This window comes from Streptomyces sp. NPDC090798 (genome assembly GCF_044768965.1).
Lineage (GTDB): Bacteria > Actinomycetota > Actinomycetes > Streptomycetales > Streptomycetaceae > Streptomyces.
This window is the reverse complement of sequence record NZ_JBIVXA010000009.1, coordinates 153339-267373: the sequence shown is the minus strand read 5'-3', so window position 1 is coordinate 267373 and position 114035 is coordinate 153339. Positions and strand designations below refer to the sequence as shown.

The 114035-nt window shown below is 70.1% G+C and carries 101 protein-coding genes, 5 tRNA genes, 2 pseudogenes and 1 riboswitch (2 of these 109 cut by a window edge); of the genes and pseudogenes, 35 read left to right on the top strand and 73 right to left on the bottom strand.

All coding sequences use genetic code 11. The annotated features are described in order from the left end of the window. A protein-coding gene (locus ACIQTP_RS21665; protein WP_402049663.1) for a gamma-aminobutyraldehyde dehydrogenase crosses the window boundary here: on the bottom strand, window positions 1-628 show its 5' portion. 812 nt of this gene lie to the left of the window's left edge; only the first 628 of its 1440 coding nucleotides appear in the window; its start codon is at window positions 626-628; the stop codon falls past the left edge of the window. Between the two features lie 165 nt (window positions 629-793). Here ACIQTP_RS21665 and ACIQTP_RS21660 point away from each other — a divergent pair, with 165 nt between their 5' ends. From ACIQTP_RS21660 to ACIQTP_RS21630, 7 genes are all read left to right on the top strand, one after another. Then, window positions 794-1312, top strand: a complete 519-nt coding sequence (locus ACIQTP_RS21660; RefSeq protein ID WP_054235338.1) for an Lrp/AsnC family transcriptional regulator — start codon at window positions 794-796, stop codon at window positions 1310-1312. Beyond that, window positions 1297-2679, top strand: coding sequence for an aspartate aminotransferase family protein (locus tag ACIQTP_RS21655; protein WP_402049659.1), 1383 nt, complete (start codon window positions 1297-1299; stop codon window positions 2677-2679). The genes ACIQTP_RS21660 and ACIQTP_RS21655 overlap by 16 nt, the downstream gene beginning before the upstream one ends. Before the next feature lie 190 nt (window positions 2680-2869). After that, a complete protein-coding gene (locus tag ACIQTP_RS21650) occupies window positions 2870-3607 on the top strand; it encodes an ABC transporter ATP-binding protein (RefSeq protein WP_403401866.1) in 738 nt (245 codons plus the stop codon). Further along, window positions 3589-4854 carry a hypothetical protein gene (locus tag ACIQTP_RS21645; RefSeq protein WP_403401864.1) on the top strand — a complete coding sequence of 422 codons (1266 nt, stop codon included), beginning with the start codon at window positions 3589-3591 and terminating at the stop codon, window positions 4852-4854. The genes ACIQTP_RS21650 and ACIQTP_RS21645 overlap by 19 nt, the downstream gene beginning before the upstream one ends. Before the next feature lie 119 nt (window positions 4855-4973). Beyond that, window positions 4974-5381 carry a VOC family protein gene (locus ACIQTP_RS21640; protein WP_403401862.1) on the top strand — a complete coding sequence of 136 codons (408 nt, stop codon included), beginning with the start codon at window positions 4974-4976 and terminating at the stop codon, window positions 5379-5381. Window positions 5382-5447: 66 nt separating this feature from the next. After that, window positions 5448-6563, top strand: a complete 1116-nt coding sequence (locus ACIQTP_RS21635) for an LOG family protein (RefSeq protein WP_403401860.1) — start codon at window positions 5448-5450, stop codon at window positions 6561-6563. Window positions 6564-6712: 149 nt separating this feature from the next. Continuing rightward, on the top strand, window positions 6713-7402 hold the full coding sequence (locus ACIQTP_RS21630; protein ID WP_403401858.1) for an LAETG motif-containing sortase-dependent surface protein: 690 nt from the start codon (window positions 6713-6715) through the stop codon (window positions 7400-7402). Between the two features lie 160 nt (window positions 7403-7562). Here the strand turns inward: ACIQTP_RS21630 and ACIQTP_RS21625 are convergent. From ACIQTP_RS21625 to rlmN, 5 genes and pseudogenes are all read right to left on the bottom strand, one after another. Beyond that, window positions 7563-7744, bottom strand: a pseudogene (locus ACIQTP_RS21625) (hypothetical protein); the annotation flags it as partial. Beyond that, window positions 7728-8759, bottom strand: a complete 1032-nt coding sequence (locus ACIQTP_RS21620; RefSeq protein WP_403402027.1) for an ABC transporter ATP-binding protein — start codon at window positions 8757-8759, stop codon at window positions 7728-7730. The pseudogene ACIQTP_RS21625 and the gene ACIQTP_RS21620, both read right to left, overlap by 17 nt. Window positions 8760-8899: 140 nt before the next feature. Beyond that, window positions 8900-10576: an ABC transporter permease gene (locus ACIQTP_RS21615; RefSeq protein WP_403402025.1), complete on the bottom strand. Its 1677-nt coding sequence runs from the start codon at window positions 10574-10576 to the stop codon at window positions 8900-8902. Next, window positions 10552-11625 (bottom strand): thiamine ABC transporter substrate binding subunit, encoded by a 1074-nt coding sequence (locus tag ACIQTP_RS21610; protein ID WP_403402023.1) that lies wholly within the window; start codon window positions 11623-11625, stop codon window positions 10552-10554. The genes ACIQTP_RS21615 and ACIQTP_RS21610 overlap by 25 nt, the downstream gene beginning before the upstream one ends. Before the next feature lie 82 nt (window positions 11626-11707). Then, window positions 11708-11826, bottom strand: a riboswitch (TPP riboswitch). A gap of 139 nt (window positions 11827-11965) precedes the next feature. Then, on the bottom strand, window positions 11966-13072 hold the full coding sequence (gene rlmN / locus ACIQTP_RS21605) for a 23S rRNA (adenine(2503)-C(2))-methyltransferase RlmN (protein ID WP_054235438.1): 1107 nt from the start codon (window positions 13070-13072) through the stop codon (window positions 11966-11968). Window positions 13073-13208: 136 nt separating this feature from the next. On the opposite strand from rlmN, the gene ACIQTP_RS21600 reads away from it, so the two are divergent. Beyond that, window positions 13209-13574, top strand: coding sequence for a DUF6479 family protein (locus ACIQTP_RS21600; RefSeq protein WP_403401857.1), 366 nt, complete (start codon window positions 13209-13211; stop codon window positions 13572-13574). 78 nt (window positions 13575-13652) lie between these two features. Here ACIQTP_RS21600 and ACIQTP_RS21595 read toward each other — a convergent pair whose 3' ends face one another. The 5 genes from ACIQTP_RS21595 to rpsB form a co-directional block, all read right to left on the bottom strand. Continuing rightward, window positions 13653-14783 (bottom strand): phosphatidate cytidylyltransferase, encoded by a 1131-nt coding sequence (locus ACIQTP_RS21595; RefSeq protein ID WP_168511606.1) that lies wholly within the window; start codon window positions 14781-14783, stop codon window positions 13653-13655. After that, complete coding sequence (gene frr / locus ACIQTP_RS21590) at window positions 14783-15340, bottom strand: ribosome recycling factor (protein WP_054235439.1); 558 nt, start codon at window positions 15338-15340, stop codon at window positions 14783-14785. Before frr ends, ACIQTP_RS21595 begins: the two co-directional genes overlap by 1 nt. 169 nt (window positions 15341-15509) lie before the next feature. Next, on the bottom strand, window positions 15510-16280 hold the full coding sequence (gene pyrH, locus ACIQTP_RS21585; protein ID WP_403401854.1) for a UMP kinase: 771 nt from the start codon (window positions 16278-16280) through the stop codon (window positions 15510-15512). A gap of 179 nt (window positions 16281-16459) precedes the next feature. Continuing rightward, window positions 16460-17296: a translation elongation factor Ts gene (gene tsf / locus ACIQTP_RS21580; RefSeq protein WP_402046039.1), complete on the bottom strand. Its 837-nt coding sequence runs from the start codon at window positions 17294-17296 to the stop codon at window positions 16460-16462. 95 nt (window positions 17297-17391) lie between these two features. Then, on the bottom strand, window positions 17392-18324 hold the full coding sequence (gene rpsB, locus ACIQTP_RS21575) for a 30S ribosomal protein S2 (protein ID WP_403401852.1): 933 nt from the start codon (window positions 18322-18324) through the stop codon (window positions 17392-17394). 270 nt (window positions 18325-18594) lie between these two features. Here rpsB and ACIQTP_RS21570 point away from each other — a divergent pair, with 270 nt between their 5' ends. Further along, entirely contained in the window at window positions 18595-19230 is a 636-nt protein-coding gene (locus tag ACIQTP_RS21570) for a murein hydrolase activator EnvC family protein (RefSeq protein WP_403401850.1), read from the top strand. Between the two features lie 256 nt (window positions 19231-19486). Here the strand turns inward: ACIQTP_RS21570 and ACIQTP_RS21565 are convergent, their stop codons facing one another. The 18 genes from ACIQTP_RS21565 to proS form a co-directional block, all read right to left on the bottom strand. After that, entirely contained in the window at window positions 19487-20044 is a 558-nt protein-coding gene (locus ACIQTP_RS21565; RefSeq protein ID WP_403402021.1) for a TetR/AcrR family transcriptional regulator, read from the bottom strand. A 142-nt stretch (window positions 20045-20186) separates the two neighbouring features. Continuing rightward, a complete protein-coding gene (whiG, locus tag ACIQTP_RS21560; protein ID WP_067371119.1) occupies window positions 20187-21029 on the bottom strand; it encodes an RNA polymerase sigma factor WhiG in 843 nt (280 codons plus the stop codon). Window positions 21030-21301: 272 nt separating this feature from the next. After that, on the bottom strand, window positions 21302-22450 hold the full coding sequence (gene dprA, locus ACIQTP_RS21555; protein ID WP_403401848.1) for a DNA-processing protein DprA: 1149 nt from the start codon (window positions 22448-22450) through the stop codon (window positions 21302-21304). Beyond that, a complete protein-coding gene (locus ACIQTP_RS21550; protein ID WP_403401846.1) occupies window positions 22447-24072 on the bottom strand; it encodes a YifB family Mg chelatase-like AAA ATPase in 1626 nt (541 codons plus the stop codon). The genes dprA and ACIQTP_RS21550 overlap by 4 nt, the downstream gene beginning before the upstream one ends. Then, window positions 24072-24443, bottom strand: a complete 372-nt coding sequence (locus tag ACIQTP_RS21545) for a YraN family protein (protein WP_403401844.1) — start codon at window positions 24441-24443, stop codon at window positions 24072-24074. The genes ACIQTP_RS21550 and ACIQTP_RS21545 overlap by 1 nt, the downstream gene beginning before the upstream one ends. Window positions 24444-24602: 159 nt before the next feature. Next, the gene (locus tag ACIQTP_RS21540) at window positions 24603-24911 is read right to left on the bottom strand and encodes a DUF2469 domain-containing protein (protein ID WP_003965949.1); all 309 of its coding nucleotides are present in this window, start codon (window positions 24909-24911) and stop codon (window positions 24603-24605) included. A gap of 55 nt (window positions 24912-24966) precedes the next feature. Continuing rightward, the gene (locus ACIQTP_RS21535; RefSeq protein ID WP_403401843.1) at window positions 24967-25497 is read right to left on the bottom strand and encodes an NUDIX hydrolase; all 531 of its coding nucleotides are present in this window, start codon (window positions 25495-25497) and stop codon (window positions 24967-24969) included. Next, complete coding sequence (gene lepB, locus ACIQTP_RS21530; protein WP_402046018.1) at window positions 25487-26230, bottom strand: signal peptidase I; 744 nt, start codon at window positions 26228-26230, stop codon at window positions 25487-25489. Before lepB (ACIQTP_RS21530) ends, ACIQTP_RS21535 begins: the two co-directional genes overlap by 11 nt. A gap of 80 nt (window positions 26231-26310) precedes the next feature. Continuing rightward, a complete protein-coding gene (gene lepB, locus ACIQTP_RS21525; protein WP_403401841.1) occupies window positions 26311-27261 on the bottom strand; it encodes a signal peptidase I in 951 nt (316 codons plus the stop codon). Then, complete coding sequence (gene lepB, locus ACIQTP_RS21520) at window positions 27146-28228, bottom strand: signal peptidase I (protein WP_403401839.1); 1083 nt, start codon at window positions 28226-28228, stop codon at window positions 27146-27148. The genes lepB (ACIQTP_RS21525) and lepB (ACIQTP_RS21520) overlap by 116 nt, the downstream gene beginning before the upstream one ends. Then, a complete protein-coding gene (lepB, locus tag ACIQTP_RS21515) occupies window positions 28221-28937 on the bottom strand; it encodes a signal peptidase I (protein ID WP_403401837.1) in 717 nt (238 codons plus the stop codon). The genes lepB (ACIQTP_RS21520) and lepB (ACIQTP_RS21515) overlap by 8 nt, the downstream gene beginning before the upstream one ends. Before the next feature lie 45 nt (window positions 28938-28982). Next, entirely contained in the window at window positions 28983-29333 is a 351-nt protein-coding gene (gene rplS, locus ACIQTP_RS21510) for a 50S ribosomal protein L19 (RefSeq protein WP_054235359.1), read from the bottom strand. A 131-nt stretch (window positions 29334-29464) separates the two neighbouring features. Beyond that, window positions 29465-30286: a tRNA (guanosine(37)-N1)-methyltransferase TrmD gene (gene trmD, locus ACIQTP_RS21505; RefSeq protein WP_403401835.1), complete on the bottom strand. Its 822-nt coding sequence runs from the start codon at window positions 30284-30286 to the stop codon at window positions 29465-29467. After that, window positions 30286-30873, bottom strand: coding sequence for a ribosome maturation factor RimM (gene rimM / locus ACIQTP_RS21500; RefSeq protein ID WP_402046003.1), 588 nt, complete (start codon window positions 30871-30873; stop codon window positions 30286-30288). Before rimM ends, trmD begins: the two co-directional genes overlap by 1 nt. 107 nt (window positions 30874-30980) lie before the next feature. Beyond that, entirely contained in the window at window positions 30981-31220 is a 240-nt protein-coding gene (locus ACIQTP_RS21495; RefSeq protein ID WP_005479813.1) for an RNA-binding protein, read from the bottom strand. Between the two features lie 2 nt (window positions 31221-31222). Continuing rightward, window positions 31223-31648, bottom strand: a complete 426-nt coding sequence (gene rpsP / locus ACIQTP_RS21490; protein WP_403401833.1) for a 30S ribosomal protein S16 — start codon at window positions 31646-31648, stop codon at window positions 31223-31225. A gap of 308 nt (window positions 31649-31956) precedes the next feature. Further along, window positions 31957-32553: a hypothetical protein gene (locus ACIQTP_RS21485; RefSeq protein ID WP_054235363.1), complete on the bottom strand. Its 597-nt coding sequence runs from the start codon at window positions 32551-32553 to the stop codon at window positions 31957-31959. A 251-nt stretch (window positions 32554-32804) separates the two neighbouring features. Continuing rightward, a complete protein-coding gene (gene proS / locus ACIQTP_RS21480) occupies window positions 32805-34220 on the bottom strand; it encodes a proline--tRNA ligase (RefSeq protein ID WP_403401831.1) in 1416 nt (471 codons plus the stop codon). Window positions 34221-34419: 199 nt separating this feature from the next. On the opposite strand from proS, the gene ACIQTP_RS21475 reads away from it, so the two are divergent. Then, window positions 34420-35250, top strand: a complete 831-nt coding sequence (locus tag ACIQTP_RS21475) for a class I SAM-dependent methyltransferase (RefSeq protein WP_403401829.1) — start codon at window positions 34420-34422, stop codon at window positions 35248-35250. Between the two features lie 136 nt (window positions 35251-35386). On the opposite strand, the gene ftsH is transcribed toward ACIQTP_RS21475, so the two are convergent. From ftsH to ACIQTP_RS21445, 6 genes are all read right to left on the bottom strand, one after another. After that, complete coding sequence (gene ftsH / locus ACIQTP_RS21470; protein ID WP_403401827.1) at window positions 35387-37324, bottom strand: ATP-dependent zinc metalloprotease FtsH; 1938 nt, start codon at window positions 37322-37324, stop codon at window positions 35387-35389. Between the two features lie 147 nt (window positions 37325-37471). Continuing rightward, a complete protein-coding gene (gene ffh / locus ACIQTP_RS21465) occupies window positions 37472-39025 on the bottom strand; it encodes a signal recognition particle protein (protein WP_403401825.1) in 1554 nt (517 codons plus the stop codon). Between the two features lie 162 nt (window positions 39026-39187). Continuing rightward, window positions 39188-41638, bottom strand: a complete 2451-nt coding sequence (locus ACIQTP_RS21460) for a [protein-PII] uridylyltransferase (protein WP_403401823.1) — start codon at window positions 41636-41638, stop codon at window positions 39188-39190. Between the two features lie 26 nt (window positions 41639-41664). Continuing rightward, a complete protein-coding gene (locus ACIQTP_RS21455) occupies window positions 41665-42003 on the bottom strand; it encodes a P-II family nitrogen regulator (RefSeq protein WP_359490990.1) in 339 nt (112 codons plus the stop codon). Then, the gene (locus tag ACIQTP_RS21450) at window positions 42000-43337 is read right to left on the bottom strand and encodes an ammonium transporter (RefSeq protein WP_060901219.1); all 1338 of its coding nucleotides are present in this window, start codon (window positions 43335-43337) and stop codon (window positions 42000-42002) included. The genes ACIQTP_RS21455 and ACIQTP_RS21450 overlap by 4 nt, the downstream gene beginning before the upstream one ends. A gap of 337 nt (window positions 43338-43674) precedes the next feature. After that, window positions 43675-45150, bottom strand: coding sequence for a hypothetical protein (locus ACIQTP_RS21445; RefSeq protein WP_099943524.1), 1476 nt, complete (start codon window positions 45148-45150; stop codon window positions 43675-43677). A 458-nt stretch (window positions 45151-45608) separates the two neighbouring features. Between ACIQTP_RS21445 and ACIQTP_RS21440 the strand changes: the two genes are divergently transcribed. Further along, window positions 45609-46271, top strand: a complete 663-nt coding sequence (locus ACIQTP_RS21440; RefSeq protein ID WP_403401820.1) for a bifunctional DNA primase/polymerase — start codon at window positions 45609-45611, stop codon at window positions 46269-46271. Window positions 46272-46377: 106 nt separating this feature from the next. Here ACIQTP_RS21440 and ftsY read toward each other — a convergent pair whose 3' ends face one another. Continuing rightward, a complete protein-coding gene (ftsY, locus tag ACIQTP_RS21435; protein WP_352047798.1) occupies window positions 46378-47586 on the bottom strand; it encodes a signal recognition particle-docking protein FtsY in 1209 nt (402 codons plus the stop codon). 129 nt (window positions 47587-47715) lie between these two features. Here ftsY and ACIQTP_RS21430 point away from each other — a divergent pair, with 129 nt between their 5' ends. After that, window positions 47716-49182 carry a cytosine permease gene (locus ACIQTP_RS21430; protein ID WP_403401818.1) on the top strand — a complete coding sequence of 489 codons (1467 nt, stop codon included), beginning with the start codon at window positions 47716-47718 and terminating at the stop codon, window positions 49180-49182. A gap of 45 nt (window positions 49183-49227) precedes the next feature. Next, complete coding sequence (locus ACIQTP_RS21425; protein ID WP_403401816.1) at window positions 49228-50199, top strand: LLM class flavin-dependent oxidoreductase; 972 nt, start codon at window positions 49228-49230, stop codon at window positions 50197-50199. 87 nt (window positions 50200-50286) lie between these two features. Here the strand turns inward: ACIQTP_RS21425 and ACIQTP_RS21420 are convergent, their stop codons facing one another. From ACIQTP_RS21420 to ACIQTP_RS21405, 4 genes are all read right to left on the bottom strand, one after another. Then, window positions 50287-51705 (bottom strand): sugar porter family MFS transporter, encoded by a 1419-nt coding sequence (locus ACIQTP_RS21420; protein ID WP_403401814.1) that lies wholly within the window; start codon window positions 51703-51705, stop codon window positions 50287-50289. Between the two features lie 253 nt (window positions 51706-51958). Next, on the bottom strand, window positions 51959-55717 hold the full coding sequence (locus ACIQTP_RS21415; protein ID WP_403401812.1) for an AAA family ATPase: 3759 nt from the start codon (window positions 55715-55717) through the stop codon (window positions 51959-51961). Window positions 55718-55930: 213 nt separating this feature from the next. Further along, window positions 55931-56134, bottom strand: coding sequence for a hypothetical protein (locus tag ACIQTP_RS21410; RefSeq protein WP_028802434.1), 204 nt, complete (start codon window positions 56132-56134; stop codon window positions 55931-55933). Between the two features lie 382 nt (window positions 56135-56516). Continuing rightward, entirely contained in the window at window positions 56517-56798 is a 282-nt protein-coding gene (locus ACIQTP_RS21405) for an acylphosphatase (protein ID WP_403401810.1), read from the bottom strand. Between the two features lie 140 nt (window positions 56799-56938). On the opposite strand from ACIQTP_RS21405, the gene ACIQTP_RS21400 reads away from it, so the two are divergent. Continuing rightward, the gene (locus ACIQTP_RS21400) at window positions 56939-57934 is read left to right on the top strand and encodes a CAP domain-containing protein (protein ID WP_403401808.1); all 996 of its coding nucleotides are present in this window, start codon (window positions 56939-56941) and stop codon (window positions 57932-57934) included. Window positions 57935-58098: 164 nt separating this feature from the next. Here the strand turns inward: ACIQTP_RS21400 and ACIQTP_RS21395 are convergent, their stop codons facing one another. Then, on the bottom strand, window positions 58099-60069 hold the full coding sequence (locus tag ACIQTP_RS21395; RefSeq protein ID WP_403401806.1) for a SpoIIE family protein phosphatase: 1971 nt from the start codon (window positions 60067-60069) through the stop codon (window positions 58099-58101). 236 nt (window positions 60070-60305) lie between these two features. After that, window positions 60306-60914: a flavodoxin family protein gene (locus ACIQTP_RS21390; protein ID WP_403401804.1), complete on the bottom strand. Its 609-nt coding sequence runs from the start codon at window positions 60912-60914 to the stop codon at window positions 60306-60308. A 101-nt stretch (window positions 60915-61015) separates the two neighbouring features. Here ACIQTP_RS21390 and ACIQTP_RS21385 point away from each other — a divergent pair, with 101 nt between their 5' ends. Then, window positions 61016-61423 (top strand): winged helix-turn-helix transcriptional regulator, encoded by a 408-nt coding sequence (locus ACIQTP_RS21385; protein ID WP_402045952.1) that lies wholly within the window; start codon window positions 61016-61018, stop codon window positions 61421-61423. Window positions 61424-61454: 31 nt separating this feature from the next. On the opposite strand, the gene mutM is transcribed toward ACIQTP_RS21385, so the two are convergent. The 8 genes from mutM to ACIQTP_RS21345 all read right to left on the bottom strand — a co-directional run bounded on the left by mutM (window position 61455) and on the right by ACIQTP_RS21345 (window position 69916). Continuing rightward, window positions 61455-62339, bottom strand: coding sequence for a bifunctional DNA-formamidopyrimidine glycosylase/DNA-(apurinic or apyrimidinic site) lyase (gene mutM, locus ACIQTP_RS21380; RefSeq protein ID WP_382182870.1), 885 nt, complete (start codon window positions 62337-62339; stop codon window positions 61455-61457). Window positions 62340-62499: 160 nt separating this feature from the next. Then, window positions 62500-63360 (bottom strand): ribonuclease III, encoded by an 861-nt coding sequence (gene rnc, locus ACIQTP_RS21375; protein ID WP_402045947.1) that lies wholly within the window; start codon window positions 63358-63360, stop codon window positions 62500-62502. 19 nt (window positions 63361-63379) lie between these two features. After that, complete coding sequence (rpmF, locus tag ACIQTP_RS21370) at window positions 63380-63553, bottom strand: 50S ribosomal protein L32 (protein WP_028802425.1); 174 nt, start codon at window positions 63551-63553, stop codon at window positions 63380-63382. A gap of 2 nt (window positions 63554-63555) precedes the next feature. After that, a complete protein-coding gene (locus ACIQTP_RS21365; protein ID WP_403401801.1) occupies window positions 63556-64209 on the bottom strand; it encodes a YceD family protein in 654 nt (217 codons plus the stop codon). Between the two features lie 161 nt (window positions 64210-64370). Continuing rightward, window positions 64371-65444, bottom strand: coding sequence for an ATP synthase F0 subunit B (locus tag ACIQTP_RS21360; RefSeq protein WP_403401799.1), 1074 nt, complete (start codon window positions 65442-65444; stop codon window positions 64371-64373). Between the two features lie 99 nt (window positions 65445-65543). Further along, a complete protein-coding gene (gene coaD / locus ACIQTP_RS21355) occupies window positions 65544-66053 on the bottom strand; it encodes a pantetheine-phosphate adenylyltransferase (RefSeq protein WP_402045938.1) in 510 nt (169 codons plus the stop codon). Then, on the bottom strand, window positions 66050-66637 hold the full coding sequence (rsmD, locus tag ACIQTP_RS21350; protein ID WP_067371037.1) for a 16S rRNA (guanine(966)-N(2))-methyltransferase RsmD: 588 nt from the start codon (window positions 66635-66637) through the stop codon (window positions 66050-66052). Before rsmD ends, coaD begins: the two co-directional genes overlap by 4 nt. Window positions 66638-66676: 39 nt before the next feature. Next, the gene (locus tag ACIQTP_RS21345; RefSeq protein ID WP_403401796.1) at window positions 66677-69916 is read right to left on the bottom strand and encodes a helicase-related protein; all 3240 of its coding nucleotides are present in this window, start codon (window positions 69914-69916) and stop codon (window positions 66677-66679) included. A 166-nt stretch (window positions 69917-70082) separates the two neighbouring features. Here ACIQTP_RS21345 and ACIQTP_RS21340 point away from each other — a divergent pair, with 166 nt between their 5' ends. Both ACIQTP_RS21340 and ACIQTP_RS21335 read left to right on the top strand, forming a co-directional pair. After that, entirely contained in the window at window positions 70083-71921 is a 1839-nt protein-coding gene (locus ACIQTP_RS21340) for an HSP90 family protein (RefSeq protein ID WP_403401794.1), read from the top strand. Further along, a complete protein-coding gene (locus tag ACIQTP_RS21335; protein WP_403401793.1) occupies window positions 71918-74953 on the top strand; it encodes a tetratricopeptide repeat protein in 3036 nt (1011 codons plus the stop codon). Before ACIQTP_RS21340 ends, ACIQTP_RS21335 begins: the two co-directional genes overlap by 4 nt. A 196-nt stretch (window positions 74954-75149) precedes the next feature. Here the strand turns inward: ACIQTP_RS21335 and ACIQTP_RS21330 are convergent, their stop codons facing one another. Next, entirely contained in the window at window positions 75150-76955 is a 1806-nt protein-coding gene (locus ACIQTP_RS21330; RefSeq protein ID WP_403401791.1) for a DAK2 domain-containing protein, read from the bottom strand. Window positions 76956-77214: 259 nt separating this feature from the next. Between ACIQTP_RS21330 and rpmB the strand changes: the two genes are divergently transcribed. The 3 genes and pseudogenes from rpmB to ACIQTP_RS21315 all read left to right on the top strand — a co-directional run bounded on the left by rpmB (window position 77215) and on the right by ACIQTP_RS21315 (window position 81975). After that, window positions 77215-77400, top strand: a complete 186-nt coding sequence (rpmB, locus tag ACIQTP_RS21325) for a 50S ribosomal protein L28 (protein WP_003993230.1) — start codon at window positions 77215-77217, stop codon at window positions 77398-77400. 132 nt (window positions 77401-77532) lie between these two features. After that, entirely contained in the window at window positions 77533-80598 is a 3066-nt protein-coding gene (locus ACIQTP_RS21320; protein ID WP_403401789.1) for an ATP-binding protein, read from the top strand. Window positions 80599-80767: 169 nt separating this feature from the next. After that, window positions 80768-81975: pseudogene (locus ACIQTP_RS21315) on the top strand (FAD-dependent monooxygenase). 12 nt (window positions 81976-81987) lie between these two features. Here the strand turns inward: ACIQTP_RS21315 and ACIQTP_RS21310 are convergent. Then, on the bottom strand, window positions 81988-82953 hold the full coding sequence (locus tag ACIQTP_RS21310) for a thiamine-phosphate kinase (RefSeq protein WP_054235392.1): 966 nt from the start codon (window positions 82951-82953) through the stop codon (window positions 81988-81990). A 206-nt stretch (window positions 82954-83159) separates the two neighbouring features. Here ACIQTP_RS21310 and ACIQTP_RS21305 point away from each other — a divergent pair, with 206 nt between their 5' ends. Further along, window positions 83160-83393, top strand: coding sequence for an Lrp/AsnC family transcriptional regulator (locus ACIQTP_RS21305; RefSeq protein WP_028802415.1), 234 nt, complete (start codon window positions 83160-83162; stop codon window positions 83391-83393). Between the two features lie 20 nt (window positions 83394-83413). After that, window positions 83414-83908 (top strand): DUF3515 domain-containing protein, encoded by a 495-nt coding sequence (locus tag ACIQTP_RS21300; RefSeq protein ID WP_403401787.1) that lies wholly within the window; start codon window positions 83414-83416, stop codon window positions 83906-83908. A gap of 57 nt (window positions 83909-83965) precedes the next feature. Here ACIQTP_RS21300 and ACIQTP_RS21295 read toward each other — a convergent pair whose 3' ends face one another. The 3 genes from ACIQTP_RS21295 to ACIQTP_RS21285 form a co-directional block, all read right to left on the bottom strand. After that, window positions 83966-85123 (bottom strand): D-alanine--D-alanine ligase family protein, encoded by a 1158-nt coding sequence (locus ACIQTP_RS21295; RefSeq protein ID WP_403401785.1) that lies wholly within the window; start codon window positions 85121-85123, stop codon window positions 83966-83968. Window positions 85124-85260: 137 nt separating this feature from the next. Beyond that, window positions 85261-86271: an NAD(P)H-dependent glycerol-3-phosphate dehydrogenase gene (locus ACIQTP_RS21290; protein ID WP_403401783.1), complete on the bottom strand. Its 1011-nt coding sequence runs from the start codon at window positions 86269-86271 to the stop codon at window positions 85261-85263. Then, a complete protein-coding gene (locus ACIQTP_RS21285; RefSeq protein ID WP_403401782.1) occupies window positions 86268-87074 on the bottom strand; it encodes a lysophospholipid acyltransferase family protein in 807 nt (268 codons plus the stop codon). The genes ACIQTP_RS21290 and ACIQTP_RS21285 overlap by 4 nt, the downstream gene beginning before the upstream one ends. Before the next feature lie 145 nt (window positions 87075-87219). Between ACIQTP_RS21285 and cofC the strand changes: the two genes are divergently transcribed. Both cofC and ACIQTP_RS21275 read left to right on the top strand, forming a co-directional pair. Continuing rightward, window positions 87220-87867 (top strand): 2-phospho-L-lactate guanylyltransferase, encoded by a 648-nt coding sequence (gene cofC, locus ACIQTP_RS21280; RefSeq protein ID WP_403401780.1) that lies wholly within the window; start codon window positions 87220-87222, stop codon window positions 87865-87867. A gap of 90 nt (window positions 87868-87957) precedes the next feature. Further along, the gene (locus ACIQTP_RS21275; protein WP_054235398.1) at window positions 87958-88161 is read left to right on the top strand and encodes a hypothetical protein; all 204 of its coding nucleotides are present in this window, start codon (window positions 87958-87960) and stop codon (window positions 88159-88161) included. Window positions 88162-88337: 176 nt separating this feature from the next. Here ACIQTP_RS21275 and ACIQTP_RS21270 read toward each other — a convergent pair whose 3' ends face one another. From ACIQTP_RS21270 to leuC, 4 genes are all read right to left on the bottom strand, one after another. Next, complete coding sequence (locus ACIQTP_RS21270) at window positions 88338-88997, bottom strand: HU family DNA-binding protein (protein ID WP_403401779.1); 660 nt, start codon at window positions 88995-88997, stop codon at window positions 88338-88340. A 138-nt stretch (window positions 88998-89135) separates the two neighbouring features. After that, window positions 89136-89366, bottom strand: coding sequence for a hypothetical protein (locus ACIQTP_RS21265; RefSeq protein WP_101400876.1), 231 nt, complete (start codon window positions 89364-89366; stop codon window positions 89136-89138). 277 nt (window positions 89367-89643) lie between these two features. Next, entirely contained in the window at window positions 89644-90237 is a 594-nt protein-coding gene (gene leuD, locus ACIQTP_RS21260; protein WP_402045906.1) for a 3-isopropylmalate dehydratase small subunit, read from the bottom strand. A 6-nt stretch (window positions 90238-90243) separates the two neighbouring features. Continuing rightward, a complete protein-coding gene (gene leuC, locus ACIQTP_RS21255) occupies window positions 90244-91677 on the bottom strand; it encodes a 3-isopropylmalate dehydratase large subunit (RefSeq protein WP_403401776.1) in 1434 nt (477 codons plus the stop codon). Window positions 91678-91867: 190 nt separating this feature from the next. On the opposite strand from leuC, the gene ndgR reads away from it, so the two are divergent. Beyond that, on the top strand, window positions 91868-92584 hold the full coding sequence (ndgR, locus tag ACIQTP_RS21250) for an IclR family transcriptional regulator NdgR (protein ID WP_010984119.1): 717 nt from the start codon (window positions 91868-91870) through the stop codon (window positions 92582-92584). Window positions 92585-92785: 201 nt separating this feature from the next. Here the strand turns inward: ndgR and ACIQTP_RS21245 are convergent, their stop codons facing one another. Next, window positions 92786-93319: a DUF4188 domain-containing protein gene (locus tag ACIQTP_RS21245; RefSeq protein WP_403401774.1), complete on the bottom strand. Its 534-nt coding sequence runs from the start codon at window positions 93317-93319 to the stop codon at window positions 92786-92788. Window positions 93320-93398: 79 nt separating this feature from the next. On the opposite strand from ACIQTP_RS21245, the gene ACIQTP_RS21240 reads away from it, so the two are divergent. Further along, the gene (locus tag ACIQTP_RS21240; RefSeq protein ID WP_403401772.1) at window positions 93399-94043 is read left to right on the top strand and encodes a MerR family transcriptional regulator; all 645 of its coding nucleotides are present in this window, start codon (window positions 93399-93401) and stop codon (window positions 94041-94043) included. A gap of 129 nt (window positions 94044-94172) precedes the next feature. Here ACIQTP_RS21240 and ACIQTP_RS21235 read toward each other — a convergent pair. From ACIQTP_RS21235 to ACIQTP_RS21195, 9 genes are all read right to left on the bottom strand, one after another. Then, window positions 94173-94245 (bottom strand) — tRNA-Glu (locus ACIQTP_RS21235). Between the two features lie 20 nt (window positions 94246-94265). Continuing rightward, a tRNA-Gln gene (locus ACIQTP_RS21230) sits at window positions 94266-94337 on the bottom strand. Between the two features lie 21 nt (window positions 94338-94358). Then, window positions 94359-94431: transfer RNA gene (locus tag ACIQTP_RS21225), tRNA-Glu, on the bottom strand. Window positions 94432-94493: 62 nt separating this feature from the next. Next, window positions 94494-94566: transfer RNA gene (locus ACIQTP_RS21220), tRNA-Glu, on the bottom strand. A 42-nt stretch (window positions 94567-94608) separates the two neighbouring features. Next, a tRNA-Gln gene (locus ACIQTP_RS21215) sits at window positions 94609-94680 on the bottom strand. A gap of 91 nt (window positions 94681-94771) precedes the next feature. Then, complete coding sequence (locus tag ACIQTP_RS21210) at window positions 94772-95503, bottom strand: HAD family hydrolase (RefSeq protein WP_403401770.1); 732 nt, start codon at window positions 95501-95503, stop codon at window positions 94772-94774. A gap of 191 nt (window positions 95504-95694) precedes the next feature. After that, window positions 95695-97164, bottom strand: a complete 1470-nt coding sequence (gene gltX, locus ACIQTP_RS21205) for a glutamate--tRNA ligase (protein WP_403401768.1) — start codon at window positions 97162-97164, stop codon at window positions 95695-95697. Beyond that, complete coding sequence (locus ACIQTP_RS21200) at window positions 97157-97945, bottom strand: fumarylacetoacetate hydrolase family protein (protein WP_168495883.1); 789 nt, start codon at window positions 97943-97945, stop codon at window positions 97157-97159. Before ACIQTP_RS21200 ends, gltX begins: the two co-directional genes overlap by 8 nt. A gap of 366 nt (window positions 97946-98311) precedes the next feature. After that, on the bottom strand, window positions 98312-98500 hold the full coding sequence (locus tag ACIQTP_RS21195; RefSeq protein WP_402045894.1) for a hypothetical protein: 189 nt from the start codon (window positions 98498-98500) through the stop codon (window positions 98312-98314). 597 nt (window positions 98501-99097) lie between these two features. On the opposite strand from ACIQTP_RS21195, the gene ACIQTP_RS21190 reads away from it, so the two are divergent. From ACIQTP_RS21190 to ACIQTP_RS21155, 8 genes are all read left to right on the top strand, one after another. Further along, window positions 99098-102877: a nitrate- and nitrite sensing domain-containing protein gene (locus ACIQTP_RS21190; protein ID WP_403401766.1), complete on the top strand. Its 3780-nt coding sequence runs from the start codon at window positions 99098-99100 to the stop codon at window positions 102875-102877. Between the two features lie 9 nt (window positions 102878-102886). Then, window positions 102887-103300, top strand: coding sequence for a roadblock/LC7 domain-containing protein (locus tag ACIQTP_RS21185; RefSeq protein ID WP_010984127.1), 414 nt, complete (start codon window positions 102887-102889; stop codon window positions 103298-103300). A 111-nt stretch (window positions 103301-103411) separates the two neighbouring features. Beyond that, on the top strand, window positions 103412-103810 hold the full coding sequence (locus ACIQTP_RS21180; RefSeq protein WP_054235411.1) for a DUF742 domain-containing protein: 399 nt from the start codon (window positions 103412-103414) through the stop codon (window positions 103808-103810). Then, window positions 103791-104366 carry an ATP/GTP-binding protein gene (locus ACIQTP_RS21175; protein WP_054235412.1) on the top strand — a complete coding sequence of 192 codons (576 nt, stop codon included), beginning with the start codon at window positions 103791-103793 and terminating at the stop codon, window positions 104364-104366. Before ACIQTP_RS21180 ends, ACIQTP_RS21175 begins: the two co-directional genes overlap by 20 nt. A gap of 350 nt (window positions 104367-104716) precedes the next feature. Continuing rightward, window positions 104717-107941, top strand: a complete 3225-nt coding sequence (locus tag ACIQTP_RS21170; protein ID WP_403401763.1) for a nitrate- and nitrite sensing domain-containing protein — start codon at window positions 104717-104719, stop codon at window positions 107939-107941. Window positions 107942-107951: 10 nt separating this feature from the next. Next, window positions 107952-108365: a roadblock/LC7 domain-containing protein gene (locus ACIQTP_RS21165; RefSeq protein ID WP_030948713.1), complete on the top strand. Its 414-nt coding sequence runs from the start codon at window positions 107952-107954 to the stop codon at window positions 108363-108365. Window positions 108366-108459: 94 nt separating this feature from the next. Further along, window positions 108460-109050, top strand: a complete 591-nt coding sequence (locus ACIQTP_RS21160; protein ID WP_054235413.1) for a DUF742 domain-containing protein — start codon at window positions 108460-108462, stop codon at window positions 109048-109050. Continuing rightward, complete coding sequence (locus tag ACIQTP_RS21155; RefSeq protein ID WP_026248371.1) at window positions 109031-109612, top strand: ATP/GTP-binding protein; 582 nt, start codon at window positions 109031-109033, stop codon at window positions 109610-109612. The genes ACIQTP_RS21160 and ACIQTP_RS21155 overlap by 20 nt, the downstream gene beginning before the upstream one ends. 158 nt (window positions 109613-109770) lie before the next feature. Here ACIQTP_RS21155 and ACIQTP_RS21150 read toward each other — a convergent pair whose 3' ends face one another. Next, entirely contained in the window at window positions 109771-109965 is a 195-nt protein-coding gene (locus ACIQTP_RS21150; protein ID WP_402045888.1) for an acyl-CoA carboxylase subunit epsilon, read from the bottom strand. A 57-nt stretch (window positions 109966-110022) separates the two neighbouring features. Next, a complete protein-coding gene (locus ACIQTP_RS21145; protein ID WP_402045886.1) occupies window positions 110023-111612 on the bottom strand; it encodes an acyl-CoA carboxylase subunit beta in 1590 nt (529 codons plus the stop codon). 495 nt (window positions 111613-112107) lie between these two features. Here ACIQTP_RS21145 and ACIQTP_RS21140 point away from each other — a divergent pair, with 495 nt between their 5' ends. Further along, window positions 112108-112716, top strand: coding sequence for a YceI family protein (locus ACIQTP_RS21140; RefSeq protein ID WP_402045884.1), 609 nt, complete (start codon window positions 112108-112110; stop codon window positions 112714-112716). Here ACIQTP_RS21140 and ACIQTP_RS21135 read toward each other — a convergent pair. Next, a complete protein-coding gene (locus tag ACIQTP_RS21135; RefSeq protein ID WP_403401761.1) occupies window positions 112703-113419 on the bottom strand; it encodes a response regulator in 717 nt (238 codons plus the stop codon). The two genes, ACIQTP_RS21140 and ACIQTP_RS21135, sit on opposite strands and share 14 nt — an antisense overlap. Further along, on the bottom strand, window positions 113416-114035 hold the 3' portion of the coding sequence (locus ACIQTP_RS21130) for a histidine kinase (RefSeq protein ID WP_403401759.1). The gene runs 739 nt beyond the window's last position; only the last 620 of its 1359 coding nucleotides appear in the window; its start codon lies beyond the right edge, outside the window; its stop codon occupies window positions 113416-113418. Before ACIQTP_RS21130 ends, ACIQTP_RS21135 begins: the two co-directional genes overlap by 4 nt.

Sequence of the window (114035 nt, the reverse complement as noted above, 5' to 3'; positions counted from 1 at the left end):
GGTCGCCGCAGATGACGTTGAAGACGCCCTTGGGCAGGATGCCGCCGATGATGTCGGCGATCAGGACGGTGGAGGCGGGGGTGGTGTCCGAGGGCTTCAGGACGACCGTGTTGCCCGCCGCGAGCGCCGGGGCGAACTTCCACACCGCCATCATCATCGGGTAGTTCCACGGCGCGACCTGCGCGCAGACGCCGATCGGCTCGCGGCGGATGATGGACGTCATGCCCTCCATGTACTCGCCGGCCGAGCGGCCCTCGAGCATCCGCGCCGCGCCCGCGAAGAAGCGGATCTGGTCGACCATGGGCGGGATTTCCTCGGACCGGGTCAGTCCGATCGGCTTGCCGGTGTTCTCGACCTCGGCGGCGATCAGCTCCTCGGCCCGCTCCTCGAACGCGTCCGCGATCTTCAGGAGGGCCTTCTGGCGCTCGGCCGGGGTCTGGTCGCGCCAGGCAGGGAAGGCCGCGGCGGCGGCCGCCATGGCGGCGTCCACGTCGGCCTGACCGGACAGCGGCGCGGTCGCGTACGCCTCGCCGGTCGCGGGATTGACGACCTCGGTGGTCCGCCCGTCGGCGGCGTCCCGGAACTCACCGTCGATGTAATTGCGCAGACGACGCAGCTCGGTGCTCACTGCCGGCCCTCCAAGTTCAGGTGTCCAATCGCTGAGACACCCACCCTAATCCGTGGGCCCACGTTTTCAACACCCCCAGTCACCCCTTGACTGCGAAATCCGCAAGCTACGCCGTCGTAAACAACGAATTTCATCGCTACAGCCTTGCGGAACCGTCGAGACGTCGTGCACAGTGAGCTCGTGGCCAGTCGAAGCGCAGACCCCAGGGACTCCACCCGCGAGTCCAGGAACGGCAGTCCCCAGCTGGACTCCGTGTCCCTCGCCATCATCGAGCAGCTCCAGCAGGACGGACGCCGTCCGTACGCCGCGATCGGCAAGGCCGTCGGCCTGTCCGAGGCGGCCGTGCGCCAGCGCGTGCAGAAGCTGCTCGACCAGGGCGTGATGCAGATCGTCGCCGTCACGGACCCGCTCACCGTGGGCTTCCGCAGGCAGGCGATGGTCGGCGTCAATGTCGAGGGCGACCTCGATCCGGTGGCCGACGCGCTGACCGCCATGTCGGAAGTCGAGTACGTGGTGATGACCGCGGGCTCGTTCGACATCCTCGCGGAGATCGTCTGCGAGGACGACGACCACCTGCTGGACGTCATCAACAAACGCATCCGGGCCCTGCCCGGGGTGCGCTCCACCGAGAGCTTCGTCTATCTGAAGCTCAAGAAGCAGACCTACATGTGGGGAACCCGATAGCCGTGAGCACACAGGACCTGAGCAAGACCGCGTACGACCACTTGTGGATGCACTTCACCCGCATGTCCTCGTACGAGAACGCGCCCGTTCCCACCATCGTCCGTGGTGAGGGCACCTACATCTACGACGACAAGGGCAAGCGCTACCTCGACGGTCTCGCGGGCCTGTTCGTGGTCCAGGCGGGCCACGGCCGCACCGAACTCGCGGAGACGGCGTTCAAGCAGGCGCAGGAGCTGGCCTTCTTCCCGGTGTGGTCCTACGCCCACCCCAAGGCCGTCGAGCTCGCCGAGCGCCTCGCGCACTACGCTCCGGGCGACCTGAACAAGGTCTTCTTCACCACCGGTGGCGGCGAGGCCGTCGAGACCGCGTGGAAGCTGGCCAAGCAGTACCACAAGCTCACCGGCAACTACACGAAGTACAAGGTCATCTCGCGCGCGGTCGCCTACCACGGCACCCCGCAGGGCGCCCTGTCCATCACGGGCCTGCCGGCTCTGAAGGCCCCCTTCGAGCCGCTCGTCCCGGGCGCGCACAAGGTGCCGAACACGAACATCTACCGCGCCCCGATCCACGGTGACGACCCGGAGGCCTTCGGCCGCTGGGCCGCCGACCAGATCGAGCAGGAGATCCTCTTCGAGGGCCCGGAGACCGTCGCGGCGGTCTTCCTGGAGCCGGTACAGAACGCCGGCGGCTGCTTCCCGCCGCCGCCCGGCTACTTCCAGCGCGTGCGCGAGATCTGCGACAAGTACGACGTGCTGCTCGTCTCCGACGAGGTCATCTGCGCCTTCGGCCGGCTCGGCACGATGTTCGCGTGTGACAAGTTCGACTACGTCCCGGACATCATCACCTGCGCCAAGGGCATGACCTCGGGCTACTCCCCCATCGGTGCCGCCATCGTCTCGGACCGGATCGCCGAGCCGTTCTACAAGGGCGACAACACCTTCCTGCACGGCTACACCTTCGGCGGCCACCCGGTCTCCGCGGCCGTGGCGCTCACCAACCTCGACATCTTCGAGCGCGAGGGCCTCAACCAGCACGTGCTCGACAACGAGGCCAACTTCCTCCAGACCCTCCAGAAGCTGCACGACCTGCCGATCGTCGGCGACGTCCGCGGCAACGGCTTCTTCTACGGCATCGAGCTGGTGAAGGACAAGGCCACCAAGGAGACGTTCACGGACGAGGAGTCGGAGCGCGTGCTCTACGGCTTCGTCTCCAAGAAGCTCTTCGAGTACGGCCTCTACTGCCGCGCCGACGACCGCGGTGACCCGGTCATCCAGCTGTCGCCGCCGCTGATCTCCGACCAGTCGACCTTCGACGAGATCGAGGGGATCGTCCGTCAGGTGCTGACGGAGGCGTGGACGAAGCTCTGATCTTCCTCCCGGATGATCAACAACGGCCCCGGTGCCGCCCGTTCGAGTGAGAATGGGCGCCCCGGGGCCGCGTGCTGTCCGGCCTCCCGCCCCCGACTCCCTAGCGTGCCCAGTGACCGATCGGCCCTGCCTTCGTTCCCTCGTCCGGGGGATTGGCAGCGCAAATCAGATCTGAACCGAGGTGTACGCGATGGTGGCCCCGCCGGACAACGACGTGCTCTGGGCACGTGCCCTGCACGTCAAGCACAACGGCTCGCCCGCGCTCAGCGGTGTCTCGCTCGGCATCCGCGAGGGCGAGATCCTCGCCGTCGGCGGCCCACGCGGCAGCGGCAAGACGACCCTGCTCCGGTGCCTGTCGGGGCAGCTGCTGCCACAGCAGGGCGAGGTCTGGTTCAACAGCGCGCCGGTGCACACCATGGGCCTCGTCACCCGCGAACGACTGCGCCGCGACCGCTTCGGCTGGATCGACCCCACGCCGGTGCTCGTACCGGAACTGAACGCCTGGGAGAACGCGGCGCTGCCCCTGATGCTGCGCGGCCACGGCCGCCGGGCCGCCAAGACCGCCGCCCTCGAGTGGCTGGAACGCCTGGACATCGGCCACTGCGCCCGCAAGCGCCCGCACGCCCTGCTCCAGGCCGAACGCCAGCGCGTCGCCATCGCCCGTGCGCTCGTCCCCGCCCCCACGGTGCTCTTCGCCGACGAACCGACCGCCCCGCTGCACCGCGCCGACCGCGCGCACGTCCTGCGCACGCTCACCGCGGCGGCCCGCTCGCACGGCATCACGGTCGTCCTGGCCACCCACGACACGGACACCGCGGCCCTCGCCGACCGCACGGTGTCACTGCTCGACGGACGGCGCGTGAACACCGTCCACCTGCCCCCTGTCGCCGAGACGGAAGGCCGGGCCGCGTGCTCGCTCTCCGTCTAGCCCGCGGGGCACACCCCCTCGTCCAGGTGCGCAGACTGCTGGTCGCCACCGCCTCGGCGGGCACCGGCTTCCTGCTCCTGTGCACGCTGGGGTACGCGATGGCGCACCCGGACCCCTCGGCCGGCGCGGCGCTGCGGCTCCTGTGGTGTCTCGCGCCCGCCGCCGCCACCGTGCACTTCGCGGTCGCGGTCGCCCGTACGGACCCGGGGACCAGGCCACGCCCCGGGCTCTCGGCGATCGGACTCGGCCCCGGCCGGCTGATGGCGATCTCGGCGGTCACCACCGCCCTGTCGACCACGCTCGGCTCGATGCTCGCGCTGCTCGTCTTCCTGCACCTGCGCGGCGACCTGCCCGGCATGCCCTTCGACGGCGGCGCGGCGGCCTTCCTCGCCTCCGACCACCCGCTGCCGCTGCCCGCGGCCCTGACCCTGCTGCTCCTGGTCCCGCTGGCCGCGTCCGTGGCGAGCGCGGTGGTGCTACGGCCGCGGGGTTCCTGGCCGGCCCGCCCCCGACGAGCGAGGGCCAACGGCGCCTCCCCCCGCAAGCCGTCCCGTACGCCCTCCCGTACGCGCGCCGAGGCCGGCCCGTACGCCGACCAGCCGGGGCGCCCACTGGACCCGCAGCAGCCCGCCCCTCCGCTGCCCGCCCCCGGCGGGCTGCCCTGGGGCACGGCCGTCCTCGCGGCAGGCCTCGCCGTGGAGACGTACGCGAGCCGTTCGGGACCGGCACCCGGTCTGGCGCTGCCCGGCCGGTTCGCGGGCGGCCCCGCCGGGGTGCTCGGCGGCTGGACCCTGACCGCGCTCGGGCTGATCCTCGCCGGCCCCGCGATCACGCACCTGTGCGGGAGGCTGCTCCAGGCCGTACGCCCCGGCGTGCTGCGGCTGCTCGCCGGGCGCGTCCTCCAGGAGGAGGCCCGGCGCATCGGGCGCCCGCTCGGTGTGGTGTGCGCGGTCGCGTCCGGCGCGTACGCCATGGCGACGGTGTACTCGGGGGCGCGGCCCTCGTTCGGTCCGCTCAGCACGCTCGGGGCGCTGCTCGTGGCCGGGTGCACCCTCGCGACCCTGCTGACCGCGGCGGTCGAGGCCAAACACGCGCGCGCCGACACCACGGCGGCGCTGCTGCGTCTGGGGGCACCGACCACGGTGCTGCGGGGCGCCGCGCTGCTTCGCGCGGGCGCGCTGCTCGCCGCGTTCGGGCCGCTGACCTGGGCGGTCGCGGAACTGGCCGCGATGCCACTGGCGCGCTGAGCACGCGTAAGTACTTCCCTCCCGCTTCTTTCCGGCCGGGCGATGAGTTCCGCGCGGAGCGGCGGTCTACCTCTGCGCACGGCACCACATCACTTCACCCTCACCGGGAGACACCCCTCATGTACCAGCAGATGATCTTCGTGAACCTCGCTGTGAACGACGTCGACGCCTCGAAGAAGTTCTTCACCGAGCTCGGCTACACGATCAACCCGCAGTTCACGACGGACGACTGCGCCTGTGTCGTCATCAGCGACACGATCATCGCGATGCTGCTGAGCAAGCAGCGCTACGCGGACTTCACGAAGAAGGAGATCGCGGACCCGACGAAGACCAGCGAGGTGCTGCTGTGTCTGAGCGCCGAGAGCCGCGCGAAGGTCGACGAGCTCTGCGACAAGGCCCTCGCGGCGGGCGGCTCGGGGACCCGGGAGGCCCAGGACCAGGGCTTCATGTACGGCCGCACCTTCGACGACCTGGACGGCCACACGTGGGAGGTCATGTGGATGGACCCGGCCGCGGTCCAGGGCTGAGCACCCTCCTGGGGGGACGCCCACGCGCGTGTCCCCCCTCGTAGGTGGAACCCCTAGCATGGCCGTGTGCAGCCAACTCCCCTTCACGCCGCCCATGACCGCGAGATCGAGTCCCTCGCCGAGTTCGACAAGGTCGTCTCGGAGCACGGCTCGCTCGCCCAGTTCCGCGTGCAGGCGGTGGATCTGACGGACCGTACGGACGCCCTGCTCGCCGTGGACACCGCGGGCGCCGTCTTCCTCGGCTGCCCGATGGACCCCGAGGCGGCGGCACGGGTACGGGCCACCGGCGCGCTCGTCTTCCCGCCCATACCCGGACTGCCCTTCGACCCCTACCGCGGGCTGCTCTACTCCCCGGACGAGCTCTTCGCGTCGCTCGACGCCGGCTACGAGGCGACCCCGGACGCCCGCGCGTACGCCTGGTTCCAGCAGACCAAGACCGACGGCGACGTCTTCGCGTCGATGCTGCGCGCGATCCACGACGACTCGGTGTCGGACGCGCTCGACGAACTCCTCGTCGGCACCCGAGTCGTGGGCGTGATGGGCGGTCACGCGATGGCACGCGGCACTGAGGCGTACGAGGGCGCCGCACGCCTGGGGCGCGAACTGGCGCGCGCCGGACTCACGGTCGCCACCGGCGGCGGCCCCGGCGCGATGGAGGCCGCGAACCTCGGCGCGTACGCCGCCCCGTTCGACGACGAGATGCTCACCGAGGCGCTGCGGATCCTCGCCGAGGCGCCGTCGTTCACCCCCTCCATCGGCGACTGGGCGCGGGCCGCCTTCGCCGTGCGCGAGCGCTGGCCGGACGGCGGCCCCTCCGTCGGCATCCCGACCTGGTTCTACGGCCATGAGCCGCCGAACGCCTTCGCCGCCCACATCGCCAAGTACTTCGCCAACGCGACCCGGGAGGACGGGCTGTTGGCCCGCTCGAACGCGGGTGTCGTCTTCCTGCCGGGCGCCGCCGGGACCGTACAGGAGATCTTCGACAACGCGACCCCGAACTACTACGAGTCGCGCGGTGAGCCCACCCCCATGGTTCTCGTGAACCGTGCGCATTGGACCGAAAAACACCCCACTTGGCCCCTTCTCCAATCCCTTGCCCGTGAACGGTCCATGGAGTCCCGGATCGCACTGGTGGACCGGATCGAGGAGACACCGGAGGCGCTCAAACGCCTCGGCGGTTAATGACAAGGCAAAGCCGACGGCACGGCAGGGCATATGCATTGACAGCCCTTAGGCGGCACTTATAAACCTGTGAGGCCCGAGGGGGCCCTGTTGACACAGCAGAACCCCCCTTAAACCCCCCGCAGTTGCGCATTCTGTGAAGGGCAATCGTGTCCATATCTCGCCGTACCGCACGTTCCGTGCGAATCCTCGGTGTTGCCTCCGCCACCGCCGCGCTCGCGCTCGGTGCCGCCGGCAACGCCCTTGCTTGCAACATCAGTGAGTTCTCCGCCGAAGCCAAGTGCGATGGCACCAAGGGCATCATCTCCGTCACGGACGTGGATGCCTCCGGCGCCAAGGCGACCGTCTCCGTGTTCCTGGAGTCCAATGGCGCCGACGCGAAGAAGGTCGGCGAGCAGGAAGTCCAGGGCTCGCGCCAAGGCGTCACCATCACCTTCGCCGAGGACTGGAAGCCGAACGCCACGTACCGCGTCCACGTCAAGGCCGGAAACCAGGTCGACGCGGACATCAAGGAGAACGTGACCGCTCCGTCCACGGCCTGCGCGACCGAGTCGCCCTCGCCGTCGGCCTCGGAGACCCCGAAGCCGTCAAAGACCCCGTCCTCGCCCGCCTCCTCGGGGACGCCTTCCGCGAACCCCTCGGAGTCGGAGAGCAGCGCCGCGCCCGCGACGCCGGGCGACAACGCCCCGTCCCCCGCGGCCGGCAGCTCCAACCTCGCCGAGACCGGTGCGAACTCCAACACGCCGATGATCGCCGGTATCGCCGGTGCCCTCGTGGTGGTCGGCGGCGGAGCGGTGTTCTTCGGCATGCGTCGCCGCGGCGCCTCGAAGTCGAGCTGAAACGCACACCGTACGTCTGCGTGAAACGTGTGGCCCGTCCCTCTCGAAGGGGGCGGGCCACACGCCTGTCCGGCTGCGCCCGGCTCGGGCCTGTCCGTTGCTGGCGTGCATGTGGATGCTGCGGCCCCGGGCCGCGAGATTCGCCCGGGCCGCGAGGTTCGCCCGGGCCACGCAGTTCGGCCGCAGCATCGTGCGGCTGTGTCCGCTGCACGAACTCGATGATCCCCAGCCACTCGTCGATCGCGTCCGCGGCCACATCGGGCGCCACCTCGTACGGCGCGCCCCGGCCGCCGGCGTCGCGTCGGCGCGGTGGATCACCAGCTCCCTATGGCGCCGACGGCTCCCCGAGCACGACGATTTCGGCCGCCTCGAACACCACGCCGACCTCGTCGCCGGGCGCGGGCGCCTCCCGCAGCGCGCACGCCGCCTCGATCCGCGGCGCGTTTTCCGGCTTCAGCTGTACGGCGACGTGGGTGCCCCGGAAGGTGCGTGCGGCCACGGTGCAGCGCAGCCCGTCCGCGGGGGCGACCAGCCGTACGCCCGCGGGCCGTACGAGGAGCGTGCCGGGGCCCTGAGCGGTGCCCGCCGGCACCGGGACCTTCCCCCACGGAGTGTCGGCGAGCCGATCGCGCACCCTCGCCGCGACCACGTTGTCGAAGCCGAGGAAACGGGCCACGAACTCGTCCGCCGGGTGCTGCCAGACCTCAAGTGGCGTGCCGGACTGGGCGATCCGCCCCTCGCGCATCACCACGACCCGGTCGGCGAGCGCGAAGGCCTCGCCCTGGTCGTGGGTGACGGCGAGCACGGTCGTACCCAACTCGCCGAAAAGCTGCCGGAGTTCGACGACGAGCCGCTCCCGCAGCGAGCGGTCCAGCTGACCGAGCGGCTCGTCGAGCATCAGCAGCCGGGGGCGCGGGGCGAGCGCGCGGGCCAGCGCGACCCGCTGCTGCTCACCACCGGAGAGGGCGGCGACGGCGCGCGCCCGGGCCCCGGGCAGCCCCACCAGCTCCAGCAGTTCCTCGACCCGTGCGCTCTGTCGGCCCTTCGACGCGCCGTGCATCCGCAGCCCGAAGGCGACATTGCCGCCCACGTCCCGCTGCGGGAAGAGCTGATGATCCTGGAACATGAGGCCGACGCCCCGCTTGTGCGCGGGGACCCCGGCCTGGTCGCGTCCCGCCAGGAGCACGCGGCCCGCGTCGAGCGACTGCAGTCCGGCCACCGCCCGCAGCAGCGTGGACTTGCCGCTGCCGCTCGGTCCGAGCACACACACGATCTCGTGCTCGGCGACGTCGAGGCCGACGGCGTCGAGCACCGGCCGACCGCCGAAGCGTACGGTCGCGGCCTCGACCCTCAGCAGGGCGTTCCGCCCCCGGGGACGCTCCGTCGGCGTCCGCTCCCGCGCCTTCTGCCTCTCCTGCGCCTCCTGCGTCTCCTGCACCGCTCCTGTCGCTCCTGTCGCCTCTGTCGCCTCTGTCGTTTGCTTCGCGGGCCGCGCCATCAGAACTCCCCCGTCCGGTCGGTGCGGATGCGCTCCAACAGCAACAGGGCCACCGCGCACACCACCATCAAGATCGTCGAAAGGGCCATCGCCTGGCCGTAGTTGAGGTCACCCGCACGCCCGAGCAACCGGGCCACGGCGACCGGCAGGGTCGGGTTGTCGGGCCGCGCGATGAAGACCGTCGCCCCGAACTCGCCCAGCGACACGGCGAAGGCGAACCCCGCCGCGATCAGCAGCGCCCGCCGCACCATCGGCAGGTCGACCTCCCGCCACACCCGCCAGGGCGACGCTCCGAGAACGGCGGCGGCCTCCCGGAGCCGTCCGTCCACCGCCCGCAGCACCGGCAGCATGGTGCGTACGACGAAGGGGACGCCCACCAGTGCCTGCGCGAGCGGCACCAGGATCCAGGAGGAGCGCAGGTCCAGCGGCGGTTCGTCGAGCGCGATCAGGAAGCCGAACCCGACGGTCACGGCGGACACGCCGAGCGGCAGCATCAGCAGCGCGTCGAAACCCCTTACGAGACGCCCGGTCCGCCTAGTGAGCGCGGTGGCCGCCAGACCGCCGATCACGACGGCGATGGCCGTGGCGGCGAGCGCGTACTCCAGCGAGTTGCCGATCGCCGCGATCGGCGCCACCAGGAAGACGCCGCTGTCGGACGAGGTCAACGCCTTGTAGTACGCGAATCCGTAGCCGCCGGGTGCGTCCAGGGACCGCTGGACCAGCACCCCGAGCGGCAGGACGAGGAGAACGAGGATGCTCGCCAGGACCCCGCCCAGCAGCGCCCACTGACCGGCCCCGCGGGGTCGGCGCGCGGTCGTCTCCGGAGCCACCAGACGCAGGGCGGTCTCCCGGCGGCGTACGGTCCAGGCGTGCACGGCGAGGATCGCGCCGACCGCGACGAACTGGACGATCGTCAGCACCGCCGCGGTCGCGAGGTCGAAGATCTCCGAGGTCTGCCGGTAGATCTCGACCTCGAGGGTGGAGAAGGTCGGGCCGCCGAGGATCTGCACCACACCGAACGAGGTGAAGGTGAAGAGGAAGACCATCAGCGCGGCGGCGGCCACGGCCGGGCTCAGCGCCGGCAGCGTCACCTTGCGCCAGGCCGCGAAGCGGGAGGCACCCAGCATCCGCGCGGCCTCCTCCTGACGCGGGTCGAGCTGCGACCAGAGCCCGCCGACGGTCCGTACGACCACCGCGTAGTTGAAGAAGACGTGCGCGAGCAGAATCGCCCAGACGGTGGTGTCCAGCCGTACGCCCCACAGCTGGTCGAGGAGTCCGCCCCGGCCCACCAGGGCCAGGAACGCCGTACCGACCACGACCGTCGGCAGTACGAACGGGACGGTCACCAGCGCCCGCAGCACCTGCTTGCCCCTGAAATCGAAGCGTGCGAAGACATACGCGCCGGGGAGCGCGATCAGCAGCGTGAGCACCGTGGAGGCGAGCGCCTGCCAGGTGGTGAACCACAGGACGTGCCGGATGTCGGACTGCGCGAGCACCTCACCGATCCGTCCGAACCGCCAGGCCCCGTCGGTCTTGAGGCCGCGGGCGACGATCGCGGCGACGGGGTAGGCGAAGAAGACGGCGAAGAACGCGACGGGCAGGGCCATCAGCCCGATCCGCGTCGCGCTCTCCTTGCGGCTCCTTCGAGGCGCTACTTCAGTACGAGCGAGGTCCACGACTTGACCCACCGGTCACGATTGTCAGCGATCTTGGCGGGGGCCAGGGTCTCGGGGTGCTCGGCCTGCGGGCCGAACTTCACGAACACCTGGGGCACCTCGGCGGTCTCACGGACCGGGTACACGAACATGTTCAGCGGCATGTCCTCCTGGAACCTGAAGCTGATGAGGAAGTCGAGGAGCGCCTTGCCGCCCTTGGTGTTCTTCGCGTTGCTCAGCAGCCCCGCGTACTCGACCTGGCGGAAGCAGGTGCCGCTCGCGACCCCGGTCGGCGCGGTCTTCGGCTGGGGGTCGGCGTAGATCACCTCGGCGGGCGGGGAGGAGGCGTACGAGACGACCAGCGGCCGGTCGGCCTTGGCCTTCTTCCCGCCCGCGGACCCGGAGAATTCGTCGTTGTAGGCCTGCTCCCAGCCGTCGACCACCTTCACGCCGTTGGCCTTGAGCTTCTTCCAGTAGTCCTGCCAGCCCTCGTCGCCGTACTTCGCGGCGGTCCCGAGCAGGAAGCCGAGGCCGGGCGAGGACGTGGACGCGTTCTCGGTGACGAGGAGGCTCTTGTACGCGGGCTTGATCAGGTCGTCGAAGGAGCTCGGCGGGGCCAGCTTGTGCTCGCTGAAGTAGGCCTTGTCGTAGTTGACACAGATGTCACCGGAGTCGATGGGCGTGACCCGGTGCTTGTCCTGGTCGATCCGGTACTGCTGGACTATCTGGTCGGAGCCCTTGGCCTCGTACGGCTGGAACAGCCCGTTGTCGAGCGCACGGGACAGCAGGGTGTTGTCGACGCCGAAGAAGACGTCGCCCTGCGGATTGTCCTTGGTGAGGATGGCCTTGTTGACGGCCTGCCCGGCGTCGCCGTCCTTGAGGACCCTGACCTTGTAACCGGACTGCTTCTCGAAGTCCCGCAGCACGCTCTTCGACACGGCCCACGAGTTGTGGCTGACGAGCGTGACGGTCTTGGAGTCCCCGGCGCCGCCGCTGTCGGAGGACCCGCACGCGGACAGCGTGACGAGGCCCAGCCCGATGACGAAGGCCGTGGTCGTCCTCTTGGTTATCACTGAATTCCTCCTGGGATGACCAGGAAGAGACGCGGCCCTGCCCGGGATCCTCGGAAGGTTCCCGGGCAGGGCGCAACAGCTTGAGTGATGCCCGAACTTCCTACCCAGAATGACCTGGGCAAGGTTCAGAGGGTCTGCGGCCCACCGGTGCTCCGGCTACCGCACTCTCAGCGCTGTGGCGCTCCCCTGTCGGAATATGAAGATGTCGGAATATGAAACTGCAACTGCTAACCGCACTGACTGACAGTGTCCGGGCACTGGCCGACGCTGGCCGGAGTTGACCCGCGCTGACCGGCGCCGGCTGAAAAGGCACTGCCAGGCACTGCCGCCGATCAGACTATCGCTCGGTCGCGGCCAGCTGTCCGCATGCCCCGTCGATCTCCTGGCCCCGGGTGTCGCGGACGGTCACCGGCACCCCGTGAGCCGCGATCGCCTCGACGAACGCCTTCTCGTCCTCGGGCCGCGAGGCGGTCCACTTCGAACCCGGCGTCGGGTTCAGCGGGATGAGGTTGACGTGCACGGGCTTGCCCCTGAGCAGCCGCCCGAGCCGGTCACCACGCCATGCCTGGTCGTTGATGTCCCGGATGAGGGCGTACTCGATGGACAGGCGGCGCCCGGACTTGGCCGCGTACTCCCAGCCGGCGTCCAGCACCTCGCGCACCTTCCACCGCGTGTTGACGGGGACGAGGGTGTCGCGCAGTTCGTCGTCAGGGGCGTGCAGCGAGATGGCGAGGCGGCACTTGAAGCCCTCGTCGGAGAACCGGTGGATGGCGGGCACCAGCCCGACCGTCGACACGGTGATCCCGCGCTGCGAGAGCCCGAGCCCGTCCGGCTCGGGGTCGGTGAGCGCGCGGATGGCGCCCACGACCCGCTTGTAGTTGGCGAGCGGCTCGCCCATGCCCATGAAGACGATGTTGCTCAGCCGCGCCGGGCCGCCCGGGATCTCGCCGTCCCGCAGGGCCCGCATCCCGTCCACGATCTGGTGCACGATCTCGCCCGTGGACAGGTTCCGGTCCAGCCCGGCCTGTCCGGTGGCGCAGAACGGGCAGTTCATCCCGCAGCCCGCCTGCGAGCTGATGCACATGGTCACCCGGTCCGGGTAGCGCATCAGCACGGACTCGACGAGCGTGCCGTCGAACAGGCGCCATAGGGTCTTGCGGGTGGTGTCCTGGTCGGTCGACAGATGCCGCACGACCGTCATCAGCTCGGGAAGCAGCGCCTCCTGGAGCTTGCCGCGCGCGGCGGCCGGGATGTCCGTCCACTCCGCGGGGTCGTGCGCGTACCGCGCGAAGTAGTGCTGCGAGAGCTGCTTGGCGCGAAACGGCTTCTCACCGATCGCGGCAACCGCCTCCTTACGCTCGGCGGGCGTGAGGTCGGCGAGGTGCCGCGGCGGCTTCTTGGCTCCGCGGGGGGCGACGAATGTGAGTTCTCCGGGCTTAGGCATGGCTGTACCAGTGTCGCAGATCGATTGGTGTGACCCGCGGCCCTGGTTTCGGGGGTGATCGTCGACGGTCCGGCTGGCGTCCGGCGCTGGGTCGGGGCGGCCGGTTTATTGGGCCATTTGCGGGTATTTGAGTGATATGAGCACTGCATTGATGTACTTGGCGGAGCCCAGCGGTCTGTTCAGCGTCGCGCTGTTCGTGATCGCGGTGGCCCTCATCGCGCTCCTGGCCGGCAGCTTCTGGCTGAACTGCCGCATGCGGTCCCGCGCACCGCGGCTGCCGCGCGCCGAGGAACAGCCGCACATGCCGCAGGGCGGCCCGGTCCGCGAGACGCGGGAGATCCGGGAGCCCGCCGAGGTACCCAAGGTGGCCAAGGGCCAGCACGCTCTCACCCCGTATGAGCTGACCCACATGTCGACCCGCACGAGCCCGTCGCAGAAGCGAGGACGCTGGCACGACGGGGGCGGCGGCTCGTTCGGCAGCGGTGGCCTGGGCCACCACTGACGCCGGCCCGTCGGCCACCCGACGAAAAGGGGCCCGCCGCCCTGTGGACGACGAGCCCCTCTCCGACGTGTGCGCAGGTCAGCCGGATCCCACGAAGAGCACCAGCAGCAGCCAGACCACCGGCGCCGTCGGCAGCAGCGAGTCCAGCCGGTCCATGATGCCGCCGTGCCCCGGCAGCAGGGTGCCCATGTCCTTGATGCCCAGGTCCCGCTTGATCATGGACTCGCCGAGGTCGCCGAGCGTGGCGGTGGCCGCGACCGCGAAGCCCAGGATCAGCCCCTGCCACCACGTGCCGTCCTCGATCAGGTACTGCATGCACAGCGCGCCCCCGACCATCGCGAAGGTGACCGCTCCGAACAGGCCCTCACGGGTCTTGCCGGGGCTGATGCGCGGCGCCAGCTTGTGCTTGCCGAAGCGCCAGCCGATCGCGTACGCGCCCGTGTCGCTGACGACCGTCAGCAGCAGGAACGTCAGGACGCGGCGCGGACCGTCGTCGGCGGTCAGCATCATGGCCACGAACGTCGCCAGGAACGGCACGTAGAAGGCCGCGAAGACGCCCGCCGTGACGTCCTTGAGATAGCCCTCGGGCGGTTCCGTCATCCGCCAGACCAGGACCGCCAGCGCGGTGAGCGCCATCGCCACCCACGCGCCCTCGGCGCCCCGGACGTAACCGGAGACGACCATCGCCGCACCGCCCACCGCCAGCGGGACGAGCGGCGCCTTGATGCCCTTGCGCTCCTCGAGCCGTGACGTGAGCTCCCACAGGCCCACCACCACGGCGACCGCTATGACCCCGACGAACACGGCCTTGACGACGAACAACGACGCGACGATCACCGCGCCGAGCCCGACGCCGACCCCTATCGCGGCACCCAGATCGCGTCCCGCACTCTTCTTCTGCGGTGCGGGGGCGGGCTGTGGGGCGGGGCTGGGCATGGGCTCCTGCGGCTTCTGCGACGGGGTCCCGAGGGATCCCGCCGACGGGGTGTCGTCGCGGAACAGGGGGCCACTCAGCCGAGCGGCCCCCCGGTCGTCATCCTGGTCTCCGCCGTGTGCGGGTACGTCGGGCACGATGGGCATGGGGCGAGTCTGCTGCGCGTTATGCGCATCGTATGCGGGACCCGCCGGGGCTGCCCCCTGGACAGGCCCCTGCTCGGACGGCCCCCAGTACCCGGCTTGTGGCGGCGCCCCCCAGGAAGAGTCGTTCATCAGACCTCGAGCAGCTCCGCTTCCTTGTGCTTCAGGAGCTCGTCCACCTGTGCGACGTACTTCGCGGTGGTGTCGTCGAGCTCCTTCTCCGCGCGGCGGCCCTCGTCCTCGCCGACCTCGCCGTCCTTGATCAGCTTGTCGATCGCGTCCTTGGCCTTGCGGCGGACCGAGCGGATGGACACCTTGGCGTCCTCGCCCTTGGTCTTGGCGACCTTGATGTAGTCCTTGCGGCGCTCCTCGGTCAGCTCGGGGAACACCACCCGGATGATGTTGCCGTCGTTGCTCGGGTTGACGCCCAGGTCGGAGTCGCGGATCGCCTGCTCGATGTTGCGCATCGCGCTCTTGTCGAACGGGGTCACCACGGCCATGCGCGGCTCCGGCACCGAGAACGAGGCCAGCTGGTTGATCGGCGTCAGCGCGCCGTAGTAGTCGGCCACGATCTTGTTGAACATCGCCGGGTGCGCACGGCCGGTGCGGATCGCGGCGAAGTCCTCCTTGGCGACCACGACGGCCTTCTCCATCTTCTCCTCGGCCTCGAGGAGGGTCTCTTCGATCACCACTTGCTCCTGCGTGTCTGAGTAGGCCCGGCAGCTGCTCCTCGTCGGGGTGGCGGCCGGCTGCGTCGCGTCTTATTCCTGCACGGTTCCGGACCGGCAGGACATTGTCCATCCCCCGGTCAGGGTCCATCCCCGGCCCGGGCTTGTCCCCGGCCGAGGTCGGTCCCGGTCAGGGCCGGCCGCTTTGGTCACCCACGAGTGTGCCGATCTTCTCACCCTTGACGGCCCGCGCGATATTGCCCTCCGCCAGGAGCTCGAAGACCAGGATCGGCAGCTTGTTGTCGCGGCACAGCGTGATGGCGGTCATGTCGGCGACCTTGAGGTCGCGCGTGATGACCTCGCCGTAGCCGAGCGAGTCGAACTTGACGGCCTCGGGGTTGGTCTTGGGGTCGGAGTCGTAGACCCCGTCCACGCCGTTCTTGCCCATCAGCAGGGCCTCGGCGTCGATCTCCAGGGCGCGCTGGGCGGCGGTGGTGTCGGTGGAGAAGTACGGCATGCCCATACCGGCGCCGAAGATGACCACACGGCCCTTCTCCAGGTGCCGTACGGCGCGCAGCGGGATGTACGGCTCGGCGACCTGGCCCATGGTGATGGCGGTCTGCACACGGCTGTCGATGCCCTCCTTCTCCAGGAAGTCCTGGAGGGCGAGGCAGTTCATGACCGTGCCGAGCATGCCCATGTAGTCGGAGCGGGCCCGGTCCATGCCGCGCTGCTGGAGCTCGGCGCCGCGGAAGAAGTTGCCGCCGCCGATGACGACGGCGATCTGGGCGCCGTCGCGCACGACGGCCGCGATCTCGCGGGCGATCTTGTGCACCACGTCGGGGTCGACGCCCAGCCCGCCGCCGCCGGCGAACGCCTCACCGGAAAGCTTCAGCAGAAAGCGGCCCGCGCCTTTGCCGTCGTCGGTCTTCTCGCCCTTGTCGGCCTGGGTGGTGGTCATGGAGATCTCCTCATGGTGCACATACGAAGAAGGCCATTGCCGGTGGGGTGTTGTCTCCCATACGCGGCAATGGCCTCCTCGTCAGATCTGCTGTCGTCCGTCACGCACGCGCGCGTGTCGGCGTACGCGGACGACTGCTGCCGACCCTATAGGGGCCGCGCGTCGATCGCGGTACGGACTCAGATGCCGACCTTGATGCGCACGAAGCGCTTCAGGGTGACACCGGCCTCGTCCAGGACCTTCTGGACGGACTTCTTGTTGTCGAGCGCGTACGGCTGACCGAGGAGGGTGGCCTCCTTGAAGAAGCCGTTGACGCGACCCTCGACGATCTTCGGGAGGGCGGCCTCGGGCTTGCCCTCGGCGCGGGTGGTCTCCTCGGCGACGCGACGCTCGGACTCGACGACCTCGGCCGGGACGTCCTCCTTGGAGAGGTACTTCGGCGCGAAGGCGGCGATGTGCTGCGCGACACCCTTGGCGAGGTCGGCGTCGGCCTTGTCCAGCTCGACCAGGACACCGATCTGCGGGGGCAGGTCGGGCATGGTGCGGTGCATGTACGCGGTCACGTAGGCGCCGGAGAACTGGGCGAAGCGGTCCAGGACGATCTTCTCGCCCAGGTTGGCGTTGGCCTCGTCGACGAACGCCTGAACCGTCTTGCCGGGCTCGATCTCGGAGCCGAGGAGCGCCTCGAGGTCGGCCGGGGAGGTCTTGACGACGTGCTGGGCGATCTCGTTGGCGACGGCCTGGAACTTCTCACCCTTGGCGACGAAGTCCGTCTCGCACTTCAGCTCGACCAGGACACCGGAGGTGTTGTCGTCAGCGATGATGGAGACCACGGCGCCGTTCTCGGCGGAGCGGCCTTCGCGCTTGGCGACGCCCTTCTGGCCCTTGATGCGCAGCGCCTCGACGGCCTTGTCGACGTTGCCGTCGGCCTCGTCCAGCGCCTTCTTGCAGTCCATCATGCCGGCGCCGGTGAGCTCACGGAGCTTCTTGACGTCGGCGGCGGTGTAGTTCGCCATGATTCCTGGAATCTCTCTCGAAGTCTGAAGATCTACGGGCCGAACGGCGGGGGCTCGGTGTGCCCCCGCCGTTCGTGACCCGAAGGGGTGAGGGGTCAGGCCTGCTCGGCGTCCGCGTCCGCGGCCGGAGCCTCGGCCTCGGCCTCGGCGACGGGGGCCTCGGCGGCCGGCGCCTCGGCGGCGGCAACCTCGGCCTGCTCGGCGTCGGCGACCTTCTCCGTCTCGGCGGAGGTCTGGACCTCGGCGTCGTCGGCCTTCTTCTCGCCCTCGAGCAGGTCGCGCTCCCACGCGGCGAGCGGCTCGCCCGCGGCCTTGTCACCCTCGGCCTTGCCGGCACCGGAGCGGGAGATGAGGCCCTCGGCGACAGCGTCGGCGATCACGCGGGTGAGCAGGGTGACGGAGCGGATCGCGTCGTCGTTGCCCGGGATCTTGTAGTCGACCTCGTCGGGGTCGCAGTTGGTGTCGAGGATGGCGACGACCGGGATGTTGAGCTTCCGGGCCTCACCGACCGCGATGTGCTCCTTCTTGGTGTCCACGATCCAGACGGCGCTGGGCACCTTCTGCATCTCGCGGATACCACCGAGGGTCTTCTCCAGCTTGGCCTTCTCGCGCGAGAGCACGAGAAGCTCCTTCTTGGTGAGACCGGAAGCGGCGACGTCCTCGAAGTCGATCTGCTCGAGCTCCTTGAGGCGCTGCAGACGCTTGTAGACGGTGGAGAAGTTGGTGAGCATGCCGCCCAGCCAGCGCTGGTTGACGTAGGGCATGCCGACGCGGGTGGCCTGCTCGGCGATGGCCTCCTGCGCCTGCTTCTTCGTGCCGACGAACATGACCGTGCCGCCGTGGGCGACGGTCTCCTTGACGAACTCGTAGGCGCGGTCGATGTACGACAGCGACTGGAGCAGGTCGATGATGTAGATGCCGTTGCGCTCCGTGAAGATGAAGCGCTTCATCTTCGGGTTCCAGCGACGGGTCTGGTGACCGAAGTGGACGCCGCTTTCCAGCAGCTCCCGCATCGTGACGACGGCCATGGCCGTTCTCCTTGGTGTTCTCGGTTGTGCCGCGTGTGCCGGACGGCACTCGCGCCTGACGCCCGCGATGCGCCTTGCCACGAGGGACCGAGGGGCGCTGACACCGGCTTTTGATGGCCGGATGTCGGGGCGTGCGAAGTCGACCCGGTGACCCGGATCGCCACGAGAAGTGTACGGGACCCGGAAGGCGCAGGGTGACGCCGCTGTCCACAACCGGCCGGTGGTCCACAGATCCCGGCCATGATCCGTCGGATGCGGGACCGTTCTCGCATGCGAGCGAAACGATGTGTGCGCACGTGGCTGGGGTTGCTGTTGGGAATCACGGTGACCGTGCTGGGTGCGCTGAACCCCTCAGCCCTGGCCCGGGCGAACGGTCCGGCGCCGCCGTCTCCCGCCGGTCCCCCGGCCTCCGACGCGCCGGTTCCGCAGCTCGCCCACCTCTGGCCGGTGGGTCTGCGCCCCTCGGTCCTGCGGGGCTGGGACCCGCCGGCGACGCCGTACGCCCGCGGCCATCGCGGGGTGGACCTCGCGGCGCCCCCGGGCGCCCCGGTCCGCTCCGTCGCGGTCGGCCGCGTCTCCTTCGCCGGGCGGGTCGCGGGCCGTGGAGTGGTCGCCGTCGAACTGACGGGCACGGGCGCTCCGCCCCTGCGCACGACCTTCACCCCCGTACGGGCGACGGTGCACGAGGGCGACGAGGTGGCCGCGGGCGAGGTGCTGGGCACGCTCGAACCGGGCGACGCCCACTGCGGAACGTCATGTCTGCACTGGGGCCTGCGAAGAGACAGAACCTACTTGAATCCCCTGTCCCTGCTCCCACCCTGGCTCCTGCGCGGGGGCCCGTCCCGCCTGCTCCCGGTGCCGAGCGTCCGGCGACAGCCGTCCGGGTCCCCGACCCTCCTGCCGTGAGAGCCGCTGACCCTCCTGCCGTGAGAATCGAGGAAACCACCGCCCGCGGCCACGCTTCAGGCCTGGGCGCCCGGCCCGCGCGGACTCAGCCCCGCGAGGGCACGTACGACCGGCACCCTTGGCGCCGACCGCCGGTCGGCGTGGTGGGGCCAGGAGAGGCGTCCCCCTCCGCAAGGGGGCGCGGCGCTTCACACACAGCCGGGCCGTACCGTCCGCCCCGTCACGCCCCGGCGCCGGGCACCCGAAGCGCGGGGGCTCAGCCGCGTACGCCCCGTAGTGCCATACCCACCGCGGCGTCCGTGATCGCGCCGGGCTCCTCCGCGGCCCCCAGTTCGATCCGCCGGACCGCCGCGTCGACCACGCCCTGAAGGAGCATCGCGGCCAGCCGAGGCTCGGCGTGGCCCATCTGCCGCAGCGCGTCGCCGATCATCGTGACCAGCCCGCCGTGCGCAGCGCGGATCTTCTCCCGGGCTCCGGCATCGAGCTCACTCGCGGAGATGGCCACGACAGCCCGGTGCCGCCGGTCCCCGACCAGCGCCAACTGCTGCCGGACGTACGCCTCGACCTTGTCCTCGGGCCCGTCCGCCGCGGCCATCGCCGCCGAGACCTCCGCGGCCCAGACCGGAAAGTCCACCTCGCACAGCTCTTCGACCACGGCCGCCCGGGACCGGAAGTACTCGTACACGGAGGACCGCGCGAGCCCCGTCCGCTCGGCGAGAGCCGGGAAGGTCAGCGCCTCCGTCCCGCCCTCGGACAGCAGGGACCGGGCCGCGTCCAGCAGGGCGGCTCGCTGCATCGACCGGTGCTCGGCCACGGAGGCCGCTCGAATCCTTGGCACGCCCTCCACTTTACGGACGGACCGCCCGGGACGGCAGTCACTCGCACACTCGAAAGGAACGCGCCAGCGAGGGAGGGTGACCAGGCAGGGACGATTCAGCAGCTTGCCCCGCTCGAGGTCAGCGCCCGAAACTCGCCAGCTTGGCGCGCAGCTGCAGCACCGACTTGGTGTGGATCTGACTCACCCGGCTCTCCGTCACTCCCAGCACGTTCCCGATCTCCGCGAGTGTCAGGCCCTCGTAGTAGTAGAGCGTGACCACGGTCTTCTCCCGTTCCGGCAGCGTGTTGATCGCCCGTGCCAGAAACCTCCGCAGCTCCCGGTCCTCGGCGACCTCCACCGGATTGTCCGCCGCGGTGTCCTCCAGCGTGTCCATCAGACTCAGCCGGCCACCGCCCTCACCGCCGACGTGCAGCAGCTCCTCCAGCGCCACCACGTTGGCCAGCGACAACTGGCTGAAGACCGCGTGGAGTTCTTCCACCCCGATCCCCATCTCGGAGGCCACCTCACCCTCGGACGGCGTCCGCCGCAGCCGCGCCTCGAGCGTCGCGTACGCCCGCTCCACATTGCGCGCCTTCTGCCGCACCGACCGGGGGATCCAGTCCAGCGCCCGCAACTCGTCGATCATCGCGCCCCGGATCCGCGTGATCGCGTATGTCTCGAACTTGATCTCCCGCTCGATGTCGAACTTCTCGATCGCGTCGATCAGCCCGAACACCCCCGACGAGACGAAGTCGGCCTGCTCCACATTGGCCGGCAGACCCACGCTCACCCGCCCCGCGACGTACTTCACCAGCGGCGAGTAGTGCAGGATCAGCTGCTCGCGCAGCCGCTCGTCCCCCGTCGCCTTGTACGACCGCCACAGCTCGTCGAGCGTCGAGGGAGCGGGCGGGCGCACGCTACCGCCGTCGCGGGCGGCTGGGGGGATCGCCGCCCGATCGGACCCGGAGGTGTGCTGGGGCATTCGTCGCCTTGTGCCGTTCTGCCGTGAACTGGGGGTACCTGGGTGAGCTGTCGCGCTGATGTCGAGTTGCCTGTCCTGCGTCGGAATCCACGTGAGCGTAGCGTGACTGGAGCGTCGCAGTGCGCGAAGGGGAGCGGATCAGTCGTGCGCAGATACGTTCCGCTGTGCGCCCCTCGGGGGCCTGTCCGTCGCCCTCCGTGATCATCGATAGACATCAACTGCGGGAATTACCACGGCTGTCGGCGTTCGCCCGGACGGCCGAACACGCTCGGTCAACACCCGCGACGATCACCGCGGACCGAGATCATTGCCTGGCGTGTCAACTTCCAGCCGTCGCCGTGTCGTTCGACGAAACCAAGTGATCGGAGTTCGTACAGCCTCCCGACCGCGTCGTCCGTGGTGGTCCCCGCCCCACGGGCGATGTCCTCCGCCCCCGCCAGACCGCGCGCCGGCAGCGCGGCCAGCACCCGTCCGGCGCCCGGATCCAGCAGGTCGCGCGGGAGCACGGGCCCGCGCCGGTCCGGGGCCAGCTCACCGATGTCGCCCACCAGTTCGGCGACGTCCGCGGCGTCCGTGACCAGGACCGCTTCTCCGCGCAGCAGCTCGTGCACCCCGGCCGACAGGCCGCTGGTGACGGGGCCAGGCACCCCCATCGCGAACCGCCCGAGCCGCTGCGCCGCCCGCGCCGTGACCAGCGCGCCGCTGCGGTACGCGGCCTCGACGACCACGGTCCCCCGGGTGAGCGCGGCGATGACCCGGTTCCTGAGGATGAATCTGCTCGGCGTGGGATGGTCGCCGGGCGGCAACTCCCCCACGACCAGACCCTGTTCGGCGATCCTGGTGATCAACTCGGTGTGTCCGCGCGGATAGGGCCGGTCGACTCCGCAGGCCAGCACCGCGACGGTGGCGCCGCCCGCTCCGAGGGCGCCCCGATGCGCGGCGCCGTCCACCCCGTAGGCGCCGCCCGACACCACGACCCAGCCCCGCTCGGCGAGCCCGGCGCCGAGTGTGGCCGCCATGTGGGCGCCGTACTCGGTACAGGCCCGCGCTCCGACCACGGCGACCGAGCGCAGCGCCCATATCCGCAGGCTGGGCCGCCCTCGTACCCACAGGCCGGTGGGACGCGTGTCGCCGAGGTCGTCGAGCTGCGCCGGCCACTCGGGGTCCCCCGGGCACACGAACCGGGTCCCGACCTCCCGCGCCGCCGCGAGGTCCCGCTCCGGATCCACCCGCTCCGCCCGGGCCCGCAGTCCCGCCCAGCGCTTGTCCGTCACTCCCCGTGGTTGCTCGCCACCCTCGACGAGCCGCCTGACCGCCTCCGTGGCACCGACCGCGCGGAGCCAGCGCCCGCAGACCTCGTCGCCCGGTTCGATCACCCGCGCGAGGAAGGCCCGCTGAAGCCTCTCGTCCTCCTGGCTCACGACAGCGCGCCGATCGCCATCGGCACCCCACGGGGGACCCCGGTGCGCAGTTGCAGGGCGAGGGCGACATCCGTAGCGCCGGGCCGGTCATGTCCCACCAGGTCCGCGACGGTCCAGGCGACACGCAGCACCCGGTCGAGGCCGCGGGCGGTCAGGGCACCTCGCTCCAGGCTCCGCTCCGCCTCGTCCATCGCACCCAAGGACGCGTACCAGCGGCTGCGCAGCTCCCGTCCCGGCACTTCGCTGTTCGTCCGCCAGGGTGTGCCCGCCAGCCGCGCGGCGGCCCGCTCCCTGGCCGCCCGTACCCGGTCGGCGACCGTCGCGGTGGATTCGCCCCGCGCACCGCGCTCGGTCAGCTCGGAGCGGGTGACGCGGTCCACCTCGACCCGCAGGTCGACGCGGTCGAGCAGCGGCCCGGAGAGCCGGGCCTGGTAGCGGCGGATCATGGAGGGCGGGCACTCGCACAGGTCGTCCCGCTGCGAGAAGCGACCGCAGGGACAGGGGTTCGCCGCCAGCACCATCAGGAACCGCGCCGGAAACCGCACCACCCCCGCGCTGCGCGCGATCACCACATGCCCCGCCTCCAGGGGCTGGCGCAGCGCGTCGAGGGCCTGGCCGCTGAATTCGGGCGTTTCGTCCAGAAAGAGCACTCCGCGGTGAGCCAGGGACACCGCGCCCGGCCGTGCGATCCCCTGGCCGCCGCCGACGAGGGCCTGCATGGTCGCCGAGTGGTGCGGGGCGCAGTAGGGAGCGATGTCGACCAGGGGTTTGCCCGGCGGCAGCAGGCCGGCGACCGAGTGGACCGCGGTGACCTCCAGGGATTCGCCCTGGGTGAGACGCGGCAGGATGGCCGGCAGCCGCTCGGCGAGCATCGTCTTGCCCGCTCCTGGGGGGCCTTCCAGGAAAAGGTGGTGGCCGCCCGCCGCCGCGACCTCCACGGCGGTCCGTGCCGAGTGCTGGCCCACGACGTCGGCGAGGTCGTGACCGTGATCGTGCTGGGCCGCGCCCATGCCGTGCATGCCGGTGGCGGCGCCCGTCCCCGGCATCCGCAGGCCCGCCATCAGCGGATCCGGTCGCCCCTGCTCTTCGGGGTCCTCCTCGGGCACCGCTTCGTCCGTGAGCACCGCGATCAGCTGGCGCAGACTGCGCACCCCGAGCACCGAGATCCCCGGTACGAGCGAGGCCTCGGCCGCCGCGCACTCGGGCACCACCACCTGCTCGTACCCGGCGTCCGCTGCGGCCAGGACCGCGGGCAGCACGCCACGCACCGGCCGTACGCGTCCGTCGAGGCCCAGCTCGCCGATCATCACGATGTCGCAGAGCACCCGGGGATCGATGCGCTCGGCGGCTCCCAGCACCGCGCAGGCGACGGCCAGGTCGAAGCCGCTGCCGCCCTTGGGTACGGATGCCGGGCTCAGGCCGACCGTGAGCTTCTTCTGGGGCCACGCCGAGCCGGAGTTCACCACCGCCGCCCTGACCCGGTCCTTGCTCTCGGTCAGGCTCTTGTCGGGCAGGCCGACCAGGGTGAAGGCCGCGACGCCCGGCTCCAGGTCCGCCTGGACCTCGACGACCACGCCCTCGACGCCCACGAGGGCCACCGCACAGGTGCGTGCGAATCCCATCAGGCCACCCCCCGCGCGTGCTCGACCACGGGGGCGCCGCGGTCGGGGAGGACGACGCCGATCAGATCGATGCGGACGCCGCCGGGTGGTGCCCCGCCGTGTTCCTGGAGCCAGCGTTCGGCCAGGCCGCGCAGGCGCTGCGCCTTGGCCGGGGTGACGGCCGCCATCGGGTGCTCGAAGGCCCCCGACTTGCGCGTCTTGACCTCGCAGACGACGAGCGCGTCGCCGTCACTGGCCACGATGTCGATCTCGCCGGTCCTGCCGCCGCGCCAGTTGCGCGCCAGGACCGTCATCCCGGTCTCGGTCAGCCGCCGTGCGGCCAGATCCTCGCCGTACCTGCCCAGTGCGTTGCGTGCCTCGGGTGTGTTCATGTCGGCACCACCTCCGGCGCCAACACTGAGGCCACTTCGACCGGCTATTGGATCTTGGTGGACAAGCGGCCGACTGTGGACAGCTCCCTCACCCACACGAGGGTTCGTGACCCGTCATCGGCCGCCCGTCATCGGCCGCCCGTCCTCGACCACCCGTCATCAGCCGCCCGGCAGCTCCAGATCGCTCTTGTTCAGCTCCTCGATATTCACGTCCTTGAACGTGAGGACACGCACCTGCTTCACGAAACGAGCAGGTCGGTACATGTCCCACACCCAGGCATCCGCCATGGACACCTCGAAGAACACCTCGCCCTGGACCGAGTGCACCTGCATCTCGTAGTCGTTGGTGAGGTAGAAGCGCCGTTCGGTCTCGATCACATATTTGAACAGACCGACGACATCGCGGTACTCCCGATAGAGCTTCAGCTCCATCTCGGTCTCGTACTTCTCGAGGTCCTCGGCGCTCATGGCATGTTCCCCTTCAGCCGTGCGTCCCCCTATTGTGCGCCAGCCCCGCGAGCCTCTAGACGATTTCGGTGTCGAGGATCTCGGGCCTGGCCGGAGGACCCTCGTCGAGCAGCCTGCGCAGCAGCCCGGCGAGTCTGGTCGGATACACCGTCTCATGTGCCTCGGTCAGTTCCCGGCACGTCCACCAGCGCGCTCCGGCGACACTGCGCCGTTCCAGCTCCGTCAGCCCGGCGGCGACGGTTCCCTTCTGGGTCGTACGGGCAAGGAAGTACCACTCGTCCTGGTCCCAGCGCCGCCCCGCGAACGGGAACGAACAGCTCCGCTGCCACAGCACCGGGCCCAGTTCGACCTCGGTGATGCCGGTCTCCTCGTGGAGTTCCCGCAGTGCGGCCTCCTCGCGCGTCTCGTCGCCCTCGAGGCCCCCGCCGGGCGTGAACCACCAGTCGTCCGCCGGATCGTCCGGCTCGTGACCGTGCAGCAGCAGAATGCGGTCCTGCTCGTCGAGCAGCACGACCCGGGCCACCTTCCGGGGCCCGCCGCCGCTGGAGTCCTCGACCGAACCCCCGTCCGATGCGTCAGGCGGCACCGGCGAGCTCCGTGCGCGTCCGGCCGCGCCGGCTCAGCCGCGTGGCGATCGGCCCGTACGCCGCGCCGCCCAGCACCAGCACCGCCCCGACCACGATGGCGGTCAGGACCAGCCGCAGCGGCCCGGGCGACGAGATCCCGCCCAGCTTCTCGAAGCCCGTGGGGCGCGCCAGCATGCCGTTCATCGGCCAGGCGATGGCGTCCACCCGGGCCTTCACCGCACTGCGCGCGACGGTGCCGTTGAAGGCCTCGGTGAGGTGGGCCGTGGAGTCCAGTGAGCCGCTGCGCTCGTCGCCGAGCAGGAAGAGGCGGTCCTTGGGTACCTCGACGGTCGGGATCTTGGTCGACTCCGCGGCCTGGCCCTTGGCGAGATACGGTTCGTCGATCTGCTTGCCGTTGACGGTCAGCTTGCCGTTCGTGCAGCAGGCGACCGTGTCACCGCCGACCGCGACGACCCGCTTGACGAGGAGCATGTCGCCCCAGCTCTTCTGCTTGAAGACGATGACATCGCCGCGCTTGATGTCACTGCCGTCGATCCGCTGGGCCAAAATGCGATCGCCCGCCTTGATGGTCGGCACCATCGACTCGGTCGGCACGGTGTACGGCTGGTATTCGATCGCGCCCCAGGCGAAGCCGCCGAGAAAGAGCACACAGCCGAGGGCCACGGCCAGCCCCGACAGCACGCTGCCGAGCCGCCCGCGGCCCTCGTCCGTACGACCTGATGTCCTGCTCATCCCAGTGCTCCCCAACTCGGAGAATCGATCCCACGGCCCGACCTGCGGGCCGCGGAAGATCGGCGATCTGGGACGGCACCCTACCCGGCGGTACCCCGACCAGAAACCCTCGGGTTTCCGGCGGTAAGGCGACGCCTGCGCCACAGCACCAGCGGCACCGCGCCGGCCAGTCCGAGCGCGCCCGGAGCGGCGGCGCTGAGGTTCTGGTCGAAGGTGTCGGGAATGGGCAGCGTGTCCCAGCGGGTGGGCGGCCAGGCGATCACGATGGCGCGGCCGACGACATTGCCCACCGGCACGAAGCCCTGGTGCGCGTCCTGCTGGTGATAGCGCGAGTCCAGCGAGTTCTGCCGGTGGTCACCCATGACCCAGATTTTGCCCTTGGGTACCGTCACCTTGAACTGGCCGCCCTGGTCGTCGACGCTGCACGGGGTGTTCCCGGCGTAGACGTACGAATCCTCGTTCAGTGCCTTGCCGTTGACCTTCAGCGGGCCGGTGCCCTTGCACTCGATCGTGTCACCGGCGACACCGACGACCCGCTTGATGAGGTCCTTCTCGTTGGCGGACGGCATCAGGCCGATCTTGCTGAGGAACGTCTGCACGGCGTTCGGGTTGGGCGTCGGCTCGCCCGCCAGCCAGTTGTCGGGGTCATGGAAGACGACCACCTCGCCGCGCGAGGGCTCCGAACCGAACCACGGGGTGAGCTTGTCGACCAGGACCCGGTCGCCCTGCTGAAGGGTGTTCTGCATCGAGTCCGAGGGAATCGAGAACGCCTGGACCAGGAAGGTCTTGATCAGCAGCGCGAGAACGAGCGCGATACCGATGAGGAGCGGGAGCTCCTTCCAGAAGGAACGTGGCTTCTTCGGCTTCGGCTCCTGCTCGCCCTGCTCCTTCGTACCGCCGCCGCCGTCCCCGGAGTCACTCCCGGAGCCCATGACGTCGTTCGTGGCCGGGGTGGCCGATCCGTCGGGTCGCTCCGGCTGCTCCTCGGGGCCATCGTGTCCGGATCGTGCGCCGACCGCCAAATCCCCCACATCCACTCCTCACTCCGTGCCGCCGCCTGCGCCGGATCCGGCGCAGGCCCACCACTCCCATAACGAGCGGGAGTTCCGCAGGGCTCGGGAGCGGGATCAATCGATTGAGATCCGCGGACGCCACCCTATGCGACTGGCCGAGGGCGGTTGCCGACCCGCTCGGTACGGACGCGAACGTGTCCGGTTCCTTCAGGCGGGCCCAGTGCCCGAAGGGCCACGCGATGACCATGGCTCTGCCGACGACCGAGCTCTCGGAGACGGTACCGCCGTATTTCTCGGTGCGGTGGTAGCGGGAGTCGGCGGAGTTGGCCCGGTGGTCGCCCATCACCCAGAGACGGCCCTTGGGCACGGTCTCTTCGAAGGAGAAGTCCGACGGCTTGTTCCCGGGTTGGATGTACGGCTCGTTGAGCGGCATGCCGTTGACGGTCACGCGCCCTTGGGCGTCGCAGCACTTCACGGTGTCGCCGCCGACCGCGACGACCCGCTTGATGAGGTCCTTGTCGTTGTCGGAGGGCAGCAGACCGATGGCCGTCAGGCCCTCTTTGACCTGCTTGACGACGACGGGGTCGTTCTTCTTGGTGGTCTTCTCGCCGTCCAGCCAGTTGCCGGGGTCCTTGAAGACGACGACGTCGCCGCGCTGGGGCTTGGAGCCGAACCATGGCGTGAACTTGTCGACGAGCACACGGTCGCCGATCTGGATCGTGTTCTCCATGGAGCCCGACGGGATGACGAAGGCCTGGACGAGGAAGGTCTTGAGGACCAGGGCTATGAGCACCGCGACGCCCACGAGGAGAGGTATCTCCTTGATCGCGGAGCGCCGTCGGCGCCGCTTGACCTTGCGCTGGAGCTTGCGGCGCTCGGCACGGCCGGGCCGTACGGCACCGCCGGCGGCGCGCCGGGTACCGGTGGGCAGCAGGTTGTCGGCGGCGTGGTCGGAGACCCCGCGCGGCCTGCCACGGTTACCCATGGGCACCGTCCGCGGTAGGCACACGCGCGTAGGCGGCGGCACGCCGCAGCCGGGTCCAGCGGCCCGCGGGCCAGGTGATCCAGTCGGCCCTGCCGATCACATCACCGACGGGGATCATGCCGCCGCCGGGAGACCCCAGGTGGTCGCGGGAGTCGCTCGAGTCGCTGCGGTGGTCACCGAGGAGGAACAGGCTGCCGGTGGGCACCATGACGTCGAAGGAGACGTCGGACGGGCTGTCCCCCGGGTACAGAAACGTCGACTCGTCGACCGACCGGCCGTTCACCTCGAGCCTCCCGTCCTTGTCGCAGCAGACCACGTGGTCTCCCCCCACACCGACGACGCGTTTGACGTAGTCGGCGTTCCCGAAATACCCGGTGCCGTCGAACACGACGACATCGCCCCGTTGCGGCTCAGCCCCAAAACGGTACGCCAACTTATTTACGAGAACGCGGTCCCCGATCCTCAATCCGCGCTCCATCGAGCTGCTGGGAATCTCGAACGGCTGCATCACGAAGTTGCTGAACAGCACCAGGAACAGCAGACAGACCAGCACGGTCAGAGTGATCCGCCCGCCTGGGAGCCAGTCCGCGGCCCGGGCCACCAACGCGAAACGCGACCGTCCCTCCGGCCCGTCGGCGTCCGAGATGTCCTCGGACTCAGTGGGGCGGGAGGAGCGGTCGCGCTCCGTGTGCTGTGCTTCGGTGTCCATCGGAGCCAGATGTTATCCGGCGTCCATGTGAACCCCTTCGCGAGCTCAGTTGTCGCGCTTCTCCTTGATCTTCGCGGCCTTGCCGCGCAGGTCACGCAGGTAGTACAGCTTCGCGCGACGCACGTCACCACGGGTGACGAGCTCGATCTTCTCGACGATCGGGGTGTGCACCGGGAAGGTACGCTCGACGCCGACCGAGAAGGAGACCTTGCGGACCGTGAAGGTCTCGCGGACACCGGCGCCCTGACGGCGGATGACTACGCCCTTGAACTGCTGCACACGGGAGCGGTTGCCCTCGATGACGCGGACGTGGACGTTGACGGTGTCACCCGGGCGGAAGGCCGGGATGTCGCTGCGCAGCGACGCGCTGTCGACGGAGTCGAGCAGGTGAGACATTTCGTCTGCTTTCTTCGCTGATGCCACAGGTCATCAACGGGAGCTAGTTTTCCAAGAGGGTGCTGCCGCGTCGGGGCGGGCGTCGTGTCCCCCTGTGGCAGGGGCGCCCGGTCTACGCAGACAACAGCGGCCTATTCTTCCACGGCCTCTGGTCTGCGCCAAAATCGACCGTCTGGTTCCGGCTGCCAGCCCAGGATCGAGAGCATTTCGCGGTCCTTCTTGTCGAAGACGGAAGGGTCGCAGCGCTCGATGAGGTCGGGCCGGTTCGCCGTCGTGCGGCGCAGGGCCTCGTCGCGGCGCCAGCGGGCGATCTTCCCGTGGTGGCCGCTGACCAGCACTGCGGGGATCTCACGGCCACGCCACGCCGGGGGCTTGGTGTAGACGGGCCCTTCCAGGAGGTTGGCCATGGCTCCGGGGGCGAACGAGTCGTCCCGGTGGGACTCGGCGTTGCCGAGAACACCCGGCAGCAGCCGCGCCACGGCCTCCGTGACGACGAGTACGGCCGCCTCTCCGCCGGCGAGGACGTAGTCGCCGATGGACACCTCGTAGACGGGCATCCGGGTCGCATATTCGTCGATGACCCTACGGTCGATGCCCTCGTAGCGGGCGGGCGTGAAGACCAGCCAGGGGCGCTCGGAGAGCTCGACGGCGAGTTCCTGGGTGAAGGGGCGTCCGCTCGGCGTGGGCACGACCAGGACGGGCCCGTGGGAGCCGGTCTCGTAGCCGTCGGCCAGGACGGAGTCCAGGGCGTCGCCCCAGGGCTCGGTCTTCATCACCATGCCGGGGCCGCCGCCGTACGGGGTGTCGTCGACCGTGTTGTGGCGGTCGTACGTCCACTCCCGAAGATCATGCACGTGCACATTCAGCTGCCCACGCGCGCGTGCCTTGCCGACGAGCGAGACGTTGAGCGGTTCCAGGTACTCGGGGAAGATCGTGACGACGTCGAGCCGCATCAGGCGTCGGCCCCCGAGGAGTCCTCGTCGTCCTTGGCCGAGGCGTTTTCCGCGTCCCTGGAGGAGACGATTTCCGCCTGGTCGTCGATCAGGCCCGGCGGCGGGTCGATGACGGCCCGCTGCTCCTCCAGGTCGATCTCGGTGACGATCTCCTCGACGAACGGGATCATGACCTCACTCCCGTCGGGCCGCTCGACCACGAACAGGTCCTGCGAGGGCAGATGGGAGATCTCCGTGATCCGTCCGACCTCCGCCCCGTCCTTGGTGACCACGTCCAGGTCCATCAGCTGGTGGTCGTAGTACTCGTCCGGGTCCTCCGGCGTCTGGTCCGGGTCCACCTCGGCGATCAGGAGGGTGTTGCGCAGCGCCTCGGCGGCGTTCCGGTCGCGTACGCCTGCGAAGCGCAGCAGCAGACGGCCGCTGTGCACCCGGCCGGTCTCGATGGTCAGCGGTCCGGCGGAGGCCGGATCGGTGAGCAGGACGGCGCCGGGCCCGAGCCTGAGTTCCGGCTCGTCCGTGCGGACCTCCACGGTGACCTCGCCCTTGATGCCGTGGGCGCGGCCGACGCGAGCGACTACCAGCTGCACTGTGCTTGATCTCCTGTCGATGTGCCTACGGCATGGGTTCGTAGACGACTACGGGCCGGGGACGGCTCGAAAGCCCTCCCCGGCCCGAGCCGGTGCTGCCTGTTACGTCAGCGGACGTGGTCCACGTCGACGAGGTCGACGCGGACACCTCGGCCGCCGATGGCACCCACGACGGTCCGCAGAGCGCGGGCGGTACGGCCGTTGCGGCCGATCACCTTACCGAGGTCGTCGGGGTGCACCCGGACCTCGAGAACGCGCCCACGGCGCAGGTCGCGCGAGGCGACCTGCACATCGTCGGGGTTGTCGACAATGCCCTTCACGAGGTGCTCGAGAGCCTCCTCGAGCATGCTCAGGCCTCGGTCGACTCAGACGAAGAAGACGCGGCCGGGGCCTCGTCCTTCTTCTCAGCCTTCTTCTTCTGGGTGATGGCCTCACCCTTGCCCTCGTCGCCGCCCAGGGCGTCGAACGACGGGCGCGTCGCCTTCGGCTCGGCCACGAGCAGCGGAGCAGGGGCGGGCTCGCCCTTGAACTTCTGCCAGTCGCCGGTCAGCTTCAGGATGGCGAGAACGGGCTCGGTCGGCTGCGCGCCGACACCCAGCCAGTACTGCGCACGGTCCGAGTCGACCTCGATGCGCGAAGGGTTCTGCACCGGGTGGTACAGACCGATCTCCTCGATGGCCCGACCATCACGGCGGGTACGGGAGTCGGCGACGACGATGCGGTAGTGAGGCGAACGGATCTTGCCCAGACGCTTCAGCTTGATCTTGACTGCCACGGAAGTGGTGTCTCCTGGTCTTGACGTGGTTGGGCACGGCGAGATGGCCGCGTGGGGTTGCGGTACCCGAGTGCCCGATGGACGCGTCAGCCGGAGGAGAGAGGGGTCCTGTGCGGCTGTCGAGTACAGCTAGCCATTGTGCCACACCCTGGCGGGTCGCCTTCACGGGGCAGCGTACGGTGACCCCCGGCGCCGGATGCCCGGCGCCGGGGGTCGTGGCCGAGATCGGCAGCGCGCCCGGCGCGGACCGGGTGCCGCCGCGCGGGGCTGACTGCGACTGAGTACGGCTGCCACGAGCAGCCGTCCGCTCAGCTCGCCGCGGCGCCCACGACCTCGGGGATGCGGAACGGCTTCCCGCATCCTCCGCACACGATCGGCGCCTGCGCCAGCACGGACGGGACGACCCGGACGTTGCGGCCGCAGTCGCAGACCGCCTTGACGCGGACTCCTCCCCCGGAAGAGCCGTGCCGGGCGGCCGGGCCCCGGAACGAGCGGGCCGTGTCCGCGGCGGTCGCGGCGGTGTGTGCCTTGAGGGCGCGCTGCAGCCGCTCGATCGTCGGGCGGTAGCGCCGCTTCGCCTCGGGGTTGAGCGTGACCAGGGAGAAGCCACTGCTGGGATGCGGCTCCTCCGGGTGGTCGAGGCCCAGCTCTTCGGCGATGGCGAGGAATCTGCGGTTGTGGTATCGGCCGGCCCGCGAAGTGTCGCGGACTCCGCGGGCGGCGGCGATGCCATGGACTGCCTCATGCAGCAGTCGTTCGAAGGAGAGTTCGTGCCCGCAGGCAGACGACGACTCTCCGATCAGGGACTCTGGCGCGGCAAGATCGGGCAGTTCGGGGTGGTGCCGCTGAATGTCGGCCCACGCCCCTGCCAGCTCTGCGGCGAGAACAGGTGGTGTCGTGCTCACGTAATGACAACGAGCCGGGGGGCCTCTGTGTTCCTATTACGGGGCATCCCAAATAATTTGCACGTACCCGTCAGTTGCCGCTGATGCGTCCGGACGAGGGCGGGTGCGCTGATCTGCGGAGAAGCCTCACAGCTCACACCAAGCTGGTACGTAGTAACGCGTACGCCCCGGCGCGTAGACGGTGTCCGCGCGCCGGGGCCCCTGTGGTCATCAGATGCGCAAGAGGCGTTTCGGCCTCGCTGGCGGCCTACTCAGTAAGCGCGCGCGACGACCGCGACGTTACCGGGTGCGTCATCGGCGTCGGGCACCGACCCGTCCTCGGCGACCAGACACCGTACCGTCACGGAGTGCTCGGCGAGCTCGGCCTCGCCCTCTTCCCCGAGGTCGGCCCACGGAATGCGCGCCCAGCCGCCCGCGGCGGCCGTCTCGACGGCCTCCTGGATCGTCGACACCTCCGACGTGCGGGACTCCCGGCGCTCACGCGACTGCTTCAGAAGCAGCGCCTGGTCCTCTTCGAGGACGGTGGGGAGCAGTTCCACCAGAGCGTCGATGGCGACCGGCTCCTTGCCGCCGGGGATACGGCGGACCAGCATCGCTGTGCCGTTCTCCAGGTCACGGGGCCCGACCTCGACGCGGACGGGGACGCCCTTGAGTTCCCAGTCGACGGCGCGCCGCCCGAACGGGACGTCGGTGCGGTCGTCCACGTGGACGCGTACACCCGCCGCCGTCAACCGGTCGCCGATTTCGCGGACCTTGGCCAGAACCGCCTCGTCGCCCTTGATCGCGAGGACGACGGCCTGGATCTGGGCGAGTCGCGGCGGGACGCGCAGTCCGTTGTCGTCGCCGTGCATCATCACCAGGGCGCCGATCATGCGGGTCGTCGAGCCCCAGGACGTCTGCCAGACCAGCTCCTGCTTGCCTTCCTTCGACAGGTACTGGGTGTTGAAGGCCTTGGCGAAGTTCTGGCCCAGCTCGTGGCTGGTGGCCATCTGGAGGGCCTTGCCGTCGCCCATCATGCCTTCGAGCGTGAGGGTGTTGATGGCACCCGCGAAGCGCTCCTTGGTGGTCTTGCGGCCGGGGACGACGTCCATGCCGAGGACGTTCAGCATGAAGTCCTCGTACACCTGGCGGTGGATGTGCGCGGCGAAGTCGCGGGCCTCCTCGTACGTGGCGTGCGCGGTGTGGCCCTCCTGCCAGAGGAACTCGGACGTGCGCAGGAAGAGGCGGGGCCGCAGCTCCCAACGGACCACGTTCGCCCACTGGTTGATCAGCAGCGGCAGGTCGCGGTAGCTCTGCACCCACTTCGAGAAGTAGTCGTTGATGATCATCTCGGAGGTGGGGCGGACGACCGCGGGCTCCTCGAGCTCCTTGCCGCCGCCGTGCGTGACCACCGCGAGCTCCGGCGCGAAGCCCTCGACGTGGTCCGCCTCCCTGGTGAGATACGACTGCGGGATCAGCAACGGGAAGTACGCGTTCTGGGTACCCGTCGCCTTGATGCGGGCGTCCATCTCCGCCTGCATCCGCTCCCACAGCCCGTACCCGTACGGTCGGATGACCATGGAGCCGCGCACCGGTCCGTTGTCGGCCAGCTCGGCCTTGGCGATCAGATCCTGGTACCAGCGCGGGAAGTCGTCCGCCCGGGGCGTGAGAACGGGTGCCTTTGCCATGGCGCGATGGTACGGGCACACGTTGCCGGCATGTGAATTCTTGTGCCGCGCGCGGACAGCGCGCAAGCAGCGCGCCACAACCCCTGGACGGCGCGACGAGTGCGGAGTTACCTGACATACGGGGGAAGAGCGAGCGCACTGCACGGGGGCAAGGGAAACGGGGCGCAGCGGCAACTCTCGGCGGATTGGGGCGCTTTCGATGACACCTACGCTCGTGCGGCATCACCTACCTCACGCGGCTGCGCCGCCCCGGGTGGATCCGTGTGCACGCGCGCGTGACTGGGCCGAGATCCAGGAGCGGATGCTGGTGCCGCTCTACGAAGCCGTCTACGAGCGGCTCGAAGTGGGCGCCGGGACGCGGGTCCTCGGCCTGCGCTGCGGTACGGGGCTGGCCCTTCTGATGGCGGCCTCCCGGGGAGCGGCGGTGACCGGCGTCGACTCCTCTTCGCCCGAACGGGTGGCCCTCGCGCGGGAACGGTTGCTGCCGGACGGGTGGGGCACACGCGCGCGTGCCGACGCACGGATCGTGGAGGGGTCCCCCTCGGACCTCGCCGACCCGGCGGCGGCCGCGTACACGCTCGTGACCGCGTTCGAGCCGATCGGACGCGCGCCGGGGGACGCCGAGGAACTCGGGGAGCTGCTGTCGGCGGCGACTCCGCTCGCAGGGCGGGGGGCGGCCGTGGTGCTGGTCGGATGGGGGCCGCCGGAGCGGTGTGCCACGTCCGCGGTGCTGCCGGGCGGCGGGGGGTGCGGGCAGGCTCCTCGCCGGGACGACCTGGAGGAGGTCGCCCAGCGGGCCGGGCTCCGGCCGGACGGGTCCGGGCGGGTGGCGTGTCCCTTCGGGTACGCGGACGTGGAGAGCGCGGTGCGGGGGTTGTTGTCGACCGGGCTGTTCGACGCGGCGGTCGGTGCGACGGATGTGGTGCAGGTCGGCAAGGAGCTGACGGAGGCGCTGCATCCGTATCAGCGGGCGGACGGCACGGTGTGGATGCCGAACGTGTTCCGGTACCTGATCGCACGCACGGGCTGAGGTCGCCGGGTCCACGCCCCCGCCGCCCCTGCCCGTCCCATCCGTACCTGGGGGCTCCGCCCCCGGACCCCCAAAAGATCGCGCAGATTCCCCGCGCCCTTCAAGGAGCGCGGGCCCCGTGGTTGGACAGGAGTCCTCACACCTCCTCCTTCTTCACGCGCGTCACGCCCGCGATCCGGTATGCCTGTGCCTCCTCCAGCGTCTCGTTCGCGAGGAGGGCCTCCGCGAGGGCGTTCAGTTGGTCCCGGTGGTCGCGGAGCTTCTGGCACGCCTCCTCGTAGCACTCGTCGACGATGCGCCGCATCTCGTGGTCGATGGAGTCGAGGGTGGCCGGCGCGGCGGACAGGCCGTAGGCCTGTTGGGCGTCGTTCGGGAGGGCGGAGAGGCGGCCGACCCGTTCGCTCATGCCCCAGCGGGCGACCATGCCGCGAACGACGTTGGTGACCTGTTCGAGGTCGTTCTCGGAGCCGGTCGTGACGACTCCGTAGACGACGTGTTCGGCGGCCATGCCCCCCAGGGCACCGATGATGCGACCGCGCAGGTACTCCTCGGTGTACGCGTACCGGTCCGCGTCCGGCGTCGAGAGCGTGACGCCCAGCGCCCGCCCGCGCGGGACGATGGTGATCTTGCGAACCGGGTCGGCGCCCGGCTGCAGCATGCCGAGGAGGGCGTGGCCGCTCTCGTGGTACGCGGTCCTGCGGCGTTCCTCGTAGGGCATCACCAGGGAGCGCTCCGCACCCAGCTGCACCTTCTCCAGCGCCTCGGAGAGGTCCGCCGGCGTCACCTGGTCCTTCTTGCGCTTGACGGCGAGCAGAGCGGCCTCGTTGGCGAGGTTGGCCAGATCCGCACCGGTCATGCCCGGTGTCGTACGGGCCACCCGGGCCAGGTCCACCTCCGGGGACAGCGGGATCTCGCGGGTGTGGATCCGCAGGATGGCCTCACGGCCACGGCGGTCGGGGGGCGAGACGTTGACGACCCGGTCGAAGCGGCCGGGCCGGGTCAGCGCCGGGTCCAGGATGTCCGCACGGTTCGTCGCCGCGATGACGATGACGCCCTCGGAGCCCGAGAAGCCGTCCATCTCGGTGAGGATCTGGTTCAGGGTCTGCTCGCGCTCGTCGTGGCCGCCCATAGCGGAGCCGCCGGCCCGGGACCGCCCGATGGTGTCGATCTCGTCGATGAAGATGATCGAAGGGGCCACTTTTCGGGCCTCGGCGAAGAGTTCCCGGACCCGGGACGCGCCCACGCCCACGATCATCTCGATGAACTCCGATGCCGAGGCCGAGAAGAACGGAACGCCCGCCTCCCCCGCCACGGCGCGTGCGAGCAGGGTCTTTCCCGTGCCGGGCGCACCCGCGAGGAGCACACCCCGCGGCATTTTCGCGCCCATCCTGCGGTACGCGTCCGGATTCTTGAGGAAGTCGACGACGTCGTTCAGTTCGCCCTCCACCTCGTCGATTCCGGCCACGTCGGCGAAGGTCGTGCGCTGGGCGCCGGGCTGCAGTTCGACCGGTTTCGGGGGTGCCTTGCGGCCGAGCATGCCGCCCGGGCCACCGATGCCCGCCCGCAGCCGCCGGGCGAAGAACATCCACAGCAGCACCAGGAACACGATCGGGGCCAGGGAGATCAGCAGGTTGGAGAGGAAGCTGCGCTGCTGGACCACCGGTGACGCGGTCACCGTGACGTGGTGTTTCTCCAGGTTCTGCCAGAGCTTGTCGTCCGCGAAGGACGGGCGCTGGGTCTTGAACTTGGTGTACTTCGCGCCGCCGTCCGGATTGGCCTGGGCGGTCTTGAGCTGGCCCTGGATCGCGTCGCCCTTGGAGTAGATCTTGGTGATGTTGTCGTTGTCGACCTGCTTGCTGAACTCCGTGTACGAGATCGTCGGCTCGTTGCCCTCGTTGAAGAAGGACAGCGCCAGGATGGCGATCACGAACACGACCACGACGGCGGCGACGAGGCCGATCCAGCCGCCGGGCATCCTCCTTCTCCCGGAGGGCGGACCGGTCGAGTCCGGTGGCGTTCCCTCGGTACGCCACGGCTGGTCAGGGTCCTTGCGCGGCGGCACAGGGTTGCTCATATTAGGACGTTACGACACGAAATAGTCGCCAGCATGCGCAGAAAATGCCACTGGGGGCGCCCCTCCGGCGAGGGGCGCCCCCAGTGCCGTACGAGAGCGACCCCGTACGGAAGACCCGTACGGAAGACCCCGTACGGCAACGAACCGTCAGCCCATGAACTTCTTGAACTCGTCCGGCAGCTCGAAGTCCTCAGCCTGCTGCCCGGCCGGCAGACCGAAGGCGCCGCCCGGCTGGGCACCGGCCTCACGGCGCGCCGCGGCCTCTTCCTCCTGCTGCTTGCGCTTCATCGGGTTGCCGGAGCGCTGCTTGCCCTTGGCCACCTTCTGCTTCTTCTTGGCGCGGCCGGGGCCGCCACCCATGCCCGGAATCCCGGGCATCCCGGGCATGCCGCCGCCCTGGGCCATGCGGGACATCATCTTGCGGGCCTCGAAGAAGCGCTCGACCAGGTTCTTGACCGCGCTGACCTCGACACCCGAGCCCTTGGCGATACGGGCGCGGCGCGAGCCGTTGATGATCGTCGGCTCCTGGCGCTCGCCGGGCGTCATCGACTTGATGATGGCGGCCGTGCGGTCGACGTCGCGCTCGTCGAGGTTGTTGATCTGGTCCTTGATCTGGCCCATGCCCGGGAGCATGCCGAGCAGCTTGCTGATGCTGCCCATCTTCCTGACCTGCTCCATCTGGGCCAGGAAGTCGTCCAGGGTGAAGTCCTGGCCCTTCTTGGACGCCAGCTTGGAGGCCATCTTCTCGGCCTCTTCTTGGCTGAACGTCTTCTCCGCCTGCTCGATCAGGGTGAGCAGGTCACCCATGTCGAGGATGCGGGAGGCCATCCGGTCCGGGTGGAAGGCGTCGAAGTCGTCGAGCTTCTCGCCGTTCGACGCGAACATGATCGGCTTGCCGGTGACCGAGGCGATGGAGAGCGCGGCACCACCGCGGGCGTCACCGTCGAGCTTCGACAGGACGACACCGTCGAAGCCGACGCCGTCGCGGAAGGCCTCGGCGGTGTTGACCGCGTCCTGACCGATCATCGCGTCGACGACGAAGAGGATCTCGTCGGGGCTGACGGCGTCGCGGATGTCCGCGGCCTGCTGCATCAGCTCCTGGTCGATGCCGAGACGGCCGGCGGTGTCCACGATCACGATGTCGTGGACCTTGGTCTTCGCGAACTCCATGGAGTCCTTGGAGACCTTGACCGGGTCACCGACGCCGTTGCCCGGCTCGGGGGCGTAGACGGCCACACCGGCGCGCTCGGCGACGACGCTCAGCTGGTTCACGGCGTTCGGGCGCTGGAGGTCGGCGGCGACCAGCAGCGGGGAGTGGCCCTGGTCCTTGAGCCACTTGCCGAGCTTCCCGGCGAGCGTGGTCTTACCGGCACCCTGCAGACCCGCGAGCATGATCACGGTGGGCGGGTTCTTGGCGAACCGCAGGCGGCGGGTCTCGCCGCCGAGGATCGTGACGAGCTCGTCGTTCACGATCTTCAGGACCTGCTGGGCCGGGTTGAGCGCCTTGGAGACCTCGGAGCCGAGGGCGCGTTCCTTGACGTTCTTGATGAAGGTCCGCACGACCGGCAGGGCCACATCGGCTTCGAGGAGCGCGATACGGATCTCGCGGGCCGTGGCGTCGATGTCCGCCTCGGAGAGCCGGCCTTTCCCGCGGAGGTTTTTGAAAGTCGCGCTCAGGCGGTCTGAGAGGGTATCGAACACGGTGGCGTCGGTCCTCGGAGTCGGGGGCGGTTTGGGTTGCCCTCCAGGGTATCTGCCCGAAAAGGGTTGGTGGCCCCTGCCCGGTCTGAATACCCGACAGGGACCGCGATCGATGGACGGGGACAGGACCCGCGAGGTCACTCCCGCACCATCACCACGAGGTCATCCCCGCAGCATCTCCTCCAGGCCACGCGCCACCGAAACCGCCTCCTCCGCCGGCAGGGGCGCGCCCTTGGGGCCGGTCACGTAGAAGGCGTCCACGGCGTTGGCGCCGAGGGTGGAGACATGCATGCTGCGCACCCACACGCTCGCGTCCTCCAGGGCCCGGCCGATGCGGTGCAGCAGGCCGGGAGCGTCGTGGGCGCGGACCTCGATGACCGTCGCGTGGCGGGAGGCGGCGGAGGCGACCGTCACCCGGGGCGGCGGCGCGATCGTGCCCCGGCGGCGCGGATAGGCGGCGTCGCGCTCGGCGAGTCGGGCCGCGATGTCCAGGGAGCCGTCCAGGGCGCGCACGAGGTCGGCGCGCAGCCGGGCGGCCTGCGGCAGGGAGCCGTACTCGGCGGCGACCCGCCAGTTGAGCAGCAGCACCGAGCCCTCGACGCCGTCGGGCAGGTCCAGGGCGCGCAGCTCGGCCGTGCGGACGGTCAGGCGGTGCATCGCGAGGACACCGGCGACCGCGGGGAGCACTCCGGGCTGGTCGGGTACGGCGATGAGCAGTTCCACGCCCAGGGGCTCGGGATCGCCGGTGGGCTCCTCCTCGGTGGGCGGTTCGGTCTGCGCGCGCAGCGCCAGTACGGGGCCGCCGGTGCGGAACGCCTCGATGGCGAGCCGCTCCTGCTCGGCCGTGGGCGCGGCGTCCTCCGGCTCCTCGGGGGCGTCTCCGGCGAGCACGGCGGCGACCCGTTTGACCAGGTCGGCGACGAGGGATCCGCGCCAGGAGGACCAGGCGGCGGGCCCGGTGGCCAGCGCGTCCGCCTCGGTGAGGGCGTGCAGCAGTTCGAGGGTGCCCTGCGATCCGACGGCCTCGGCGACCGAGCGGACGGTCGCCGGGTCCTCCAGGTCGCGTCGGGTCGCGGTGTCGATGAGCAGCAGGTGGTGGCGTACGAGGGTGGCGAGCACCGCCACGTCGGCGCGGTCGAAGCCGATGCGGGCGGCCACGTCCCGGGCGATGATCTCGCCCGCCACGGAGTGGTCGCCGGGCCAGCCCTTGCCGATGTCGTGCAGCAGGGCGGAGACGAGCAAGAGGTCGGGGCGGCCCACTCGGCGGGCCAGTTCGGAGGCGCGGACGGCCGTCTCGATGAGATGGCGGTCGACGGTCCAGATGTGTACGGCGTTGCGCTGCGGGCGGCAGCGCACCCGCTCCCAGTCGGGCAGGAGCCGGGTGATCAGGCCCTCGGCCTCCAGTGCCTCCCAGACCTCGATGGTCGGGCGGCCCGAGCCGAGCAGCGTGACGAGCTGCTCGCGGGCCTCGGCGGGCCAGGGCGTCGGCAGGGGGCGCGCGACGGCGGCCATGCGCCGTACGGCGTGCAGGGAGAGCGGGAGCCCGGCCTGTGCGGCGGCGGCCGCGGCACGCAACGGGAGTACGGGGTCGCGCTCGGGGCGCGCGGCGCGGGCGAGTACCACCTCGCCGTCCATCTCCACCACCCCTTCGGCGAGCGGTGAGCGCTCCACGGCGGGCTTGGCACCGCCGCCGAGCATGGCGCGCAGCCGTGGCCGCACAGCGCGCGACTTGAGCACGCGCCCCACCTCGCGCCAGGTGACGTCACTGGCGTACGACACGACGCGCGCGGACTCGTACACCTGGCGCAGGAGGGTGTCGGCGTCCAGGAGTCCGAGTTCGGCGGCGACCTGGTCCTGCTCCTGGAGCGCGAGGCGGTCGGTGGCGCGGCCGGTGGTCAGGTGGAGGGCGTCGCGGACGTCCAGGAGCCTGCGGCGGGCGTCCGCGAGGCCCTCACGGGGCGCGTCCGCGAGCCAGGAGGCGGCGACGGCACGCAGGGCGGTGGCGTCGCGCAGGCCGCCGCGAGCCTCCTTCAGGTCCGGTTCCAGGAGGTACTGCAGCTCGCCCTGGCGCTCAGCGCGCTCGGCGCACAGCTCCTGGAGTTCGGGGAGACGTTTCGGCGCCTGGTTGCGCCAGTCGGCGAGGACGGCCGTACGCAATCCGGCGGTGAGGCCGAGGTCGCCCGCGATGTGGCGGGCGTCCAGCAGGCCGAGCTGCACCTTGAGGTCGTCGCCCGCGGTCTTGCGCGCCTCCCCGGGCGTACGCACCGAGTGGTCGAGAGCCAGGCCGAGGTCCCAGACGGGGTACCAGATGCGGTCGGCGAGGGCGGCGACCGCGCCGGAGTCGGCGCCGTCGTGCAGGAGCAGCAGGTCGAGATCGCTGCGTGGGGAGAGTTCACCGCGGCCGTAGCCGCCGACGGCGACGAGTGAGACGCCGCGCAAGCCCTCGGCGCCCGCGCCGAACAGGCCGGTCAGCCACTCGTCCGTGAGTTCGGCGAGGGCAGCACGGCGCGGCGGCCCGGACTGCGCCCCCTCCTGGAGGAGGCGCAGCCGGGCCGCCGCGTAGCCGCTGGGTCCCGAGTCCTCTGCTTCCGTGCGCATGCCCGTACTCGTCACCCAGTGGCTCCTGTTCTTTTCTTTGTTTAGAGCGCGTCCGGGCCGCGCTCGCCGGTCCGGACCCGGACGGCCGTCTCGACCGGGACGGACCACACCTTGCCGTCACCGATCTTGCCGGTGCGAGCCGCCTTCACGACGACGTCGATCAGCTGTTCGGCGTCGTCGTCCTCGGCCAGCACCTCGATGCGGATCTTGGGGACCAGGTCGACGGTGTACTCGGCACCACGGTAGACCTCGGTGTGTCCCCGCTGCCGACCGTAGCCGCTGGCCTCCGTGACCGTGAGACCGTGCACCCCGAAGGCCTGCAGGGCCTCCTTGATCTCGTCGAGCCGGTGAGGCTTCACGACGGCGGTGATGAGCTTCATGCGTCCACCTTCTTGCTCTCCGTACCCGCGAGGGCGGAAACCGAGCCGCCGACGATGCCGCCGCCCGCTCCACTGAAGTCGTATGCGGTCTCGGCGTGCTCGGCCTGGTCGATGCCGGCGATCTCCTCGTCCTCGGTGACCCGCATGCCCATCGTCTTGTCGATGATGAAGGCGAGGATCGCGGAGACGACCAGGGAGTAGCCGAGGACGGCGAAGACTCCGGCGCACTGCTTCCAGAACTGGGTGAGACCGCCGCCGTAGAAGAGACCCTCGACGGTGGACTGGCCCTTGCCGCTGGCGAAGAAGCCGATCAGCAGGGAGCCGATGACACCGCCGACGAGGTGCACGCCGACCACGTCGAGGGAGTCGTCGTAGCCGAACTTGTACTTGAGGCCGACGGCCATGGCGCACACGACACCGGCGATGGCACCGACGGCGATCGCGCCGAGCGGGGAGACCGCACCACCGGACGGGGTGATGGCGACCAGACCGGCGACCGCGCCGGAGGCGGCGCCCAGCGTGGTGAACGCGCCGTGGCGGATCTTCTCGTAGATGAGCCAGGCCAGCATGGCGGCCGCGGTGGCGATCTGCGTGTTGACGAACATCAGCGCGCCGACGCCGTCGTCGTTGCCGAGCCACGAACCGGCGTTGAATCCGAACCAGCCGAACCACAGCAGACCGGAGCCGAGCATCACCAGCGGGAGGCTGTGCGGACGCATCGGGTCCTTCTTGAAGCCGACGCGCTTGCCGATGACCAGGATCACGCCGAGCGCCGCGGCACCCGCGTTGATGTGGACCGCCGTACCACCGGCGAAGTCGATCACGCCGAGGTCGAACGCCCAGCCGCCGGTGCCCCAGACCCAGTGGGCGACCGGGAAGTAGACGACCGTGGCCCACAGCGCGATGAACAGCGACCACGCCGTGAACTTCACCCGGTCCGCCAGCGCACCGCTTATCAGCGCGGGCGTGATGATGGCGAACATCAGCTGGAAGACCATGAAGACGAAGATCGGGATGGTGTAGCCCGGCCACAGCTCCGTCAAGCCGATGTTGCTGAGGCCGACCCAGTCCGAGGTCCAGCCGATGAACGAACCCTTGTCCGCGCCGAAGGCGAGCGAGAAGCCGTACAGCACCCACAGGATCGTGATGATCCCCATGCTGATGAAGCTCATCATCAGCATGTTCAGGGTGCTCTTGACACGGACCATGCCTCCGTAGAAGAAGGCGAGGCCGGGGGTCATGATCAGCACCAGAGCGGAAGCGATGAGCATGAACCCGGTGTTGGCGGCCGAGAGCTTGGGAGCTTCTGCGGCTAGCGTGATGGCTGGTGCCATCGGCGTCTCCTCGTCGTTGGTACGGCCCCGTGCGGGCGAAGCCTGAGCGGTCATGAGGGGTGGGCCGGTTATGCGCCATGAGATTGACGCAGCGCGGTTTCCGTCGACGCCCCTCGATGTTTCGCCGCAGTGACGAAGGCACCTCGCGTGTTACGCCTCCATGAACTGCCTGATACCGGGCGGAGCGATCGTTATCGTGGCGCAACCTTCCCAGAAGGCAAAGAAACCGGCCACGGCTGGTCGTCCGATGACCTGGCATGGGGGAGCCGAGTCGGGCGGTTCGGGACGACCGGCCGTGGCCGGGGTACTGGGATCAGACCGCTTCCGCGGCCCGCGCTCAGACCGCTTCCGCGGTCTCGGGAAGGTCGACGGCGAGCTGCTCGGTGAGGTCCACGACCTCGGCGAGGTCACCGAAGTCGCGGACGGCCGTGTCGACCGTCTTTCGGATACGAGTGTTGACGCGCTCGGAGCGCACCTTCTTGGCGATCGCCATCGCGTCCTTGGCCAATACCGCACTCTGCTCGGGCTCGCGCCGCAGCAGGTGCACGGTGGCCATGCCGATGAGATTGAGTGCGTACGAACGCTGGTGCTCGCCGTCCTTGGCGAAGAGGTCGACGGCCTGCTGCATCAGGGGCTCGGCGAGCGAGGCGTACGTGGGGCTGCGGCCCGCGACGTAGGCCAGGTCGCGGTAGGAGTGCGAGTTCTCGCCGTGCAGCTCGGCCAGCGAGAAGAAGCGGATCCAGTCGGGGTCCGGGTCGTCCCACTCGTGAACGTCCTCGAAGCTGTCCTCGGCCATCCGGACGGCCCGCTTGCACTTTCCGGGCTGGCCCATGTTCGCGTAGGCGCGGGCCTCCATCGCATACAGCATGGACTGGGTGCGCGGGCTCGCGCAGTCACGGCTTCCGTACTGCGCCAGATGGATGAGTTCGAGCGCGTCGTCGGGCCGGCCGAGGTGGATCATCTGGCGGCTCATGCTGGAGAGGATGTACGAGCCCAGCGGCTTGTCGCCGGCCTCCTTGGCGGCATGCAGGGCGAGCACGAAGTACTTCTGCGCGGTGGGTTGCAGCCCCACGTCGTAGCTCATCCAGCCCGCCAGCTCGGCGAGCTCGGCGGCGACCTTGAACAGGCGTTTGCTGGTCGCCCCGGGCTGCGGCTCCTGGAGCAGGTCGGTCACCTCGTGCAGCTGTCCGACGACCGCCTTGCGGCGCAGACCGCCGCCGCACTGGGCGTCCCACTGGCGGAACATCACCGTGGTGGACTCCAGGAGGTCCAGTTCGGGCTGGGAGAGCCGGCCGGGGCGGCGCGCGGCGGCCGGGGACTCGGGCTCCTCCTGGGGCGCGGCGGGCGAGGGCACCAGCCAGCGCTGCATGGGCTCGATGAGGGCGGGGCCCGCGGCGAGGGCCAGCGAGCTGCCGAGGAAGCCGCGCCGCGCCAGCATCAGGTCACTGCGCGAGTACTCGCTGATCAGCGCCACGGTCTGCGGGCCGGTCCAGGGCAGGTCGACACCCGACACGGACGGTGACTGGTGGGCGGCGCGCAGACCGAGGTCCTCGACGGCGACCACACAGCCGAACCGCTCGGAGAACAGCTCGGACAGGATCCGCGGAATCGGCTCGCGCGGATTCTCGCCGTCCAGCCAGCGGCGCACCCGGGAGGTGTCCGTGGAGATGTGATTGGCCCCCAACTGGCGGGCCCTTCGGTTCACTTGCCGCGCCAGCTCGCCCTTCGACCAGCCGCTGCGCACGAACCACGAGCCCAACAGCTCATTCGGGCGCTTGTCAGCGTTCGTACCGCTTCCGCCGTTGCCGCCCACTGGAACGCCCCCATCCCTGAGACCACTTGTACGCTGCGTGCGCCAAGCCCTATCAGAATGCCGGTAAATACGGCCGCGCGTCCGGCAGTTCTCACCCTTCGAACGGGAAGCCGAGTTGCCTCCGGCATACCCACGAGTGCATACGTCCCCAGGACTCGTGCACACAAAGTAATCCTACGATCACGCGTCCAGCCATGGCGATCCCGGAAACGCCACCATTCGCCACCCCTTCGAATGAACTCCTGATCGCCTGTACGCGATTCACTTGACATAGGACAGCCAGAAGTGGCGGAACGATGCATTCGGGGGCGCACGCCGCCGGGCACACCACCCGGGACGCTTCCGGGCGCCGCCGGGATCGCGTCGCCCACCACGTGACATCCGGGGACGGGAACACTCTGAGTGATGTTCCGCGTTCATGGCGTAACCGTCGGCGCGTTGGACCCGTTGGAGGGGGCATGGGCTTCACGATCGGCAGCAGTCGGGGGATGCGCGAAAGCCGGCCCGGCACCCGTCGCCGCGGCCGCTCGTCGGAGTGCACCGCCGTGGCCGAGTTCACCGGGCTGTGGGGCTGGGACGTGGTCCCCGGCGCCCGGGCCGCCGCGGGCGCGTGCTCCTGCGGCAAGGCCGGCTGCCCCGCGCCGGGGGCGCATCCGCTGGATTTCGCGCCGGTGCTCGAAGCGGGCGCCACGCTCGGCGAGGTCTCCGAGACCTGGGGCGAGTTCCCGGGTGCCGCGGTGATGCTGCCGGTCGGCCGCGCGTTCGACGTCATCGAGGTCGCCGAGGCCGCCGGGCGCCGCGCGCTCGTCCGCCTGGAGCGGATGGGACTGCCCACCGGGCCGGTCGCCGCGACCCCGGACGGCCGCGCCCACTTCCTCGTCGCCCCCGGCGCCGCGGCCGAGCTCCCCGAGCTGCTCTACCGGATGGGCTGGGACGACGCCTCCCTCGACCTGCACGGCCTCGGCCCCGGTACGTACGTCACCGCCCCGCCCTCCGACCGCGCCGGCCTCGGTCCGGTCCGCTGGCTGCGCTCCCCCGCCCTGGACTCGGCGACGAAGCCGCCGCAGGCACGGTTGCTGCTGGGGACGCTGGCGTACGTGGCGCACCGGTCGCGCGCGTAACGACACAGACACCGACACCGACGTACACAGCAAAGCGCCCGCTCCCCGAACTGCACCTCGGGGGCGGACGCTTCCTGAACCACCTACCAACTTCGGGAGGTGGGGGTCACTCTCCGATAAGGGCGTCAACGAACGCCTCCGGCTCGAACGGCGCCAGATCGTCCGCGCCCTCGCCCAGACCCACCAGCTTGACCGGCACCCCCAGCTCGCGCTGGACCGCGATCACGATGCCGCCCTTCGCGGTGCCGTCGAGCTTGGTCAGCACGATGCCGGTGATATCGACGACCTCGGCGAAGACGCGGGCCTGCACCAGACCGTTCTGGCCGGTCGTGGCGTCGAGGACGAGCAGCACCTCGTCGAGCGGGGCGTGCTTCTCGACGACACGCTTGACCTTGCCGAGCTCGTCCATGAGCCCGGTCTTGGTGTGAAGTCGTCCGGCGGTGTCGATGAGGACGACGTCGGCACCCTCCTCGATGCCCTCCTTGACCGCGTCGAAGGCGATCGAGGCGGGGTCGCCGCCCTCGGGGCCCCGCACGGTACGGGCACCCACGCGCTCGCCCCAGGTCTGCAGCTGGTCGGCGGCGGCGGCGCGGAAGGTGTCGGCGGCGCCGAGCACCACGTTCTTGCCGTCGGCGACGAGTACGCGGGCGAGCTTGCCGGTGGTGGTGGTCTTACCGGTGCCGTTGACACCGACGACCATCACGATGCCCGGGGTGTCGAGAGGCGAGTCGGTCTTGACCTCCCGGTCGAACTCGGGGACGAGGAGCTGCAGCAGCTCCTCGCGCAGCAGGGTGCGCAGCTCGTCGGGCGTCCGCGTACCGAGCACCTTCACGCGCTCGCGCAGCCGCTCGACCAGCTCCTGGGTGGGCTGCACGCCGACGTCGGCGGTCAGCAGCGTGTCCTCGATCTCCTCCCAGGTGTCCTCGTCGAGGTGCTCGCGCGAGAGGAGCGTGAGCAGCCCCTTGCCAAGCGCGTTCTGCGAGCGGGAGAGGCGGGCACGCAGCCGCACCAGGCGCCCGGCGGTCGGCTCCGGGATCTCGATCGCGGGAGCTTCGACAACGGGTTCGGGTTCCTCGACGACGACCGGCGCGGCCGAGCCGTCCGGGAGATCCACCTCCTCTATCGTCCGGCGCTCTTCGTCGTGCGGAATCTCGGCCTCGTCGCCGATGTGCGGCTCGGCCGGAGGGGCGGTGATGTCGGGCGTGGTGGGGGGCGCCGGGGGCAGCGGCTTCTTGCGGCGACTGCCGATGACGAGCCCGCCGAGTGCGCCGATCACGACCACGGCGATGACTACAGCAAGGATGACGGTTTCCATAACGCTCCCCAGTATCAGCCATCCCCCTCCCGGGAGGGATTCTCCGTGCCGCCGGAGGGATTCCGTGGCTTCCTCCGAGAACACGCCTCGCAAAAGCATAAAAAACGACACAAAGTATGCTTAATTGCCATGAGGACCACCGACCGCTCCGATGGCGCCCTCGACACATCCGCGCACCACGTTCTGGAAACCCGGGGCATCGAGCCCGTCCCCGACTGCGAACGGCACGCGAAGACCCGCGAACTCCTTCCCACCTGGATCGCCGCCAACATCACCGTCCTGCTGCTGACCATGGGCGCGACCCTTGCCGTCTCCTTCGGGCTCAACTTCTGGCAGGCCCTGGCCGTCGGCCTCGCGGCACCGATCGTGTCGTACGGCCTGGTGGGTCTGGTCGGCATCGCGGGCAAGCGGGGTGGCGCTCCCGGCATGACCCTGTCCCGTGCGGTCTTCGGCCAGCGCGGAAATCTCCTGCCGGGTTCGCTGATCTGGATCGCCCGCTGGGGCTGGGAGACGATCAACGCGGTGACGGGCTCCTACGCCCTGCTCACCGTCCTGAACGTGCTCTTCGGCATCAGGAGCAACACGTTCCTGATCGTCGCGACGCTGCTGGCCTTCGTGGTCGCGACGTTCGCGATCTCGGGCCTCGGCATCAGCGCCGTCCGGACGTGCAGCACATGGGCGACGTGCCTCTTCGGCGGCTTCTCCGTGCTCGTCCTCGGCTACCTGGTCGCGGACACGGACTGGGGCAGGGTCTTCGGGCAGCCCGCCGGCCCGACATCCCTGATGATCACGGGGGTCGGACTGATCGCGGCGGGCGGCATCAGCTGGGCGCCGTCGGCGCCGGACTTCACGCGCTATCTGCCGCGGACGGCCTCGTCGGCGGCGATCGTGCGCAATTCGCTGGGCGGCGCCTGCATCGTCGTACTCCCCCTGATCCTGATGGGCGCGGTGATGGCGGTCTCGACGCCGGACCTGGCCTCGGCCGCCGACCCGGTCTCCTTCCTCGGCACGTTCCTGCCGCTGTGGATCGCGGTGCCCTACCTGCTCATCACCCTGGTCGGCATGCTGCTGATCAACGCGATGTCGATGTACTCGGCGGGCTTCACCGCGCAGACCGTCGGCATAAAACTGTCACGGCACCGGGCGGTCGCGGTCAACGCCGTGATCTCACTGGTCCTCGGCGGCGTCCTGATGCTGGCGGCGACCTCGTTCATGGGCTCGTTCATCGCGTTCCTGTCGCTGCTCGCGATCGCGTTCTCGGCCTGGGTCGGCGTCTTCGGCGCGGACATGCTGCGCCGCGAGGAGTACGACGCCGGGGCCCTGCTCGACACCACGCGCACCAGCGCCTACTGGTACCGGGGCGGCTTCAGCCCGGCCGCGGTCGCCGCGTGGGCGCTCGGGCTCGGCTCGGGCCTGCTGTTCAGCGCGTCCGACTGGTTCACGGGTCCGTTGGCGTCGAACAGCCCCGTCGGCGAGTACGGCCTCGGCTGGGTGGCGACCATCGCGGTCTCCTTCCTGCTGTACGTGGTGCTGCCGAAGCCCGCGGTGGCGCCCGTGGCGCAGGCCGCGAAAGGGTCCGCGACTATGGCTGTCTGACGTACCGTCAGCTACCGTCCCCCTCCACACCGAAGGGGGGCTTCCATGCCCGTAACCGTCGTGCGCTTCAACCTCGTCGACCCCGCCGCCACCCCCGCGTCGCTGAGTGCCCGCTACAAGGCGGCCATCGAGATGGCCGCCTACGCCGACGACCGCGGCGTCACCACCGTGCAGACCGAGGAACACCACGGCGTCGCCAACAACTGGCTGCCCTCGCCGTTCGCGTTCGCGGGCGCGGTCTTCGGAGCGACCCGGCACCTCGCGGTCACCGTCTCCGCCGTCATCGGCCCGCTGCACGATCCGCTGCGCCTGGCCGAGGACATCGCCGTGCTCGACCTGCTCAGCGGCGGCCGCCTCGTCACCGTCGCGGGCATCGGCTACCGGCCCGAGGAGTACGCCCTCTTCGACGTCGACTGGAAGCGGCGCGGGGCACTCCAGGACGAGCTCCTGGAGACGGTGCTGAAGGCGTGGACCGGCGAGAAGTTCACCTACCGGGACCGTACGGTACGGGTCACACCGCGCCCGTTCTCCGACCCGCACCCGCTGCTGCTGGTCGGCGGCTCGTCCAGGGCCGCGGCCCGGCGCGCCGCCCGGCTCGGGCTCCCCTTCTTCCCCAGCGCGCACCTCCCCGAGCTGGAGGCGTACTACGAGGAGCGGCTCGTCGAGTACGGCACCGAGGGCTGGACCATGATGCCCGCCGCCGAGACCCCTCTGCTGCACATCGCCGAGGACCCGGACCGGGCGTGGGCCGAGTACGGCGGGCACTTCCTGCACGAGGCACGGACGTACGCCTCCTGGCAGTCCGGTGACATCCGCTCGGCGGTGAAGTCGGGGGCCACGACGGTCGAGGAACTGCGCGCGGAGGGCGTGTACCGGATCCTGACGCCCGACCAGTGCGTGGCGCAGGGTCTCGACAACCACGTGCTGCACCCGCTGTCCGGCGGGATGCCGATCGACGAGGGCTGGCGCAGCCTGCACCTGTTCTGCGAAGACGTACTGCCCCGGCTCGGGGATTGAGCCGGGGCAGAACGTCTTACGGGTACGAGGAGAGGGGCAGCGGGGACTTGGCCCTTCTCCTCGAGTCTCGGGGCCTCTTCAGGAGGCTCAGCCCATCTCCTCCAGCGTCTTGCCCTTGGTCTCCTTGACGTACTTGAGCACGAAGGGGATGGAGAGCGCGGCGAAGATCGTGTAGATCACGTAGGTCGCGGAGAGGTTCCAGTCGGCCAGCGACGGGAAGCTCGCGGTGATGGCCCAGTTGGCGATCCACTGCGCGGAGGCGGCGACGCCGAGGGCGGCGGCGCGGATCCGGTTCGGGAACATCTCGCCGAGGAAGACCCAGACCACGACGCCCCAGGACAGGGCGAAGAAGAGGACGAAGACATGCGCGGCGATGAGGGCGACCCAGCCCTGTGTGGCCGGCAGCTTGCCGTCGACGAGGTCGTACGAGAAGGCCCAGGCCTCGAGTCCGAGACCGATGACCATACCGACGGAACCGATGAGGGCCAGCGGCTTGCGGCCGATCCGGTCCACGAAGATCATCGCGATCACGGTGCCGATGATGTTGATGATCGACGTCGTGAACGAGTAGAAGAACGACGCCGAGGGGTCGACTCCGACCGACTGCCACAGCGTCGAGGAGTAGTAGAACGCGACGTTGATGCCGACGAACTGCTGGAAGACCGAGAGGCCGATGCCGACCCAGACGATCGGCTTGAAGAAGAAGCTGCCGCCGAGCAGGTCCTTGAAGGTCGACTTGTGCTCGCTCTTCATGGCGTGCTCGATCTCGGCGACGCGGGCCTTCAGGTCGACCTTGTCGCCCTCGACCTCCTTGAGCACCTCACGGGCGCGGTCTTCCTTGCCCACGGAGATCAGGAAGCGCGGCGACTCGGGGATCGCGAAGGAGAGCAGACCGTAGAGGACGGCCGGGATGACCATGACGCCGAGCATGACCTGCCAGGCCTCGATGCCCATCAGCTTGCCGCGCTGGTCGCCGCCGGCGGCGTTCAGGATGCCCCAGTTGACCAGCTGCGAGATGGCGATGCCGATGACGATCGCGGCCTGCTGGAAGGAGCCCAGGCGTCCGCGGTACGCGGCCGGGGAGACCTCGGCGATGTAGGCGGGGCCGATGACGGAGGCCATACCGATGGCGAATCCGCCGATGATGCGCCAGAAGGCGAGGTCCCACAGCGCGAACGGCAGCGCGGAACCGACGGCGCTGACCGTGAAGAGGACGGCGGAGATCTGCATGCACCGGATGCGGCCGATGCGGTCGGCTATGCGGCCCGCGGTCGCCGCGCCGATGGCGCAGCCGATCAGCGCGATGGCGATGACCTGGGCCAGGGTCGCCGAGCCGATGCCGTAGCGGCTTCGGATGGCCTCGACGGCACCGTTGATCACGGCACTGTCGTAACCGAACAGGAAGCCGCCCATTGCGGCCGCCGCCGCGATGAAGATGACATGCCCGAGATGTTCGGGGTGAGCCGTCCTGGCTCCTGGTTGGGGTGCCTGCGCGGTGCTGGTCACGTGTAACTCCTCGGGCCACCCGGCCTCGCTGCCGGGGGTGTGGGGGCAAGCCCTTCGGTGGTGGTACCAGTGGCGCACAACTTCGCGGCTCCCACCACCTGAAGGTAAAAGCAACGTTGCAGAGACTATGCCTTCAAGTTTCGAAGTCAACAGTTGGATAGCTGTGAATTTTCCGTACCCGAGCGGTCATCAATTGTTCACTACTTGAACTCAACTAGAAGCCCAGGTCATGACCGGTGTGCGCTACACGCATCTAGCGGAGGCGCTGGCTGATGACCTTCGACACACCGTCGCCCTGCATGGAGACGCCGTACAGCGCGTCGGCGACCTCCATCGTCCGCTTCTGGTGCGTGATCACGATCAGCTGCGAGGCCTCCTGCAGCTCCTGCATGATCCGGATCAGCCGCTGCAGGTTGGTGTCGTCGAGCGCCGCCTCCACCTCGTCCATCACATAGAACGGACTGGGCCGCGCCTTGAAGATCGACACAAGGAGCGCGACGGCGGTGAGAGACCTCTCCCCACCGGACAGCAGGGACAGCCGCTTCACCTTCTTGCCGGGGGGCCGCGCCTCGACGTCCACGCCCGTGGTGAGCATGTTGTCGGGGTCGGTCAGGATCAGCCGCCCGTCCCCTCCCGGGAACAGCCTGCTGAAGACACCCTCGAACTCACGTGCAGTGTCCCGGTACGCCTCGGTGAAGACCTGTTCGACACGCTCGTCGACCTCCTTCACCACCTGCAGCAGATCGGCCCGCGTCTTCTTGAGGTCCTCCAGCTGCTCGCTGAGGAACTTGTGACGCTCCTCCAACGCGGCGAACTCCTCCAACGCCAGCGGATTGACCTTCCCCAGCTGCGCGTAGGCCCGCTCGGCCGACTTGAGCCGTCGCTCCTGCTCGGCACGGTGGAAGGTCCGGGGCTGGTTGCGCGGGTGCTCCGGATCCTCGGGCAGTTCCTCGCCCTCGGCGGGGAGCGAGGGCGGCACAGGCTGGTCCGGACCGTAGTCCGCGACAAGCCCCGCCGGTTCGACACCGAGCTCCTCCAGCGCCTTCGTCTCCAGCTGCTCTATCCGCAGCCGCTTCTCGGCACCGAGTACCTCGCCGCGGTGAACCGAATCCGTGAGTTTGTCGAGCTCCCCCTTGAGGTCGCGGCCTTCGTTGCGCGCGGCGACGAGGTCCTGCTCACGGCGGGCCTTGGCCGTGTCGGCGGCGGTGCGCTCCTCCTCCGCCCGGCGCAGCGACACCTCGACGTGCGCCAGGAGTTGCCGCGCTCCGGAGGCGACGGCCTCGGCGACCGCCGCCTCGTGCCGCAGCCGGGCCCGCCGCTGCTCCGCACGCGCGCGTGCCTCACGTTCCGCCCGCGCGGCCCGGTCGAGCCCGTCGGCCCGACCCGCGAGCCCCTTCACCCGCTCCTCGTGCGTGCGCACCTGGAGCCGGGCCTCCATCTCGGTCTGCCGCGCGTTCGCGCCGTCCGCGGCGAGCCGATCCCGTACAGCCGTGTCGGGCTCCTCCTCGACGGGCATCTCCTCCGCCACGGCGAGCCGCTCGGCCAGCTCCTCGGCCTCCTCCACGGCCCGGTCGAGCGCCTCCTGCGCCCGCGCCGCGGCGGCGGTACTCCGCTCGGCCTCCCCGGCCGCGCCGCGCGCCTGCCCGGCCAGCCGCCCCAACTGCTGCGCCACGGACGACTTCTCACGCTCGGCGGCCCGTCGCCGCTCCCCCAGCTCCTCGACGAGCGCGGCCCGCTCCCCCCGCTCCTCGGCGGCCCGGTGCTGCGCCGCGCCGAGTTCCTCGCACCGCACGGCGAGCTCCTCGAGCTCGGCAGCCGCCTCGTCGACGGACGCCTGCACTTCGAGAAGGCTGGGCGCCCCGGCGGACCCACCGTGCGCGAAGTGCGCTGCGAGCAGATCCCCCTCCGCGGTGACCGCGCTCAACTCCGGCCGCGCGTAGACCAGGTCCTCGGCGTCCTCGAGGGTGCCGACCACGACGATCCCGCGCAGCAGCCGCCGTACGGCGGACATGAGCTCGGCGGGACCACGGACGAGGTCGGCTGCGTACGGCGGCCCGGTGGGGGCCGTCTGCGGCGCTACGTCACCGGAGGCGGCGTTAGGAGTCAGGGCCCCGGAGGCGGTCCTTGGGGTTACGTCGCCCAGAGAGGCCGCGGAGGGTCCCGCGCCGCCGGATGTGTCACGCCCGTCGGGGTGACCGCCGACGGGCACCGCACCGGAAGCGATGTCACCCGCCGCCCGGTGCTGCCCGTTGCCGTCGATGCCCTTGGGCTCGCGTGCCCCCGCCTCCTCCGGCGCCCCGGCCAGCAGCAGGGCCGCGCGGCCCGCGTCCTGCTTGCGCAGCAGGCGGATGGCTTCGGCGGCCGAGGCGGGGGTGGTGACCGCGATGGCGTCCGCCGCGGCGCCGAAGGCGGCGGCGAGCGCGACCTCGTGGCCGGGGGTGACGGACAGCAGCTCGGCCGCGGGGCCGAGGAGCCCCGTGAGGCGGTCCCTGGCCCCCAGGAGCGCCCCCGTGCCGTCCTTGCGGCGCAGACCGAGGGCGAGTGCCTCGTGGCGGGCCTGGGTGGCGGCGCGCCTGCGTTCGGCCGCCGTGGCCGCCTCGCGGGCGGCGCTCAGCGCGGCCTCCGCCTCGGACAGCGCCCGCTTGGCCGCCTCGTGCCGCTCCGTCAGTTCCGCGTCGCCCGCGTCCAGGCCGTCGACCTCGGCCTTCAGCTGCTCGTACTCCTCCTGCGCGGCGAACGCCCGCTCCTGGGCCTCGTCACGGGCGACGGCGAGCCGGTCGATCTCGGCCTGGGCGGAGGCGGCCCGCGAACGGGCGGCGTTGACCTGGCCGTTGAGGCGGGCCAGGCCCTCGCGGCGGTCGGCGATGGCGCGGGCCACGTCCTTGAGGCGGCGCTCCTCGACGGCGAGCTCGCGCTCCAGTTCGGCCCGGTGCGCGACCGTGTCCTCCAAGGCGTGCTCGGCCGCCTCCAGGGCCGCTTCGAGCTCGGCCTCCTGCTCACGGATCCGCGCCGCCTCGCGCTCCATGTCCTCGGGGTCGCGCCCGCGCCGCTCCTCGGCGGGTGCCGAAGTGGCGCTCTTCACCCGCGCGTCGGCCAGCGAGATCGTGCCGCGCACCCGCTCGGCGAGCTGCGAGAGCTCGTACCAGGTCTGCTGGGCGCGCTGGAGCCGGGGCGTGAGCTGCCGGACCTCGTCCTCCAGGAGGGCCTCCCGCTGGAGCGCCTTCTTCAGTTCGGCCTCGGCGGTTTCCTTGCGTTGCTTGAGCGCGGCCTCGTCGGCGATCTCGGACTGGAGCGCCTGCCGCAGTCGCACGAGGTCGTCGGCGAGGAGGCGCAGGCGGGCGTCGCGCAGGTCTGCCTGGATGACGGCGGCGCGACGGGCGACGGCGGCCTGCCGGCCCAGTGGCTTGAGCTGGCGGCGCAGTTCGTCGGTGAGGTCCTGGACGCGGGCCAGGTTCGCCCGCATCGCGTCCAGTTTCCGCAGCGCCTTCTCCTTGCGCTTGCGGTGCTTGAGGACGCCCGCCGCCTCCTCGATGAACGCGCGCCGGCCCATCGGGTCGGCGTGCAGCACGGAGTCGAGCTGGCCCTGACCGACGATGACGTGCATCTCGCGGCCGATGCCGGAGTCGGACAGCAGTTCCTGGATGTCGAGGAGACGGCAGGTGTCACCGTTGATCTGGTACTCGCTGCCGCCGTTGCGGAACATGATCCGCGTGATGGTGACCTCGGCGTACTCGATGGGCAGCGCGCCGTCGGAGTTGTCGATGGTCAGGGACACCTCGGCCCGGCCGAGCGGCGGCCGCCCGGTGGTGCCGGCGAAGATGACGTCCTCCATCTTGCCGCCGCGCAGCGACTTGGCCCCCTGCTCACCCATGACCCAGCTCAGGGCGTCCACGACATTGGACTTGCCCGAACCATTGGGGCCCACGACACAGGTGATACCCGGCTCGAACCGCAGCGTGGTCGCCGAGGCGAACGACTTGAACCCGCGCAGGGTCAGGGCCTTGAGGTGCACGCCGCCGGACTCTACCTTTCGGGCCGGTCTCACTCCATGAACCCACGGTTTCACCCATGAACGTGCAGGGCACACCAGACGTTAAAGAGCGGGAGGGCACGCGGGGGAAAGAAGAAGGGACGCCGAAGAGGCGTCCCTTGCAATTCTGACAGCTGACAACTTAGCGGTTGACACGGGCAGCCCAACCACTGCTGTCGTAGTGCGGTGCAGTGGTCAGGTGAGCGCAGGCTCCGCCTGGGGTACGTCGATGCTCTCGAGAAGCGAGTCGTGAGAAGCGGCAGCCGCGAGCGCGTCGTTCTCGGCCTGAATCCGTACGAGCTCGGATTCGAGGTCCTGTACACGCTGCTGGAGCCGTCGCATCTCGGCGATGAGTCGCGGGTCGGAACCGCCGACGTAACCGAGAAGCGCCTTTGCCATGATGGATGGTCCTCCACACTGAGTGACCGACCGAAGCGGTGTGGGTCGTGAGGGAATCGCACCCGCGATGCTTGACACTTACTAAATTTTTGCTGCGGTTCCACATGCCAAACAGCTAAGGTGCGCGGGGCTTTCAGCGTCTCACCAAAAAGTTTGACGGTCAACACGATCACGCCCCGTATCGGTGGGCAACCCGCTGTCGCGCGGCCCTTCGGACGGCTGCGCTGCGACTCCTGCGGGACCCGGGGGGCCTGGAGATCATCCTTCTCTGCGGAGCCTGCCACGCCGAGCCGTTCTTGGCAACCACCAGGTCATTTCTGCTTCTGGCAGGTGCCGGTGGCATGCCATACCGCTTCCGTCAGGGGCGTTGCGCAGGTCGCCGTCACCGGATCGCGAAGCCGTCGTAGATCCCCCGGGGCGTGTCCCAGATCTCAGTGACTCCGTCCACACGCCCGGGTGTGTCGTCCCCCTGGAGCCAGTCGAGCAGACCCTGGCATCCGGCCCGGGTTCCTTCCGCGACCACCTGGACCCGTCCGTCGTCCAAATTGAGAACAAAGCCACTCAGGCCGCCGATCTCCAGCGCCTTGGCCCGCGTGAACCAGCGGAAACCCACACCTTGGACACGTCCGCGCACCCAAACGACCAGCCGTACAACCTCGTTCATGGGTGCACGCTAACCGGACAAAGTCTCTCGCAGCACTTCCTCCTCTCCCGCCATGCGGTACCGTCCCGACCCAATGAGTCTCATATGAAACTCACTCTTTCGAGTGAGGGACGCTGACCAAGAACGAGGAAGGCCAGGAGATGGGACGCCACGGACGCTCCGCCGCCGGACGCGCCGCCACAGGCCGCACCACCGGGGTCACGGAGAACTACGGACCCGCTACGGAAAGTTACGGTCCGGAGAACCTGTACGGCTATGCCGCCGTCGCCGACCTCCCGCCGACCGCCGCAGCCCGCTCCCACCGCAGGCGGAAGACCGCGACGCCGGTACGCACCGGGCTGCTCGGCGTCTCCGCGGCCGTGGCGCTGGGCACCGTGGCCGTCGCTTCCGGCGTACTGCCCGGCACCGAGAACTACTCGCTCGGTGGCGGCGGCAACAACTCCGACAGCGTTCAGGCCGTGGGGTCCCCCTCCAGCCAGGAGACCCAGCAGGGCGGTACGTCGGGCAGCGCGAGCGCGGACGGCCGCGAGGGCACGTCGACGAGCCGTGACGCCGACCGCTCCGCGTCGCCCTCGGCTTCGGCATCGGCGTCGACCGCTCCCGTGACCTCGCCGGCCGCGCCGACGACGGCGCCCTCCCAGGAGCCCACCACCACCAAGCCGGGCAAGTCCGCAGGCGGGAACAAGCCCGCGACTCCGCCCGGGCAGGCCTCGAAGACGAAGGCGCCCACGACCACCGCCCCGGTCGACGTCTCCGCCCAAACGGCGGCCGGGACCGAGGTGCTCAAGCTGGTCAACGACGAGCGGGCCAAGGTCGGCTGCAGTCCGGTGGCGGCCAACAGCGCCCTGTCCGACCTCGCCCAGGCCTTCAGCGAGGACATGGCCGCACGCGACTTCTTCGACCACACGGACCCGAGCGGGCTCAGCCCCTGGGACCGGGCGGCCAAGGCCGGGATCACCAGCCTCGGCGGCGAGAACATAGCCCGCGGCCAGGCCGACGCCGCCGCCGTCATGGACGCCTGGATGAACAGCCCCGGCCACCGCGCCAACATCCTGAACTGCGACTTCAAGACCCTGGGCGTGGGTGTGCACCTCGGCACCGGCGGCCCCTGGTGGACGCAGGACTTCGGCTACTGAGACAACCGCAGGTCGGCGCCCCGTTCAGGGCCGACTCAGCGCCGACCAGCTCATGGCGTCCGCTCAGGTCGAAGCCCTGATGGCCCTGGCTGCGGCGGTGGCACACCGGCGGGACGTATCGGGCCACATCGTTGATCGGCCAGGCCGCGCGGACGTGGGCGCCGTCATGCGCGTCGGATGACCAGCACGGCCACGTCGTCGAGGTGGTCCACCGCGACCGCGGCGTCGAGGATGCGGTCGGCGGTCTCCTCGGCGTTCAGTCCGTTGCGGAGGGCCGCGCCGGCCAGAGTTCCGGCTCGCTCCAGCCCGGCTTCCAACGTGAGGCCCGGTCCCTCGACCACGCCGTCGGTGACCATGACCAGCGCGCTGTCCTCGTCCAGGGTGAAGACCTCCTCGCGGTACTCGATGTCGGGCACGACTCCCAGGACCGGCCCGCCCGGCAGCTCGAGGATGCTGTGGCTGCCGTCCCTGCGCGCGCACAGCACCGGCACATGGCCCGCGCTGGCGCCGGTGACCCGTCCGTCGCCTGGGTCTATATGCAGCATGGTGCAGCTGGCGAATCGTGCCGCGTCCATCGTGACGAGCAGCTCGTTGGTGCGCGTCAGCACGGTCGCGGGATCCGGTTCGTGGGCGGCGATCGCGCGCATGGAGGCGCGTACCTGTCCCATGGCCGCGGCGGCGTCCACGTCGTGCCCTTGCGCGTCGCCGATCTCCATGGCGACCGTGCCGTCGGGCATCACGAAGGCGTCGTACCAGTCTCCGCCGATGTCCAGCCCGTCGCGGCTTGGCCGGTAGCGGGCGGCGACCTCCAGGCCCGCGAGGTGCTCGGGCAGTGTGGGAAGCATGGTCTTCTGCAGCGCGGTGGCCAGCTCGACTCGTGCGTGTTGCAACCTGATGCGCCTCAGTGCCTGGCCTGCCAGGTCGGCGAGAGTACCCATGAGGGTCATCTCGTCCAAGGACGGCCTGCATCCGCTGCCGTGGGTCACCAGCCACGCCCCGAGTGGCTGGTTGCCGGTCTCGCTGAGGGGGGTGATGGAGACGGCGTAGTCGGAGCCGAGCCGGCCGAGCCGCGGAAATTCGGCCCCGTGTGGCCAGCGGTGGATGTAGTCCTTCCGGTTGGGGACGAATCGTGGCTTGCCGGTTCGGATCGCCTCCGCCACCGGGCTCGGATCGTCCAGTGGCAGGCCGTCCAGGACCTCGGCCTCCCACATGGCTATCCCGGCATCGGTGGAGACGCGCAGGCGGCCTTCGTCGACGAGCGCGAGCAGGGCGCCGGTGGCGCCGAACGTTGCGGCGAGCCGGGTCAGGGAGACCTGCTGCAGCTCCTGCTCCGTGGCCGCACCGATCAAGGCGGAGGAGAAGTCGGCGATGTCCTTGGCGCGCTGTCGCTCGGCAGCCAACGCGGCCTGCGCCTTCTCCTTGCGCTTCTCCTGCTTGGTGTCGTCGCGGACCACCCCGAAGATCCGCTCGGGGCCGCCATAGCCCAGCTGGATCCGACGGGTCTGAGCGGCCAGTTGGTGCCAGCCCTCGTGCTGGGGGAGGTACCGCAACCTCACCCAGCGGGACTGCTGGGGAGAGGCCGAGCGCAGGAGCTGCCGCAAGGCCTCCCGGTCATCGGGGTGCACTGCCGAGATCACTGTGGAGAGCGACGTAGTGGGATCCGGAAAGAGCGCCGCCAGGGCGGCTGCGCCACCGAGCCACTCCAGCTGGTGCTCATCGGATGAATACATCCACAGGCCGAGGTGGGCGGCCGAGGTGGCCATCCGGAACGGGATCAGCAGGCTGGCCAGGTCGTTTCGCGCATCCAGGGCGTGCACCCAGATCAGCTGCTCGTCACCGGTGGGATGTCTGACCGTCCGTGCCTCGACCAGGCAGGCGACGGGTGTTCGGCGTCGCCCGGGGAAGTCCAGCACCCGCATCGCGACCGTCTTCGTCCTGGCGGCGGCCACCACGAGACTCTCGGCCGACATCCGCTGGCTTGCGGGCCACAGATCACCGAAGTCATGTCCCACGCACTGCTCCGCCGGCCTGCCGAGCGCTGTGGCCATCGCGGCGTTGAGGCTGTGGATGGCACCGCCCAGCGTCAGAAGAGCCGCCGGGTCAGCTCCTCGAAGGAGTTTGTCCGAGGCATCCATCTGTGACCCCCTGGCACATACCAAAACAGCCTGTTCGGTCATTTTCGCGCACTTTGCCACGATTCATCGGCAAAGGGTGCCGGGCATGAGAACGGCCCCCGACCGGTTTACCTGGTCAGGGGCCGTTCATCTCCGGTGGGTGTGGGATTTGAACCCATGGCGCCTGAACAGGGGGAGCGGCAGGAGCAGCCTGGCCAGAGGCGGGGATCTTTCCGGGCACCAAGTCGGTAAAGCGTTTACGCGGCCACCCCGGCCACCGCCGCGCGTCCCAGGGCGAACGCCCGCGCCGCCTCCGCGACCCGGCGTCCGAGGTGCTCCGCCGTGGCGATGTCGGCCTTGTGAACCGCCTCCGGACCCTCGTCGACGTTGGTCTGGGCGGCGGCGCCGGCGAAGACGCCGAGGCGGTTGAGGTCGTGCTCGGAGGCCGAGGAACTGTTCCAGCCCGGGTGCAGACCGAGGTTGACCCAGTTCATGCCGTGCTGGGCGGCCAGGATCTGGAAGAACTGCAGGGTGTGCAGCTTGTCGCCGCTCTTGGAGCCGGAGTTGGTGAATCCGGCGGCGAGCTTGTCACGCCAGTCCTGCCCGAACCAGCGCTTCGAGGACGCCTCGGCGAAGACGTGGAAGGCGCCGGAAGCGGTGCCCATGTAGGTGGGCGAGCCGAACACGATCGCGTCCGAGGCGTCGAGCAGTTCCCACTGGGCGTCGGTGATCTCGTCGACGTTGATCAGGTGCACCTGGGCACCGACCTCGGCGGCACCGGAGCGAACAGCCTCGGCGAGGACGGCGGTGTGGCCGTAGCCGGAGTGGTAGGCGATGGAAACGACAGGGGTACTCGGGGTGCTCACGATGGGGACTCCTCCAGGTGGTAACAACGAACCAAAGGAAAGCACTAACTTTCAGTTAGCGCAACTCTCTGGTTAGCGCTGCGTCGGAGTATGGTGAGCGCATGGAACCCAGCGTGCAGACCGCCGAGCGCGGTGAGTGTCAGGACCTCCCGTACGACGTGTTCGCACGCAGCTGCCCGTCCCGGGGCACGCTGGAGCACGTCACCGGACGCTGGGGATCGCTCACGCTCGGAGCGCTGCACGAGGGCACGTTCCGCTTCAACGAGCTGCGGCGCAGGGTCGACGGCGTCAGCGAGAAGATGCTCTCCCAGACACTGCACGCGCTGGAGCGCGACGGCCTGGTGCACCGCGAGGCACAGCCCACGAACCCCCCGCGCGTCGACTACACCCTCACCCCGCTCGGTCGCGAGGTCTCCGAGCGCCTGCTGACCCTCATCCACTTCGTCGAGGGCCGCATGGACGATGTCCTGGAGGCCCGCGAGCGCTACGACGAGACCCGCGAGAGCTGACCTGGGGCCGCGGCCACGACGGGGCGGGCGGCTACGGCGTGACGCGTGGCGGGCGCTGGCAGCGCGGGCAGAAGTAGCTGGACCGGTTCATCCAGGCGCGCCGCCGCATCGGCGTCCCGCAACGGCGGCAGGGCTCGCCCTCGCGGCCGTAGGCGTCGAGCGAACGGTCGAAGTATCCGGACTCGCCGTTGACGTTGACGTACAGGCTGTCGAAGCTGGTGCCGCCGACGGCGAGGGCCTCGTTCATGACGTCGCGGATGTGGCCGAGGAGTTCGGCGGTGCGCGGCCGGGTGAAGCCGGCGGCGGGGCGTTCGTAGTGCAGTTTGGCGCGCCAGAGCGCCTCGTCCGCGTAGATGTTGCCGACCCCGCTGATCAGCGACTGGTCGAGCAGGGCGCGCTTGATCGTCGTACGCCGGGCGCGCAGGGCCGTGTGGAAGGCGGCGTCGTCGAAGAGGGGGTCCAGCGGGTCGCGGGCGATGTGCGCGATGACGTCCGGCAGGCCGTCCGGGGTGTTCTCGTGGAGGGAGAGCCCGCCGAAGGTGCGCTGGTCGACGAAGCGCAGCTCGGTGCCCTCCGCCCCGGCGGGGGCGGGCGTCCGGGTGTCGTCGAAGCGGATGCGGATGCGCAGGTGTTTCTCGTCCGGGGCGTCCTGTGGCTGCACCAGGAGCTGGCCGCTCATGCCGAGGTGCGCGAGGACGGAGAACGGGGAGTCGTCGAGGGGAAGCCAGAGGTACTTGCCGCGGCGCATGGCCGGTCCTACACGGTGGCCCGCGAGCGCCTTCGCGAACCCCTCGGGTCCGGCGAGATGCCGCCGTACGGCGCGTGGGTGCCGTACCTCGACCGAGGTCACGGTCCGCCCGCTGACCCACCGCGCCAGGCCGCGCCGCACGACTTCGACCTCGGGCAACTCGGGCACGGGACTCCTCCGGAGGGGCGGGCACGGAAACGGTCGCCCGAAGGCTACCTCGTGGTCGCGTCACCCGGACGGGGGCCCGGGACACAAGACGCATGAGGCCCCTGTCGCGGCGCGGACGCTGCGACAGGGGCCTCATGCTTACGAAGGTGCTACGAAGGAATCAGGCCGTGGTGGCCGAGTCGCTCGTCGGAGCCGAGGGGGTGTCGGCGGTCCCCTCGGCGGCCTTGGCAGCCTGCTCGGCGGCCTGAGCCGCTTCCTCGGCGGCCTTGGCCGACTTCGCGCGTTCGTCCGCGGCGGCGCGGATGGCACGCCACGCGGACTCCGCGGCCTGCTGCTCCGCTTCCTTCTTGCTGCGGCCGGTGCCGGTGCCGTACGAGACGCCTCCGACGCGGGCGGCAGCAGTAAAGGTCTTCTCGTGGTCCGGGCCGGTCTCCGAGACCAGGTACTCGGGAACGCCGAGCCCTTCGGTCGCGGTGAGTTCCTGGAGACTGGTCTTCCAGTCCAGGCCTGCGCCCAGATTCGAGGACTTCTCGATCAGTGGGTCGAAGAGCCGGTGGACGAGTTCGCCCGCCGCGTCCAGACCCTGGTCGAGATAGACGGCGCCGATCACCGCTTCAAGGGTGTCGGCGAGGATGGATGCCTTGTCCCGGCCTCCCGTGCCTTCCTCGCCCCGGCCGAGCCGGATGAAGGAGCCGAGTTCGAGGCCGCGGCCCACTTCCGCCAGCGCACGCGAGTTGACCACCGCGGCCCGCAACTTGGCCAGCTGGCCTTCGGGCAGGTCGGGGTGGGTGCGGTACAGCGTGTCCGTGACCACGAGGCCGAGCACGGAGTCCCCGAGGAACTCCAGGCGCTCGTTGGTCGGCAGACCGCCGTTCTCGTACGCGTAGGAACGGTGGGTCAGCGCACGCACCAGAAGGGCGGACTCGAGCTTGTACCCGAGCCGCCCTTCCAGAAGCGTGTGGGACGAGGCTGTGTTGTCCGCCTTTTTCTTGGCGTTTGGGTCCGCCTTGGCGTCAGACATCAGACCTCTCACCAGCCGCTCAGACCTCGAGGACCTGGCGCTTGTTGTAGGTGCCACAAGCAGGGCAGGCGATGTGCTGCTGCTTGGGCTCGTGGCAGCGCTCGCACGCAACCAGGGTGGGGACCGCAGCCTTCCACTGCGACCGGCGGTGGCGCGTGTTGCTGCGCGACATCTTCCGCTTCGGAACAGCCACGGCTACTTCTCCTGCTTCTCGTCGGCGTGCGCTGAAGGAAGCGCGCCGCCGCTCATCTCGTCCTTCTCGCCATCTTCGAGTGAACCGGCGAGTCCCTGCAGTGCCGCCCAACGGATGTCGACGGCGTCGTGGTGGTGGTCCGGGTCGTCCGCGAGCCGGGCTCCGCATTCGGAGCACAGGCCGGGGCAGTCGTCCTGGCACACCGGCTGCATCGGCAGTGCGAGCACCACCGCATCACGCAGCACGGGTTCGAGGTCGAACAAGCCGTCCTCGATGAAGAGCCTGTCCTCGTCTTCCTCGGCGTCGTCGGCCGGCTCCGCTTTCACACGGCCCCGGTCGTCGGCGTCAGGGTACGAGAACATCTCCTGGAAGTCCGCTTCGAGCTGCTGCTCGAGCGGCTCCAGACACCTTACGCACTCCCCCTTGGCCCGTGCACGGGCGGTGCCTGTGACAAGCACCCCTTCCATGACCGACTCAAGGCGGAGCTCGAGCTCCACCGGGGCGCCTTCCGGCACTCCGATGACTCCTTGGATCCCGAGATCCTTGGGGGCGTCGATCGTGCGGGTCAAGCGCTGCTGCGCGCCAGGACGCCGCCCCAGCTCGTGTGTGTCGAACACGAGAGGGTTGCGGTGGTCAAGGCGGGTGTTCAGAGCCATTCCTGCTTTCGATCTTCGAAGCTCAAGGGGATGCCACCCCTGGAGTTCCGTGGGCAGCGTTGATCGCGGACGTACACGCGACCGAAGAGCCAGGATACTGGACCTTTCGCTCTCGGCCCAATCCGGTGCCCAGCCGGTACCCGGACGTTGTCCGTCCGGGGTCAGCGGCCCTGCTCGTACGCCCTCAGCTGCTCGGCGCTGATCATGGTGGTGTCGAAGAGGCTGGTCTCGTCCAGGGCGTTCGCCATCGGGTCCAGGGCCCCCGGCTGCTGCTGCGGGTAGACCTGCTGCCCGCTCTGGTCGTACGCCGCCTGCTGGTCGTAGCCCTGCTGCTGCGGGTAGGCGGCATACGGGTCGGCCTGCTGGTAGCCGTACGCGTCCTGCTGGGCGTACTGCTGCTGATAGCCGTAGGGGTCGGGCTGCTGCTGGTACGCGTAGGCGTCCTGCTGCTGTCCGTAGTTCGGCTGGGCCGGCACCTCGGGGGTCTGCGCGGGCCGCTCGGGGGTCTCCGAGAGCTCGGCGAGGCCGGCCAGGTAGTCGGAGTCGCTGGTGTGGTGGCCGGGTGTCCCGTCCTCCGCGAAGGTGCCCAGCTCACCCAGGTCGTCGCTGGCGATGCGGCCGTGCAGCTTCTGGCGGCCCTTGCCGACGGCCTCCAGGGTCTTGGCGAGGACCGCCTCGAAGGCGCCGAGCTTGACGTCCACGTACACGTCGGCGTCCCGGCGCAGGGTCTCCGGGTCGTGGCTGCGCTCGGGGGCGTCCTCGTCCTCGTAGCCCTGCTCGTCGATGCCGGGGCCGGTGCCGAGGAGCTTCTCGCGGCCGCGGCCGACGGAGCCGAGGGTCTTGGTGAGGACGACCTCGAAGTTGGCGAGCTTGGAGTCGACGTAGTCGTCGGCCTCCGCGCGGACCTCCTCGGCCTCCCGGCGGGCCTCGGCGAGGATGCGGTCCGCCTCGTTCTGGGAGCGGCGGGCGACCTCGGTGTCGGAGATCAGGGAGCCGCGCTGGGCGTGCGCCGACTCGATGATCCGCTCGGCCTCCTGGCGGGCCTGCTCGACCATCTGCTCGCGGCCGCCGATCAGCTCCTCGGCCTGCGCGAGGGAGCCGGGCAGTGCCTGGCGCACCTCTTCGAGCATCGAGAGGAGCTCGGCGCGGTTGACCACGCACGAGGCCGACATGGGCATGGAACGGGCGCTGCCGACCGCCGCGACGATCTCATCGAGCTTCTTCTGCACGTCCACCGTGTGCTCGCCACTCTCTACAGCTGTGATGGAGACGGACGGGTCGACTGTACGACCACTCCCACCCCGCCCGACACCTGGTGACGCACTGTCAGGCGCTCAGCTCTTTCCGAGCCGCCCCTTGAGCGCCTCCAGGACGACCTCCGGCACCAGGTGGGAGATGTCGCCGCCCCACTGTGCGACCTCCTTCACGAGCGAGGAGGAGAGGAAGCTGTAGGTCGGGCTGGTCGGGATGAACAGCGTCTCGACACCCGAGAGGCCGTTGTTCATCTGGGCCATCTGGAGTTCGTAGTCGAAGTCGCTGACCGCGCGCAGGCCCTTGACGATGGCGGGGATGTCGCGCTGCTTGCAGAAGTCGACGAGGAGGCCGTGGTAGGCCTCGACCTCGACGTTACCGAACTCGGCGGTGACCTCGCGGATCAGGTCGATCCGCTCCTCGACGGTGAACAGGCCCTGCTTCGACTGATTGATCATCACCACGACGTGCACGACGTCGTAGAGCCTGGAAGCGCGGGCGATGATGTCGAGGTGTCCATTGGTGATGGGGTCGAATGACCCCGGACAGACGGCGCGGCGCAACTGTGATCCCTCGCTCTCCGGTCCGGTCATCGTGCGTCTTCGCACGTAGAGGCGGCGCGACCGTACCAAAAGGTCCCCTCGCCGTAACGACGGGCCCGGATGGCGTCGAAACCGTCCGGCCAACCGAATTCGCCGCCTCTGGTGCTGCGCTCCACGGTGACGAGCGCTTCGGCCGCGAGCCAGCCCTGCGTCCGGAGTGTGAGCAGAATCTCGCGAAGATCGTCGTCGGAGACGGCGTACGGCGGGTCGAGGAAGACCAGGTCGTACGGATCCGTCGGCGCCGATCCCTGGACGATCTGCTCCGCTTTGCCCGATCTCACCTCGGCGCCGGGCAGGCCCAGCGTCTTCACGTTCTCGCGGATGATCCTGGCCGCGCGGGCGTCGGCCTCGACGAGGAGGGCGTGCCCGGCGCCGCGGCTGAGTGCCTCCAGGCCTACGGCGCCCGAACCCGCGTACAGGTCGAGGACGCGCTCGCCCTCCAGCGGGCCGCCGAGCAGGGACTGCCAGGTGGAGAAGAGGCCCTCGCGCGCCCGGTCGGAGGTGGGGCGGGTGCCGGTGCCCGGCGGGACGGCCAGACGGCGTCCGCCGGCCCGGCCGGCGATCACGCGGGTCATGAGGGTCCTTTGCGCTGGAAGTGTGTCGGGGCCAGTCTCTCAGCCCTTGTCCAGATACTGCTCGCGCTCGTCGTCGAGGAGGGCCTCCAGGGCCGTGCGCAGACCGGGGAGGGCGGTGAGCTCGGGGTCGGCGGCGACGACCGAGGCGGCCTCCTCGCGGGCCTCGGCGATGATCTCCTCGTCTTCGATGACGGCGAGCATGCGCAGCGAGGAGCGGACTCCGGACTGGGCCTGGCCGAGCACGTCGCCCTCACGGCGCTGTTCGAGGTCGATGCGGGAGAGCTCGAAGCCGTCGAGCGTGGACGCCACCGCGGTCAGCCGCTGGCGGGCCGGGCTCGCCTCCGGCATCTCGGTGACCAGGAGGCACAGTCCGGCGGCGGAACCACGGCCGACGCGTCCGCGCAGCTGGTGGAGCTGGGACACGCCGAACCGGTCGGCATCCATGATCACCATGGCCGTGGCGTTCGGCACGTTCACCCCGACCTCGATCACCGTCGTGGCGACCAGGACGTCCGTCTCGCCCGCGGCGAAGCGGCGCATCACGGCGTCCTTGTCGTCGGGCTGCATACGGCCGTGCAGGACCTCGACCCTGAGTCCTTGGAGGGGTCCTCTGGCGAGCTGGTCGGCGACGTCGAGGACGGCGAGGGGCGGGCGCTTCTCGGCCTCGTCCTCGGGGGACTTCTTCTTGGCCTTCTTCGGGTCGGCGGGTTCATCGATGTCGTCGCCGATGCGCGGGCAGACCACGTAGGCCTGATGGCCGTTCTCCACTTCTTCGCGCACGCGCTCCCACGCGCGCGTGAGGAAGTGCGGCTTGTCGGCGGCGGGGACGACATGGCTGGCGATCGGCGAACGCCCGGCGGGGAGCTGGTCGAGGACCGAGGTCTCCAGGTCGCCGAAGACGGTCATCGCGACCGTGCGCGGAATGGGCGTGGCGGTCATCACCAGGAGGTGCGGCGGCTGCTTGCCCTTGCCGCGCAGGGCGTCGCGCTGCTCGACACCGAAGCGGTGCTGCTCGTCCACCACGACCAGGCCCAGGTCGTGGAACTGCACCCTGTCCTCGATCAGCGCGTGGGTGCCGATCACGATCCCGGCCTCACCGGTGACCAGGTCGAGCAGCGCCTGCCGCCGCCCCGCCGCCCCCATGGACCCGGTGAGCAGCACGACCTTGGTGGAGTGCTCGGACCCGCCGAGCATGCCGCCCTCGGCGAGCTCGCCCATCATCTCGGTGATCGACCGGTGGTGCTGCTGGGCGAGCACCTCGGTCGGCGCGAGCATCGCGGCCTGCCCGCCCGCGTCGACGACGGCGAGCATGGCGCGCAGGGCGACCATGGTGTTGTGGGTGACGGTGAAGTTGTCGGTGACGTAGGCGTGGCTCGGGTGAGCGACGCTGATGCACTGGACCTGCTTGCGCCCCACGTACTCGACTGCGCGAATCCCGCGTCGGAGAGTGTCGTATTCCGGCCGGGGGCGCATCCGGTCCGCCTTCCGGGCGAGCCGAAATGGGCCGTACTCCTCGGGCAAGGCGATCGATACGTCGAAGGCGGCCTCCTTCGGCAGGACCCGCGCACGTCCCCCGAGCGACCGGACGAGCCAGGCCACATCATCGGCCAGCCGCCTGGAGACCGAGCGGAAGGAGACGCTCATGCCCTGGGCGTCCACAGTCCCGTCCGTGTCCATCAGCCCCTGCAGTACGGCGAGACGGTCCTTGATCGAGGTGTTCTTGAAGACGGGAGGAAGGAATTTGTCGTGCGAGCCCGCCCCCCAAAGCCCGAGCGCACGCAGCGCACCGACCACCGGATTCTCTGGTGTGTCCCCCCTTGGCCCCGAAAGCCTGAGGGTGTGATCACAGCGCGAGCCGGGCACCGCCACCAGTTCGCAGTCCGGAGGCGAGGCGAAGCGGACAGCCGCCAGAATCTCCTCGTCGATTGTCGACATGCGGAGGTTGTGCCTGAAGGATCCAGCCCCCAGAAGCAGCCCGAAGAGATAGGGGTCCAGGGGCGGCGTCGTTCCATCGCTGAGATCCACTGGCGTGACCGCCGGGAGGTACCACTTCGACGAGCCGTTCGCCTTGTGGATGTCTGCTCTGATCTCCCGGGCAGTCAGCACCTTCGGCTCCTGACCTCGGTCCCACGCGCCACTGGTGCCGACGATCCACAGGTGCTCGTCATCGCACTCCACCGTGGAGTCGTCGGACAGGACAAGCTGCCAGACATCGCGTTCGCCCTGCGGAAAGACTCCGTCGACCAGGGCGATGTCACCCACGGGAGTGACAACAGCGTCCCCGACTGAGACATCACCCATTCTCTTGAAGCCCGCAGGCGTCAGGACCAGGGCGTCAAGGGGCTGAGCCTTTCCCGAACCGACTTCCCCCTGGAGCAGCCGGTGCATCGGGTGCTCGGTGGCGAGGTCGTCGAAGATCTCCTTGGAGACCTTCTGCTGGCCCTCGGTGAGAGTGAAGGGCAGCTTGGCGTCGAAGGCGGTCAGCAGCCCCTCGGGCTTGGGGAGACGGGCCACGGCGGGGAGTTGGGCGTCGGCGTGGCGGCGGCGGGCCAGGGCGACCTGGAGGACGAAGGCCTCGTCCCACTTGAGACGGGCGCGGGCGTCGTGGATGTCCGCCTTGGTGTGCGGGCGGTGGATCTTCAGGAGGGCCTCGGGGAGGGAGACCAGGCCGCGACCGTCCCGCAGGGAGTCCGGCAGCGGGTCGACGGCCTCCTGGGCGCTGAGCAGCACCGTCTGCACGGACTTGGCGATCTTCCAGGACTCCAGCTTGGCGGTGGCCGGGTAGATCGGGATGAGCGCGCCCGCCCAGGAGTCGACGGTCTCGGCGGCGTCGTCGCTGTCGGAGCGCAGCGGCTCGTACGCCGGATGGGCCAGCTGGAGGCGGTGGTTGAAGACGGAGACCTTGCCCGAGAACATCGCGCGGGTGCCGGGCAGCAGGTCCTTGTGGGGTTTGTGCACCCCGTTGCCGAAGAAGACCAGCTGGAGGCGGCCGCTGCCGTCGGTGATGGTCACTTCGAGGCGCTGGCCCTTGCCGCGGGGCGCCTTGGCGGAGGCGAAGGTGAGCAGGCGCGCGTCGGCGACCTGGGCGACCACCGTGACGTGCTCGTCCATGGGCAGGTCGGCGAGGTGGGTGAGCTGCCCGCGCTCCTCGTATCTGCGCGGGTAGTGGTGCAGCAGGTCGCCGACGGTGTGCAGGCCGAGGTGCTCGGCCATCACCTTCGCGGTGGGGGGACCGAGCACCTTTTTCAGTGGTTCATCGAGCGCGGGCACGAGATCCATTGCACACCACACCACTGACATTGCCGTATACGTCCCGGAAATCCGCTGGTCAGACGGCTCGTTCCGGGCCTAGGATGACGCGCTCCGGCCCTCTTCGCGGTCACCGTCCCCCGGGACCGCCCGACCCCGCGCCGTCGCACGTCCCCCCACCCTCGGCGCAGCGACGATGGACTCCCAGACCTCACAGTCATCACAGGCATCCCAGTCACCTCACACCTTCCAGGTCGACCTGCGTGGTCTGGTGGACCTGCTCTCCCATCACCTCTACTCCAGTCCCAAGGTCTACCTGCGCGAACTGCTGCAGAACGCCGTGGACGCGATCACCGCCCGGCGGGCGGAGCAGCCGGACGCCCCGGCCGCCGTACGCCTGTACGCCGAGGGCGGCACTCTGCGTGTGGAGGACTCCGGCATCGGGCTCACCGAGTCGGACGTGCACAGCCTCCTCGCGACGATCGGCCGCAGTTCCAAGCGGGAGGACGGCCTGCAGGCGGCGCGCTCCGACTTCCTGGGGCAGTTCGGCATCGGGTTGCTGGCCTGTTTCGTGGTCGCCGAACGCATCCGCGTCGTCAGCCGCAGCGCGCGTACGCCCGACGCGGCGCCCGTGGAGTGGACGGCGACCGACGACGGCTCGTACACCGTGCGCACGCTGCCGCACGAGGCCCGTCCCGAACCGGGCACCACCGTGCACCTGGTGGCGCGCGCCGGAGCCGGCGAATGGCTCACCGAGGAACGGGTCCGCTCCCTGGCCCGGGACTTCGGCTCGCTGCTGCCGTACGACGTACGCGTCGGCGACGAGGCGATCGCGGACCTTCCGGCGCCCTGGGACCGCAGCCATCCCAGCCCCGCCACCCGCAGGGTTGCCCTGGCCCGCCACTGCCACGACCTGTTCGGCTTCACACCGCTGGACACGATCGACCTGAACGTGCCGCTCGCCGGAGTCCGCGGCGTGGCGTACGTCCTGCCCTCCGCGGTCAGCCCCGCACAGCGCGCGAGCCACCGGGTGCATCTGAAGGGCATGCTGCTCACCGAGCGGGCCGAACAGCTGCTGCCCGACTGGGCGTTCTTCGTGCGCTGCGTCCTGGACACGGACAGCCTGCGGCCCACCGCCTCGCGCGAGTCGCTCTACGAGGACGAGACCCTGGCGGCCGTACGCGAGGCCCTGGGCGAGCGCATCCGGTCGTGGCTGACGGGGCTCGCGGCGGGCGACCCGGAGCGTCTGGCGGCCTTCCTGTCGGTGCACCACCTGGGCGTGAAGTCCCTGGCGCGGCACGACAACGAGATGCTGCGCACGATGCTGCCGTGGCTGCCCTTCGAGACGACCGACGGACGGCTGTCCCTGGAGGAGTTCGCGCTGCGTCACCCGGTGGTGCACTTCACGCGGACCGTGGAGGAGTACCGGCAGGTCGCGCCCATCGCCTCCGCACAGGGCATCGGAGTGATCAACGGCGGCTACACGTACGACAGCGAGCTGGTGGAGGCGCTGCCGTCGGTGCGTCCGGGGACGGTCGTCTCGGAGCTCGACGCCGACACCGTGACGGCGCACCTGGACGCCGTCGACCCGGCCGAGGAACTGGCCCTCTCGGGCTTCCTGATGGCCGCCCGGGCCAAGCTCGATCCCCTGGGCTGCGACGTGGTGCTGCGCGCCTTCCACCCGCTCTCCGTGCCCGCCCTGCACCTGGACGACCGGGCGGCCCGCCACGAGCAGGCCCGCGCGGAGGCCGAGGAGCAGGCCGACGACCTGTGGGCCGGCATTCTCGGCTCGCTGCGCGGCAGCGCGCCCCGCGCCCGCCTGGTCCTCAACCACCTCAACCCGCTGATCCGAAGGATCAGTTCACTGCGCGACCCGGAGCTGATAGGCACGGCCACCGAATCCCTCTACGGACAGGCCCTGCTCATGGCGCAGCGCCCCCTGCGGCCCGCCGACTCCGCGCTCCTCAACCGTGCGTTCATCGGCCTCCTGGAGTGGGCCACCCACACCGAGCCCGGGAAGGACGACCTGCGATGAGCCAGGCCATGGGCATGGACTTCGACACCCTGCGCCAGGCGATGGCGGACAACCAGGAGCAACCGGAGGGTCCCGCCCGCAACACGCGCGCGGAGCAACTGCTCGTCGAGGCCGAGAGGCTGAAGATCCCGCTCGCCGTGATCGAGGCGCTCGGACACCAGCTGAAGGTCTACAACTACAGCTCCGAGAAGGACAAGATGTTCGTCCCCTTCGCGCGCCTGCTGCGCATGTGGGACGAACGCCCCGAGGACTTCGACGAGTACGAGACCCACTCCCTGCACTGGGTCTTCAAGTGGATGTCGGCCGGCATGCTCGACCAGCCGCACATCCCGCTCGCCTCCATAGAGAAGTGGCTCGGCGAGATGGAGCACCGCTACCGGCTGGCCGGGCACTCCGAACGGGCCGTGCGCGGGGCCGAGTTCAGCGTCGCCGCGCACCTGGGCGACCTGGGGCGCGCCGAGCGGGCGTACACCGCCTGGCTGGCCGCCGACCGGGACACCATGGCCGACTGCCACGCGTGCGAACTCCACAGCCAGGGGTGGTGGCGGGCGGAGCGCGGCGCCGACGAGGAGGCGCTGGAACTGTGGCGCCCGGTCCTGGAGGGCGAGTACACCTGCGCCCACGAGCCGCACACCGTCCTGGCGTCTTCCCTGGTCCCCCTGCTGCGCCTGGGCCGCCTGGACGAGGCCCGCGCCCATCACCTGCGGGGCTTCCGGCTGGTGCGCCCCATGGAGAGCATGCGCGCCGCGTACGCGGACCACGTGGAGTTCTGCGCGCTCTCCGGCAACGAGGCGCGCGCCCTGGAACTGCTCGCGGAGCGCCCCGCCTACTTCACCGACTCCGGGGACCCGCGCAGCAAGCTCGACTTCATGGCCGTGACGGCTCTCCTCATGGACCGCCTGACCGGGCTCGGTCTCGGCGATCAGCCGGTGCCGGGTCCGGCCGGCCGGGAGTGGACCGCGAGCGGGCTCGCCGTCCACGCGCGCGGGCAGGCCCTTTCCCTGGCGGCGCTCTTCGACGCGCGCAACGGCACGTCGTACGTCAGTGAGCGGGCTCGCGGGCGGATGGACCAGCGGCCGTTGGTCGAGCGGTTGCCGCTGGGGGTGCGGTCCCGGTCCGCGCGACACTTGTCGCCTTCGGGCTCCGCAGCGGGTTCGGGTTCCGCAGCGGCTTCGGCTTCGGCTTCGGCTTCGGCTTCGGCTTCGGCCCGATCGTCGGCCGTCGTCGTGGAGTCGGATGCCGGCTCGGACCCGTTCTCGCTCTCGGCGCTGCTCGCCGAGGCCCGGCGGCTGTCCGCGACCCGGAGCCCGGACGCCGTCGAGGCCTGGGCGGCGGTCTCACGGGCCGCCGAGGGCCAGGAGCTGGACGTCCGCGACCGCGCGGAGATCGCCGACCACGCGGCGATGGAACGCGGTCCCGAGGGCATCGGGCTCTTCCATGAGGCGGCCGAGCTCTACGCCGAGGCGGGCGACCCCGGCGAGGCGCTCGCGGCCCGTGCCCGTGCCGCCTACGTCCTCGCCCTCACCGGCGGCCCCGAGGAGGCGCTCGCGACCGTCTCGAAGCTGTACGAGGGGGTGCTCGCCCTCCTCGCGGAGGGCGGGACGGGGGTGTCCCAGGCCGCGTCCGTGCTGGTGGGGCGGGCGCGGATATTGATGCAGTTGGTGCAGGAGGGCGCGGACGCCGATTCCGGGATCGCCGGGGACGAGGTCGTGGGCGCCGCCGAAGCGGCCGTGCGGGAGCTCCTGGCGCTGGCCGAGCCGCACCTCTCGGACGTGCGGATGGCCTCGCGGGCCGCGGAGGCGCGCGCGATGCTCGGGGAGCTCGCGGCGCACGCCGGGGACGCCGAGAGCGCCGCGGAGCTGCTCGGGCAGGCCGCGCAGGCGTTCGTGGCGGCGGGGTTGCCGTGGTTCGCCGTGGAGTACGAGTCCCGGCTCGCCGGGATCGCCCGGCACCTGGGCGACGCGGAGGGGGCCGAGCGGGCCGCGCGCGCGGCGCTGGAGCACGGAGGGCCTCGCCTGGAGCCGATGGGGCACGCGCAGTTGCACCTGCAGCTCGCCGAGGTCCTGGGCGCCACCGGGCAGTTCGGGCCCGCCTCGGAGCACGCTCTGGAGGCCGCGCACTGGGCCGACGAGGCGGGCGAGGGGCCCACGCTCGGCGCCTGGGCCCGGCACCAGCTCGGCGGGTTCCTGCTCCGTCAGGGGCGGTGGGCCGAGGCCGCGGAGATCCTGGAGTCTGCGCTGCCCGACCTGACCACCGAGATGCACGGCGACGGTGCGATCGTGCAGACGCGGTGGTGGCTCGGCGACTGCCTCACCGAGCTCGGCGAACACCGTTCGGCGGCCGAGCACTGGTTGCGGGCCGCGGACGTCGCCCGGCACTGGCCCGAGCAGCGTGACCACGCGATGCTCGCCCATCTCGCCGCCGAGGCGCTCGGCCACGCCGAACTGCCCGCGCAGGCCGAGCAGGCGTACGCGCGCGCCGGTGACCTGTGGCGTGACCTCGGCAACGTCCACGGTCTGATCCGGTCGCTGCGGGCCCGGGCGTGGGTGGCGTTGCGTACGGACTCGGGGCTGGACGGGGCGCGGGAGTCGATGGCGGCGGCGGTGCGGGAGTGCGAGGAGGGGCTTCGGGCGGTGTCGACCTCCGTCGGGGCCGAGGCAGGAGAGGGCTCCGATGCCGCGGAGGGCTCTGATGCCGCGGAGGCCCGTCATCGTCTTGTCGCCGAACTCGGTCACACCCATCGGCAGTTCGGTGACCTCGTAGCCCGTTCCGTTCCGGACGACGTGGAGGAGGCTCTGGCCCACTACACGCGGGCCATCTCCGTCTTCGCGTCCCTGGGAGACGACGCCCTCGACGCACGCACCGGGGCTGAGCTCGCGGCGGGGTGGCTGGAGGCCGATCTGCTTCGGCCCGCGGCCGCGGCCGCACGCGCGCGTGCGGTGCTTTCCGCGTACGCGGGTGTGGACGGGGAGGCCGCCCAGGCACGTCGGGCCGAGGCGGAGAACATGCTGGGCGTGACGGAGAAGGCGTGATGGAGAGACAGCGGGACCAGTGACGGGCCAGGGCGGGGCCCGGCGAACTGGGCGGTCGGCTCCCCACCAGGCGTCAGCCAAGCGACTCGGCCGGGCGGGGATCCGGGGCGCAGCCCCGGCCCAGGGGCGCGGGGAACTGCGCGACCAGCCCCCACCCACCCGCGGCCGAAGAACACACCCGGGGGCCCCGAGGCGGCTACTCCACCCCGATCAGCAGCAACGCTCCCTGTCGCCCGCCCCGGTACGCCACCGTGTCCACGGCCAGGTACGACTCCCGGACCCGTGCTTCGAGATGGGCGGCGATGGAGCCGGGAGCCTCGTCGCCCAGGACGAGGGTGACCATCTCCCCGCCGGCGGCGAGCATGCGGTCGAGGACGGTTTCGGCGGTGGCGGTGATGTCGGAGCCGATCACGGCGACATCGCCGTCGATGAGCCCGAGGACGTCGCCGGCCTGGCAGATGCCGGCCATGGTCCAGGACTGGCGCTCGGCGACGGCGACCTCGGCGTAACGCGTGGCGCCCGCCGCCGAGGTCATGGCGACGACGTCCTCGTCGAAGCGACGTTCGGGCTCGTGGACGGCGAGCGCGGCGATGCCCTGCACCGCGGAGCGGGTCGGGATCAACGCGACCCGGACGCCCTCCGTACGGGCCTGCTCGGCGGCCGCCGCCGCGGTGTGCCGCAGATCGGCGTCATTGGGCAGCAACACCACCTCGCGCGCGTGGGCCCGGCGTACGGCCTCGACGAGTTCCCCGCTCGCGGGCGGTTCCCCGGGCCGCGCGAGGACGGTGGTCGCCCCGGCCTCGGCGTACAGCCCGGCCAGTCCTTCGCCGGGCACGACCGCCACCACGGCCCGCTGCGCCCGCTCCCGGGGCGGTCGCCCGGCCGCGCCCGCCGTGTGGGCGTCGCCGAGCCCGAAGTGCGTGATCCGGATCCGGTACGGCCGCCCGGCCTCGACCCCCGCCTCCACGGCGGCGCCGGCGTCGTCCGCGTGCACATGGACGTTCCACAGCCCGTCCCCGCCGACCACGACGAGCGAGTTGCCGAGGCGGTCGAGCCGGGCCCGCAGCCGCGCCACGTCCGCGTCCTCGGCCTCCAGCAGGTAGGTCACCTCGAAGGCCGGGCTGTCCTCCCCCGGCCGGCCGTCCACGCACACGCCGTTCACATCCACACGGTCCACGCCACTCACGCCGTCCATGCCATTCACGCGCGTGTGGACCTCGCCCGCCACCCGTCCGGCGCCCGGGGACTCCCCCGTGAACGTCTCGGCCAGTGCCGCCAGCACCGCCAGCAGCCCCCGCCCACCCGCGTCGACCACACCGGCCCGCTCCAGCACGGCCAGCTGGCCGGGGGTCGCCATGAGGGCCGCCCGTGCTCCCTCGTACGCCGCGCACGCGACCGTGCCGCAGTCACCCTCCGTACCGGTGGCCGCCTCGGCGGCGGCCGCGGCGACCGTGAGGACCGTGCCCTCCACGGGGTGCGCGACGGCCTCGCGTGCGGAGTCGGCGGCCTGTCGGAGGGCCAGCCGGAGGGCCTGTCCGTCGGTGTGAGCGGTCTCACTCTCGGCCGCACTGCCGGTCTCACCCCCGGCCCCACCCGCGGCCTCACCATCGACGGCGAGTACCTGCGCCATGCCGCGCAGCAGCTGCGCGAGGATCGTCCCGGAGTTCCCGCGGGCCCCGATCAGCGCCCCGTGCGCCATCGCCCGCACGGCGTCGGCGAGAGTGGGCAGACCGGCCCCCGTGACCCCTGTGGAAACGGACCCGGAGGCAGCGGACCCCTTGGGGCCGGCCCCCGTCACCGTTTCGTAGCCCGCGAAAACCGCCTCCACCGCCGCGGCCGCCGACTCCACCGTCAGATACAGATTCGTCCCGGTGTCCCCGTCCGCGACCGGGTAGACATTGATGGCGTCGATCTCCTCGCGGGCCCGCCCCAGCGCCTCCAGCGCGAGGCCGCACCAGGTGCGCACCGCGAGAGCATCCAATGTCTGCGGCACCTGCGGCACCTGCGCCTCCTTGAGCTTCTGGACGTGGCACGCAGCGTAGACCCAGGACGGGTTACTGACGGTAGGGGGCCCCAAGGAGGGCCGGGGTGAGCTCGGGGCCAGCCATGGTAGTTTCGTTCTCCGGACGCAGTCGTTGTATGCTGCTCCAGTTGCCCGATTCGATCGGGTCTTCCCCCTGGCACCGCCACTCAGATCCTAGATCTCGATTCCGGCATGCCGGGATCAACCGTAAGAGCATCTGAAGTCTTTGGAGTGACCCGTGGCTGCCAACTGCGACGTCTGCGGCAAGGGGCCGGGCTTCGGCAACAACATCTCGCACTCGCACCGCCGTACGTCCCGTCGCTGGAACCCCAACATCCAGCGCGTCCGTACCGTGGTGGGCGGGACGCCGAAGCGCGTGAACGCTTGCACCTCGTGCATCAAGGCCGGCAAGGTCTCGCGCTGACGCAACGCTAGCGCGCGGCCTCTGCTGGTTCGCTTAAAAACCGGTCCACCTCAGGGTGGGCCGGTTTTTTGTCGTGGCGGGTGTCCCACGCGCGCGTGGCCCCTATCTTGCGGACCTGCCAGAATCTGCCGAATGCGCTTCGGCATCCTGGGCCCCCTCGAGATCCGCACCACGGACGGCAGCCCCCTGGACCCCGGCGGCCCCCGCCCCCGCGCGCTGCTCACCCTGCTCCTCCTGGACGCGGGCCGGACCGTCTCCACGGAGCGGCTGACCGACGGTCTGTACGGCGCCGGGCCGCCGGCCGGGGCCGCCAACGCCCTCCAGTCCCAGGTCTCCCGGCTACGCAGACGGCTCGGTCCGGGCATCGGGATCGAGGCCGACCCCACGGGTTACCGCATCGCCGTCTCCCCCGACGCCGTCGACGCCCACCGCTTCGAGCGGCTCTCCCGTGACGGAGCCGCGGCCCTCGCCCAGGGCGACCACTCCCGGGCCGCGGCCTTGCTCCAGGAGGCGCTCACCTTGTGGCGCGGCCCGGCCCTGGCCGACCTCCCGGGCGCGCACGCCCGGGTGAGCCGCCTCGAAGAGCTGAGGCTCACCGCCGTACAGGACCGTGTCGACGCGGACCTCGCGCTCGGCGGCGGCCCCGCACTCGTCCCGGAGCTGCGCGAACTGCTCGGCGCGCATCCCCTGAGCGAGCGGCTGTACGGACAGCTGATGCGGGCACTGCACGCGAGCGGCAGGGCCGCCGAGGCGCTGACGGTGTACGAGCAAGCGCGGCGCACCCTCGCCGAGGAACTGGGCGCCGACCCCTCGTCCGACCTGTCCGCCCTCCACCTGGAACTGCTCCAGGGCGAGGGCCCCGCCCACCGGCGGCTCCCCGCCCAGCTGACCCGCTTCATCGGGCGCGACGGTGAACTCGCGCGCATCGGCGCTCTGCTCACCCAGGAGCGCCTGGTCACACTCACCGGGCCGGGCGGAGCGGGCAAGACCCGCCTGGCGATCGAGCTCGCCCGTGCGAACGCGGACGCGCGCGTCAGCGCAAACGCTCGCGTGAACGGTTACGCACACGTTTGCCTCGTCGAGCTCGCCCCTCTCACCGACCCCTCCCAGCTCCCCTACGCCCTGCTCACCGCCCTTGGTCTGCGCGAAGGTTTCCGCACTCCCTCGGGGGACACCACCGACCGCCTCCTCGCCGCCCTGGAGGACCGCGAGCTGCTGCTCGTCCTGGACAACTGCGAGCATCTGGTCGAGGACGTGGCACGGATCACCGGGCTGCTCCTCGGCGCCTGCCCAGGTGTGCGGATCCTCGCCACGAGCCGTGAGTCGCTGGGGATCACCGGTGAGGTGCTGTGCACGGTGCCACCGCTGTCGGCGGAGCCTGCCGCGCGACTTTTCCTGGACCGGGCGGCCGCCGTGCGCCCCGGTTTCGCGGGGCACGCGCGCGTACCGGACATCTGCGCCGCCCTGGACGGGCTGCCGCTGGCGATCGAGCTGGCGGCGGCGCGGCTGCGGACGCTGACCCCGGACGAACTGGCCGACCGCCTCGCCGAACACGTCGAGGACGACCGCTTCCGGCTGCTGTCCCGGGGTGACCGAACCAAGGCGCCCCGGCACCGCACCCTTCGTGCCGTCGTGGAGTGGAGCTGGGAGCTGCTGGACGAGGAGGAGCGGGAGCTGGCGCGACGGCTGACCGTGTTCTCCGGGGGCGCGACGGTCGAGGCGGTCCAGGCGGTGTGCGGAACGCCCCATCCGGAGGACCTGCTGGCCTCGCTGGCGGAGAAGTCGTTCCTGGAGGTCACCGAGGGGCGCTACCGGATGCTGCAGACCATCCGCGCGTTCGGCGCCGAGCACCTGGTCCGCGCGGGCGAGCAGCACCGGCTGCGGGACGCCCACGCCGCGTACTTCCTGCGGCTGGCCGAACGGGCGGAGCCGCTCCTGCGCGGCGGTGGCCAGTTGCCCTGGCTGGACCGGCTGACCGCCGAGCACGGAAACCTGGACGCGGCCCTACGCCATCTCGTGCACGCCGACCGGGAGAAGGCCCTGCGGCTGATGGCCGGGCTCTCCTGGTTCTGGCGCTTGCGCGGTCTCTACGGAGAACAGGTGTCCCCGGCCCGGGAGCTGCTCGCGGCCGTGGGCGCCGAGCCGCCGGCGGGTCTCGCGGAGGAGTACGTCCTGTGCGTGATCAACGCGCTCTCGGGCGAGAGGGACGACCCGGCCGACCAGCGGCGCCTGGCCCGTGTGGAGGACGTACTGGCCGGGCTGCGCGGACCCCTGCGCCTGCCCTTCACCGTGGTGCTGTGGTCGGTGGTGGGTGGACCGCGGCCCGCCGCGAACGACCGGGTGCGGGTGCAGGTCGGGGACGACGCGTGGGGGCGGGCTCTTCTTGATGTCGGCCTCGGCTTCCAGGAGCAGTTCGCCGGGCGTCCGGCGGCGTCCGAGGAGTCGTTCGCGCGGTCACTGACGGGTTTTCGCGCGACCGGGGACCGCTGGGGCATGGCGAACTGCCTCGACCCGCTGGGCATGTTCGCCGACTGGCGCGGAGAACACCGGCGCGCTCTCGAACTGCTCGACGAAGGGCTCTCGTACGTCAGGGAGTTGGCCGCTCCCGAGGAGACCTCGGACCTCCTGCGCAACCGTGCGACCGTGCTGCTGCACCAGGGGGAACTTGCCGGGGCGAGGGAGCACTTCAGCCAGGCCCTGACGCTGGCCCGCACCGTGGGCCTCGCCGACAAGGTGGCGGGTGCCCTGCGGGGCCTGGGAGACGCCGCTCGGCTCGCGGGAGACACCGGTCACGCGCGTGTGCACTACGAAAGCGCCCTGGAGGCCTGCGCCGCCAACTGGTTCAGCATCGGGGAGACCGTGCGCATCCTCATCGGTCTGGGCCGCTCCGCGGCCGCGCGGGGGCGCCTCGACGAGGCGCGTGACTGGGCCCGCCAGGCGGCCGACCTCGCCGTCGAAAGTCCCGGAGTACTGGAACTCGCCGAGTCCGCGGAGGCGTTGGCGGTCCTCGCCGACTCGCCCGAGCGCGCCGCCGTCCTGCTGGGCGCCGCCGTCGGCCTGCGCGGGGCGGCACTGCGGGGCGACCCCGAAGCCGTACGCAATGAACGGGACATCCGCGAAAAGCTGTCCCCCGAAGCGTACGAAAAGGCCTTTGCGCAGGGGCGAGCGCCCGGGGCTGCGGCACTCACCGCCGACTAGGACGGCGACGCCGACCGGCGTCCGGGCGCGCGGTCAACGAACGGTAGGAGCACGGTCAGCGCCTCCCGCGAAGCTCCTGCCCATGACAACGAACAACACGGCAACGAACACGACACCGAACACGAGACCGGACGCGACACCGAACACAACACCGGACGCGACACCGGACATGGCGGAGAACCCGGCGGGGAAGCTCGCCCACCTCCACGTCCTCGTCTCCGGCGCCAGCGTCGCGGGCCCCGCCCTCGCCCTCAACCTGATCCGGTACGGCGCCCGCGTCACCGTCGTCGAGAAGGCACCCGACCTGCGCCCGGGCGGATTCGCGGTCGACTTCCGGGGGCACGTCCACCGGACCGTCCTGACCGCCATGGGCATCTGGGACGAGATCCACGCCCATCAGACGCACATGGGCCGTCAGACCGTCGTCGACGCCGACGGCACCCCGCGCGTGGACCTGCCGGCCGAGATGATGAGCGGCGACGTGGAGATCTTCCGCGGTGAGCTGGCGCGGATCATGTACGAACGCACCAAGGACAAGGTGGAGTACGTCTTCGGGGACTCGATCGCCACCTCACCGAGACCCCGGAAGGCGTCGACGTGACCTTCGAGCGCGGCGCCCCGCGCCGCTTCGACCTCGTCGTGGGCGCCGACGGACTGCACTCCCTCACCCGTCGGCTCGTCTTCGGTGAGGAGTCCCGCCACCTGCGCTTCCTCGACCACTACGTGGCGGCCTTCGGCGTCCCCAACGATCTGGGGCTCGCCCGCACCGGGCGGCTGTACAGCGAACCGGGGCGGGCGGTGGCCGTCGGCAACTACGACGGCGACCCGGACCGGGCGGGCGCGCTGCTCGTCTTCCGCTCCGAGAAGCTGGAGTTCGACCGCCGTGACGTGGCCGCGCAGAAGCGGATCCTGGCGGAACGGTTCGCCGGGATGGGCTGGGAGACACCGGGGGTCCTCAAGGCCCTGGAGCGGGCCGACGACCTGTACTTCGACGCGATCGCCCAGATCCATGTCGACCGGTTCACCCAGGGGCGCGTGGCGCTGCTCGGGGACGCCGGGTACGGGGCCACGATGGGCGGCATGGGCACCGGGGTGGCGATCGTAGGGGCGTACGTCCTGGCCGGCGAGCTGGCCCTCGCGGGCGGCGACCACCGCGGCGCCTTCGCCGAGTACGAGAGCCGCGTCCGGCGCTTCGCCAAGGGCTGCCAGAAGATCTCGGGCAACGCGGGGCCGTTCTTCGCGCCGCCGACCGAGCGGCGGATCCGCAGCCGGGACCGCGCGTACCGGCTGCTCAGCTCCCGCCTCCTGGCGGGCTTCTTCAAGAAGCTCACCGAGAAGGCGGCCACCGGCATCAAGCTCCGCGAATACCCCGCCTGACGGGGTGGGCGGCTACGACTCGATGTCCCCGAAGTGGTCCCAGCCGCCCTTGCTGGTCCAGGGCGCGCCGTCCACCGTGACCTGGGGCAGCGCCGAGGGGTTGAGGACCTCGCCGATCACCTTCCAGCGCGCGGGCAGCTTCACGTCCGGCGGGAAGGCCGCCACGATCGCGTGGTCCTCCCCGCCGGTCAGCACCCACTGGATGGGGTCGACGCCGACGGCCTGGCCGATGTCGTTCATCTGGGAGGGGATGTCGATCGCGCCCGAACGGATGTCGATCCGCACCTTGCTCGCCTCGGCGATGTGGCCCAGGTCGGCGATCAGCCCGTCGCTCACGTCGCACATCGCCGTCGCGCCGAGCCCGGCGGCGGCCGGACCCGCGTGGTAGGGCGGCTCGGGGCGGCGGTGGGCCTCTACGAAGGCGCGCGGTGAGCGGAAGCCGCGGGAGAGCACCGCGTGCCCGGCCGCCGACCAGCCCAGCCAGCCCGTCACGGCGATCACGTCACCGGGCTGGGCGCCGCCCCGGGTGACGGGCTCGTGGTTGCGCAGATCGCCGAGCGCGGTGATCGAGATCATGATGGTGTCGCCGCGCACGACATCGCCGCCGACCACGGACGCGCCCGCGACCTGGCACTCGTCGCGCAGCCCGTCCATCATCTCGGAGGGCCAGGTGGCCGGGAGTTCGGCCGGGACGACCAGACCGAGCAGCAGCGCGGTCGGTACGGCGCCCATCGCGGCGATGTCCGCGAGGTTCTGCGCGGCCGCCTTGCGCCCGACGTCGTACGCCGTGGACCAGTCGCGGCGGAAGTGCCGTCCCTCCAGGAGGATGTCGGTGCTCGCTACCACCCTGCGGTCGGGCGCGGCCACCACCGCGGCGTCGTCGCCGGGGCCGACCCGGACCGCCGGGGTGGTGGTGAGACGCGAGGTGAGCTCCTTGATGAGCCCGAACTCCCCCAACTCGCCCACGGTGCCCTTCATGATCGTACTGCTCCCTCTGCCGCTACCCGTGCCCGGTCGCGAGCCGTCTTCGTACTCGGTACGGTCGAGTTGACCGTCAACTTGTGCAGTCCGTGCACCCCGGCGCGCAAGCCCCAGCCACCGCGGGTCTCCCCGTGGCGAGCGGCGACGCGATACCGTGGCGTTCCTTTTCCCCACATGATCCTCGTGGCCGCCCTGGAGGTTCCGTGGTACAGGCGTACATCCTGATCCAGACGGAGGTCGGCAAAGCGTCGACCGTCGCCGAGACGATCAGCAAGATCCCGGGGGTGATCCAGGCCGAGGACGTGACAGGACCGTACGACGTGATCGTGCGCGCCCAGGCCGACACGGTCGACGAACTCGGCCGCATGGTGGTCGCGAAGGTCCAGCAAGTGGACGGCATCACCCGTACCCTGACCTGCCCGGTGGTGCACCTCTAGCCCCCGTCTACCCTTGGCCGGTGAACTTCTCCCGTCACCGGCACACCGCTCTCTTCGGGCTACCCGTTCTCGCCCTGTTGATCGCCGCCACAGGCTGCTCCTCAGCAGACGACGGCGGATCGGCCGTGGTTCCCAGCCCGGGGGCGAAGGCAACCGAGCTGTGTCAGAACCTGGACAAGGTGCTGCCGAAGAAGATCGACGGCCTCGACCGGAACGATCCCGAGCCCCGGTCCGCGCTGACCGCGGGCTGGGGAAGCCCGGCGATCATACTGCGCTGCGGTGTCGAACGACCCGCGAAGATGAGCGACCAGAACGCGCTCAGCGGCGAGGTGAACGGCGTCGGCTGGCTCATGGAGAAGCAGGACGACGGGTCGTACCGCTTCACCACGAGCCTGCGGCGAGCGTACGTCGAGGTCAGCGTGCCCAAGAAGTGGGTCCAGCGGGACGGGTCGGGCTCGCTGGTCGACCTGGCCGCGCCCATCAAGAAGGCGATCCCCGAAGGGATCGCCGACTGACGTACACACGTGCGCGCGGGGGCGTGTGCCCTGGAGCGGAACCCCGGTGCCCCAGGTCTACCGAAGCCCCGTCGAGCGGCGCAGCGCCGCCCGGATCAGGCGGTCCACCAGCTCCGGGTAGGCCACACCGCTCGCCTCCCACATCTTCGGGTACATGGAGATGGGCGTGAAGCCCGGCATGGTGTTGATCTCGTTGATCACGAACTCGCCGTCCTCGGTGAGGAAGAAGTCCGCGCGCACCAGGCCCTCGCAGGAGGCGGCCTCGAACGCGTCGACCGCGAGCCGCTGGACCTCGGCGGTCTGCTCGGGGGTCAGCGGGGCGGGCACGAGACCGGGCGTCGAGTCGATGTACTTCGCCTCGAAGTCGTAGTACGCGTGCGACTGCACGGGCGGGATCTCGGCGGGCACGCTGGCGCGCGGACCGTCCTCGAACTCCAGCACCCCGCACTCGATCTCGCGGCCGCGCAGCAGCGCCTCCACGACGATCTTCGGGTCGTGGCGCTGGGCCTCCTCGATCGCCTCGCCCAGGCCTTCGAGGGAGTCGACCTTGGTGATGCCGATCGAGGAGCCCGCGCGCGCGGGCTTGATGAACAGCGGCCAGCCGTGCTCACCCGCGAAGTCGATGATCTTCTTGCGGGCGGCGGACTCGTCACGCTCCCACTCACGGGGCCGGATCACCACGTACGGGCCGACGGGCAGCCCGAAGGAGGTGAACACCCGCTTCATGTACTCCTTGTCCTGGCCGACGGCCGAGGCGAGCACACCCGCACCGACGTACGGGACTCCGGAGAGCTCCAGGAGGCCCTGGAGGGTGCCGTCCTCGCCGTAGGGGCCGTGCAGCACGGGGAAGACGACGTCGACCTCGCCCAGGGCCTTGGGGACCGATCCGGGCTCGCTGTAGACGACTTCGCGGTTGGCCGGGTCGACGGGGAGGATCACGCCGCCCTCGTTCGACTCGGCGAGCTGCTCCACGTCCGGCTGGCGCCGGTCGACGATGGCCATCCGGTCCGGTTCGTCGGCGGTGAGCGCCCAACGGCCGTCCCGGGTGATGCCGATCGGCAGGACGTCGTACTTGGTCCGGTCGATGGCGCGCAGGACGGCGCCGGCCGTGACCACGGAGATCCCGTGTTCGGAGCTGCGGCCGCCGAAGACGACGGCCACGCGCGGCTTGCGAGGCGGCTGCTCAGGGCTCTGGGGGAGGTTCTCGGTGCTCATATCGCGTTGAGAGTACCCGTTGGTACGGCGCTGAGTCAGCGCCCCACCGCGGCCGTTGTCCAACGTCGCACGGGTGGTCGCTCAGCGTCGTACGAGCCGTTGCGGAGCGTTGATTCCCGGCGCCGCGGCATGGATCCTCAGCGGCGCTCGGGCTTGGCGCTGCGCCCCATCAGCTCCTTGACCGCGACGACCGGCGACTTGCCCTCGTGGACGATGCCGACGACCGTCTCGGTGATGGGCATGTCGACGCCGTGCCTGCGGGCCAGATCCAGCACGGACTCACAGGACTTGACGCCCTCGGCGGTCTGCTTGGTGACCGCGATGGTCTCCTGGAGGGTCATGCCCCTGCCGAGGTTGGTGCCGAAGGTGTGGTTGCGCGACAGCGGCGAGGAGCAGGTGGCCACCAGGTCGCCGAGGCCCGCGAGTCCGGAGAAGGTCAGCGGGTCGGCGCCCATGACGATGCCGAGTCGGGTGGTCTCGGCGAGTCCGCGCGTGATCAGCGAGCCCTTGGCGTTGTCTCCCAGGCCCATGCCGTCCGCGATGCCGACGGCGAGACCGATCACGTTCTTCACCGCGCCGCCCAGCTCGCAGCCCACCACGTCGGTGTTCGTGTACGGGCGGAAGTACGGGTTGTGGCTGGCGGCCTGGAGGCGCTGGGCGACCGCTTCGGAGGTGCAGGCGACCACGGCGGCGGCCGGCATCCGGGCGGCGATCTCACGGGCCAGGTTCGGGCCGGTGACCACGGCGATACGGTCGGCGCCGACCTTGGCGACGTCCTCGATCACCTCGCTCATCCGCATCGCGGAACCGAGTTCGACGCCCTTCATGAGGGAGACCAGGACCGTGTCGGGCTCCAGCAGCGGCGTCCACTCGGCGAGGTTGCCGCGCAGGGTCTGCGAGGGCACGGCGAGCACGGTGAAGTCGGCGTCACGCGCGGCCTCGGCGGCGTCGGTCGTCGCCCGCAGGTTCGCGGGGAGTTCGACGCCCGGCAGGTAGTCCGGGTTCGTACGCGTGGAGTTGACCGCCTCGACGAGCCCGGCACGCCGCGCCCACAGGGTGACCTCGCACCCCGCGTCGGCGAGCACCATGCCGAAGGCCGTACCCCACGATCCGGTCCCGAAGACGGCCGCCTTGACCGGCTTGCTCACGTGCTCTGCCCCTCTTCCTGCTGTGCCTGTGCCTGCTGCTGGGCCTGTGCCCGCTCCTGAGCCCTCTCCAGGGCCCTGGTACGCCTGCGCTGTTCGATCCGCACCTGGCGCGGGTCGTAGGGCGTCTCAGGGGCCTTCTCGCCGCGAATCTCCTCCAGCTGCACGGTGATGGCGGCCATGATGACCTCGGTGGCCTCCTTCAGGAGGTCCGGGCTCATCTCCTTGTCGTAGAAACGCGACAGGTCCACCGGAGGGCCCGCGAGGACGATGTGGGTCTTGCGCGGAAGGAGGTTGGGCTTCTTGGCGTACGGCGGCAGCAGTTCGTTGGCACCCCACTGGGCAACCGGAATCACCGGGCACTTGGTCTGCAGGGCGACCCGGGCGGCACCGGTCTTGCCGGTCATCGGCCAGCCGTCGGGGTCGCGGGTGAGGGTGCCCTCGGGGTAGAACGCGACGCACTCGCCGCGCTCCACGGCGTCGATCGCGGCCCGGAACGCGCTCAGCGCGTCGGTGCTCTCGCGATACACGGGGATCTGTCCGGTGCCGCGCATCGCGGCCCCCACGAATCCCTTCCTGAAAAGGCCGGCCTTGGCCAGGAAACGCGGAACACGCCCGGTGTTGTACTGATAGTGGGCATACGCGAACGGGTCCACATGCGAATTGTGGTTCACCGCGGTGATAAATCCGCCCTCAGCCGGAATGTTCTCCATTCCGCGCCAGTCCCGCTTGATCAGAACCACTAGTGGTGGTTTGCAGAGGACCGCTGCGAAGCGGTACCAGAAGCCGATTCTGCGGCGGGGCACGCGGACACCTTCCTCTTAGGGCCTGGGGGGCCGCACAAGTGTCGCCCCAGGCCGCCTGTCTGTCGAGAACACCGTACGCCCCGACGTCCGGACCGCCAGGGGTGCCGGGTCACAATGGGCGCGACAAGGGAGGAACGGAGCGCTCGTGCAGTGGACCTTGGTCATCCCCCTCAAAGCCCTGGCGCGGGCCAAGAGCAGGCTCTCGGACACCGCCGCCGACGCGGTGCGCCCCGGACTCGCCCTCGCCTTCGCGCAGGACACCGTGGCGGCCGCGCTGGCCTGCGCGGCGGTCGGCGATGTGGCGGTCGTCACGGACGACGCGCTGGCCGGACGGGAGCTGGCCGCACTGGGGGCGTGGATCGTGCCGGACGAACCGGGAGGCGGTCTGAACGCCGCGCTGGCGCACGCGACGGCGGCCGTACGCTCCCGAAGTCCCGAATGTGCCGTGGCCGCCCTCAACGCCGATCTGCCCGCGTTGCGTCCCCTGGAATTGGCCCGGGTACTCGATGCCGCCGCCGAATTCCCGCGTGCTTTTCTCTCCGATGCGGCCGCAATCGGTACCACTCTGCTGGCCGCATCCCCCGGCTGGGAATTGCGCCCCGCCTTCGGCACCGATTCCCGAGCCCGTCATCGCGCCTCGGGAGCCGCGGAACTCCTCCTCACCGCGGTGGATTCCGTACGCCAGGACGTGGACACCGGCGACGATCTGCGCGCGGCGCTCGCCCTGGGGGTGGGCCCGCGCACGGCCACGCTGGCGGCGAAACTCCTGATCCCGGGCCAACCGGGCCCTTGAACGCGCCCTGCCACGCGAACCGGCGTTCGCCGAAGCCCGGGTCAGCCGGACCCACCAGCGGCGCACACCGGCGCTGGATAGGCTTTCGGCATGCAGGCGACCGCGTACACGTACGACCCCGACACCCGTAGCGGACAGGTGCTGCTCGACGACGGCACGCCGGTGCCCTTCGACGGCGCGGCGTTCGACGCCGGCGGGCTCAGGCTGCTGCGCCCGGGACAGCGCGTGCGCATCGAGACCGAGGGGGACGGCGAGGCCCGCCGGATCACCCTGGTGACGCTCCAGACCTTCTGACCTGACCTTCCGACCGCACCTGCGCCGGACCTTCCGACCGGACCTTCCGACCGCACCTTCGCCGGACCATCGCCGGACCGTCCGACCAGGCCCTCTCACCAGGTCCCGGACACGCCGCGGGCCGGGCTCCCCGTGGGAGTCCGGCCCGGCGCGTGAGTTGCCCTGCGCCCCTGCTTCTAGCGGGCGGTGGCCTTCTTGGCGGTGGTCTTGCGAGCGGTCGACTTCTTGGCGGGGGCCTTCTTGGCGGTCGCCTTCTTCGCCGGGGCCTTCTTGGCCGTCGCCTTCTTGGCGGTGGTCTTCTTCGCCGCGGTCTTCTTGGCGGTCGCCGTGGTCTTCTTGGCGGTCGTCTTCTTCGCGGTCGCCGTGGTCTTCTTCGCCGCGGTGGCGGTCTTCTTCGCGGCCGTCTTCTTCACGGCGGGGGTGGTCTTCTTCGCGGCCGTCGCCCTCTTGGCGGTGGTGGCCTTCTTGGCCGCGGCCTTCTTCACCGTCGCCGCGGCGCCGCCGGTCAGGCTGCCCTTGGGCGCCTTCTTGACGGCAACCTCGCCACCACGCGGGAGCTTCTTCGAGCCGCTCACCAGGTCCTTGAAGCCCTGACCCGCACGGAAGCGCGGCACAGAGGTCTTCTTGACCCGAACACGCTCACCGGTCTGCGGGTTGCGGGCGTAACGAGCCGGACGGTCGACCTTCTCGAAGGAACCGAAGCCGGTGACCGAGACCCGGTCCCCGCCGACAACTGCACGGACGATCGCGTCCAGTACGGCGTCGACCGCGTCGGCGGCCTGCTGACGCCCGCCGACCTTGTCGGCAATCGCTTCTACGAGCTGCGCCTTGTTCACGTCTTCCCCTTCGGAGACATTGCCCGAACGAATGCGTTCAAGCTTTTTCGCACGTTAGGCAGATATATACCGCAAATCAAACACGAAACGGGCTAATCACCCTTGTGCCGCAACGAACTCGGGCTGTCGCGGAGTTCCTCAGCGTTCCCCTTCGAGGAATCGACCCTCGTCGAGGTCGGTGGTGAACCGCTCCAGCCGCCTTGTCGCGTCGGCGAGATCGTGCTTGGCCACGGCCGTAATGACCAGCAGCTTCCGGGTCAGCGCCATCCGTACGCCCTCCGGGACTTGCAGTGCGCGCACTCTTGTGTGCGCTTCCTTCAGTTGGGCCGCGACTGCCGCATAGAGCTCGAGTTGGCCGTCGTGTTCCATGCACAGATTGTGCCATCTGGGGCGAGTTGTCGCCTGCCCAGGGGGTAACTGCCGTCCCTGGAGAGGGTCCTGAGCACCTCGGAGCGTCGCGGCCCCAAGAGGCGCGTACCCAGGCAATCTCCTTTGTAACTAGGGGAGTTGAGACCCCCGGAAGGGACGCTTCGGGAGCGTCCGGGGGCAGACACAGCTGTACCCCCAACCGTCCACGATTGGGGGTACAGAGGGGTGTTGCGGTGGCTGAAATCAGCCCTGCCTCAGTCGCGAAGCGGGCCGGACGTCAGACCTGGAGCGTCTTCGGCTTGTACGACGGCCGCTTGGCCTCGTACTCCGCGATGTCGCCCTCGTTCTGGAGGGTGATGGAGATGTCGTCCAGCCCGTTCAGCAGCCGCCAGCGGGCGTTCTCGTCGAGCTCGAAGGCGGCGGTGATGCCCTCGGCGCGCACCTCGCGGGCCTCCAGGTCGACCGTGATCTCGGCCTCGGGGTCCTGCTCCGTCAGCTCCTGGAGCGCGTCCACGGTCTTCTGCTCCAGCACCACCGTGAGCAGGCCGTTCTTGAGCGAGTTGCCACGGAAGATGTCCGCGAACCGGGACGAGATGACGGCCTTGAAACCGTAGTTCTGCAGCGCCCAGACGGCGTGCTCGCGCGAGGAGCCGGTGCCGAAGTCGGGGCCCGCGACCAGCACCGTGGCGCCCTTGCGCTCGGGCTGGTTGAGGATGAAGGACGAGTCCTTGCGCCAGGCCTCGAACAGCCCGTCCTCGAAACCGTCCCTGGTCACCTTCTTGAGCCAGTGGGCGGGGATGATCTGGTCGGTGTCGACGTTGCTGCGGCGCAGCGGAACGGCCCGGCCGGTGTGCGTGATGAATGCTTCCATGACTTCTCAGACTCCAGCGGGCGTGCGGGCGGCAGACGAGTCGGCGAGATCGGCCGGGGAGGCCAGGTGACCGAGTACGGCGGTGGCGGCGGCGACCTGCGGCGACACCAGGTGCGTACGGCCGCCCTTGCCCTGCCTGCCCTCGAAGTTGCGGTTCGAGGTGGACGCGGAGCGCTCACCGGGGGCCAGCTGGTCGGGGTTCATGCCCAGACACATCGAGCAGCCCGCGTGCCGCCACTCGGCGCCGGCCTCCTTGAAGACCACGTCCAGGCCCTCGGAGACGGCCTGCAGACCGACCCGCGCGGAACCGGGGACCACCAGCATCCGTACGCCGTCAGCGACTTTGCGGCCCTCGACGATCGCGGCGGCGGCGCGCAGGTCCTCGATGCGGCCGTTGGTGCAGGAACCTACGAAGACGGTGTCGACCTTGATGTCGCGCAGCGGCTGCCCGGCGGTCAACCCCATGTACTCCAGGGCCTTTTCGGCGGCCAGGCGCTCCGAAGCGTCTTCGTACGAAGCCGGGTCGGGGACGGACGCCGAAAGCGGCGCTCCCTGGCCCGGGTTGGTGCCCCAGGTGACGAACGGCGCCAGCGACGGGCCGTCGATGACCACCTCGGCGTCGAAGACCGCGTCCCCGTCCGACTTCAGGGTCTTCCAGTACGCGACCGCGGCGTCCCACTCCTCGCCCTCGGGGGCGTGCGCACGGCCCTTGAGGTACTCGAAGGTGGTCTCGTCGGGGGCGATCATGCCCGCGCGGGCGCCGGCCTCGATCGACATGTTGCAGATGGTCATCCGGGCTTCCATCGAGAGCTTCTCGATGGCGGAGCCGCGGTATTCCAGGATGTAGCCCTGGCCGCCACCCGTACCGATCTTGGCGATGATCGCCAGGATCAGGTCCTTGGCGGTGACGCCGTCGGGCAGCTCGCCGTCGACCGTGATGGCCATGGTCTTGGGGCGGGCCAGCGGCAGCGTCTGGGTGGCCAGCACGTGCTCGACCTGCGAGGTGCCGATGCCGAACGCCAGCGCGCCGAAGGCGCCGTGCGTGGAGGTGTGGGAGTCGCCACAGACCACGGTGGTGCCGGGCTGGGTCAGACCCAGCTGCGGTCCCACCACGTGGACGACGCCCTGCTCGACGTCACCCAGCGAGTGCAGCCGTACACCGAACTCGGCGCAGTTCTTGCGCAGGGTCTCCAGCTGGGCCCGGGAGACCGGGTCCGCGATGGGCTTGTCGATGTCGAGGGTCGGGGTGTTGTGATCCTCGGTGGCGATGGTGAGGTCGAGACGGCGCACGGGACGCCCCGCCTGGCGGAGGCCGTCGAAGGCCTGCGGGCTGGTCACCTCGTGCAGCAGGTGCAGATCGATGAAGAGGAGGTCGGGCTCGCCCTCGGCGCGCCGGACGACATGGTCGTCCCAGACCTTCTCCGCGAGTGTCCTACCCATCGCTTTCCCTCCGGCCGGCCTGTGTGGCGCCGGCCCAACTAGAGATTTCCTGGGGCGGCGGCGTCCGTACCCCTCGTCCGGACGCCCTCCACCGGGCCCGTTGGTCCGCGGGCCGCTGTGTCTACAAGGGTGGCGCGTTCCACGGAAAATTGAACTTGCGTTTCACAGAGTGAGACGCGAGTATCGTTGCATGGACAACAGTAGCGGCGTCGGCGTTCTGGACAAGGCAGCCCTTGTCCTGAGCGCTCTGGAGTCCGGTCCGGCCACCCTCGCGGGACTGGTCGCGGCGACCGGACTGGCACGACCCACGGCACATCGCCTCGCCGTGGCACTTGAACACCACCGCATGGTGGCGCGTGACATGCAGGGCCGTTTCATTCTCGGCCCCCGCCTCGCCGAGCTGGCCGCGGCCGCGGGCGAGGACCGTCTCCTCGCGACGGCCGGCCCGGTGCTCACGCATCTGCGCGACGTCACGGGCGAGAGCGCCCAGCTCTACCGCCGCCAGGGCGACATGCGCATCTGCGTCGCCGCGGCCGAGCGCCTGTCCGGCCTTCGGGACACGGTCCCGGTCGGCTCGACGCTCACGATGAAGGCCGGTTCCTCGGCGCAGATCCTGATGGCGTGGGAGGAGCCGGAGCGCCTGCACCGCGGTCTCCAGGGCGCCCGCTTCACCGCCACGGCGCTCTCGGGCGTACGGCGCCGGGGCTGGGCCCAGTCGATCGGCGAGCGCGAGCCGGGTGTCGCGTCGGTCTCCGCGCCCGTACGCGGCCCCTCGAACCGGGTGGTGGCCGCCGTCTCGGTCTCCGGTCCGATCGAGCGCCTGACCCGGCACCCGGGCCGTATGCACGCCCAGGCCGTCATCGACGCCGCCGGCCGCCTCTCCGAGGCCCTCCGCCGCACGGGCTGAGCCTCACCTCCGGTACGACACCGGGGGACGAGCCGGCCTCAACGCCGCGGCAGGCTCATCCCCCGGACACCTCCCCGCCCCCGCAAGGGGCGCGAGGAACTGCGCGAGGGACCACGAACATCCCGCACGGCCCGATCAACCATCGCTCCCACAGGTGCGCGGGGAACGCGCGACCAGCCTCAGCCGCCCCGCGCCCTTGGATCAACCCGCCACTCCCCCGGCCTCCGCCCCGGCCTTGGGCGACCGATGAGCGAACCGGTCCGCCGCCCGCCGCCCCCGCTTCTCCACGGGCAACGCCCCGTACGCGGCCGCGAGCCCGAAGGGCGGCATGTCCGCGTAGATCGACTCGTACGATCCCTCCGGCACCACATACGCCTCGTGCCAGATCCCCACGTGCTGGCGCACCTTCCCCGCCCGTTCCTTGCGGTTGATGATCGCCCACACCTTGTGGTGGAACATGTCGGGCGCCGACGCGTACGCGTACAGCTTCTCCTTGGACTCCCAGTACTGGACGACGTAGTACGTCCGTGGTGACGCCGTCAGCAGCACCCGGCCGAGCAGACCTCGACTGCCGTCCTTCTCCAGGTCCCGGACCATGCGCAGCATGGCGAAGAACACCGGGCCCCACTGGTGCACCGCCCAGAAGTGGTTGACGCGCATGCCGATCAGCAGGACGACCACGTCCCCCTCGGCTGCCGCGGTGGTACGGCCTGCGGCCACGGGCTTCCCGAACATGTCGTCCCCCTGTTGGTTAGCAGCACTATCCGATGACCTCTGTTTGGATAGTGCCGCCACCCAAGGAAGGGCGCAAGGGATGCGGCTGTCGGAGTTGAGCGAGCGCAGCGGGGTGTCCACCGCGACGATCAAGTACTACCTGCGCGAGGGGCTGTTGGCTCCGGGCCGCCGGATCAGTGCGACGACGGCGGAGTACGACGAGAGCCATCTGCGCAGGCTGCGGCTGGTGCGGGCACTGATCCAGGCGGGCCGGGTCCCCGTGGCGACGGCCAAGGAGATCCTCGGGCACGTCGACGACGAGTCCCTGGGCCGGACGATCCGGCTGGGCGCGGCCCTGTGGGCGCTGCCCCAGGAGCCCGAACCGGACGAGCGGGACCCGGCCGTCCGGTCCGCGCGCCGCGAGGTGGACCGACTCCTGGAATCGCTGGGCTGGGAGACCGCCCAGGAACTGAGCACCCTCTCCCCCGTGCACCGCTCCCTGGTCTCGGCGGTGGCCACGCTCATCCGGCTCGGCTACGCCTGGGACGCCGAACTCATGGCGCCGTACGCGCAGTTGATGCACCAGGCGGCGGTCCGCGACCTGGACTTCCTGGAGAAGCATCCCTCGGAGGAGGAGAAGGTCGAGACGGCGGTCGCGGCGGCGGTTCTCTTCGAGCCGGTCCTCAAGGCGCTGCACCGGCTGGCCCAGGAGGAGGAGTCGGCTCGGCGCTACGGCATCGAGTGACGCGTACGACATCCGGGACGGCGGAGTGCGGGGCGGCGGAGTCCGTGAACCCGGGGGCGGGACCGCCGGCTCCGGACCCCGCAAACGCCGAACGGACCCCCACCGAAGTGGAGGCCCGTCGGACTCACGTACCCCCGACCGGATTCGAACCGGCGCTACCGCCTTGAGAGGGCGGCGTGCTAGGCCGCTACACAACGGGGGCAAGGATCACAAGTGATCCAGCTGGGCTACCAGGACTCGAACCTAGAACAACGGAACCAGAAACCGTCGTGTTGCCAATTACACCATAGCCCAAAGGTGGTCTAGACCACCGAGTACCCCCGACCGGATTCGAACCGGCGCTACCGCCTTGAGAGGGCGGCGTGCTAGGCCGCTACACAACGGGGGCCCTAGCGATCCTGCATGAGAGGCAGCGGGTGCGACCCTGACTGCCTTCCTGGGAAGGATCTGTACCCCCGACCGGATTCGAACCGGCGCTACTGCCTTGAGAGGGCAGCGTGCTAGGCCGCTACACAACGGGGGCGTTGCGGAATCGATCTCCGCGTTTGCAGATGAGCTCTGCGAGCTGGCCTACCAGGACTCGAACCTAGACTAACGGAACCAGAAACCGTCGTGCTGCCAATTACACCATAGGCCACTGAAACTCAATCCCCTGCGGAGATCTTGTTTTAGCTTGCGCCTCCGGTTTCGGACCTTTCGGCCCGCTCTCCGGCGGCGCAGGAAGAACATTACCTGAAGGTGGACGGCGCTCCAAAACGGGTATCGGCGCCGACGATCGCGGGGAGTTCGGCCAGCGAGGCGATCCGGTGCGGGCCGACGGGTGGGTCGACGACGGCCCGGCCCCCCTCGCGATCGAGCCAGACCGACAGCAGACCGGCGTCGGCGGCTCCCCGTCCGTCGATCTCCGGGTGGTCGCCGACGTACGCGACCTGCCGCGGGGCGAGTTCCAGTGCCTCGCAGGCCGCGTGGAAGGCCTGGGCGTCCGGCTTGGAGACGCCGAGCTCGGCGGCGCACAGGACGGCCTCGAAACGGTCGCGCACACCGAGGACGCGCAGCTTGCGGTCCTGGACGGTGAGGCTGGAGTTCGACAGCACCCCGTGCCGGTGGCTGCCGGCGAGGGCGTCTAGGACGGGCAGGACGTCCGGGAAGAGGGTCCAGGCAGCCTCGTAGTGCGTGAGGTACCGCTGGAACCAGGCGTCGGCCTCGGCGTCCGTCAGCCGCTCGCCCAGGAAGACCCGGACTCGGTCCCGGCGCTGCCCCTCGAAGTCGGTCTCCCCCGCCGAGAAGCGCGCCCACTGCTGGTCGGTGATCTCGCGCCAGTGCGCGAGGGCCTGCTCGGCGGACTCGTACGCGTCGAGCAGTCCCTCGGCCGCCAGGTGGCCGTGCATGCCGGTGCGGTCGGCGGTGGTGTAGTCGAAGAGGGTGTCGTCCACGTCCCAGATCACGGCCCTGATGGTCATGGTTCGACGGTAACCCGGAGGAAGGTTCCCGTGTCGGCCGGTTGACGCTTGTCGCACCGGTGAACCGTCGGCGACCGCCTCGAACGCCGCTCCCACGGGCGGGGGTTGGGCGGACCCGGCGCCACGGCACACGACGAGGGGGCGGCGTCCGAACCGGACGCCGCCCCCTCGTCTCGTCGTACGACCCGCGGCTACAGCTTCGCCAGCGCCGCGTCGATGCGGGCCAGGGTCTTCTCCTTGCCCAGGATCTGCAGGGACTCGAAGAGCGGCAGGCCCACCGTGCGGCCGGTGACGGCGACGCGGACCGGGGCCTGGGCCTTGCCGAGCTTGAGGCCGTGCTCCTCGCCGGCGGCCAGGACGGCCTCCTTGAGGGACTCCGGGGAGGACCAGTCGGCGGCGTCCAGCTTCTCGCGGGCCGTGCGGAGCAGGGCGTCGCTGCCCTCCTTCATGGCCTTCGCCCAGGAGGCCTCGTCGACGGCCGGCTCCGGCAGGAACAGGAAGTCGACGTTGTCCGTGATCTCGGAGAGGACCTTCATCCGCGACTGCGCGTGCGGGGCGATGGCCAGCCACTTCGCCTCGTCGAAGTCCTCGGGCGCCCAGGGGGCGAAGGGGGCCCGCAGCCAGGGGGCGCAGCGCTCCGTGAAGTCCTTCACATCGAGCAGGCGGATGTGGTCGCCGTTGATCGACTCGGCCTTCTTGAGGTCGAAGCGGGCCGGGTTCGGGTTCACGTCCGTGACGTCGAAGGCGGCGACCATCTCGTCGATGGTGAAGATGTCGCGGTCCGCCGCGAGCGACCAGCCGAGCAGGGAGAGGTAGTTCAGCAGGCCCTCGGGGAGGAAACCGCGCTCCCTGTAGAGGTTGAGCGAGGACTCCGGGTCGCGCTTGGAGAGCTTCTTGTTGCCCTCGCCCATGACGTACGGCAGGTGGCCGAAGGCCGGGGTCGCCTTGGCGATGCCCAGCTCGATCAGCGCCTTGTAGAGGGCGATCTGCCGCGGGGTGGAGGAGAGCAGGTCCTCACCGCGCAGGACGTGGGTGATCTCCATCAGGGCGTCGTCGACCGGGTTGACCAGGGTGTAGAGCGGCGCGCCGTTCGCCCGGACGATGCCGTAGTCCGGAACGTTCTCCGGGAGGTAGGTGATCTCGCCGCGGACCAGGTCCGTGAAGGTGATCGCCTCGTCGGGCATCCGGAAGCGGACGATGGACGTGCGGCCTTCGGCCACGTAGGCGGCCTTCTGCTCGTCGGTGAGGTCGCGGCAGTGGCCGTCGTAGCCGGAGGGCTTGCCGGCGGCGCGGGCGGCCTCGCGGCGGGCGTCCAGCTCCTCGGTGGAGCAGTAGCAGTGGTACGCGTGGCCGGCGTCCAGCAGCTTCTGGGCGACATCCTTGTAGATGTCCATGCGCTGCGACTGGCGGTACGGCGCGTGCGGGCCGCCGATCTCGGGGCCCTCGTCCCAGTCGAAGCCCAGCCAGCGCATCGAGTCGAGCAGCTGGTCGTACGACTCCTCGGAGTCGCGGGCCGCGTCGGTGTCCTCGATGCGGAAGACCAGGGTGCCTTCGTTGTGCCGGGCGAACGCCCAGTTGAACAGGGCGGTACGGACCAGGCCCACGTGGGGGTTGCCGGTCGGGGACGGACAGAAACGGACGCGGACGTTCGCGTTAGCCACGCTTGATCACCTTGTTGGTGAGAGTGCCGATGCCTTCGATGGTGACGGCGACCTCGTCGCCGACGTTCAGGGGGCCGACCCCAGCCGGGGTGCCGGTGAGGATCACGTCGCCGGGGAGCAGCGTCATGGCCTCGGTGATGTTGACGATCAGGTCCTCGACGGAGTGGATCATCTCGCTGGTGCGGCCGAGCTGGCGCTGCGCGCCGTTGACCGTGCACTGGATCGTGATGCCCTCGGCGATCGAGGCGAGGTCGAGGTCCGTCTCCACCCAGGGGCCGAGCGGGCAGGAGTTGTCGAAGCCCTTGGCCCGTGCCCACTGCTTCTCGCGTTTCTGGACGTCACGCGCGGTGACGTCGTTGGCGCAGGTGTAACCGAGGATGACGTCCTTGACGCGCTCGCGAGGGACCTCGCGGCACATGCGGCCGATGACCACGGCGAGCTCGGCCTCGTGGTGCAGTTCGCTGGAGAAGGAGGGGTACTGGATGTCGTCGCCGGGGCCGATCACCGAGGTCGACGGCTTGAAGAAGGCGAACGGGGCGTCGGGCACCTCGTTGCCGAGCTCCTTCGCGTGCTCCGCGTAGTTGCGGCCGAAGGCCACGACCTTGTTCGGGAGCACCGGCGGCAACAGCCGCACCTTGCTCAGCGGGACCTTCGTACCGGAGAGCTCGAAGTCCGCGAACGGAATGCCCTTGATGATGTCGAGGACGAGCTCGTCCGGCTTGTCGCCCTCGACCGCGCCGAAAGCGACGTTGCCGTCGATGGAGAACCTGGCGATGCGCACGGGAACCTTGCGCCCCTCACTGAGCTGGCTGGAGTCTGACGCTCCAGGCTAACGCGGGGAGGGGGGCGAGCTTCGCGTATATCCGCCGGTGGGCCGCAAGCCGTGTGCGATGTCGGCCCCCAGCCGCACGGAGCGGGCGGCCCCGGGCCAGGTGTGCCGGGCGGCCCCGGGCCGGGTGTGCCGCTCGGCCCCCGGCCGCGCTGCCGGTGGGCCATGAGCCGCGTGTGACATCGACCCTCGGCCGCGTGTGCCGGAGAACCGTATTTCGTGGGCGGTGGCCGGCCGTCAGCCGCGTTGCGGTCAGCCGCACGCCGTGGGTGGCGGCTGCCCGTGGGCGCGGTGAGTCGGCGGCTGTCCGCGTACGTACTACTCGGCGGCGAAGGCCGTGACCGGGGCTTCCATCAGGATGGTGCGGCGGGGGTTGGCGGTCTGGGTGGGGAGGTCGACCGAATGCTCCGGCTGCTCCGGCGTCTGCAGCGCGTCGGCGTCCTCGAGGTGCGCCAGCGTGGTGCGTCGCGGGTTGGCTATGTTGCGGAACATCATCGTCGTCTTCACTGTTGTCCCAGACCTCGTCGTGGTGGGCGCCGCGGGGGTCAAGGACCGCCTGGTCGGCGCGGGTTGTCGGATTTGCCATCCCTGTAAAGCGTCAGGCTAAACATGCAATTCCCGGTCGAAGCCGTGAAGACCTCATGATCGCCATGTGAGTTTGCTCACTTACTAGCAGGCAAACCGGTCAATTCAGGCCGCCAACTCGTCGCGGCGAAACGGACATTGCTCCACTGAACCCATCATTCCGCTCCTGATCATCGCGACTGGGACACCCCTTGCACACCTATGGCTCGTAGGCATACGCCCTTTATGTACGAGATCACTTTCTACGTCTCGTAACGCATCCCTCACAAGGTGTCACGGTGGTCACAGCCTGGTACACGGGCCTTGTTGGAGATCCTGCACTGTGCTGGAATTCCACGGACCGCCGCGGGATCCAACCGGCGCACAGAGGGCGCGACTCAGCGCCGGGTGGCGGCGGGAAGGGGGAGCAGCGCCGGTCACTCACGACCACACCTGGGGGTGCACCTGCGCCCCTGAACGACGCCGACACCGTCCCGCCGTTTTCGCGGAGGGGCGCCTGGTCCAGAGGTTGCGACGCTAGTGCAGGGACGTTTCAAGAGGGATGGCAGCGCTTCGGCGGAGCCGGAGCCGCACGGCGGGACCGACCGCGGTTCCTCGCCCCAGCACGCCCAGAACCCGGGACAATCAGAACTCGGCGGCGGTGAGCGCTCCGCGCGCCCCGGCGCGAAGGCTCCCGACCAACCACCCGCGAAGCCGAAGGGTCCCCCCGGCCCCGGCTCCCGAATAGCCCTGCGCAACTGGCGCATCTCCACGCGTCTGGTGTCGCTGCTCGCGCTCCCCGTGGTCGCCGCGACCACCCTGGGTGCCCTGCGCATCAACCAGTCGATGGACGACATCCAGCAGCTCGACAACATGAAGCTGCTGACCGACATGACCCAGCAGGCGACCGAGCTCGCCGCCGCTCTCCAGAAGGAGCGCGACCAGTCGGCCGGCCCGCTCGCGCACGGCGCGAAGCCCAACGACATCACGGTCAAGGGCGTCCGCGACGCGACGGACGTCGCCAAGCAGCAGTTCATCCAGGGCACGCAGGAGATCGACACCGCCAGCGCGAACGGACAGCTCACCGGTGTCCGTGACAGCCTCGTGGCCATCGCGGGCGAGCTGAACAAGCTGAGCACCATCCGCAACGGCGCCTACAGCGACCCCAAGAACTCCTCGCAGACGGTCGACGGGTACCACCGCCTCATCACCCAGCTGATCGGCCTCTCCCAGGACATGGCCGAGGCGACCAGCAACCCGGAGATGATCTCGCGCACCCGCGCCCTGTCGGCCTTCTCCTCCGCCAAGGAGTACGCCTCCGTCCAGCGCGCCGTCATCGCCGCCGCGCTGCCCGCGAGCAACACCACCTTCGGCCAGCTCTCCGAGAACGACCGGCTGTACGCGAACTCCGCGCAGGACAGCGAGGCGTCCGAGCGCACCAGCTTCGCGAGCATCTACGGCTCCGGAGCGGAAGACCTCACCAAGCCGATCGACCAGGGCAACCCGACCATCCAGGCCGCCGACGCGTACTCCAACCGCGTACTCGGCTCGACGGGCGGTCTGAACACCCAGGACAAGCGCTCGTACAGGGACTGGGTCGACGACGACACGGCCAAGATCGAGCAGATGTCGAAGATCGAGCTGACGCTGCTCAACCAGATGGAGCAGAAGGCCCGTGAGCTGAAGAACGCCTCCCAGCAGGAAGCGATCATCTCCGGTGCGCTGATCCTGCTGGTCCTCGGTGTCTCGCTGGTCGGCGCCTTCGTCGTGGCCCGCTCCATGATCCGCTCGCTGCGCCGGCTCCAGGACACCGCGACCAAGGTCGCCCAGGACCGTCTGCCCGAGCTGGTCAAGCAGCTCTCCGAGTCCGACCCGCAGGACGTCGACACCTCCGTCGAGTCCGTCGGTGTGCACTCCCGGGACGAGATCGGCCAGGTGGCCGCGGCCTTCGACGACGTGCACCGCGAGGCCGTACGACTCGCCGCCGAGCAGGCCCTCCTGCGAGGCAACGTCAACGCGATGTTCACCAACCTCTCGCGCCGCTCCCAGGGCCTCATCCAGCGTCAGCTCTCGCTCATCTCCGAGCTGGAGTCCCGCGAGGCCGACCCGGACCAGCTGTCCTCCCTCTTCAAGCTCGACCACCTCGCGACCCGCATGCGCCGTAACGGTGAGAACCTCCTCGTTCTCGCCGGTGAAGAGCCCGGCCGCCGCTGGACCCGCCCGGTCCCGCTGGTCGACGTGCTCCGCGCCGCCGCCTCCGAGGTGGAGCAGTACGAGCGCATCGAGCTGGCCTCGGTCCCGACGACGCAGGTCGCCGGCCGAGTCGTCAACGACCTCGTGCACCTGCTCGCCGAGCTCCTCGAGAACGCCACCTCGTTCTCCTCCCCGCAGACCAAGGTCAAGGTCACCGGTCACGCGCTGCCCGACGGCCGCGTGCTGATCGAGATCCACGACACCGGTATCGGCCTCTCCCCCGAGGACCTCGCCGCGATCAACGAGCGGCTCGCCTCGCCGCCCACCGTGGACGTCTCCGTCTCCCGCCGCATGGGTCTGTTCGTGGTCGGTCGTCTGTCGCAGCGGCACGGCATCCGCATCCAGCTGCGTCCGTCCGACTCCGGTGGCACCACCGCGCTCGTCATGCTCCCCGTCGATGTCGCCCAGGGCGGCAAGAAGGCTCCGGGCAAGCCGGGTCCGGGTGGTTCCGGTGGTCCGGCCGCCGCACAGGCCTCGGCCGGTGTCGCGGCGGCCCGCCGTGGCGGCCAGGGCGGCGGTCCGTCCCTCGGGGCGGGTGCCCCCGCCGGTGGCGGCGGCGGTCTCCTCGGTGCCCCGCCGCAGCGCGGACAGGTCGGCGCCGGTCAGGGTCCGCGGGCCGCGCTCCCCGGCAGCAACCAGGGCGGTCGCCCGGGTGCCCCGGGTGGGGCGCGTGGACCGCAGGGTCCCGGCAACCAGGGCAGGCCGGCCCCGGCCGGTGCGGGTGCCTTCGGGCAGGGTCCGCAGGGTCTGCAGGCCGCCGGAACCGGTGCCCCCCAGGGCTTCGGCGACGGACCCGCGACCCGCCAGGGCTTCGACTTCGGTGACAACAGCGGCCCCGCGGCCGCTCCTCCGCAGCAGCCCGCGGGCAACAAGGGCGGCGGCCGTCGCAGGCCGCAGCTGCCCGGACGTGGTGGTCCGCGTGCGGAGCTGCCCGGTGGCAGCCCGCAGCAGTCCCGGCCGAGCTGGAGCGACGACAACGCGCAGCCGCCGGTGCCGCGCGCGTCCCTCGACGCCCCGCGCGGTCACGAGGAACCCGACTCCACTTCGCGCATGCCCCGGATCGACGACCGGCAGGACCCGGCCGCGACCTCGGAGATGCCGCGGATCGACGACCGCCAGGGTCCCGCCGCCACCTCGGGGTTCCCCCGTCCCGACTTCGACGCCCCGCGCCCCGGCATGAACGCGCCGCAGAACAACGGGCAGAACAGCGGTCAGTTCGTCCGCCCCGACGTGTACGGCTCCTCGGGCGCGGCTCCGGCCGCTCCGAACCCGTCCGCCACGGGCCAGTTCGCCACCCCGGGCTACGGCGCCTCCCAGGACCCCTCGTCCACGGGCCAGTTCGCGACGCCCGGCTACGGCGCCTCCCAGGACCCCTCGTCCACCGGCCAGTTCGCCCGGCCCGGTTACGGCAACGGCCAGGACCCGTCGTCGACCGGCCAGTTCGCGACGCCCGGCTACGGCAACCGCCAGGACCCCTCGTCCACCGGCCAGTTCGAGCGCCCGGCGCCCCCGCAGCAGCGGCCCACGCGTCCGCAGGAGCCCGAGGCGCTGCCGCCGGCGACGGGCCCCGGTGACGGACGTACGCCGCTGTACGACACGCTGGAGACCAACTGGTTCCACGGTCAGGCGAACGGCGCCCAGAACGGCTCCCCCAACGGAGCTCACAACGGCGCCCAGAACAACGGCGTCCACGCCAACGGCTCGCAGCCCTCGCAGCAGCCGCCGCAGACCCCCACAGCACCACCGCAACGGCCGGCCGCCGCACCGGCCTCCGCCAACTGGCGCACCTCGCCGAACGACGACCTCGTCCGGCAGGCAGAACGCGTCCGTCAACCGTCGGCGGGCGGGGTCACCACCTCAGGCCTGCCGCGCCGCGTCCCGCGAGCCAACCTCGTCGCGGGCACGGCACAGCAGCAACAGCACCAAACTGGTCCGCAGGTCTCCCGTGCGCCTGATGACGTACGCGGCCGGCTGACCAATCTCCGTAGGGGCATTCAGCAGGGTCGACAGGCCGGTTCCGGCCAGACCGGCAGCTTCCCCAGCCCCACTCACCAGCAGGAGCGTTAGTTGAGCCCGATGAGCCAGGCGGCACAGAACCTGAACTGGTTGATCACCAACTTTGTGGACAACACCCCCGGGGTGTCCCACACCGTCGTCGTGTCCGCCGACGGGCTCCTTCTGGCCATGTCCGAAGGATTCCCACGCGACCGCGCCGACCAGCTTGCGGCCGTCGCCTCCGGCCTGACCTCGCTGACCGCCGGGGCCTCCCGGATCTTCGAGGGCGGCACGGTGGCCCAGACGGTCGTCGAGATGGAGCGCGGCTTCCTCTTCCTCATGTCCGTCTCGGACGGCTCGTCCCTGGCGGTCCTCTCCCACCCGGAGTGCGACATCGGCCTTGTCGGCTACGAGATGGCGCTCCTCGTCGATCGGGCGGGTGCCGTACTCACGCCGGACCTGCGCGCTGAACTCCAGGGAAGTCTGCTCCACTAAAGGGCCCTGGTTCTAGAGACTGCACGAAATCACCGTCCGGCCGCCACAATCCCCCCACCGGCCCCAACAGACGGCACGAATGACCGACTTGCTGTCCCGCCCGGAGGATTCATGACCCCGCCCACCGCCTCTCATGATCCGTACGCACAGCCGTACGGGGACGAGGGCGACCAGCCGCTGGTACGTCCGTACGCGATGACCGGCGGCCGGACCCGGCCGCGGTACCAACTCGCCATCGAGGCACTGATCAGCACTACGGCCGACCCCGCGCAGTTGATGGGGCTGCTTCCCGAGCACCAGCGGATCTGCCACCTGTGCCGTGAGGTCAAGTCGGTGGCCGAGGTGTCGGCCCTCCTGTCCATGCCGCTCGGTGTGGCCAGGATCCTCGTCGCGGACCTCGCGGAGGCCGGACTCGTCGCCATTCACCAGCCTGGCGGCGATGAGAACAACGGCGGCGCGCCGGACGTGACTTTGCTCGAAAGGGTGCTCAGTGGACTTCGCAAGCTCTGACGGAGGTCGGACGACCACCTCCGCGAAGATCGTGGTGGCTGGCGGCTTCGGCGTGGGCAAGACCACGTTCGTCGGCGCCGTCTCGGAGATCAACCCGCTGCGCACCGAGGCCGTCATGACGTCCGCGTCCGCCGGCATCGACGACCTCACGCACACCGGAGACAAGACGACGACCACCGTCGCCATGGACTTCGGCCGCATCACCCTGGACCAGGACCTGATCCTGTACCTCTTCGGTACTCCGGGTCAGGACCGCTTCTGGTTCATGTGGGACGACCTGGTCCGCGGCGCCATCGGTGCCGTCGTCCTGGTCGACACCCGCCGCCTGGCCGACTGCTTCCCCGCGGTCGACTACTTCGAGAACAGCGGCCTGCCGTTCGTCATCGCCCTCAACGGCTTCGACGGACATCAGCCCTACAACCCCGAAGAGGTGCGCGAGGCGCTCCAGATCGGACCGGACGCCCCGATCATCACGACGGACGCCCGACACCGTGCAGATGCGAAGAGCGCGCTGATCACACTGGTCGAGCACGCGCTCATGGCACGTCTGCGCTAGCACTCAAGTCGACAGCTTCATAAGACAGTTGTCGTAGGAACATTGGAGCCGGCTGTGTCGTTTGACACGGTCGGCCACAGTGTTCATAACGTTTCGACATGGAATTCGGTGGACACCGACACGCATCGCGGTCACTTGGTGTCGCTGCGCTCACAAAAGCCCCGTCTTTTGACGGGGCTCGCTCTTTATGACCGTTTTATCTAGGGGATACGTCACCCGGAACCAGCAGTTCCGAGTGTTTGGAAGGGCGCTGCCTGACGTGCTGGAATGCGCTGAACTGCCCAGTAGTCAAGGGCGCTGGAGACACCGCGGCACAACGTAGGTGCCGACGCCGAGAGGTTGTTGGTCGAGTGAGGCGAAGCAAGAACGGTCCCGAGCCGTCGGCACGGGGCAACTTCACCCCGCCGCCGCGCGGCGCGGCGCCCGCACAGGTGCCCGTCCCGGAGCCCACGCCGGCGCCCGCGCCGAGCGGCGGTCGTCTGTCCCCCCGTAACTGGCGCGTACCCACCAGGCTGAACGCGATCCTGCTCATACCCGTGATCGTCGGCCTCATCATGGGCGGCTTCCAGGTGAAGAACTCGATCGACACCTGGCAGGAGGCCCGCGACGCCGAGAAGGTCGCCAAGATCGTGGCGGCCTCCAGCGACTACGCCGAGGCTCTGCTCAACGAGCGCGACGTGTCCGCCGAGCCACTGCTCAAGGGCGACCGGAACAACGCCACGGTCAAGAAGGTCCGCGCGACCACCGACCAGATGGCCGACGCCTTCCACAAGGAAGTCGTCGGCATGCCGGCCAAGCAGGGTCTCGAGCGTCGGCTGAGCCTGGTGATCAAGGCCGAGCCCCAGCTGGACCAGATCCGCAGGGCCGCCTTCACCAAGTCCATGGACCCGGTGAAGACCGAAGAGGGCTACGTCACCGTCGAGCACCTCCTCATGGAGTTCTCGAACGAGCTGGGCCTGGGCACCGGCAACATCACGAGCTACGGCCGTTCGGTGTACGCCATCGCGCTCGCCAAGGGCGCCGAGTCGCTGCAGCGCTCGATCGGCACCCACCTGCTGATCAAGCCCAGCACCAACACCAAGAACCACGCGCAGCAGCTCACCTCCTTCACCTCGTACGCATACCTGGAGAACATCGCTCTTCAGGAGTACGTCTCCGGTGGTACCGAGGCGGACTACGCCCGGCTCACCACGGTCATGGATCAGAAGACCGCCGAGGGCAAGAGCCAGCTGGCCGCGGCCAAGAGCAAGACCGAGGCCGCGGGCGGGACCTTCGTGGCGCCGCCCGCCATGGACAAGATGATCCAGGCGATCGCCAGCGGCGCCACGCCCACCCAGCTCGCCACGCAGGGCATCACCCCCGAGACGTGGATGGCCGCCGCCACCCTCAAGTTCCAGGGCTACAGCCAGGTCGAGAACGAACTCATCGACCGGGCCGTCAACGACGCCGGAAGCATCGCCTCCGACGCCCAGCGCCAGGCCTACATCAACGGCGCCATCGTCGTGATCGCCCTGCTCGCCGCCTTCATCCTGGCCGGGCTCATGGCCCGCCAGATGAGCCGCGCGATGCGCCAGCTGCGCAACGCGGCCTTCGGGGTCGCCGAGCAGCGTCTGCCGATGCTGGTCGACCAGCTCTCGCGCACCGACCCGGGCCGCGTCGACACCCGTGTCACGCCCATCCCGATCACCACCACGGACGAGATCGGCGAAGTCGCCCGCGCCTTCGACCAGGTCCACCGCGAGGCCGTCCGGCTCGCCGCCGAGCAGGCCCTCCTGCGGGGCAACATCAACGCGATCTTCACCAACCTGTCGCGCCGCAACCAGTCCCTGATCGAGGGCCAGCTGACCCTCATCACCGACCTGGAGAACAACGAGGCCGACCCGGACCAGCTGGAGAACCTCTTCCGCCTGGACCACCTCGCGACCCGTATGCGCCGCAACGGCGAGAACCTCCTCGTCCTCGCCGGCGAGGAGCCCGGCCGCCGCTGGGACCAGCCGGTGCCCCTCGTGGACGTGCTGCGCGCCGCCTCCTCCGAGGTGGAGCAGTACGAGCGCATCGAGCTCTCCGGCGTCCCGGAGGCCGAGATCCACGGCCGCGCCGTGACCGACCTCGTGCACCTGCTCGCCGAGCTCCTGGAGAACGCCACCACGTTCTCCTCCCCGCAGACCAAGGTCCGCGTCACCGCGACCCGGCTGCCCGACGGCCGCATCATGGTCGAGATCCACGACAAGGGCATCGGCCTCACCGCCGAGGACTTCGCGGACATCAACCACAAGCTGGCCAACCCGCCGACCGTGGACGCCGCGATCTCGCAGCGCATGGGCCTGTTCGTGGTCGGCCGGCTGTCCGACCGGCACGGCATCCGCGTCCAGCTGCGCCCCTCCGGCGAGCAGGCCGGAACGACCTCGCTCGTCATGCTCCCCGACGCGATCACCCACGGTGGTGGCGGCGGCGAACAGCAGCTCCAGCGCGACGAGTTCACCGTCTCGCAGATCATCCCGGAGCCGCAGAGCTTCCAGCCGGAGCAGGCCTTCCAGTCCCAGGCCCAGCCGATGCGCACCGCCGCCGAACTCGGCTTCGACGACAGCCGCTACACGGAGGTCCCCGACGACATCCGGGAGCTTGACCCCGTGGGGCGCTCGCTGATGCGTGAGGAGCGCCGTGCGGCCCTGGAGGCCCAGGCACAGGGCCAGCCGGAGGCCATCGAGGCTCCGAGGTACCAGGAGGACTTCGAGGCCCCCCAGCCCGCGTACGACGACGCTCAGGCCGCCTACGGCAACGGGCAGCCCGGGTACGACAACGGCCAGGGTGCCTACGAGGAGCAGCAGGCCTCGTACGACCAGCAGACGGCGTACGAGGAACCGCAGCAGGGGACGTACGACGAGACGTACTTCCCGTCGAACGGCGGCTACCCGGAACCCGCGTATGCCGAGCCGGTCCAGGAGGAGCACACGGGAGCCCGGAGTTCCGCTTCGGACACCTTCTCGACCTTCGACGAGCCGTCCTACCAGGACGACTGGCCGCAGCAGGACTCGTACCGCAACGGCTACCCGTCCGAGTACGCTCCCGAAGCGGAATCTTCGCAGGCCGCTGACGTGAGTGAGCAGGACCGCGTAGGCTTCAGCCGTCCGGGACCGACCCCCTCCGCCCCCCATGAGCTGACCGACGCCGGGCTGCCGCGCCGCGGATCCACCGCGAGCGGCACCAACGGCCAGCGGCCCGTGGACCATGGCACCCGGGGGGTTCAGACACCGCCTGCGGCCACCGCGAGCAACGGCGACGGCGACTGGCGCACGTCCAACGACAACCGCTGGCAGCGCGCCGAGCAGCTCAAGAAGCCCAAGGCGGGCGGGGTCACCTCGTCCGGTCTTCCCCGGCGGGTGCCCAAGGCCAATCTGGTCGAGGGAACCGCGGAAACGACCCCACAGGGCGGCCCCCAGGTCTCCCGCGCTCCCGAGGACATCCGGGGCAGGCTGAGCAACCTGCGCCGCGGCGTCCAGCAGGGACGCAATGCAGGTAGTGACACGAACGGCCAGGGCCTCGGTCCTGACAGCACCTACAACCAGGAGCGTTAGTGTGAGCCCGATGAGCCAGGCGGCGCAGAACCTCAACTGGTTGATCACCAACTTCGTGGACAACACCCCCGGGGTGTCCCACACGGTGGTGGTCTCCGCCGACGGACTCCTTCTGGCGATGTCCGAAGGCTTTCCCCGTGACCGCGCCGACCAGCTCGCGGCCGTCGCGTCCGGGCTGACCTCGTTGACCGCGGGCGCGTCCCGCATCTTCGAGGGCGGCAGCGTGAACCAGACAGTTGTGGAGATGGAGCGAGGATTCCTCTTCCTCATGTCCATTTCCGATGGTTCCTCGCTCGCGGTCCTTGCACATCCCGAAGCGGACATCGGTCTCATCGGGTACGAGATGGCCCTTCTGGTGGACCGTGCCGGTACGGTTCTGACCCCGGATCTTCGAGCGGAGCTCCAAGGGAGCCTTCTCAACTAACAGACAGACCGTGCGTCTTGGCGTCCCGGGGCCGTAAGGTTTCGGGACGCGGTCCCACAGTTATGGGTGCCCGGCACAGTCGGAGGAGGAGAAAGTGGCAACACCCCCAGGCGGTTCGTCTTCGGGCAACTGGTCGTACGGCCCCGGCCAGGGGCAGGGCCAGGGTGACGGTTCGCAGAACCCGAACCGATACAACTTCCCCTCCGCGCCGAGCCACCGACGCCAGCAGCCGTACGCACCGCAGGGCCCCGGCCCCTCGCCGTACGACCAGCCGCCGGCGCCGCGTATCCAGCCTGTGCAGCCGCAGCGACGCACCCCCGAGGCGGCGCCCGCGGGATCGTCGAACAACCCTCTGGTGCGCCCGTACGCGATGACGGGCGGCCGCACCAGGCCCCGCTACCAGCTCGCCATCGAGGCACTGGTGCACACCACCGCACAACCGCACCAGATGCAGGGCCAGTTGCCCGAACATCAGCGGATCTGCAACCTCTGCCGGGAGATCAAGTCGGTGGCCGAAATCTCGGCGCTGCTGACGATCCCTCTCGGCGTGGCCAGGATTCTCGTCGCCGACTTGGCGGAGGCGGGCCTGGTCGCCATCCATCAGCCCGGCGGCGACGAGAACGCCGGCGGCCAGCCAGACGTGACTTTGCTCGAAAGGGTGCTCAGTGGACTTCGCAAGCTCTAGCGGAGGGCCTTCCCGCTCCACCACGTCCGCGAAGATCGTGGTGGCGGGCGGCTTCGGCGTGGGCAAGACCACGTTCGTCGGGGCCGTCTCGGAGATCAACCCGCTGCGTACCGAGGCCGTCATGACGTCCGCGTCCGCGGGCATCGACGACCTCACGCACACCGGAGACAAGACGACGACCACCGTCGCCATGGACTTCGGCCGCATCACCCTGGACCAGGACCTGATCCTGTACCTGTTCGGCACCCCCGGCCAGGACCGCTTCTGGTTCATGTGGGACGACCTGGTCCGCGGCGCCATCGGCGCGATCGTCCTGGTCGACACCCGCCGTCTCGCCGACTGCTTCCCCGCGGTCGACTACTTCGAGAACAGCGGCCTGCCGTTCGTCATCGCCCTCAACGGCTTCGACGGCAACCAGCCCTACAACCCGGACGAGGTCCGTGAAGCCCTTCAGATCGGCCCCGACACGCCGATCATCACGACGGACGCCCGGCACCGCGCCGACGCGAAGTCGGCGCTGATCACGCTGGTCGAGCACGCGCTGATGGCACGTCTGCGGTAGCGCCTCCGCGCGGCGGAGCGAAAGAAGGGGCGCCCTCTCCACTGAGTGGAGAGGGCGCCCCTTCTTTCGCTCCGGGACAAAGACACTCCGGGACGAAGACAAAGGGAAGGGCCCGCTCTTCACAGAGCGGGCCCTTCCCTTTGCTGAGGCGCCGCGGGCTAGCCGTGCCAGCTGTGCGGGGAGCGGAAGCCGGGCTCGCGCTCCAGGCGGCGCCAGCCGGCTTTCGCACGGCCACGGTGGGTCGGGGTGGTGTCCGGCTGGGCGGCCGCGCGGGCCAGGAGGATGGCCGTGATGGCGGCGACTTCCTCGGGCTCGGCGTGGCCCTTCTCGACGCGGATGTCAGGGGTGTCCATAGGTTTCAGTCTCCGTGAGAGAGGTTTCCGCGGCGGTACCGCGGAGGATCCGCAGGGTTACTGCGGGGGGTTGCCGTGCTTGCGGGAGGGCAGGTCCGCGTGCTTGGACTGCAGCATGGCCAGGGAGCGGATCAGCACCTCGCGGGTCTCCGCCGGGTCGATGACGTCGTCGACCAGGCCCCGCTCGGCCGCGTAGTAGGGGTGCATGAGTTCGGCCTTGTACTCCTTGACCATGCGTACGCGCATGGCCTCGGGGTCGGCGGCCTCGGCGATCTGCCGGCGGAAGATGACGTTGGCCGCACCTTCCGCACCCATCACGGCGATCTCGTTGGTGGGCCAGGCGTAGGTGAGGTCGGCCCCGATGGACTGGCTGTCCATGACGATGTAGGCACCTCCGTACGCCTTGCGCAGGATGAGCGAGATCCGCGGCACCGTCGCGTTGCAGTACGCGTACAGCAGCTTGGCGCCGTGCCGGATGATCCCGCCGTGCTCCTGATCAACCCCGGGCAGGAATCCGGGAACGTCCAGGAGGGTGACGATCGGAATATTAAAAGCGTCACACATCTGGACAAAGCGCGCAGCTTTTTCGGAGGCCTCGATGTCCAGCACGCCCGCGAGGGACTGCGGCTGGTTGGCGACGATGCCCACCACCTGGCCGTCCAGACGGGCCAGCGCGCAGATGATGTTGCGGGCCCAGCGCTCGTGGACCTCCAGGTAGTCGCCGTCGTCGACGAGTTCCTCGATGACCTTCGCCATGTCGTACGGCCGGTTGCCGTCCGCCGGGACCAGGTCCAGGAGGACGTCCGAGCGGCGGTCCGCGGGGTCCTGCGAGGCCACGTGCGGCGGGTTCTCGCGGTTGTTCTGCGGGAGCATCGACAGGAGGTAGCGCACCTCCGCGATGCAGGTCTCCTCGTCGTCGTACGCGAAGTGACAGACACCGGAGGTCTCCGCGTGGACGTCGGCGCCGCCGAGCCCGTTCTGGGTGATCTCCTCGCCGGTGACCGCCTTGACGACGTCGGGGCCGGTGATGAACATCTGCGAGGTCTCACGGACCATGAACACGAAGTCCGTCAGCGCGGGACTGTAGGCGGCGCCGCCCGCGCACGGGCCGAGCATCACCGAGATCTGCGGGATGACACCGGACGCCTTGGTGTTGCGCTGGAAGATGCCGCCGTACCCGGCGAGCGCGGAGACGCCCTCCTGGATGCGGGCGCCCGCACCGTCGTTGAGGGAGACCAGCGGCGCGCCGGCCGCGATGGCCATGTCCATGATCTTGTGGATCTTCGTGGCGTGGGCCTCGCCCAGCGCGCCGCCGAAGATACGGAAGTCGTGCGCGTAGACGAAGACCGTACGGCCCTCCACCGTGCCCCAGCCGGTGACGACACCGTCGGTGTACGGCTTCTTGGCCTCCAGGCCGAACCCGGTCGCCCGGTGCCGGCGCAGCTGCTCGACCTCCTGGAAGGACCCGGGGTCGAGAAGCAGCTCGATGCGCTCCCGGGCGGTCAGCTTGCCCTTGGCGTGCTGCGCCTCGGTCGCCTTCTCGCTGGGTCCTCGCAGCGCCGCCGCACGAATCGCGTGCAGTTCCGCCACGCGCCCGCGTGCGTCCGTGGGTTCGCCTGAGGGTGCGGCCTCATCCAAAACGGTCATGTAGCGACCATACGAAGTCGAACAAGAAAAGCGGGCCGTCGACTCCGTACAGTCTCCGGCCCGTTTTCCTGGTACCCCTGAACAGAACCGCGACGGCATGCAGGCGATCTGACTGCTCAGAGGGCATCTGGCTTGTAGAGGTCACACAAAGCCGCGGGCTGAGAGCCCGCTCACATTCGTGAGGGGCCCATGCCATCCCTAGAGTGACACGGAGCCTTGGACGGGACCCGTTCGGCGTACAGCGGGCCATCGGCCCGACCCCCGTCCAGGTGTAGCGAGGATACGCAGGCTGCCACGGGAGCGCCGGGAGTGACCGCTGGGAAGCGGGTCGGCGAACCGCGACGTAACGTCGTAAACACCTGGCGGATGATGTTGAAACTTGAACGGAATAGGTCTACTGTCTCCCTTGTTGGCCTCGTTGAATCTTCAACAAACTCTCTGCCGCGGCTCTCGACTTCCCGACGAAACCGCGACCCGTCCCCCTAGGAGCACGTCATGGGCATCTTCGGCCGCAAGACCACCGACACCCCCGCCACCACGGCCCCCGCCGCTGTGAGCTCCGAGCTCGCGGCCCTCACCGGCGACTACACGATCGACCCGTCCCACTCGGAGATCGGTTTCGTCGCCCGTCACGCCATGGTGACGAACGTCAAGGGCTACTTCAGGGACTTCGACGGCACCCTGCACCTGGACGGCGCTGACCCGTCCAAGTCCACCGCCACGATCGACGTCAAGATGGAAAGCATCGAGACGGGCTCCGCGGACCGTGACGGCCACCTGAAGAGCTCCGACTTCTTCAAGATCGACGAGTTCCCGACGATGACCTTCCGCTCCACCAAGGCGGAGGCCCTGGGCGGCGACGACTACCGGATCACCGGCGACCTGTCGATCCTCGGCGTCACCAAGCCGCTCTCCATCGACCTGGAGTTCAACGGCTCCGCGAAGGACCCCTTCGGCAACGAGCGCGTCGGCTTCGAGGGCAAGGCGGAGATCCTGCGCTCCGAGTGGGGCCTCACCTGGAACGCGGCCCTGGAGACCGGTGGCGTCCTCGTCTCCGACAAGATCAAGCTGACCTTCGACATCTCGGCGATCAAGAACGCCTGAGCCCGGGCTCGTCGGGTGGGTTCGGGTGGGCGAGGCCGAGGTCGTAGGCGAGGATGACCGCCTGGACGCGGTCACGGGCTTGGACCTTCGCCAGGACCCGGCCGACATGGGTCTTCACGGTGGATTCCGCGACGACCAGGCGCTCGGCGATCTCACTGTTGCTCCAGCCCTGGCCGATGGCGACGAAAATCTCGTACTCCCGTTCGGTGAGCGCGCGCACCCGGGGGTCGTCCGCCGTCCTTTGACCTGGCCGACCCGGCCCGCTCGACGAATCCCGGGGCAGGTGCTTGGCGTAGGCGTCGAGGAGCCGGCGGGTCAGTGCGGGGGCGATCACCGCGTCGCCCGCCGCGACCGCCCGGATACCGGCCAGCAGTTCCTCGGGGTGGGCGTCCTTGAGGAGGAATCCGCTGGCTCCCGCGCGCAGCGCCGCGTGGGCGTATTCGTCCAGGTCGAACGTGGTCAGGATGAGGACGCGGGAGCGGTCACCGGAGGCGACCACGCGACGGGTGGCCTCGATACCGTCCATGCCGGGCATCCGTACGTCCATGAGGATCACGTCCGGGCGCAGTTCGGCGGCCCTTCGCACGGCGTCGGCGCCGTGGGCCGCCTCGCCGACGACCTCGGTGTCGGGGGTGCTCTCCAGGAGCATCCGGAAGCCGAGGCGTTGCAGTGGCTGGTCGTCCACGATGAGCACGGTGGTCACACCGCACCGCCTGTGGCGGCCGGCGGGGTGACGTCGGCCTCGGCCAGGGGGGTGAGGTCGAGGGTGGCCCGCACCGTCCATCCTCCGCCGGGGGCGGGTCCCGCGGTGACGGTCCCGCTGTAGAGGGCTGCGCGTTCTCTCATGCCGGCGAGTCCGTGTCCTTCCTCCTGGGGCGGCCCCGGACGGACCGTACCGCCACCCCGGCCTGTGTCATGGACGTCGATGTGCAGCCGCGTGTCCTTGACGGCGACCGCGAGCTCGACGCGGGTGTCGTGGCCCGCGTGCTTGAGTGCGTTGGTGAGTGCTTCCTGCACTATGCGGTACACCGTCAGCTGGACGCCGCGGTCCAGGGTGTCCAGCTCGCCGCCCGTGCGGTAGACGACCTGGGGGCCGGCGGCGCGGATCCGGGCACACAAGGCATCGATGTCCGCGATGCCCGGCTGGGGGCTGAGCTGGGGCGCGGCGGGGGTCTGGGTCTGCTCGCGCAGCACGCCGAGCATCCGGCGCAGTTCGCCCAGCGCCTGACGCCCGGTGTCGCCGATGAGCAGCAGAGCCTGCTTGCCGCGTTCGGGTGCGATGTCGCTCGCGTACGCGCCACCGTCGGCGAGCGTGATGA

Excerpts from the sequence above, each read along its gene's own strand:
- ACIQTP_RS21650 (WP_403401866.1), top strand. The coding sequence starts at position 2,870 with ATGGTGGCCCCGCCGGACAACGACGTGCTCTGGGCACGTGCCCTGCAC.
- ACIQTP_RS21640 (WP_403401862.1), top strand. The coding sequence starts at position 4,974 with ATGTACCAGCAGATGATCTTCGTGAACCTCGCTGTGAACGACGTCGAC.
- rlmN (WP_054235438.1), bottom strand. The coding sequence starts at position 13,072 with ATGCCTAAGCCCGGAGAACTCACATTCGTCGCCCCCCGCGGAGCCAAG.
- ACIQTP_RS21600 (WP_403401857.1), top strand. The coding sequence starts at position 13,209 with ATGAGCACTGCATTGATGTACTTGGCGGAGCCCAGCGGTCTGTTCAGC.
- ACIQTP_RS21595 (WP_168511606.1), bottom strand. The coding sequence starts at position 14,783 with ATGAACGACTCTTCCTGGGGGGCGCCGCCACAAGCCGGGTACTGGGGG.
- pyrH (WP_403401854.1), bottom strand. The coding sequence starts at position 16,280 with ATGACCACCACCCAGGCCGACAAGGGCGAGAAGACCGACGACGGCAAA.
- tsf (WP_402046039.1), bottom strand. The coding sequence starts at position 17,296 with ATGGCGAACTACACCGCCGCCGACGTCAAGAAGCTCCGTGAGCTCACC.
- rpsB (WP_403401852.1), bottom strand. The coding sequence starts at position 18,324 with ATGGCCGTCGTCACGATGCGGGAGCTGCTGGAAAGCGGCGTCCACTTC.
- ACIQTP_RS21570 (WP_403401850.1), top strand. The coding sequence starts at position 18,595 with ATGCGAGCGAAACGATGTGTGCGCACGTGGCTGGGGTTGCTGTTGGGA.
- whiG (WP_067371119.1), bottom strand. The coding sequence starts at position 21,029 with ATGCCCCAGCACACCTCCGGGTCCGATCGGGCGGCGATCCCCCCAGCC.
- ACIQTP_RS21550 (WP_403401846.1), bottom strand. The coding sequence starts at position 24,072 with ATGGGATTCGCACGCACCTGTGCGGTGGCCCTCGTGGGCGTCGAGGGC.
- ACIQTP_RS21545 (WP_403401844.1), bottom strand. The coding sequence starts at position 24,443 with ATGAACACACCCGAGGCACGCAACGCACTGGGCAGGTACGGCGAGGAT.
- ACIQTP_RS21540 (WP_003965949.1), bottom strand. The coding sequence starts at position 24,911 with ATGAGCGCCGAGGACCTCGAGAAGTACGAGACCGAGATGGAGCTGAAG.
- lepB (WP_402046018.1), bottom strand. The coding sequence starts at position 26,230 with ATGAGCAGGACATCAGGTCGTACGGACGAGGGCCGCGGGCGGCTCGGC.
- lepB (WP_403401839.1), bottom strand. The coding sequence starts at position 28,228 with ATGGGTAACCGTGGCAGGCCGCGCGGGGTCTCCGACCACGCCGCCGAC.
- lepB (WP_403401837.1), bottom strand. The coding sequence starts at position 28,937 with ATGGACACCGAAGCACAGCACACGGAGCGCGACCGCTCCTCCCGCCCC.
- rplS (WP_054235359.1), bottom strand. The coding sequence starts at position 29,333 with ATGTCTCACCTGCTCGACTCCGTCGACAGCGCGTCGCTGCGCAGCGAC.
- trmD (WP_403401835.1), bottom strand. The coding sequence starts at position 30,286 with ATGCGGCTCGACGTCGTCACGATCTTCCCCGAGTACCTGGAACCGCTC.
- ACIQTP_RS21495 (WP_005479813.1), bottom strand. The coding sequence starts at position 31,220 with ATGCTCGAGGAGGCTCTCGAGCACCTCGTGAAGGGCATTGTCGACAAC.
- proS (WP_403401831.1), bottom strand. The coding sequence starts at position 34,220 with ATGGCAAAGGCACCCGTTCTCACGCCCCGGGCGGACGACTTCCCGCGC.
- ACIQTP_RS21475 (WP_403401829.1), top strand. The coding sequence starts at position 34,420 with ATGACACCTACGCTCGTGCGGCATCACCTACCTCACGCGGCTGCGCCG.
- ftsH (WP_403401827.1), bottom strand. The coding sequence starts at position 37,324 with ATGAGCAACCCTGTGCCGCCGCGCAAGGACCCTGACCAGCCGTGGCGT.
- ACIQTP_RS21455 (WP_359490990.1), bottom strand. The coding sequence starts at position 42,003 with ATGAAGCTCATCACCGCCGTCGTGAAGCCTCACCGGCTCGACGAGATC.
- ACIQTP_RS21450 (WP_060901219.1), bottom strand. The coding sequence starts at position 43,337 with ATGGCACCAGCCATCACGCTAGCCGCAGAAGCTCCCAAGCTCTCGGCC.
- ACIQTP_RS21440 (WP_403401820.1), top strand. The coding sequence starts at position 45,609 with ATGGGCTTCACGATCGGCAGCAGTCGGGGGATGCGCGAAAGCCGGCCC.
- ftsY (WP_352047798.1), bottom strand. The coding sequence starts at position 47,586 with ATGGAAACCGTCATCCTTGCTGTAGTCATCGCCGTGGTCGTGATCGGC.
- ACIQTP_RS21430 (WP_403401818.1), top strand. The coding sequence starts at position 47,716 with ATGAGGACCACCGACCGCTCCGATGGCGCCCTCGACACATCCGCGCAC.
- ACIQTP_RS21425 (WP_403401816.1), top strand. The coding sequence starts at position 49,228 with ATGCCCGTAACCGTCGTGCGCTTCAACCTCGTCGACCCCGCCGCCACC.
- ACIQTP_RS21410 (WP_028802434.1), bottom strand. The coding sequence starts at position 56,134 with ATGGCAAAGGCGCTTCTCGGTTACGTCGGCGGTTCCGACCCGCGACTC.
- ACIQTP_RS21405 (WP_403401810.1), bottom strand. The coding sequence starts at position 56,798 with ATGAACGAGGTTGTACGGCTGGTCGTTTGGGTGCGCGGACGTGTCCAA.
- ACIQTP_RS21400 (WP_403401808.1), top strand. The coding sequence starts at position 56,939 with ATGGGACGCCACGGACGCTCCGCCGCCGGACGCGCCGCCACAGGCCGC.
- ACIQTP_RS21395 (WP_403401806.1), bottom strand. The coding sequence starts at position 60,069 with ATGGATGCCTCGGACAAACTCCTTCGAGGAGCTGACCCGGCGGCTCTT.
- ACIQTP_RS21385 (WP_402045952.1), top strand. The coding sequence starts at position 61,016 with ATGGAACCCAGCGTGCAGACCGCCGAGCGCGGTGAGTGTCAGGACCTC.
- rnc (WP_402045947.1), bottom strand. The coding sequence starts at position 63,360 with ATGTCTGACGCCAAGGCGGACCCAAACGCCAAGAAAAAGGCGGACAAC.
- ACIQTP_RS21365 (WP_403401801.1), bottom strand. The coding sequence starts at position 64,209 with ATGGCTCTGAACACCCGCCTTGACCACCGCAACCCTCTCGTGTTCGAC.
- coaD (WP_402045938.1), bottom strand. The coding sequence starts at position 66,053 with ATGACCGGACCGGAGAGCGAGGGATCACAGTTGCGCCGCGCCGTCTGT.
- rsmD (WP_067371037.1), bottom strand. The coding sequence starts at position 66,637 with ATGACCCGCGTGATCGCCGGCCGGGCCGGCGGACGCCGTCTGGCCGTC.
- ACIQTP_RS21345 (WP_403401796.1), bottom strand. The coding sequence starts at position 69,916 with ATGGATCTCGTGCCCGCGCTCGATGAACCACTGAAAAAGGTGCTCGGT.
- ACIQTP_RS21340 (WP_403401794.1), top strand. The coding sequence starts at position 70,083 with ATGGACTCCCAGACCTCACAGTCATCACAGGCATCCCAGTCACCTCAC.
- ACIQTP_RS21335 (WP_403401793.1), top strand. The coding sequence starts at position 71,918 with ATGAGCCAGGCCATGGGCATGGACTTCGACACCCTGCGCCAGGCGATG.
- ACIQTP_RS21320 (WP_403401789.1), top strand. The coding sequence starts at position 77,533 with ATGCGCTTCGGCATCCTGGGCCCCCTCGAGATCCGCACCACGGACGGC.
- ACIQTP_RS21310 (WP_054235392.1), bottom strand. The coding sequence starts at position 82,953 with ATGAAGGGCACCGTGGGCGAGTTGGGGGAGTTCGGGCTCATCAAGGAG.
- ACIQTP_RS21295 (WP_403401785.1), bottom strand. The coding sequence starts at position 85,123 with ATGAGCACCGAGAACCTCCCCCAGAGCCCTGAGCAGCCGCCTCGCAAG.
- ACIQTP_RS21275 (WP_054235398.1), top strand. The coding sequence starts at position 87,958 with ATGCAGGCGACCGCGTACACGTACGACCCCGACACCCGTAGCGGACAG.
- ACIQTP_RS21265 (WP_101400876.1), bottom strand. The coding sequence starts at position 89,366 with ATGGAACACGACGGCCAACTCGAGCTCTATGCGGCAGTCGCGGCCCAA.
- leuD (WP_402045906.1), bottom strand. The coding sequence starts at position 90,237 with ATGGAAGCATTCATCACGCACACCGGCCGGGCCGTTCCGCTGCGCCGC.
- leuC (WP_403401776.1), bottom strand. The coding sequence starts at position 91,677 with ATGGGTAGGACACTCGCGGAGAAGGTCTGGGACGACCATGTCGTCCGG.
- ndgR (WP_010984119.1), top strand. The coding sequence starts at position 91,868 with ATGGACAACAGTAGCGGCGTCGGCGTTCTGGACAAGGCAGCCCTTGTC.
- ACIQTP_RS21245 (WP_403401774.1), bottom strand. The coding sequence starts at position 93,319 with ATGTTCGGGAAGCCCGTGGCCGCAGGCCGTACCACCGCGGCAGCCGAG.
- ACIQTP_RS21240 (WP_403401772.1), top strand. The coding sequence starts at position 93,399 with ATGCGGCTGTCGGAGTTGAGCGAGCGCAGCGGGGTGTCCACCGCGACG.
- ACIQTP_RS21210 (WP_403401770.1), bottom strand. The coding sequence starts at position 95,503 with ATGACCATCAGGGCCGTGATCTGGGACGTGGACGACACCCTCTTCGAC.
- ACIQTP_RS21185 (WP_010984127.1), top strand. The coding sequence starts at position 102,887 with ATGAGCCAGGCGGCACAGAACCTGAACTGGTTGATCACCAACTTTGTG.
- ACIQTP_RS21180 (WP_054235411.1), top strand. The coding sequence starts at position 103,412 with ATGACCCCGCCCACCGCCTCTCATGATCCGTACGCACAGCCGTACGGG.
- ACIQTP_RS21165 (WP_030948713.1), top strand. The coding sequence starts at position 107,952 with ATGAGCCAGGCGGCGCAGAACCTCAACTGGTTGATCACCAACTTCGTG.
- ACIQTP_RS21150 (WP_402045888.1), bottom strand. The coding sequence starts at position 109,965 with ATGGACACCCCTGACATCCGCGTCGAGAAGGGCCACGCCGAGCCCGAG.
- ACIQTP_RS21145 (WP_402045886.1), bottom strand. The coding sequence starts at position 111,612 with ATGACCGTTTTGGATGAGGCCGCACCCTCAGGCGAACCCACGGACGCA.
- ACIQTP_RS21140 (WP_402045884.1), top strand. The coding sequence starts at position 112,108 with ATGGGCATCTTCGGCCGCAAGACCACCGACACCCCCGCCACCACGGCC.